The organism is Sulfitobacter sp. R18_1, assembly GCF_017743915.1.
GTDB classification, from domain to species: domain Bacteria; phylum Pseudomonadota; class Alphaproteobacteria; order Rhodobacterales; family Rhodobacteraceae; genus Sulfitobacter; species Sulfitobacter faviae.
The window spans coordinates 1-112,870 of the sequence record NZ_JAGHRG010000008.1; the positions used below are offsets into that span (position 1 = coordinate 1).

Sequence of the window (112,870 nt, forward strand, 5' to 3'; positions counted from 1 at the left end):
GATCCATCGAATGAACCAAACCGCCCACATATCTCTTCAGATATCAAATTTTCAAACAGCGTTGAGACAAAAGAAACTGAGATGCGCCCTAACTTCTTGGCGCGCCCCGCCTCTAATACCTCGAATTCCTATCCGCCTTTCGATCCGAACCACCGCGTCTCCGCTGCCGTCCGCCCCGTCTGGCGCCCCAGCGGTGCGTCTCAGCGCCGCCGGTAGAGGGGGTTCTAAGGTTACTGAGACAAGGCCGCAAGCCGTTTTTTGAAGTTTTGTGCAGTTTTTGTGAAAGCCTTATAAAAGCCTTTCAAAACAGTGATTTATGGAATGCGAAACACTGCAGAGGTTAACCTAAACCCCCGTGATCTGCCGCCGTTATGTTAACGCCATCAGTTATCCACATCCCACAGCCCGGAATCGCGTGTTTCAGACGCGTGAATCACGACCCCTGTTGCCCCTTCCGAGTCGCCCATCCCCGTGGGCCTTCTGCCAAAGACGCCCAAACGGCAGCCGATAGATCAAGAGCCCCGCGACAAGGCCGGCATAGACCAACGGCTCTAGCTGAAACCCTTTCGCCAGCCATAGGAAATGTAGGGCTGCCAAGAGCGCTGCCACATAGGTCAGCCGGTGGAGCTTGCGCCAGCGCGCCCCCAGCTTCCGCAGCGACCAATTGTTAGATGTCGCCGCCAGCGGCACAAGGCAGAGGAACCCGGCCATACCGATGGTGATATAGGGCCGTTTGAGAATATCCGCCCAGATACGCGACAGCCCCTGCACGTCGAGCAGCGCCCAGACCGTCAGATGCGCGAGCGCATAGACGAAGGTCATCACACCGAGCGCCCGGCGAAAGCGCAGCAGGCTCACCCCAAATACCCGGCGCAACGGGGTGATCGCCAGACCGGCGATCAGCAGGCGCAGCGCCCAGAGGCCATAGAGGTGTTCGAGCCCCTTTACCGGATCGCGCCCCAGCCCGCCGGTGAGTCCTTGGTAAAAGAACCACGGGATGGGCAGGGCCAGCAGGAGGTAAACTGCCCAGACCGGGATGCGGCGGGCGGCCCTGTTCAGGGCATCGGACAGGCGCGTCATGCTGCGGCCACGCCAGAGAGTGGCGCTTGGGCGAAAGGACGGGGCATATATATCGCGGCAGGCATCAGAAGTTCGCCGTCAGGTCCATGCCCTCGTAAAGCGACGCCACCTCTTCTTCGTAGCCGTTGAACATCAGCGTCGGCTGGCGCCGTGCGAAGAGCCCGCCGCCGATGAGGCGCTCATCGGCCTGCGACCAACGCGGATGGCTGACCTTGGGGTTCACATTGCTGTAGAAACCATATTCTCGCGGCGCGGCCTTGTTCCAACTGGTGGGCGGCTGCGTGTCGGTGAGCGTGATGCGCACCACGGATTTGATGGATTTATACCCGTATTTCCACGGCACGACCAACCGCAGCGGTGCGCCGTTCTGGTTTGGGATGTCTTTGCCATAGATGCCGGTGGCCATGATCGTCAGCGGGTGCATCGCCTCATCCAGCCGCAGCCCTTCGACATAGGGCCAGTCGAGCACGGGGAAACGCAGGCCCGGCATCTCTTCGGGGCGGTAGGCGGTCTCGAAAGCCACGTATTTCGCGCCGGATTGCACCCCGGCCATATTGAGCAGATCGGCCAGTTCGAATCCGTTCCACGGCACCACCATCGACCACGCCTCGACACAGCGCAGCCGGTAGATGCGCTCTTCGATGGTCATCGCCTTCATGATATCCTCGAAAGCGTAATCGCCGGGCTTGTCGACCATGCCCGCGATGGTCACGGTCCAAGGGGCGGTCGTCAGCGCGCCCGCGTATTTCGCAGGATCGTCCTTACCGGTGCCGAACTCGTAGTAATTGTTGTATTGGGTGATGTCTTCGTAGTCATTCGGGGTCAGCCCCTCTTGCGCCGCGGCGCCCTGCCCCAGCCCGGCAAGACCCAGCCCCGCCATCGCGCCGCCCATGATCTGCCGCCGGTTGAGGTATTGCGCCTCATCGGTCACGTCACGGTCCGTCAGTCGATTGATCCAGCGATTGGCCATTTCAGCGCTCCCTACTATACTCATGCAAAGTTAGCGCCCGCCGGAAGCCATACCAAATCCTTTCGCCCGGATTTCAGCCAGCACACCGGAATGTCAGGCGCCGTTATTCAAAGGAGTGCCGCCATGATCCGTTTTCTTTTCGCCGCCGGTCTGATCTGGGCCAGCGCCGCCCAAGCGGATGAGATGGTCACCTATACCACCGACCAAAGCTTTGGCGATGTGACCTTCGGGGTGGAGAACGCGATCCTGAACCAAGGGCTCATCCCCGAGAATGTCAGCCATGTCGGTGAGATGCTCGACCGCACCCGCGCCGATGTCGGCTCTGACGTGGTGCTGTTCGAGGCGGCTGAGGTGTTCAGCTTTTGCTCGGCCGCGCTGTCGCGCAAGGTGATGGAGGCGGATGTGATGAACATCGGCTTTTGCCCCTACGACATATTCGTCATGCAACTGCCCGAGAGTGAGGAAGTGACCATCGGCTACCGCGCCTTTCCCGATGGCGCGATGCAGGAGGTGCAGAGCCTGCTCGACCAGATCGTGAAAGAGGCGATTGGGGAAGAGTGAAAAGGGCATCGCCCTTCCTGGGGGCGTCAGGTTCTTAAATTTGAGCGCAGGCTCCGCATGGCCCGCAGGCGGCCCGACATGAGGTAATCTCACAAAATCGCCCTCCGGGGGAAGAGAGGGCAATGCCCGGTGCTGGCGAAAGGTTTCAGTCTCCGGCCGCAAGAAGGGCCGGAAAACCCGGCCCTTCTCTTCATCGCTTGACGGTTAGTGCACCGTTGCGTCATCCGGCTTAGGCCGGTTTGACGCGGCCACCTGATCGCCGATGATCAAGCCATCGGCCCCGGCACGAACGGTGACAGTATCCCCATCCTTCACATCCCCGGCCAAGAGCATCTCGGCCAGCGGGTCCTGCACGGTACGCTGGATCACCCGCTTCAAAGGACGCGCCCCGAAGACCGGGTCATAGCCCTCATCCGCCAGCCATTTTCGCGCAGCGTCGTCGAGATCGAGTGTGATCTTCCGCCCGGCAAGCCGCTTGAGCAGCCGCGCCATCTGAATATCGACGATCCCGTCCATATCCGCCCGGCCCAGACGGTCAAAGATGATCGTCTCGTCCAGACGGTTCAGGAACTCCGGCCGGAAATGCGCCCGAACCGCATCCATCACGTCACGCTTGGCCGCCGCCATATCGCCGCCCTCGGGCAGTTGGCTCAGCGCCTGCGCCCCGAGGTTGGAGGTCAGCACGATCAGCGTCTGCTTGAAGTCGACCGTGCGGCCCTGACCATCGGTCAGCACACCATCGTCGAGCACCTGCAAGAGCACGTTGAAGACATCGGGATGCGCCTTTTCGACCTCATCGAAGAGCACGACCTGATAGGGCCGACGCCGCACCGCTTCGGTCAGCACACCACCTTCGTCATAGCCGACATAGCCCGGAGGGGCACCGATCAGACGGGCCACGGCATGTTTCTCCATGAACTCCGACATGTCGATGCGCACCATCGCATTGTCATCGTCAAAGAGGAACTCGGCCACGGCCTTGGTCAGCTCGGTCTTGCCCACACCAGTCGGCCCGAGGAAGAGGAAGCTGCCCAAGGGGCGGTTCTCATCGTTCAGCCCAGCACGCGCACGGCGCACGGCATTGGCAACCGCCTTCACGGCAGCATTCTGACCGATCACCCGGTCGTGCAACTGCTCTTCCATTCGCAGCAGCTTGTCGCGTTCACCTTCGAGCATTTTACCCGCAGGAATGCCGGTCCAGCGCTCAACGACGGAGGCAATCTGGTCAGGGCGCACGGCCTCTTCGACCATCATGTCATCCTCACGGCCTTCGGCGGCTTCAAGGTCACGCTCCAACTGCGGGATCACGCCATAAGATAGCTCGCCCGCGCGCGCGAGGTTGCCTTCGCGTTTCGCGATGTCGAGTTCGGCCCGCGCTTGGTCGAGCTTCTCCTTGATGTCACGCGCCCCGGCGAGCTTGTCACGCTCGGCCTGCCACTGCGCTGTCATCTCGGCACTGCGATCTTGCAGATCGCTGAGGTCTTTTTGCAAAGCCTCCAGCCGATCCTTGGACGCGGCATCGTCTTCCTTCTTCAGCGCTTCGGCCTCGATCTGAAGTTGCAGGATCTGACGGTCCAGCGCATCCAGTTCTTCAGGCTTGCTGTCGACCTCCATCCGCAGACGGCTTGCCGCCTCGTCCATCAGGTCGATCGCCTTGTCGGGCAGGAAGCGGTCGGTGATATAGCGATGGCTCAGCGTCGCCGCCGCAACCAGCGCGGTGTCGCTGATGCGCACGCCGTGATGCAGCTCATACTTCTCTTTAATACCGCGCAGGATCGAGACGGTGTCTTCCACCGTCGGCTCCTGCACGATCACCGGCTGGAACCGCCGCGCAAGTGCCGCGTCTTTCTCAACATATTTGCGGTACTCTTCGAGGGTGGTGGCTCCGACACAGTGCAATTCCCCCCGCGCCAGCGCAGGCTTCAGCAGGTTCGACGCATCCATCGCGCCATCGGCCTTACCGGCACCGACCAGCGTGTGCATCTCGTCGATGAAGAGGATCACCTCGCCCGCGGCTTCGGTCACCTCGGTCAGCACGGCTTTCAAACGCTCTTCGAACTCACCACGGTATTTCGCGCCAGCGATCAGCGCCCCCATGTCGAGCGCGAGCAGACGCTTGTTGCGCAGGGATTCAGGCACGTCACCATGCACGATGCGCAGCGCCAAGCCTTCGGCGATGGCGGTCTTACCGACGCCGGGCTCACCGATCAGCACCGGATTGTTCTTGGTGCGGCGGCTCAACACCTGCATGGCGCGGCGGATCTCTTCATCCCGGCCAATGATCGGGTCGATCTTGCCCTCTTCGGCCCGCGCGGTCAGGTCGAGGCTGTATTTCTCCAGCGCCTCATAGTTGTCTTCGGCGGTGGCGCTGTCGGCCTTGCGGCCCTTGCGGACATCATTGATGGCGGCATTAAGCCCTTGGGCGGTCACCTGCCCCGCTTCCAGCGCCGTCTTCGCGCCGGATTTCACCATGCACAGCGCGGTCAGAATGCGCTCGACAGTGACGAAACTATCGCCTGCTTTCTTGGCAATCGCTTCGGCCTCGGCCAGCACCTTGGCAGTGGTGCCGTCCAGATAGACCTGCCCCGCATCGCCGGTGACTTTTGGGATCTTGCCAAGCGCCAAATCAAGCGCCTGCACCACGCGCGCACCGTCGCCGCCCGACGCGGCGATCAGATTCCGCGCGAGCCCTTGGTCGTCATCCAACAATGCTTTGAGGACATGTTCCGGGGCCAGCCGCTGGTGGCTTTCCCGTGTTGCAATGGTTTGCGCCGCTTGAATGAAGCCGCGCGATCTTTCCGTGAACTTGCTCAAGTCCATGGGTCTCTCCTTTTCTACAAGCGCTCTAAAATGCCGCGCCCGATATGTGGCACGCGGCGGTCTGAGCCTCGGTATCAATTTGGGAAGCGGTGTTGCCGGTTCAAGACCATCCAGATGCAAAATACCGCCGAGAGCGGCGCCGCCAATAGGAAAGAATCAGCCAATAAGGCAAAAATACGGCAACTTTGAGACATAAAATACATCTATATGTTACTGATATAAATACATTGTTAACCTTTATCCACAGAAGCTGTAACCATAATGAAACCATTTTGCCGCCTCTCGCGTTTACCCAACAGAGGAGAGCAGGACAAAGCAGCCTGCCAAGGTTCAGAAGAACGCAAGAGGTGAAACGATGCAGACGCGCCCGATCCAGTTGACAGATGTCACCTATAATGCGGCCACTCAGTGTTTCGAAGCGCTGGTGACCGTCCAAGACGGGGAGCAGCTGCGCCGTTACGCCTGCGCCATCGATGCCCCGATCACCATGTCATACCACGATGCCGCTGACGGGCTGTCCCGTCAGGCGCTTCGCCGCCACGTACAAAAGCGTGGCCTGAGTTCCGAAGTTCTGCGCCACGTCCCCGCACAGCGGGCCGGACGCCGCAGCTTCGACCCGCTGCGTTGGCTGGAAGAGGTCATGCACCTCCCCGGTCGCGACGCGGCTTGACCCCCTTCCGCGCGGCGCCTGCCTGCCGCGCGGCTGCCCGCGGACCTGCCGCCACCTCATCTGTCCCGATGTGGCGTTCCGCAAACCAGAGACCAGTGCCTGCCTGCTAAGTCTCTGATCACTTGGCCCGGACCCGCTCAGCGGCGTTCGGGCCTCTTTTTTGCGCCCTCCCCGCATGAATGATGGACTTGCCCCGCGCCGCGGCGTAGGTCAAAGCCGTTTGAAATTTGGCAGGAGCCCTCGCATGTCTGATGACCGTCTGATTGTCGCCCTTGATGTTCCCCATGCGGTCGCGGGGCTGGAACTGGCCGAAAAGCTCGGCGATGCCGTGGGCTTTTACAAAATCGGTCTGGGCATGCTGACCGGCGGCGGCTTGGCCTTGGCCAATGAGCTGAAGCAAGAGCATGGCAAGCGCATCTTCCTTGATATGAAACTCTTCGACATCGGCGCCACCGTTGAGGCGGCGGTGCGGGGCCTTGCGCAGTTCGATCTGGATTTCCTGACCGTCCACGGCGACCCGCATGTGGTGGCTGCGGCCAAACAGGGGGCCGCGGGCACCGATATGAAAATCCTCGCCGTCACCATCCTCACCTCGCTGGACCGCGCCGATCTTGACGCCGCGCTGATCCAGCCGGGCGATCTGGGCGATCTGGTGCTGACCCGCGCAGGCCGGGCGCTGGACGCAGGTGCGGATGGGGTCATCGCCTCCCCCCAAGAAGCCGCCGCGATCCGCGCCCTGCCCGAAGCGGGCGGCAAACTGATCGTCACCCCCGGCGTGCGCCCTCAAGGGGCTGCATTGGGCGACCAGAAACGCGTCGCCACACCGGGGCGGGCCATCACGGACGGGGCCGATCACATCGTGGTGGGCCGCCCGATCTGGCAGGCTGAAGACCCCGCCGCCGCCGCCCGCGCCGTGCTTCAGGAAATTTCCGAAGGTTAACAACGGGCTCTCCCCCGCCTGTAGCAAATCGACCACAGCGCGCCGACATGCGCCGCGGGGGCTTCCATCAACGTTAGGCGAAAACCGCCCCATATGTTATGTTGAACTCAGGTGATACTCCCCGACGAACTGGTTCTTCCTGATGTTCGTCACCTCCCCCCGCTCACGCAGGCGGGGGGCCTTTATTTGCCCTACATCCTCCCATTCGCGTGCTCTGCAAGATAGACCCGCAAGCGGTCCTGAAAGGCGGGCACCGCGCGGGGATGGTTGAGAAACTCCGCCTCGGTCATCAAGCGCCAGCGCTGCCCCTCGTCGCCAAAGACGATCTGGGCCTCCGCCTCCGCAGGCAAGCGCGCGACGAAGAACCATTTGATCCGCCCGCTCTCGTCAAAGATGCCCTCCCAGATCACGGCATCTTCAGGCACCACGATCCCCAGTTCTTCGCGGCATTCGCGCAGCGCGCAGGCCAGCGGGGTCTCATCCCCCTCACGGCCCCCGCCGGGCAAATCCCAGTGATCGGCAAAGAGCAGCCCCGGCAGATCGTCGCGCAGGATCACGGCCAGCTTCTCCCCAAGGTAGAGCGCGAGCTTGGCGCCATCAAAGACCATGTTCAATCCCTCGCGATCTGGTTAGAATCGTCGCCCGAACCCTGCCCTCCCGGTGTACCCATGGCTACCCTCTGTCGCGATTGTCTGACTGAAATCCCGCCGGCGCGGCGCTGCCCGCGCTGCGGCAGCCCGCGCGTGCTGTCCCACCCGGAACTCTTTGACCTCTCCATCGCCCATATGGATTGCGACGCCTTCTATGCCTCGGTCGAAAAACGCGACAATCCCGAACTCGCGGGCAAACCCGTCATCATCGGCGGGGGGCGGCGCGGGGTCGTCTCGACTGCCTGCTATGTCGCGCGCATTCGCGGCGTGCGCTCCGCCATGCCGATGTTTCAGGCGCTCAAGCTTTGCCCCGAGGCGGTGATCATCAAGCCACGCATGGAGGTCTATGTCGAAGCCTCCCGCGCGATCCGCGCCATGATGGAAGAGATGACCCCGGCCATCGAGCCCCTGTCGCTGGACGAAGCCTTTCTCGACATGACCGGCACGGCGCGGCTGCACGGCCAGCCCCCGGCGATGATGCTGGCGCGGCTGGTGCGGCGGATGAAGGTGGAACTGGGGCTGACAGGTTCCATCGGGCTGAGCCATAACAAGTTTCTGGCCAAAGTCGCCTCGGACCTCGACAAGCCGCATGGGTTCTCTGTCATCGGCGCGGGGGAAACGGCGGACTTTCTGCGCGACAAACCCGTGGGCATGATCTGGGGCGTCGGTGCCGCCACCCAGACTGCACTGGAGAAGGCCGGCATCCGCAGCTTTTCCGATCTCTTGCGGTGGGAACAGACCGATCTCATCGCGCGCTTTGGCAGCATGGGGGACCGGCTGTGGCATCTGGCACGAGGCCAAGACACCCGCCGCGTCTCGCGCCACCGCCCGGTGAAGTCGATCAGTAATGAAACGACATTCTCTGACGATACGGGCGACGCGGAGATTCTGGACGGCCATATCTGGCGCTTGGCGGAAAAGGTGGCGGACCGCGCCAAGGCGAAAGAGATGGCGGGCCGGGTGGTGACGCTCAAGCTCAAACGCGCCGATCATACAGTGCTGTCGCGCCGCCTCTCGCTGCATGACCCGACCCAATTGGCCGACCGGATTTACCGCACCGCCCGCGCCCTCTTCGACCAAATCGATCACCAAAGCGCCTATCGGCTGATCGGCGTGGGCCTCTCCGAGTTGTCGGGCGCCGAGGGGGCGGATATGGCGGGCGATCTGCTCGACCCCGGCGCGGCACAACGCAGCCGCGCGGAACGCGCCGCCGATAGCATCCGCAGCCGTTTCGGCGAAAAAGCCATCGTCAAAGGGCGCGCGCTGCGCTGAGCCTACTCCGCGGCGAGCGGAAGCCGCTCCTGCCCGATCTGCGCCACCTCGGCCACCACACGTTGCAGCGCCGCCTGTACCGCCTCGAAAGCGCCATTGGGGCGAATCAACCGCTCGTTCATGTAAAGCGCGCGGTCGATTTCCACCTGCACCGCATGCTGTCCCCGGGACGGGCGGCCATAGGCTTGGGTGATATAGGCCCCCGCGAAGGGCGAATTGCGCGTCACGACGAAGCCCGCGTCGACGAAAGCCGCTTCGATCCGGTCGACCACCTCGCCCCCCGCCGCCGCGCCGAAACGGTCCCCCAGCACGACATCGGGCCGCCGCATCCCGCCGCGGGCCACGCCGTCCATCGCCTCATGCGGCATGGAATGGCAATCGACCAGCACCGCTTGGCCATGGCGGCGATGCGCCCCGCTGAGCAATTCCTGCAATTTCGCGTGATAGGGCCGCCAGTAGCTGTCGATTCGCAACTGCGCTTCTTCTTGGGTCAGTTTGCCGCGATAAATCGCCCGGCCATTGGCCACCACGCGGGGAATCACCCCCAGCCCCGAAGCCACGCGCGGGTTGTGCCCCTGCCGCGGAATGCCTTCGATGACCGACGGATCCAACTCCTCCGGCGCGCGATTGAGGTCGATATAGGCCCGCGGGGCCCCGGCTTTGATAAAAGAAGCGCCATGCAGCGGTGCGCAGTCGAACAAGAGATCAACAAAGGCATCTTCGGACGAACGGATTGCATGTTCGTCCAAAACCGACCGCCGCAAGAAAGACGCCGCATAATCCCGCCCCGAATGGGGTGACGCAAAGACCACGCAAGAGCGGTTTCGGTCCGGATGCAGTACTTCGTAAGCGGTCATCGGCATAATAAATTCCTCTAAGTCGAACATAGCGTGTTTATTCCGCGCCAAAAGCCCTTGATCCCGCCGCCGACTCCTTTTATAGGACCCCAACGGCGCGAAATTTCGCGCCCCATTTAGTTTTGGGGCCGATACGGAAACGCTGAAAAGTGGGTGATTAGCTCAGCGGTAGAGCACTTCGTTGACATCGAAGGGGTCACTGGTTCGATCCCAGTATCGCCCACCATTTATTCATCGACCCGCCCTTGGCGGGTTGCCCGCAACCCAGGCGCTGGCCCGCGCCACGACATGAGGAGACGACCATGAAGGTTCGCAATTCGCTCCGCTCGCTCAAGAATCGGCATCGCGATTGCCGTGTTGTGCGTCGCAAAGGCCGCGTTTACGTCATCAACAAGACGCAGCGCCGGTTCAAAGCCCGTCAGGGCTGAGCTTCGCAGCTATTCGATTTAAAGGCCGCTCCTTCCGGGGCGGCCTTTTTCGTTGCGGATAACTGCTTGCAACCCCGGTGCAAAACCCCACCTTCAAGGCAGGCTTGAATAACAAGGAAGACCATCATGTCGGACACGCCCGAATATACGCCCCCCAAAGTTTGGAAATGGGAATCAGAGAGCGGCGGCAAATTCGCCAGCACCAACCGGCCCATCGCCGGTGCGACCCATGACAAGGAACTGCCTGTCGGTGAGCATCCCTTTCAGCTTTACTCCCTCGCCACGCCCAACGGGGTCAAAGTCACTGTGATGTTCGAAGAGCTGCTGGCGGCGGGCCACAAGGCGGCGGAATATGACGCGTGGTTGATCGATATTTCCGAGGGCGACCAGTTCGGCTCGGGCTTTGTCGAGGTGAACCCCAATTCGAAAATCCCCGCGCTGATGGACCGTTCTGGCGACGCGCCGCAGCGGGTCTTCGAATCGGGGGCGATCCTGCTCTATCTCGCCGAGAAGTTCGGCGCCTTCCTGCCCCAAGACCCCGCCCGCCGGACCGAGGCACTCTCGTGGCTCTTCTGGCAGATGGGCAGCGCACCCTATCTCGGCGGCGGTTTTGGCCATTTCTACGCCTATGCGCCTGAGAAGTTCGAATACCCCATCAACCGTTTCGCGATGGAGACCAAGCGCCAGCTTGACGTGATGGACAAGCATCTGGCCGAACACGAGTATTTCGCCGATGAATACTCCATCGCCGATATGGCGATCTGGAGCTGGTATGGCCAACTGGTCCTCGGACGGCTCTACTCCGCGGCGGAATTCCTCGATGTGACCTCTTACAAGAACGTGATGCGTTGGGCCGAGGCGATTGACGCGCGCCCTGCCGTGACGCGAGGCCGGATGGTCAACCGCGCCTTCGGCGATGACCTGTCGATGCAATTGCACGAGCGTCACGACGCTAGCGATTTCGACACCAAGACCCAAGACAAGATCGGCAGCAAAGACTGACCACGCAGCCCCCCGGCCCGGCTTGGCCGGGGGCTTTCCAACCAATTCTGGCGGAATTGGTTGCAGGAAAGGGTAAAATCTGTTTCTTACTATTTCAGTCAAGTTATCCCAATGGAACAGGACCCTGATATGACCTTCTGCAAAACATCGACTGCCGCCGCCGCGCTGATGGCGCTGGCCCTTCCTGCGCTGGCCGATGGCGAGTTGAACCTCTACTCTTCGCGTCACTACGACACCGATGAGCGGCTCTACTCCGACTTTACCGAAGCGACCGGCATCACCATCAACCGCATCGAAGGCAAGGCCGACGAACTGCTGGCGCGTATGGAAGCCGAAGGCGCGAATTCCCCCGCCGACGTCCTGCTGACCGTGGACACAAGCCGCCTCAAGCGTGCCAAGGACTTGGGCCTGCTGCAAGCTGTTGAGAGCGAGACGCTGGAAGAGCGCATCCCCTCGAACCTGCAAGACGACGACAACCAGTGGTTCGGCCTGTCGCAGCGCGCGCGGATCATCTTCTTCAACAAAGAGACGATGGACAACCCGCCCGAGACCTACATGGACCTCGCCGATCCGGCGTACAAAGGTCAGGTCTGCATCCGGTCCTCGACCAACACCTACAACCAGACCCTGCTGGCCTCCATCGTGACCCATGAGGGCGAAGAAGCCGCGACCGAATGGGCGCAGGGCGTGGTCGACAACATGGCGCGCGCCCCGCAGGGCGGCGACACCGACCAGCTGCGCGGCATCGTTTCCGGTGAGTGCGACATCGCGGTCTCCAACAGCTACTATTTCGCCCGTGCGATCCGCACCGATGTCGATGGCGTCAGCGCCGATATCGGCAAGATCGGCGTGATCTGGCCGGATCAGGAAGGCAACGGCGCGCATATGAACCTCTCGGGCGGCGGTGTGGCCAAGAACGCGCCGAACCGTGAGAACGCGGTGAAATTCCTTGAGTATCTCGCCTCCGATCAGGCGCAGGTCTATTTCTCGGCGGGCAACGATGAATTCCCCACCGTGGAAGGCGTGGAACTGGCCGACAGCGTCAAGCAGTTGGGTGAGTTCAAAGCCGACGAGGTGAACCTGTCGGACGTGGCCGAGAACATCGGCACCGCGCAGAAGATCTTCAACTCGGTCGGCTGGGAATAATCAGCACGACATCGCGCAGGAGGCGGGCTTTCGGGCCCGCCTTTTTTATGTGCTGTGCTGCCGGCATCTAGCGCCCCGCCCGTGGGGACCACGGGCATCGCCCTCCCTCCCCCCGGAGGGCGATTTTGCAACGCTGGCACATGACGCAGCGCCTGCGTCTTTGGCAATGACATTGCAGAAAGCAGGCCGATCATCGCCCCCCAGGGAGGGCGCTGCCCTCATCGTTCCCGGCCCGGAATCAAGCCGCAGGCGCCGGGCCATCGCCTGCCCGCCCCATCACGCCAAAGGCGTGCCGATCAATAACGGCGCACCTCTGGTGCGACGGGGAGGCGATTTGGTGAGGCTGGGTGGAAGTCATCTAAGTCACGCCAAGGCGGCACCATAAAGCGGCACGAAGCCACGTCCGCATCGCCACCCCACGGGCAGGCGCTGGCCCTCGAAATCTACCGCTGCCGCCCCACCTGTCGGCAAATCAGGATCACCGGCAGCAACCCCATCGCCACGATCACCAAGCTCGGCACCGCCGCCCCGTTCAACCGCTCATCACTGGCCAAGCGATACGCCTGCACCGCCAGCGTGTCATAGTTGAACGGCCGCATGATCAGCGTCGCGGGCAGTTCCTTCATCACGTCGACGAAGACGATCAACAGCGCGGTCAGCAGGCTGGGCGCGAGGATCGGCAGATGCACCCGGCGCAGCGTGCCCAGAGGCGTCTGCCCCAGCGAGCGCGCGGCGGCATCCATATTGGCATGTACCATGGACTGCCCGCCCTCGTAGGCGCCAAGCGCCGCGGCGAGGAAACGCACCAGATAGGCCAGCACCAGAAGCCAGATCGACCCGGTGATCAGAAGCCCGGTGGAAATGTCGAAGGTCTCGCGCATCCAGGCGTCGAGCGCGTTGTCGAAGGCCGCGAAAGGCACCAGCAGACCCACCGCGATCACCCCGCCCGGCACCGCGTAGCCGAGCCGCGCCACATAGGCCGCACCCTGCGAGACCCGTCCCGGGCGCAGCCGCCGGTAGAACCCCACGCTGATCGCCGCCAGCACCGTCAGCACCGCCGCGACCCCCGCAAGCGTCACCGAATTGCGCATGAAACCGAGGTAGCGCGGGCTGAACAGGCTTTGCTCACTGTCGAGCCCCATGGTCACGAGGATCACCACCGGCAACACCGCCCCAAACAGCACCGGCACCCCGCAAAGCACGATCGCCGCCGCGGCCTGCCAGCCCTTTAACTCGGCCGGCGGCGCGGACTGGGTCCGGCGCGCGGGGTCGTGATACTTGGCCTTGCCGCGCTGCGCGCGCTCCAACATCGCCAGCAGCAGGGCGAAACTCAGCAGGCAGAGCGCCAGTTGCGCCGCCGCCGCGCGGTCGAACATCGAAAACCAGCTGGTGTAGATGCCGGTGGCGAAGGTCTGCACGCCGAAATAGGCGACGGTGCCGAAATCGGCGATGGTCTCCATCACCGCCAACAGCACGCCACCGGCGATGGCGGGGCGGGCCAGCGGCAGGCTGACCTTGAAAAACGCGGCCCATGCGCTGGAGCCGAGCGCGCGGGCGGCCAGAAAGGTCGTGCCGCTCTGCTGCAGAAAGGCGGCGCGCGCCAGCAGATAAACATAGGGATAGAGCACCAGCACCAGCATCGCCGCCGCCCCGCCGAGGGAACGGATCTCAGGGAACCAATAATCGCGCGGCCCCCAGCCGGTGACGTCGCGCAGCACCGTCTGCACGATGCCGGGATGATCCAGCACATGGGTATAGGCATAGGCCAGCACATAAGCCGGGAAGGCCAGCGGCAGTACCAGCGCAATCTCCAGAAGTTTCGCCCCCGGAAAACGCGTCATCGTGACCAGCCACGCGGCCCCCACGCCGATGGCGAATGTGCCCAGAGAGACCAGCAGCACCAAGAGCAGCGTGGTCACCGTGTAGCGCCCCAGCACCGTGTCGATCAGGTGCTGCACCGTCTCCGTCCCGCCGCTGAGGGCGGCGATCAGCACCGCCAGCATCGGCAGCGCGCAGAAGAGGGCCACGGTCAGGGCAACGCCCGATAGCGCGCGCAGCCCGTCACGGGCGCGGCGCAGGTGAGGCGTCTCGGTGGAGGCGGGGTTCAGCGTCATGCGCCCTATTTCGACGATTTCACTCGGAAATGCCAGAGGGCGCGACGCCGCGCCTCAGTCGTAGCTGCGGGTATCCTCGATCACCAGCCCGTCGCGCGGCAGGCTGCCGGGGGCGACCAGTTCGACACGGCCCTTGAGCTTGAGCAGGTCGGCCACGGATTGGGCATAGCGGTCCTTGTCGTCCCCCGCAGTCTCGATCTGCACCGTCATCACGTCGGCCTCGCCTTCGCGGCTGGCGATGACCCGGGCCTTTTCGATCTCCGCGTGCTGGGCGACCAACGCCGCGACCTGCTCGGGCCGCACGAACATACCCTTGATCTTGGTGGTCTGGTCGGCGCGGCCCATCCAGCCCTTGATGCGCATATTGGTGCGCCCACAGGGGCTTTCGCCCTCCAGCACGGCGCTGAGATCGCCAGTGGCGAAGCGGATGAGCGGGTAATCGGGGTTCAGCGTGGTGACCACAACCTCGCCCACCTCGCCCGGGGCGACCGGGATGCCGGTGCCGGGGGTGACGATCTCGACGATGACCTGCTCGTCGACGATCAGCCCCTCCATCGCCGGGCTTTCATAGGCAATATTGCCCAAGTCAGCGGTGGCGTAGGATTGCAGGCAGGTGATGCCGCGCTCCTGGTAGAAAGCGCGCAGGCTGGGAAATAGCGCCCCGCCACCGACCGCCGCCTTGGTGATGTTCAGCTTCACCCCCATGGCATCGGCCTTCTCGAGAATCACCTTCAGGTAATCCGGTGTCCCGGCATAGGCGGTGGAGCCCACGTCGCGCGCGGCGGTGACCTGAAGCTCGGTCTGGCCGGTCCCGGCGGGCAGCACGGTGGCGCCCACGGCGCGCGCGCCGGACTCGAAGATCATGCCCGCGGGGGTCAGATGGTAGCCAAAGCAATTATGCACCACGTCACCCGCGCCGATCCCGGCAGCATGCAGGAACCGCCCCATGCGCCACCAGTCGGGGTCGTTGCTCGACGGCTCATAAATCGGGCCGGGGGATTGGAAGACATGGGAGAAGTCATGCACCGGCTTGGTGGTGAAACCACCAAAGGGCGGCTGGCCCGCCTGCGCCTTGCCCAGTTCGGATTTGCGCAGCACCGGCAGATCGGCAAGCGCTTCGGCAGAGGTGATCTGCGCGGCATCCACATCCTTCAGCGTGTCGCCATAGCCCGGCAAGCCCTGCGCGCGGGCGATCTGCTGCGGCAAGGCCCGCGCCAGATCGGCCGCTCGTTGGTCGGCGCTGCGGGTTTCCAGATCGTCGAAATGGGGCTTGGTGAGCATCCCTGTCACTTTCCTGCTATGGCATCACTGGAGAGGGCATAGGCCCGCTCAGGTCTCGTCTTGGTCTTTCCTTCGGGTCCGGGCGGGCCGGTTAACTCAGCCAGCGTTTGCGGCGGCGGTAGCTGCGCACGTCGCGAAAGCTCTTGCGGCCTTCGTCGGACATGCCGAGGTAGAATTCCTTCACGTCCTGGTTCTCGCGCAGATCTTTGGCGGGACCGTCCATCACCACGCGCCCGGATTCGAGGATGTAGCCGTAGTGCGCGAAACGCAGGGCGACGTTGGTGTTCTGCTCGGCCAGCAGGAAGGTCACGCCCTCTTGTTCGTTCACCGATTTCACGATCTCGAAGATCTGCTCCACCAGCTGCGGGGCCAGACCCATCGACGGCTCGTCCAAAAGGATCGTCTCGGGGCGCGACATGAGCGCGCGGCCGATGGCGCACATCTGCTGCTCGCCGCCCGAGGTATAGCCGGCCTGCGAACGGCGGCGCTCCTTCAGACGGGGGAAATAATTATAGACCATCTCAAGGTCCTGCTGGATCGCGGCATTGCCGTCGCTGCGCGTATAGGCGCCGGTGAGCAGGTTTTCCTCGATGGTGAGGTGCTCAAAACAGTGCCGGCCTTCCATGACCTGCACGACCCCCTGTTTCACGATCTCGGCGGGGTCCTGATGCTGGATCGCGCCGCCGCGGTATTTGATCGAGCCCTTGGTAACCTCGCCACGCTCCGAGGCCAGCAGGCCCGAGATCGCCTTGAGCGTCGTTGTCTTGCCCGCGCCATTGCCGCCCAGAAGCGCGGTGATGCCGCCCTTGGGCACGTTCAGGCTGACGCCCTTCAGCACGAGGATGACGTGGTTGTAGATCACCTCGATATTGTTGACCTCGAGCAGGTTGTCGACTGCGACGTCATTGGTGTTGGCGGCATCCAGCATGGGCATGACCTTTCTTGGGGTTCGAAGATGTCCCCGGCCACCCGCAAGGTGGCCGGGAGCAGGGTTCTTAGCAGTTGCCCTCGATGGCGTTTTCCTCGGCATAGGCCGAGCTGTCGGCATCGATCAGCGGCTGGATCACGTCTTGGTCGGACTGCATGAAGTCCGACACGAGGTTCCATTCCTTGGCCTCGGCATCCCACTGGGTTACGGCCACGAAGCCTTCGCCGCCGTGGTTCTCGCAAGAGACGCTGAACTCAGGCCCGAAGTCCGGCAGGCCAAGCGCCGCCATCTTCTCTTCGGTGATCTCAAGCTGCTCCATCCCGTCGCGCATCTGGCCGCTGGTGATGTCGGTCACGCCGTGGATCTCCTGCGCGGTGCGCGCGGCCTCGGCCACAAGCATCGCGGCGTAGATGCCACGGTTGTACAGAACAGAGCCGACCTGATCGCCTGCGCCCGCGGCTTTGCCCGCGTCGACGACGTATTCCTGAAGGTCGTCATAGAGCGGATAATCGGAACCGACGTTGTGGAAGGTCAGCGCCTTGTAGCCATCGGCCTTGGCGCCCGCGGCCAGCACGTCGTTCTCGGAGCCGGACCACCAGATGCCGATGAACTTGTCCATCGGGAAGCGGATGTTGGCGGCTTCCTGAACGGCAACTTGGTTCATCACGCCCCAGCCGTACATGATCACGTAATCGGGCTTGTCACGGCGGATTTGCAGCCACTGGGACTTCTGCTCCTGACCGGGGTGGTCAACGGGCACTTCCTTCAGCTCGAAACCATGTTTCTTGCTCAGTTCCTGCAGGGTGCGGATCGGCTCCTTGCCATAGGCGGAGTTGTGGTAGACCAGCGCGATCTTCTTGCCCTCAAGGCTGCCGCCCTCCTGCTCCATGATGTGCTTCACCGCGACCGAAGCGCCGTCCCAGTAGTTGGCCGGGAAGTTGAAGACGTGGCTGAAGACATCACCGTTCTTGGCCGAGGTGCGGCCCAAACCGGAGGTCAGCATCGAGATGTCATCGGCGGTGACCTTGGGGATCAACTGGTAGGTGATGCCAGTCGAGAGCGGCTGGTACACCAACGCGCCTTCACCCTTGGTGGATTCGTAGCATTCCACGCCCTTCTCGGTGTTATAGGCGGTCTCGCATTCCGGGACGCGGATAGGCTCGCCACCGATGCCGCCGTCACGCTCATTGAGCAGGGTGAAGTAGTCGGCATAGCCGTCGGCGAAGGGGATGCCGCCCGCGGCATAGGGCCCGGTGCGATAGCTCAGCGACGGAAAGACAAGGTCCGCCATCACGGGGCTTGCGGCCATCAGGCCAGCTACGGCCAGTGTTCCCAGTTTGTATTTCATCGGTGTTTCCTCCCTTGGATTGTCCGACTTGGGTGTTTGGGCCGGGTTTCCTCCCTCCGGCCTCGCTTTTCATGGCTCCCGCTTAGTGCGGGAAGGGCCACAATCTCAGTTTTTCCTTGGCCACGCGCCACAGCTGCGCCAGCCCGTGCGGCTCTGCGATCAGGAAGACCACGATCAGCCCGCCCACGATCACCAGCTGCAGATGCGCCACGATATCTGTGGGCCAGCCCAGCCAGTCGACGCCGACGATCTTCAGGAGCACCGGCAAGAGCACGAGGAACGCCGCCCCGGCGAAGCTGCCGAAAATGCTGCCCAAGCCGCCGATGATGATCATGAAGAGCACGAGGAACGATTTGTTGATGCCAAAGGCTTCGCCCACTTCGACCGCGCCGAGGTAGATCGAGAAGAAGAGCGCGCCGGAGATGCCGATGAAGAAGGAGCTGACCGCAAAGGCCGTGAGCTTGGCGCGCAGCGGGTTCACCCCGATGATCTCGGCGGCGATGTCCATGTCGCGGATGGCCATCCACTTGCGGCCCACCGAGCCGCGCGTCAGGTTGCGCGCCACCAGTGCCGAGCCCACGGTGAAGATCAGGCAGAACATATAGGTCGCCCAGGCCTCGGTATTGGGGCCGGTGATCAGGATGCCAAAGGTGTCCCGCTCGGGCGCGCTGATCTGGCCAGAGGCGGAGTAGTTGTAGAACCACGGCACCCGGTTGAACAGCCACACGAGGAAGAACTGCGCCGCCAGCGTGGCCACGGCAAGGTAGAACCCCTTGATCCGCAAGGACGGCAGGCCGAAGAGCGCGCCCACAGCGGCGGTGATGCCGCCCGCCAGCAGGATGTGGATGAACATGCTGACCTCGGGCATGGCCGTCATCAGCTTGTAGCAGGCATAAGCCCCCACCGCCATGAAGCCCCCGGTGCCGAGGCTCACCTGCCCGCAATAGCCCACGAGGATGTTCAGCCCGATCGCCGCGATGGCGTAGATCAGGAAGGGCAGGAAGAGCGAGTTCACCCAGTAATCGTTGACCACGAAGGGCACGACGAAGACCGCGATGAACAGCACCAGATAGTATCGGTACCGGTCGAACCGGATCGGGAAGGTCTGCTGGTCCTGGGCGTAGGATGTGTTGAAATCGCCCGCTTCACGATAGAACATTAGACTGCTTTCCCTTCTGCGGTAGTCATTTGCACTGCGCGTGCCTGCAATGCCGTGCCATAGGGTGCGCGCGTGCCGCGCACCAAGCCGTTATCAATCCGGGGCTTCGCCCTTTGAACAGGCGAAACTGTCCCCCGGACAGTTTCCGGGTAGCCTGTATCAAACCCGTTCAATGATCTTCTCCCCGAACAGGCCCTGCGGGCGGAAGACAAGGAAGACCAGCGCCAGCATGTAAGCGAACCAGTTCTCGGTCGCGCCGCCAAGGAAGGGGGCGCCGATGAGGAACTCGAAGAGCTTCTCGCCCACGCCGATGATCAGCCCGCCGACGATGGCGCCGGGGATCGAGGTGAAGCCGCCCAGCATCAGTACCGGCAGCGCCTTCAGCGCGATCAGCGAGAGCGAGAACTGAACGCCCGATTTCGCGCCCCACATGATGCCCGCCACCAGCGCCACGAAACCCGCCAGCGACCAGACCAAGATCCAGATGAAGTTGAGCGAGACCCCCACCGACAGCGCGGCCTGATGGTCATCCGCCACGGCCCGCATCGCGCGGCCCTGTTTGGTGTATTGCGCGAACATCACCAGCCCGATCACGAGCACCGCCGCCACGATGGAGGCCACGATATCGAGGTTGTCGATGAAAAAGCCGTAGCCGGTGGCGTTGAAGGTGAATTCGTCGATCCAAACGTTAATGCCCTGCGGCAGGCCGACGTCGAGCGTCTTGATCTCGGACCCCCACATCAGGTCGCCCACCCCTTCGAGGAAATAGGCCAGACCGATGGTCGCCATGAAAAGGATGATCGGCTCTTGCCCCACGAGGTAGCGAAAGACGAAACGCTGCACGCAATAGGCCAGCACGATCATCACCACCATGGTCAGCACGATGGCAAGGAACGCCGGAATGTGCCAGCCGAAGTGATGCACTTCGGTGCCAAGGATCGCGTTGATCAGATGGCCGAAAGGCACCTGCCCTTCCATGATCCCCACCAGCGTCAGCGCGGCGAAAAGCGCCATGACGCCTTGGGCGTAGTTGAAGATGCCCGAAGCCTTGTAGATCAACACGAAGCCAAGCGCCACGAGCGCGTAAAGCACCCCGGCCATCAGCCCGTTGAGAAAGACCTCGATCGTAAACGCCAGTTGCTCAGGCATCAGTGGCCCTCCCCAAAGTCAGAACGGCAGTGTCGTTGCGGGTGATCAAACGGGCCTCAGTCATGGGCCACCCCCAGATAGGCGTCGATCACCTCTTGGTTGTTGCGCACCTCGTCGGGCGAGCCGTCGCCGATCTTGCGGCCGTAATCCATCACGACTACGCGGTCGGACAGGTCCATGACCACGCCCATGTCGTGTTCGATCAGCGCGATGGTGGTGCCGAACTCGTCGTTCACGTCGAGGATGAAGCGGCTCATGTCCTCTTTCTCTTCGACGTTCATGCCCGCCATCGGCTCGTCCAGCAGCAGGATCGTGGGCTCAGCGGCCAGCGCGCGGGCCAGTTCGACCCGTTTCTTCAGACCGTAGGGCAGACGCGCCACCGGGGTCTTGCGGATTGCCTGAATTTCCAGAAAGTCGATGACCTTCTCGGCGATCTCGCGGTTCTCAATCTCTTCACGCTCGGCTGCGCCTTTCCAGAAGGACTGCGCCAGCATCCCGGTCTTCATCTGCGTCAGACGCCCCGTCATCACGTTGTCGAGCACCGACATGCCCTCGAAAAGCGCGATGTTCTGGAAGGTCCGGGCGATGCCCTGCTGGGCCACCTGATAGGGTTTCATCGGGGGCCGCTTGGCGCCCTTGTACCAGACCTCACCCTCCTGCGGGACGTAGAAGCCGCTGATTACATTGAGCATTGAGGACTTGCCCGCCCCGTTCGGCCCAATAATCGCGCGGATTTCACCCTCGCGGATGTCGAATGAGATGTCCTTGATCGCTTCCACACCGCCGAAACGCAGGGTGATGTTTTTCATCTCCATCACCGTGGGGCCGATGGTGCGGCCGTCGTCGGTGACATAGCTGTCAGCCTGATCTTTCACGCTGTCCCTTTCCATAGTTCCCGCCTGTTCGGCGCTGGCCGCGCTCATTCCGCTGCCATCCGGCGGCTGACCGGCTGCACCGCGGCGTCGCGAATTTCGAGCGTCGCCTTGATCGAGCCCTTGCGCCCGTCCTCGTAGGTCACTTCTGTCTCGGTGCTGACCTTGTCGGACCCGTCATAGAGGGCGGCGATGATGTCGGCGTATTTCTCTTCGATGATCTTGCGGCGGACCTTGCGGGTACGCGTCAGCTCGCCATCGTCGGCATCGAGTTCCTTATGCAGCACGACAAAGCGGTGCACCTGACAGCCCGAAAGCATCTCATCCTCGGCGACCGAACGGTTCACCTCCTCCACATGGGACTGGATCGTGTCCATCACCTGCGGATGCCGTGCCAGTTCCTGATAGGAGGCGTAGCCGATGTTGTTGCGCTCGGCCCAGTTGCCCACCGCCGTCAGGTCGATGTTGATGAAGGCGGTGCATTCGGTGCGCTGGTTGCCGAAGACCACGGCCTCAAGGATGTTGGGGAAGAACTTGAGCTTGTTTTCCACGTATTTCGGCGCGAAAAGGCTGCCGTCGGCCATCTGGCCCACGTCCTTGGCGCGGTCGATGATGCGCAGATGGCCCGAGCTTTCCTCGATGAAACCCGCGTCGCCGGTGGCGACCCAGCCTTCCGGGTCCTTGGTGTCGGCGGTGCTTTCGGGGTTCTTGTAGTATTCCACGAAGACACCCGGCGAGCGGTAGAAGACCTCGCCATTGTCGGCGATCTTCAACTCCACCCCGGGGCAGGTCACGCCCACGGTATCGCTGCGCACTTCGCCATCGGGCTGCGCGGTAATGAACACCGTCGCCTCGGTCTGGCCATAGAGCTGCTTCAGATTGATGCCGAGCGAGCGGTAGAAGTCAAAGATCTCCGGCCCGATCGCCTCACCGGCGGTATAGCCCACGCGCACGCGGCTAAAGCCGAGGGTATTCTTCAGCGGGCCATAGATCATCAACTCGCCCAGTGCGTATTTCGCACGGTCCATGAAGGAGACCTTCTTGCCGTCTAGAATGGCGGGGCCGACCTTGCGGGCATGGGCCATGAAGGTGTCAAAGAGCCATTTCTTGAACCGGCTCGCGTCCTCCATGCGGATCATGACGGAGGTCAGCTGCGTCTCGAAAACACGCGGCGGGGCGAAGTAATAGGTCGGCCCGATCTCGCGCAGGTCGACATGCATCGTGTCGGCGCTTTCGGGACAGTTGGTGCAGAAACCGGTCCAGAGCGCTTGGCCGACGGAGAAGATGAAGTCCCCCACCCATGCCATCGGCAGATAGGCAAGAATCTCGTCATTGCGCTTGAGGTCGTCGAACTCCGACGACGATTTCGCCGTCTCGATCACGTTGCGGTTGGAAAGCACCACGCCCTTAGGCTTGCCGGTGGTGCCCGAGGTATAGAGCATCACGCCGGTGGAATCGTAATCCAGCTTGGCCTGACGCGCCTCCAACTCGGCGATATGCTTTTCGCGGTTGGCGCGGCCCATCTCCTGCACGGCGGTATATTGGTCGAGCTTGGAATGGTCGTATTTGCGCAGGCCGCGCGGGTCGAGGTAGATCATCCGCTCGAAGTCGGGCAGTTGGTCCTGCACCTCGATGATCTTGTCGACCTGTTCCTGATCGCCCACCACGGCAAGGCGCGCGCCGCAGTGGCCCATGACATAGGCCATCTCTTCGGCATTGGCGTCCTGATAGAGCGGCACCGGCACGGCCCCGGCCATTTGGGCTGCCATCATCGCCCAGTAGAGATAGGGACGGTTGCGCCCAATGATGGCGACGAAATCGCCCTCGTTCAGCCCCAGCTCGAGAAACCCGAGGGCCAGCGCCTCGACCTCGTCGCGGGTCTGCGACCAGGTCCAGCTTTGCCAGATCCCATATTCCTTCTCCCGGTAAGCGGGGGCGTTTGCGAATTCACTTGCGTTGCGGTGCAACAGCGCCGGCACGGACTGAGGTCCGTCGGCACGCGTCAGCGGCTTGGCCAAATTGTCTTCCTCCCATGCCCGCCCTCCCCGGCGGGTTCGATCGCTTGTGCGATTCTATGATCCCACAAGTGACGTTCTCTTTTTTGTGGAGGTCAACTTTTTCCTGATCTTTTCCGAATTCTAACGAATTGTTACAGCGCCCCCGCGGCCCATTTTCCGCTAGTCGATCCCATTGGCGCGCTGCACCTCGCGCACATAGGTCACGATTGATTTCACCTCTGCCGGGGTAATCCCTTCGACCGGGGGCATATTACCGAAAGACCAGTGATGCTGGCGCACGCCATTGGTGGCGGCGACCATGAAGGATGCGTCGCCGTGGTGGCTGGGCTCATAGATCTTATGGATCAGCGGCGGACCAACCCCCTCGCGCCCGGCGGCGTTGCCCCCGTGGCAGGCGGCGCATTTCGCCTCAAATGCCCGCGCGCCGATCTGCGCGGGTCCGCTCAGGCTCTCTGGCACGGTGACCTTTACCATGGCCGCGCCGCTGGCAGCGGGGGCCGGGGCCTCTTCGGCCTGCCACCAGATATACCCGCCTGCCACGACCAGCGCAGCCGCTGCGCCTGCTCCGATTTTCTTGTTCATGCTCTGCCTTTCCAGTTTCCATTCGGCGCGCTTCTCGGTGCCTCCAGCGCAAGAAGGTCAAGCGCGATTTACGCGCGGCTCTTTGCCTTTCGCCCGCGCGGTGCTAGCCCTATGCGAAAGGATGCCGATGCAGATCACCGACGACCAAACCAAAGCGCTGACCAATGCCGGTCTGAACCTGATCGCTCAGGCGCTGACCATCTATGACAGCGACCTTCGGCTCGCGGTCTGCAACGCCCCGTTTCAATCCATGTTCGACCTGCCCGACCGGCTGGTGACCCCCGGCGCGCCCTTCGAGGATACGATCCGCCATCTGGCTGGCACCGGCGAATATGGCGAGGTGGGGGATGTCGACGCTTTCGTCGCCGAACGGGTGGAACAGGCCCGCGCCTTCGTGCCGCATTACATGGAGCGGACCCGCTCGAACGGGCGCACCATCAGCGTCGAAGGCTCGCCCCTGCCGCAGGGCGGCTGGGTCACCGTCTATACCGATATCACCAACACCAAGCGGCAAGAGGCACTGTTGCGCGCACGTTCAGACGCGCTGAGCGATCAACTGCTGTCCCATGCCGAACAACTGGCCGCCACGAACCGCCAGTTGGAGGCGACGATTACCGCGCTGGAAGAGGCCAAGCGACAGGTCACCGAAAGCGAGGCCCGCACCCGGCTGACGACCGAGATGATGCCCGCCCATATCGCCCATGTCGACGCGAGCGGACATTACATCTACTCCAACCGCCGGCTCTCCAGCGTGATGCCGGGGCGGCCCAGCAACATCTACGGGCTGCATATCAGTGACGCGCTTGGGGCGGCGGCCTATGCGCGGATCAAGCCCGCGCTGACCCAAGCCTATGCGGGCAGCCCGGCGGTGATCGAATTCACCCATGACGAATCCGCCCGCCGCATTCGCGGTGCCTTTACCCCCGATGGGCGCGGCGGGGTCTATATCCTGTCGATGGACATCACCGAAGAGACCCAGACCCGCGTCGCCCTGCAACAGACGCTGAAACGCGAGTTGGCCTCGCGGATGATCTCTGGGCTGGCGCATGACTTCTCAAACCTTTTGACGATCATCCTCGGGATGCAATCGAAACTGGCCCGGCTGCCCGACATGCCGCCGCAAGCGGGCGAATTGGTTGAAGGCACCTTGGCCGCCGCGCGGCGGGGCGGCACGCTGCTCAGCTCCATCGCCGATGTGACCGAACCCCGCGCCCTGCGCCCCGTGGCCACCGACCCCGCCGCTTTGCTGAGTGAGCTTTCGACCCTCGCCGCCCCCACCCTGCCGCCGAAATGCGCGCTGGTGGTGCGCAATGACGTGCCCGAGGGCGCGGTGCTGCTCGACAAAGGCCGGGTGCAGGATGCGCTGTTGAACCTCATCCTCAATGCCCGCGACGCCTGCGGCGCGCGGGGCACCATCACGCTGACCCAACGGCTGGTGCATAACACATGGATCGAATGGGTGATCCACGACACCGGACCGGGCTTTGCGCCCTCGGCGCTGGAGCGTGGGGTCGAGCCGTTCTTTACCACCAAGGGCAGCGAGGGGTCAGGGCTGGGCCTGTCGATGGTCTATGACATGACCAAATCTTCAGGCGGGGATCTGCGGCTGAGCAATGCGCCCGAGGGCGGCGCGCAGATCAGCCTGCGCCTGCCCTACCGCGCCGCCGTGCCCGCCACCACCGGGCTGGTGCTGCTGGTCGAGGACACCACCGATATCCGCGCCGTGGTGCGCGACATGCTCATGGATCAGGGCCATTCGGTGATCGAGGCGACCAGTGCGGATGAGGCCACCGCCCTCATCGCCGATCTGCCCGACATCGCGCTGGTGCTGTCGGACATCCAGCTTTCGGGCGAGGGCACCGGGACCGACCTTGCCCGCCGCGTCGGCAGCAGCCTGCCCCTCTTGCTGATGACCTCCCTGCCCCCCGATCACCCGCTTTTCGTCGAGGCCCAGACCCTCGCGCCGGTGCTGCGCAAACCCTTTGAAAAAGACGATCTGCAAGCTTTGATCGCCCCATTGAAAGCCACCGCCCCATGAGCCGTGATACCGCCCCGCGCCCGCTGGTCACCATTCTGGATGACGAACCCGAGATCCGGCAGATGCTGTCGGACACGCTGGAGGAAGCGGGCTTCGACACGCTCAGCTTTGGCCGCGCGCGGGCCTTTGAGGCCGCATTGGCCAGCCATACGCCCGATGTCTGCCTTGTCGATCTGTCGCTGCCTGACACCGACGGGCTGACGCTGGTACATCGTCTGGCACTGGAGCAAGGTGCCATCGTGATCATCATCTCGGGCCGCGCGCAGGTGCAGGACCGGGTTACCGGGCTCGAGCTCGGCGCCGACGACTATATCATCAAACCCTTCGACCCGGCTGAGGTCGTGGCCCGCATCCGCGCCCGCCTGCGCAGCGCCAAGCCTACGCCACAGGCCGGCACCACGGCGCGGTTCAACGGCTGGACCGCGCATTTCGACCGCTATGTGCTACAGGATGCCACGGGCGCCGAGGTCACCTTCTCCCACGCCGAGGGCGAGGTGCTGCGGCTTTTCCTCGACGCCCCGAAACGGCTGATCAGCCGCGCGCAGATGCAAGAAAGCCTCGGCGGCGTCGCCTCTGAAAGTTTCGACCGGGCGATGGACGTGCGCATCTCGCGGCTGCGCACGAAGCTTGGCGAAGACCCGAAGAACCCGCAGTTGATCAAGACGATCTACGGCGCGGGTTATATCTTCCTCGGCGACGTGGACTGGGACTGAGCGCGTTTAGAGCGCCACCACCGCCCGCCCCAACACCTCGACTGCCGCGACCAAATCGGCCTCATCCGTGTCCTCTTCGAAGGCATGGCTGATCCCGCCTATCGACGGCGCGAACAGCATCGCCACGGGCATCAGCCGTGCCACATTGGTCGCGTCATGCAAGGCACCCGAGGGCATCTTGCGCCATTTGCCGGGGGCCACGGCTTCAGCCGCCTCCGCCAGCGCATCGCGCAGCCGCCCGTCCATGGCAACGGGCTCTAGCCCCAGCATCGGGCCAAAGGACAGATCCATCCCGCGGCCCTTGGCAACCTCTTCGGCGATTTCGCGAATGATCCTCTCCATCCGCCCCAAACGGTCGCTATCGCCGTCGCGCCATTGCATGGAGAACACGGCCTTGCCCGGCACGATGGACGAGGCATTGGGGTGCAGGCTGACATGGCCGATGGTCCAAACGGTGCTCGGCGTCACCACATTGCGCAGCCGGTCGTTCAGCAGACTGTTAAACTCCGACACCGCTTGAAACGCATCGCGCCGCACCGCCATCGGCGTGGTGCCCGCGTGGTTCTGCTGCCCCTCGAAGGTCACCTTCATGTCGCGGATGCCGACGATGTCGCTGACCACGCCGATCTGCTCACCGCTGTCATCCAGCGTCGGCCCCTGTTCGATGTGCAACTCGATATAGCCGGCGAATTGCGCGGGGTCGACGGGGCCGGTGACCATACCCGCCATCGCGCGGCGCGCCTCGGCCAAGCTGACCCCGGCGTCGTCGGTAAAGCCATCGGCCTCGGCCTGATCCAAAGCGCCGGACCAGACCGTCGAACCGGTGGTCACGCCAAAGCGCCCCTCTTCGTCCTGAAAGGACACGACCGACACCGCAGGCCCTCCGGCTTCACCCGCCGCCCGGGCGACTTCAAGCGCGGCGATCACGCCCAAGGCCCCATCAAGCCAGCCGCCTTCGGGCTGGCTGTCGGAATGCGACCCCAGCAGGATCGACGGCCCCTCGGCCAAGCCAAAGAGGTTGCCCATCGCGTCGACCTCGACCTTCAGCCCCGCGTCGCGCATCCGCCCGGCAAGCCACTCCCGCGCCTCCACATCGGCGGCGGAATAGGCCGGACGCACCACGCCCTTGCCCACACCCGCAGCGCCGATGGCGCGCAGATCATGCAGGTCTTTCAAGAAACGGGCGGCATCAATCTTCATTCTTCCAAACTTTCCTTACTTGGCGGCGACGGCCCCTTTCGCCGCCTCCACCCTGACGGCAGAGAACTTAAACTCCGGGATCTTGCCATAGGGGTCAACCGCTGGATTTGTCAGGATATTCGCCGCCGCTTCGACATAGGCGAAGGGCAGGAAGACCATGTCGGGAGATACCGCCCGATCCACGCGGGCCATAATCTCGATACTGCCGCGCTTGGTCGAAAGCCGCACATGCTCCCCCGGGGTCACACCAAGGCGGCGCAGGGTCGAGGGGTGGAGCGAGCAATTCGCCTCGGGCTCCAGCCCATCAAGCACCTTGGAGCGCCGGGTCATCGAGCCGGTGTGCCAATGTTCCAACTGCCGCCCGGTGGTCAGGATCATCGGATAGGCGTCATCCGGCGCGTCATCCGGGGCCACGATCGCGGCGGGGGTGAATTTGGCGCGGCCTTCGGGCCGGGGGAACCCGTCGCTAAAGACAATGGCCTGCCCGGGATCGGTTTCGCTGAGCGACGGGTAGGTCACCGCATTCTCCTGCGCCAGCCGGTCCCATGTGATATTGTCGAGCGAGGCCATGTTGCGCTTCATCTCGGCAAAGACCTCTGCCGGGCTTTCGTAGGACCAGCCCAGCCCCAGCCGCTTGGCCAGTTCCACCTCGATCCACCAATCCTCGCGCGCGTCTCCGGGCGGCGTCACCGCCGGGCGGCCCATCTGGACCTGCCGGTTGGTATTGGTCACCGTGCCGGACTTCTCGGCGAAGGCCGAGGCGGGGAGGATCACGTCGGCGTAATTCGCCGTCTCGGTCAGGAAAATGTCCTGCACCACGAGGTGGTCGAGCTTCGCGAGCGCCGCCCGCGCGTGATCGACATCCGGGTCCGACATCGCCGGGTTCTCGCCCAGCACATACATCGCCTTGATCTCGCCCTCGTGCACCGCGTCCATGATCTCGGTCACCGTCAGCCCCTTCTCGGCGCTGAAATCATCCGAGCCCCAAACCTCGGTGAAGGCCGAGCGCACGCCGTCGTCGTCCACGGGTTGGTAATCGGGCAGGAACATCGGGATGAGGCCCGCGTCCGAGGCCCCTTGCACATTGTTCTGCCCGCGCAGGGGGTGCAGCCCGGTGCCGGGGCGGCCGACATGGCCTGTCATCAGCGCGAGGCTGATCAGGCAGCGCGAATTGTCGGTGCCGTGGATATGCTGGCTGACCCCCATGCCCCAGAAAATCATCCCCGCTTTGGCCCCCGCGAAGGTCCGCGCCACGTCGCGCAGCACCTCGGCCTCGATGCCGCAGACGGCGGCCATGGCTTCGGGCGGGAAATCCTTCAGATGCGCCTTCTCGGCCTCCCAGTTCTCGGTATAGGCTTTGATGTATTGTTCGTCGTAAAGACCTTCCTCCACGATCACATGCATGATCGCGTTCAGCATCGCCACGTCGGTACCGGGGCGGAATTGCAGCATATGCGACGCAAACCGGCGCAGGCCCTGCCCGCGCGGGTCCATGACAATGAGCTTGCCGCCGCGCTTGGTGAACTGCTTGAAATAGGTCGCGGCGACGGGGTGGTTCTCCACCGGGTTGGCACCGATCACGATAGCCACATCGGCGTTCTCAATCTCGTTGAAGGTCGCGGTGACCGCGCCGCTCCCGACATTCTCCATCAGCGCCGCGACCGAGGAGGCATGGCACAGCCGCGTGCAGTGGTCGACGTTGTTGTGACCAAACCCCTGCCGGATCATCTTCTGGAACAGATAGGCTTCCTCATTGGTGCATTTGGCACTGCCGAAGCCCGCCACCTCGCGCCCGCGCCCTTCCAGACCCTTGGCGGCAAAGTCCAGCGCCTCGTCCCAGGTCGCCTCGCGGAACACCTCGTCCCAGTTGCCCGGATCGACGTTCAGCCCCTTGGCGGGCGCGTCGTCGCGGCGGATCAGCGGCGTGGTCAGGCGGTGCTCGTGGTGGATGTAGTCAAAGCCAAAGCGCCCCTTGACGCAGAGCCGTCCCTCGTTCGCTGGGCCGTTGATCCCCTCGACATATTTGACCTTGTTGTCCTTCACCTTCAGCGAGATCTGGCAGCCGACGCCGCAGAAGGGGCAGACGCTGGCGACTTCCTTGTCAAAGTCGGCAGAGTCACCGACCTGCGCCTCGTCGACCACGCTGGCGGGCATCAGCGCGCCGGTGGGGCAGGCCTGCACGCATTCGCCGCAGGCCACGCAGGTCGAGGCGCCCATGGGATCGTCGATATCGAAGACCGGATAGGCGTCATGGCCGCGTCCCGCCATGCCGATCACGTCATTGACCTGCACCTCGCGGCAGGCACGGACGCAGAGGTTGCACTGGATGCAGGCGTCGAGATTGACCCGCATCGCGACATGGCTGTCGTCCAAAAGCGGCACGCGGTCGCGCTCCAGCTTGGGAAAACGGCTTTCCTCTACGCCATTCAGCGCCGCCATCTCGCGCATGTGGCTCGACTTGTCATGCGCCACGTCCTGCGCAGGCTGGTCGGCCAGCAGCAACTCCATCACCATCTTGCGCGCTTTCTCGGCCCGGGCGTTGTTGGTGGTGACGACCATCCCCTCGGCAGGCTCGCGGATGCACGACGCCGCCAGCACGCGCTCGCCCTCGATCTCAACCATGCAGGCGCGGCAATTGCCATCGGGGCGGTAGCCGGGGGCGGGTTTGTGGCACAGATGCGGGATCTTCAGACCGCGCCCATTGGCCACTTCCCAGATGGTCATCCCGGCCTCGGCCTCGACGGTCTGCCCATCAAGCGTGAATGTGATCCTCTCGGCCATGGCTGCCCTCTCCCCTTGGCTATTGCCCAAACTATAGGCGAAATCCGGCGCTTGTCAGGGGCCAATCCCGACACCCCGTCACGGATAAACGCCGCGCCAGTGCATTGCGGCGCATTGCATTGTATGGCCCGACAAGCTGCCCTATCACTTGGGCGAACAGTGAAAGCCATTTGATGTCCCACATTACCCTGATCCGCCACGGCCAAGCCAATTCCACCGCCAAGGACGAGCTGAGCTATGATCAACTCAGCCCGCTTGGCCATGAGCAAGCCGCGTGGCTGGGCGACCATCTGCGCCAGAGCGAGACCTACCACACAAGGCTCTATACCGGCACGTTGACCCGCCATATCGAGACTGCCGAGGGGATGAACACCGGGCTGGAGCCGATCCGCGATGCGCGGTTGAACGAGTTGGAGTATTTCACCCTCGCCAATCTGATGGAGCAGCAGCACAAGGTGCCCTTCCCCCGCGAGGGCGAGTTCGTGCACCACCTGCCGCAGGTCTTTGACTATTGGAAAGCGGGCAAACTTGCCGATACGCCAGAAACCTATGAGAGTTTCGAGACGCGGGTGCAATCCGTCCTCGCCGAGATCGCCGAGGGCGAAGGCCCGGCGCTGGTGGTGACCTCGGGCGGGCTGATCTCTCTGGCGATGGCGCAGGCGATGGGCGTGGGGATTCCGGCGATGGCGCGGCTGGCGCTGGCGATCATGCATACCTCGATGCACCGGCTCTTTCCCATCGGCGGGCATTGGTCGCCGGTGCTGTTCAACGCCGTGCCGCATCTTGACCGGCCCGACCGCCGCCTTGCACAAACGCATATGTAACCCCTCGCCCGCGAAAGGCTGACCCATGCTGAAACTTCACTACGCCCCCGGCACGATCTCGGTCGCCGTTGCCATCGCCCTCGAAGAAGCGGGGCTGGCCTATGAGCCGGTGAAGGTCGATTTCGCCAGCGCCGAACAGACCGCAGCACCCTATCTGGCGCTGAACCCCAAGGGCCGGGTGCCGACCCTCGTGACCGAAGCGGGCAGCGCCCTGACCGAGACCGGCGCGCTTTTGGACTATGTCGCCGCCCGCGCGCCCGAGGCGGGGCTGGTCCCTGCCGACCCTGAACGCGCGGCGCATATGCGCGGGGTGATGTACTACCTCGCCTCGACCATGCATGTGGCCCACGCGCATAAAATGCGCGGCCACCGCTGGGCCGATCAGCAATCCAGCTTTGACGATATGAAAGCCAAGGTGCCACAGACCATGGCCGATAGCGCCGCCTATATCGAGAACCACGCCTTTAGGGGTGACTTCGTCGCGGGCGATGCCCTGTCGCTGGCCGATCCCTATCTCTTTGTCGTCTCGGGGTGGCTGGCCGGTGACGGGGTCGACCGCGCGGCCTACCCACGGCTTGATGCCTTCGCCGCCCGTATGGAAGACCGTGCCAGCGTCAAGGCCATGCGCGCGAAAGGAATGTTGGCATGACCCATCTATGGCTCCGCGCCGAGCAGCGCGACAATGAGACCCGCACCGGGCTGACGCCCGATGGGGCCGCCGCGCTGATCGCGTCCGGCATGAAGGTGAGCGTCGAAGACAGCGACAGCCGCGTGATCCCCACCGCCGCCTATGCGCAGGCGGGCTGTGAGATCGTTGCGGCCCATAGCTGGCCCGACGCCCCGCGCGATGCGGTGATCTTTGGCCTAAAGGAACTGCCCGAAGACGGCACGCCCCTGCCTCATGTCCACATCATGTTCGGCCATGCCTACAAGGGCCAATCCTCGGGCCGCAAACTGTTGCAGCGGTTCAAGGCGGGCGGCGGCACGCTGCTGGATTTGGAGTACCTGACCGATGACACTGGCCGCCGCGTTGCCGCCTTTGGCTATTGGGCGGGGTTCGCGGGGGCTGCCGTTTCTGTCAAATGCCGCATCGCGCAGCTGCGCGGGGAGACTTGCGGGCCCGTTGCGCCCTACGCTGACGCCGAAGCGCTGAAAGCCGCATTGACCGAAGAGCTTGCCCAAGTCGACGCAAGCGGCGACCGCGCGCTGGTCATCGGGGCCTTGGGCCGGGTGGGACGCGGGGCCAGCGATCTTTGCGCGGCACTTGGCATCCCCGTCACCGGTTGGGACATGGCAGAGACAGCCCACGGCGGACCCTTCCCCGAAATCCTCGACCACGCCTATTTCTTCAACTGCATCCTCGCAGGGCCAGACACCCCCGCCTTCGTCCGCCCCGATGCCCCGCAGGCCGAGCGCGCCCTGCGGGTGATCGGCGACATCGCCTGCGACCCCGACAGCGCTTTCAACCCGGTGCAGGTCTATGACCGCGCGACCACTTGGGCGGAGCCAGCGCTGCGCGTACATGACGCGCCGCCGCTGGATGTCATGGCCATCGACAACCTGCCGTCCATGCTGCCGCGCGAAAGCTCAGAAGATTTCGCGGGCCAGTTGCTGCCGACCCTGCAGGCGCTGCCAAAGACGGATCATGCCGTCTGGCAACGTGCGCGAGATCTGTTCGATCAGCATGTCGCCGAGGTCTGACCTTCAGGAAAAGAACCGGTAGTACAGCCAATCCGGCAGGAAGCGCCCCAAACGGAACAGCAGTGAGAAGCCGTAAGGGAAGTCCAGTTTGAAACTGTCCCTGTTCATATGCTCGAAGACACGGCGCGCGGCGTCATCGGGCTCCATCAAAAAGGGCATTTTGAAATCGTTCTTGTCGGTCAACTGGGTCTTGATAAAGCCCGGGTTGATCGCCTGCACCTGCACGCCCGTCTTGCGCAGATCGGCATGCATGCATTCCGCCAGCGACAGCGTCGCCGCCTTGGAGGCCGTATAGCCGATGGAGCCGGGCAGCCCGCGATAGGCGGTCAGGCTGGAAGTGATGACGATATGCCCGTGATCGCGGGCGACCATCTGCGGCACCACCTGCCCCAAGACGCGCATCAAGCCGGTGAAGTTCACATCGGCCATGGTCACCCCATGTTTCGCGTCCCACTCCTGCGCGCCAAAGGGCCAATAGGCCCCCGCCAGATAGACCAACCCGTCGATCGGCCCCACATCCTTCGCCGCCTGCGCCACGTCTTCGTCATCGGTCACATCCAAGACCCGCACCCGCGCCCGCCCCGGCAGCGCCTGCGCGAGTTCGGTCAGCTTGTCTTCGGACCGGGCCGAGAGGATCACCTCGGCCCCGGTGCGGCTTAGCTGATGCGCCAGCGCCGCGCCAAGTCCGTCGCTCGCGCCCACCAGCCAATAGGTCTTGCCTTGCCAGTCTTTCATCTTTCCTCCGCCGGTCGCAGGGTGGCGACCAATTCTGCTACTTTGATCCCGAACTTCCGAAACTGGCTGCGATTGACGATGGTGCCATCGGGGGTGAGATACATCCAATCGACGGTTTTCAGCACATGGCTGCCCAGTTCCTCGGGCAGTTGGATACGATAGCGCAACTGCAATGTCGGACCAGCCTGAACGCCCTGCCCCACCCCGATCACATCCGGCGCGGTGCTGGTGAAACGGCCATTCTCGCCCAGTGTCACGGTCCATTCGCGCTGCTGACGCGAGCCATCGTTATAGCGAAAACTCTCGGCCACGGTGGCGACATCGCCCTCCCAAGACACGTCGAACTTGGCCGTGAAACTGCTGGTGACCCGGCCAAGGGGGCCGAAAATCACGCCCTCGCAGATCATCTCATCGCGCAGATGCAAACGCAGGTCGAAGACGGGGAAGGAATCCACATAGTCGCTGGGCGATTGCCCGTGAAACTCCCCCAACCGGCGGCGCAGGAAGGTGAGCAATAGACCAAGGCCCAGCCCGACAGCGATAAAGATCAGCGGCTCTGTCACGATGTCTCCACGTCTTTTGCACCGGCGAGAAGAGCGATCGCCAGCAATTTCAGGGCGCAAGGTACACCGGCATAGAACCAGATCAACAGGGAGATAGATGTGTCGGAACTGGTCCCCGTTGCGGTCTGCAACCCTGCACCTTCTAGGGCGGGAAGTAGGGCCGCCGCCGCGAAAGCCAAGGTCAGTTTGGACACGAAAGACCAAAGGCCGAAGCCTTCGGCCGCCGAGGGGGAAATCTGCGCCATGCGGCTGGCGAACATGGCAGGCAATAGGGTCAGGTCAGCCCCCAAAACCGCGCCGGAGGCCAGACAGACCAAGGCGAACAGCACCACATCCCCCGGACCCAGAAAGAGCGCCCCGCCGAAAGCGGCGATGCCCAAGGCCATCGCCGCCAAGAGCACCCGGCGCGGGCCGTGGCGTTCGGCCAGCATCCCCCAAAGCGGTGCTGCCGCCGCCGCCGCGATGAAAAACAGCAGCAAGAGCGGCCCCTCCCATCCCGGTGCCTCAAGCGCCAGTTCGACGTAAAAGAGAAACAGGGTCGAGGTCACGGCCACCGGGGCGGCATTGACCAAAGCGATCAGCAACAGCCGCCGCGCCTGCCCGTCGCGCAACACGGTGCCGAAACCGCTCGCGCCTGGCAGCCCCGTCGCCCGCCACTCCTTGCGCATCGCGACCACGGCCCAAAGCGCCAGAACCACGAACCCCACCGCAAATCCGGCAAAAGGACGATCCAGCGCCAAGCCCAGCAGCAGGGGCGCGACAGAGGCGAGACAGACGCCCAAAAGCGCCCCGGTCTCGCGCCAGCGGGCAAGGGTCAGATGCCCGGCCCCCGGCAGGCTGTCGGCCTTGGCCACCCCTTGGGCATAAAAACAGATAGTCAGAAAGCTGAAGGCCGAGAAGACCAGCGTCAGCATCAGGGCGAACCACAGCACGGGCGCCATTGGCGCGGGCATCGCGAAAAGCCCCAGCATCGCCAGCGCCATCACTGCCCCCGCCACCGTCACCGCCAGCCCGCGTTTGTGGCGCAGCGCTTGGGCCAGCCATCCGAGCGCCGGGTCTTGCACCACGTCCAACAGCCGCAATCCAAAAAGCACAGAGCCAAGCGCCGTCAGCGAAACCCCGTATTCATCGACATAGAACTTCGGCGCGTGAATGTAGATTGGCAGCCCCGCCGCGGCGAGCGATGCGGCGAAAAGCGCATAGGCGGGCAGCCGGGCCGCGCGCGCCCTCATCGCCCGCCCGCGCCATGGGCCGCATCGCGGGAAACCTCGACCTGCGGTGCCTCGGGGCGGTTGCGGAACCCGGCCCCCTTGAGCCAGAGCTTCAGCGCCTGCCAGTGGATCAGCGCCAGCACCCGCCGCGCCCCAAAGGGGCGGCGCAACAGCGACCAGAGGATGCGGCCATTCGTCAGCGGCGCACGCGGCCCTGTCAAGGTGGCGATCAACCCGTTCTCCCCATCCGAGAAATCGATCCAGATGCCGATCCGCTCGGCGTTGATGTCAAAGCGGAAGACATAGCCGCCCGAGATGTCCTGAAAGGGCGAGACATGCATGAGTTTCGCGGCCCGCAAGCGATCCTCGGGCGCGATGGGGCGCAGGTCGGGGTGATGGCAAAGATAGGAATGCCGGTCGCCATAGGTATTCGTAACCTCGGCAATCACGGCGATCAGCGCCTCATCGGCCCGGCGGCAGAGCCAAAAGCTGACCGGGTTAAAGACATGGCCCAGCACCCGCGGCTGTGCCAACAGTTCGATCCGCGCGACCCCGGTGATGTCATGCGCCGCCAAAACCTCGCGCACCCAAGGGGCGCCGCGTCCCTGCCCCGGCACGCCGCCGTGGTCGCTGTCGTGCAGGCTGGTCACATTTGCACCATTGCGGGCGAAAAGCGCAGGCGTCCTTAGCGCCGTAACTTCGGCATCGCAGATCACATAGTCGACCGAATAACGGAAACGGTTCTCCACCGCGCCTTTGCGGCCATGAAAGGTCTGGCCCCGGATATGATCGACGCCCGCCGTCACTCCGCCGCCAAGGGTGCCGCCCGCGCGGCCTGCATCCGTTCGACCACATCCACCGCGCTAGCCAGCCCGTCTTCGTGAAAGCCATGCCGCATCCAAGCGCCGCAGAACCATGTATTCTGGCTGCCGTTAAAGGCGCGCACCTCGTCCTGCGCGCCCAAGGCGGCAAGGTCATAGACCGGATGGCGCAGGGTCACTTGGTCATAGATCAGCTCTTCGCGGATGCTACGTTTGGTGTTGAGCGTGACAAAATGCGGATCGTCCTGCGGGATCGGTTGCAGCGAGTTCATCCAATAGGTCAGGTCGATCCGGTCGGACTTCTGCTCACGATCCTCGGTATAGACCCACGACGCCCAAGTGGAGCGCCGCTTGGGCATGATATTGGCATCGGCATGCAGCACGATGTCATTGGGCTGGTAGCGGATGGCGCCGAGGGCGCGCTGCTCGGCCTCGGTCGGATCGGACAGCATCGCCAGCGTGTCGTCGGAATGGGTGGCAAAGATCACCTCGTCGAAGGTCTCCCACTCCCCGCCATAGGCGCGGACCTCGGCCCCCTGCGCCGTGCGGCGCACCGCCTGCACGGGGCACTCGGTGCGCAACTCGACACCGTTGGCGCGCAGAGCACTCTCCAACCGGTCAACATATTGGCGCGAGCCGCCTTTGACCGTGTACCACTGGTGCTGGCCGGAATAGTTCAGCAGCGCGTGGTTCTCGAAAAAATTGACCATGGCATGGGCGGGGAAATCCATGATCCTTTCGGTCGGCGTAGACCAGATCGCGCCCGACAGGGGCGACAGGTAGAAGTCGCGGAAATATGGCCCGGTGCCAAGCTGGTCGAGAAACTCCGCGATGGTCATCAACGGGTCGCGCGACACGGCCAGCGCGTTCTTGTTGAAATGCAGAATGTCCCTCAGCATCCGCAGGAAAGGCGGGCTGAACATATTGCGTTTCTGAGCGAACACCGCGTTGAAATTGGTCAGCGCATATTCCAGCCGCCCACCGTCAATCGACGCGCCAAAGCTCATGTTCGAGGGCACGACCGGCACGTCCAGCTCAGCAAAGAGCGCCGCGAGATGCGGGTAGTTGGCATAGTTGAACACGATGAACCCGGTATCGACCGGCTGATCGCCATTCTTTCCGGCAATCACCGTCCGCGCATGGCCGCCGATCTTGGCCCCCGCCTCATAGAGGGTGACGCGATCCGCAGATGCCAGCATATGCGCCGCCCCCATGCCGGAAATCCCGCCGCCAATCACGGCGACACGCCGCCCAAGCGGCTGTTGAGGGAGGGTACTGTCGTTCAGAGCTTCGAAAGGCATAGGCGTCCTGCTTTGGTCCGGAACTTTGGATATGGGGCACCCACGGGTAAAGGGGAGTTAAAGTTGCAGCGCCCGATAGATTTTCTTGGAAAAATGCACGCAGCACAGCGACCGCGTGCAAAGCCCTTGGAGGGCACTAGGACAGCAGGCTGTCGAGCGCCGCTTGCCCGCGGCTGAGCTGGCCCAAATAGCTGTCGGTATCGATATTGGCCCCGCAGACGATCACGCCGACGCGCCGCCCGGCCAATTGCCCACGCAGAGGGCCGAGCGCCCCCGCCATCGCGGCCCCGGCGGCAGGTTCCACCGCCAGTTTCGCCGCCTGTTGCAACACCGCCATCCCGGCGCAGATCGCATCGTCGCTGACCGTCACCACGTCATCGACATAGACCGCGCAGAGCGCATGGCCGAAAGGCAGCGCCATCGGCGGCCCAAGGCTGTCGGCGATTGTGGTGACCTCAGGGATCGTCACCGGCGCGCCGGAGGCGAGGCTTTGCGACATGCTGTCGGCGCCCTCGGGCTCCACGCCATAGACCCGACAAGCGGGGTTGATCGCCTTCACCGCGGCGGCGACACCGCTGATCAACCCGCCACCGCCGACAGAGACGACGACCGCGTCCAGATCCGCCACCTGCGTCATCAGTTCCAGCCCCACCCCGGCGGTGCCGAGGGAGGTGTGCAGCCCCTCGAAAGGATGGATAAAGAACCGCCCCTCTTCGCGCACCAGTCGCTCGGCCTCGGCAAAGGTCTCTTGCCCGGCGGGTTTCAGGATGACCTCAGCCCCGGTGGCACGGGCGAGAGCGACGCGAAAAGGGTTGGCATTGTCCTGCATCACCACCTTGGCGCTGATGCCAAGCTTGGCCGCGGCCCAGCCTGCGGCGATGGCGTGGTTGCCCGCGCTGGCCGCGGTGATCCCGTGCCCGCGGGTGTCATCGTCAAACTGTCGCGCCACCGACAGCGCGCCGCGGGCCTTGAAGGTGCCGGTATGCTGAAAACACTCCAGCTTGAGCGCAACCTGTGCGCCGCCCAGCACATCATCGACCATGGGAGAAGAGAGGGTCACCACCGGTGTTTGCACGATATCGCTCCGCAACGCGGCGGCCCGCGCCTGCATCGCTTCCAGCGTCATCCCGGTAATGTCCACGTCGTTCATTCAGCCGTTCCCTTCGGGTGTCCTTAGGGGAACAATAGCCTCGGTTTTGTCTTCTGCCAGTTCTTCGAAGTCGAAATTATGCAAGCGGCCCGCGCGTTTGGCGGCTTTTTCGCTGCTGACTTTGATCTCTTCGACATCGCGCCGCGCTTGGCTGAAATGCCGATCAAGGTTGCCGACACGCACCGCCAGACGCTCGACATCCTTGTTCAGATTGCCCAACTCCTTGCGGATCGCGCCTGCCTGTTCGCGCATCCGCGCGTCCTTCAGGATGGCGCGCATGGTGTTGAGCGTGGCCATGCAGGTGGTCGGGCTGACGATCCAGACGCGTTTCTCAAAGCCTTCGCGCACGAGTTCGGAAAAATTCGCGTGCAACTCGGCATAGACCGCCTCGGAGGGCAGGAACATCAAGGCGCCTTCCGCCGTCTCCCCCTCCAGAATGTATTTGTCGGCGATGGCGTTGAGGTGCACCCGCACGGCGGTCTTCATCTGTTGGGCGGCAGCGCGGGTCTCGGCTTCGGTCTTGGCGCGGCGCAGGGCCTCATAGGCCTCCAGCGGGAATTTACTGTCGATCACGATCGGGCCGGGCGGGTTGGGCAGATGGATCAGGCAATCGGGCCGCTTGCCGTTGCTGAGCGTGGCTTGCAGCGAATAGCTGTCGCTTGGCAGGGCTTTCGACACGATATCCCGCAACTGGATTTCACCGAAAGACCCGCGCGTCTGCTTGTTGCTCAGGATGTCTTGCAGCGACAGCACGTCGCCCGACAGTTTGGTGATATTGTCCTGCGCCTTGTCGATGGAGGCGAGCCGTTCCTGCAACTGCGCAAGGCTGGAGGTGGTGCGTTTGGACGAGCCGTGCAGCGTCTCGGTCATGCGCTGCTGCATCTCGGCCAGCGACCGCGCCGAGCGGGCAGCGTTATCGGCCAGACGGTCCTGCATCTGCTGCTGCACATAGGCCAGCCGCGCTTCCATCGTCTGCATCATCTGCGCTTGGGTATTGCTTTGCGTGTCCGACACCATTTGCAGCCCCCCGCGCAACTGCTCCTGCCCCTGCCCCAATTGCTGCACATGGCCGCCAAGCACCCGCATTTGCTGCGCCAAGGGGGCGGCCACGCGGGCCGAACGGCCCGCGGCGCGGACCGCCATGATCAGCAGGATGACGATGAGCAACAGCAGCCCCGCGCCCGCAAGGGCCAAGAGCGTTACAGGGTCTGAGAGGGTCAGGGTCGTGCCGCCAAGCTCCATCAAGTGCGCCCGAACAGCCGTTCGATGTCGGCGAGTTTGAGTTCGACATAGGTGGGCCGCCCGTGGTTGCACTGGCCCGAATGCGGCGTCGCCTCCATCTCGCGCAAAAGCGCGTTCATCTCTTCGGCGCGCATCCAGCGGCCCGAGCGGATCGAGCCATGACAAGCCACCCGGCTCAGGATCGCTTCGATCTTGGCCTGAACAATGTTGCTGCTCTCGCCCTCGGCCAATTCATCGAGCACGTCGAGGATCAGCGCACGGGCGTTCACGGTGCCGAGGATCGCAGGCGTCTCGCGCACCGCGATGGCGCTGCCGCCGAAGGCTTCGATGCCAAGGCCGAGTTTCGCCAGTTCCTCCGCCAGTTCCAGCAGGCGCGCGCAGTCATTGGCGGACAGTTCGACGATTTCGGGGATCAGCAGCGCTTGGGCCGCGACGCCGTTCTCGTTCATCTGCCGCTTGAGTTTCTCATAGACCAGCCGCTCATGCGCGGCGTGCTGATCGACGATGACCATGCCATTGGCGGTCTGGGCGATGATGTAATTCTCGTGCACCTGCCCTCGCGCGGTGCCAAGCGGGTAGTCAGGGGCGGGCGCGGCCTCTTCCGCTTCGGGGGCGGCGGCGTGGTTCGGCGCGGGGGTCTCGGGCAGCGGCGTGCCCTCCACCCGGCCCCAAACGCCTGCGGTCTCGGCAAAACCGGGGGCCTGCGCCTGATAGGCAGCTTGCCGCGCGGCCGGGCTGGGCCGGTCCATGCCCGCGCGGTCCATCTGGTAGACCCGCGCGCCCTGCGGCTCAGGCTGCATCGCGCCCAAGGTCGCCTGCGCCACGGTGGTCGAGGCGCGATGGCCCGCTTCGGCCAGCGCGTGGCGGAGGGCCGAGACGATCAGCCCGCGCGCCAACCCCGGATCGCGAAAGCGCACTTCGGATTTCGCGGGATGCACGTTCACATCGACCAACGTCGGCGGGCATTCCACGAAAAGCGCCGCTGCCGGGTGACGGTCGCGGCTGAGGAAATCGAAATAGGCGCCCCGAAGCGCGCCCGTCAGCAGCTTATCCCGCACCGGACGGCCATTCACGAAGAGATATTGCGCCACGGCAGAGCCGCGCGAGTAGGTCGGCAGGGCAGCGAAACCGGTCAGATGCAGCCCCTCGCGCATCGCATCAATAGGCAGGGCATTCTCGGCAAACTCCCGGCCCAGCACCTGCGCCAGACGGCCATGCAGCGCATCGAAAAGATCGCCCTGCTCGGCCTCGGCGCGGAACACATCGCGGCCCTTACCGTCACCCGAGACATCGCGCAGCACGAAACGCACGAAGGGCTCGGCCATGGCCAGCCGTTTGATGACATCGCCGATCGCCTGCGCCTCGGCCCGGTCGGTGCGCAGGAACTTGAGCCGCGCAGGCGTGGCAAAGAACAGATCGCGCAGGGTGACGATGGTGCCGCTGTTAAGTGCGGCGGGGCGCACCTCACCCATGCGGCCCCCGTCGACGGTAATCTCGGCCCCGTCAAACCCAGACGCACGGCTGGTGATGGTCAGTCGCCCGACGGCTCCGAGCGACGGCAGCGCCTCGCCGCGAAAACCGAAAGTGTGAATATCCAGCAGGTCGGAGCCGTCGATTTTAGAGGTCGCATGACGCGACAGGGCCAGCGGCAAATCTTCGGGCGCGATGCCGCAGCCATCATCCGTCACGCGGATCATCGTCTTGCCGCCATCGGCATATTCCACGGTGATCCGTCGCGCGCCCGCGTCGATGGCGTTCTCGACCAATTCCTTGACCGCCGAGGCGGGCCGTTCGACCACCTCGCCTGCGGCGATGCGGTTGATCGCGGAATCGTCCAATTGACGGATGACGGGGCGAACTTCGCTTATATTGGGGGTCGGGCTGGGCATACCGCAAGACCTAGCATAGCGGCTTTTGATTCTGCCAGATGTGAATGCGTCTATCAGGGCCGGGTATCAGAGGTTCTGGACAAAGTCAGCGGACCGCCGCCAAAGGTGGGGCGATCCGCTGCTGGGTCGGCTACTCGGCGCACTGGTGCTTTTGTTATTCCGGTCTTATCAGCGCGGCGGGCGACCCGGGTACAAGTCGTCTCCGGCGGAGCTTGTCACCTGTATAGACGCAGGACGAATCACAGGTCAAAGCAAAAGCGAATCAGTCGCCGATAAAACGAATCGTTGCGATTCGGTTAAGCAGTGGGCGCGGCGGCACCTCTATGCCGATGCGGCCCCATCACTGCCGCGGCGCCAAGGATCAGCCCTGAGACGGTCGCGATCATCCCCGCCGCCGAGACCGAATCCCGCAGCCCGATCCAAAGCGGCCCGTAACCTGCCAAGACATAGCCCAAAATCGCGGCCACGGTGGCAAAACCCACTGACCATGCGATCTGATGCTCCAGCCGATTGGTCATCATCCGCGCGGCGGCGGGCGGGCAGATGAACATGGCGATCACGATGATGCTGCCCACCGCGTCAAAGGCGGCCACGGCGGCAATGGCGGCGACGATCACCAGCCCGAGGCCCAATGGGCCGGTCTTCATCCCGATGGTGCGGGCAAAGCCTTCGTCGAAGGTGCTGACCTTGAGCGGACGCCAGAACACCGCCGTGAAAAGCGCAACGAAAAGAAACGTGACCGCCATGCGCGGCAGCTCTACCGGGATGGTCGCCAGCGCCTCGGGGTCGAGCAGCGCCCCCCAGCCGGTCGCATCCAGCCAGATCAGGCTTTCGAGATTGCCATAAAGCGCATGTTCCACATCGAGATGCACATTGCTGGTGTCGGATTGTTCCAGCAGCAGCACGCCCCCCGCGAACATCGCGGTAAAGACCACGCCCATGGCCGCGCCGGATTCGATCTTGCCCAAACGCCGCACGCCTTCGATGGCCAGCACGGCGACCAGCGCCGCCCCCGCCGCACCCAGCAGCATCGGCCAGGTGCTGACCACACCGGTCAGCAGGAACGCCACGACGATCCCCGGCAGCACCACATGGCTAATCGCATCGCCGATCAACGCTTGGCGGCGCAGGACAAGGAAGTTCCCCGGCAAGGCGCAGGCCACCGCCACGAAGATGCCCGTCAGCATCGGCACCAAGGACAGGGGGACAAATTCGGAACCGTTCATGCCATCACCCCGCCGCGCATGTCGATGCGGCTGTCGATTTCGCGGATTTGGTCGGCGGTCAGCACCGTCTCGATGGGGGTCAGACCGTCATATTGCTGTGCCGCCGCCTCGTAAGCCGGATCGCGGCGGATCAATTGCCAGCGGGTTTCATCGCGCAGCGCCTTGGCCGCACGGCCCCGGCCCGCCTTGGTGGCGACCCCATCGGGCAGGGCGTAGCCTTCGGCCCGCAGCAGGCGCAGGGTGAGTTGTTCATAGATCGGCTGCCCATGGGCCAAGGCCAAGAGCCCTTGCCGCAGATGGACCCGACGCTGATAGCGCCGATGCCGCAGTAGCGCCGACAGCGCCCCGCGCCCCGGTGCCAACAGCAGCGACAGCGCAAAGAGCGCAAAGCCCACCAGAACGATGATCGGCCCCGTCGGCAGGTTCGGCTGGGCCGCCGACAGCGCCGCGCCGATATAGGCCGCAATGCCGCCGAGCGCGCCCGAGATCAGCACCACATGGTCGGTTCGTTCACTCCAGAAACGCGCGGTGACGGGCGGGATGATCAGCAGCGCCACGATCAGGATCAGCCCCACGATCTTGAGCCCAACCACCGTCACGGCCAGCACCAGCCCCATCATCGCCAGATCCGTGCGCGGCACGTTCTGCCCGATGGCGGTGCCATATTCGGGATCGAAAGAGGCCAGCGTCAGCGGGCGGCGCAAGAGCAACACCAGCGCCAGCGTCAGCGCCGCCGCCACGGCGATGATCAACGCATCGCTGCGCAGCATCCCGGCGGTGGAACCCAAAAGGAAATCCTCCAGCCCCGCCTGACGCCCTGCGCTCATGGTTTGGATCACTGTGAGCAGCACGATGCCAAGGCCAAAGAAAACCGAAAGGACCGAACCGATGGCCGCATCCTCGGCCAGTCGCGTGCGGTTGCTGAGCCATGAGACCAAGAGCAGCCCCACGCCCGCCGACAGCGCGGCCCCCAGCAGCAGGCCGATCAGGTTGCGCCCATCGCCGCCCAAAGCGACCATCACCATGAAGGCCAGCGCCACACCCGGCAGTGTCGCATGCGAAATTGCATCGCTCACCAACGCCCGTTTGCGCAGAAACAAGAAGGTGCCGCCGACGCCTGCCGCCATGCCCAAAAGCGTGGCCCCCAGCGTCACCAGCGTGGCGTTGTAGCCCAATTGCAGTGTCAGCGCGTCCCAGATCATGACAGTTGCAAAGCATCCATCTGCGCGCCCGCCAAACGCCCGCCATAGGCGTCTTGCAGGTGGTTGGACTTGAAAACCTCAGCGACACTGCCTTCGGCCACACGGTGGGTGTTGATCAGGAAGACATTGTCGAAATACTCAGGCACCGTGGACAGATCATGATGCACGGCAACGACCGTCTTGCCCGCATCCCGCAGGGATTTCAGCACCGCGATGATCGCCTTTTCCGTCGCCGCATCGACCCCGGCAAAGGGTTCGTCGAGCAGGTAAAGGTCTGCATCCTGCGCCAAGGCCCGCGCAAGGAACACCCGCTGCTGCTGGCCGCCCGAGAGTTGGCCGATCTGGCGGATGGCGAAATCCTCCATCCCGACGCGGGCCAGACAATCGGAGGCGCGGGCGCGGTGCACGGGGCGGATGCGACCCAGAAGGCCCAGTTGCGGGTAAAGCCCCATCAGCACCACGTCGATCACGCGGGTTGGGAAGTCCCAATCTACACTCGCACGCTGCGGCACATAGGCGATGCGGTGGCGCTGCTCGGCCACGGGTTTACCATAGACGGTGGCCGTGCCCGCCAGCGGGGTAAGGATGCCCAAAGCGGCCTTGAGCAGCGTCGATTTCCCCGCCCCGTTCGGCCCGATGATCGCGGTCATCTTGCCCGGCTGCACCGTCATATCAACAGAAAACACCGCAGGTTTCTGCCCATAGGAGACGGTCATGCCGCGCACGGCAAGCGGGCTGTCGGCGCGGGCGGTCGGCGCGGTCTCACGCGTGCTGGCGAGTTCGAGTGTCATGGATCAGCTTCCCTGTGCCAGCTTGCCGGTCATCCCGCTCGCATCCACCGGCGCGCCGAGCGCGCGGGCGATGGTGGTGACGTTGTGATCGATCATACCGATATAAGTGCCCTCATAGCTGCCCGGTTCCCCCATGGCGTCACTATAGAGCGACCCGCCGATCACGACCTCATGACCACGCGCTGCCGCGCCTTCAACCAGTGCGCGCATGTTACGGTCGGACACCGAGGTTTCGACGAAAACCGCGCTGATCTCGCGTTCGACAAGCTCATCGACCAGCGAAGAGATGCGATTGAGCCCCGCCTCGCTGTTGGTCGAGATGCCTTGAATGCCGATCACTTCGAACCCAAAGGCGCGCCCGAAGTAGCTAAAGGCATCATGCGCCGTGACCAAGACACGCTGGCCTTCGGGCACCTGCGCCACGGTCTCGGCGGCATAGGCGGCGAGTTGATCCAGTTCCGCGCGGTAGGTCTTGGCATTCACGGCAAAGGTCTCGGCCCCTGCCGGATGTGCTTCGCTCAGCGCGCGGGTCACCTCATCCACCACGGCGGTCCATGTGTTGGGGTCCATCCAGACATGCGGGTCATAGCGGCCCTCGTAATCCGGGTGGCTCAGCAGCCCCTCCTTGGGCAGGGCTTCGGCAACGGCGATTACGGCGCGTTTGCGGCCCAGATCCTCAAAGAACCGCTCCATCTGCGCCTCAAGGTAAAGGCCGTGCCAGAGCACGAGATCGGCCCGGGTCAGCGCCACGATGTCGCTGCGCGTCTGGCGGTAGCTGTGCGGATCAACGCCCGACCCCATGAGCGAGCGGACCTCGACCAGATCGCCACCAATGCGCCGGGCGGCGTCAGCGATCATGCCGGTGGTCGCAACGACGTTGAGCTTTGGCGTGGCAAATGCAGCGGGCGCGGCCCCGAGCAGGGCAAATGCGCTCAGGCCGCCGATCAAAGCGCTGCGGCGGGACGGGCGAAACGGATCAGATGCATGTGTCATGGGGGTATTAGTGAGAACGATTCTCAATTAAGTCAACAGTTGAGAATGGTTCTCATTAACAATTTCCATATTTCGCCTGTTTTTCAGGCGTTCGACCGGTGACGCGGGGTTAGCGTCGCTTGCTTTGGCCCCTGCCCCATGCCATTTTGCGCGCCTGACCAAACCGGAGAGACCCCGATGGCCACCCAGACGACCCCGCAGCACCGTGAGACAGAGACCGACGCGCCGGGCCATCTGCCCCAGGTCACCGAACCCCGCGTCGAACCGATGCCGCTTGATATGGATTGGCTGCGCTCGGTGCAGGCGAATACCTCGGCGATCGAACGCCGCGCCGCAGCCCTGCCCGCGCGGCGTTCGCTGAAAAAGGACCACCAAGCCGCGTGGCTGCTGCGCGCGGTGACCTGTATCGACCTGACGACCCTTTCGGGCGACGACACCGCGCGCCGGGTCGAGCGGCTTTGCGCCAAGGCGCGCCAACCGATTGCGCCCGATCTACTCGAGGCGCTTGGCATGGCGCCGATCACCACCGGCGCGGTCTGCGTCTATCACGAGATGATCCCCGCCGCGCGGCGCGCGCTGGAGGGCACGAACATTCCCATCGCCGCCGTCTCAACCGGGTTCCCGGCAGGGCTGTCGCCCTTGGAACTCCGCATTCGCGAGATCGAGATGAGCGTCGAGGCCGGGGCGAGTGAGATCGACATCGTGATCTCGCGCCGTCACGTGCTCTCGGGCGACTGGCAGGCGCTTTACGATGAAATGCGCGCCTTCCGCGAGGCCTGCGGCGAGGCCCATGTGAAGGCGATCCTCGCCACCGGCGAATTGGGATCGCTGCGCAATGTGGCGCGCGCGTCGCTGGTTTGCATGATGGCCGGGGCCGATTTCATCAAGACCTCGACCGGCAAGGAAAGTGTTAACGCCACCCTGCCCGTGAGCCTCGTCATGATCCGCGCGATCCGCGAGTATTACGCGCGCACCGGCGTGCGCGTGGGCTACAAGCCCGCGGGCGGCATCTCGAAGGCCAAGGATGCGATCACCTATCTGGCGCTGATGAAGGAAGAGTTGGGCGACCGTTGGTTGCAGCCTGACCTGTTCCGCTTTGGGGCGTCCTCGCTCTTGGGCGATATCGAGCGGCAGTTGGAGCATCATGTGACCGGCAATTATTCGGCGGCTTACCGCCACGCGACCGCCTGAGCCTGTTGCAGGCTGCGGGAAGGTATTTGGAAAAGGATGAAGGCATGAGCGTGTCCGAGATTTTTGAGAGCATGGAATACGGGCCGGCCCCGGAATCGGCGGCAGATGCGCTGGCTTGGATCGTCGATCAGGGTGGGCGGTTTGGCCATTTCATTGAGGGCGCCTTCACCGCGCCGGGGGCGGGGTTTGACAGCACGAACCCGGCGACGGGTGAGGTGTTGGCCAGTCTAACGCAGGCGTCGCAGGGCGATGTGGATGCCGCCGTGAAGGCGGCGCGCAAGGCGCAGCCCAAGTGGGAGAAGCTTGGCGGCCATGGCCGGGCGCGGCATATCTATGCGCTGGCGCGGCTGTTGCAGAAACACGCGCGTTTGTTTGCGGTCTTGGAGGTCTTGGACAACGGCAAGCCCATTCGTGAGGCGCGTGATATCGACGTGCCCTTGGCGCAGCGGCATTTCTATTATCACGCGGGCATGGCGCAGTTGATGGAGAGCGAACTGCCCGATGCGCAGGCGCTTGGGGTTTGCGGGCAGATCATCCCCTGGAACTTCCCCCTGCTGATGCTGGCGTGGAAGATCGCGCCCGCACTGGCGATGGGAAATACCGTGGTGTTGAAACCTGCGGAATATACTTCGCTGACCGCGCTTTTGTTTGCCGATATCTGCCGCCAGGCCGGGCTGCCCAAGGGTGTGGTCAACATCGTGACGGGCGATGGCGCCGTGGGCGAGATGATCGTCGGCCATGACGATATCGACAAGATCGCCTTTACCGGCTCCACCGCCGTAGGCCGCCGCATTCGCGAGGTGACGGCGGGGTCCGGCAAGGCGCTGACCTTGGAGTTGGGTGGCAAATCGCCTTACATCGTTTTCGACGATGCCGATCTGGACAGCGCCGTCGAAGGGCTGGTCGATGCGATCTGGTTCAATCAGGGGCAGGTCTGCTGTGCCGGGTCGCGCTTGCTGGTGCATGAGCCGGTCGCGGATCGGTTCTATGCCAAGCTGCGTGCGCGGATGGAGAAGCTGCGCGTTGGCGACCCCTTGGACAAAAGCATCGATGTGGGCGCGCTGGTCGACCCGGTTCAATACAAGCGCGTGAGCGAGATGGTTGAGGCCAATACCGCCGGTGAGCGTTTCGTGGCACCGGGGGCGATGCCGGAGAACGGCTGTTTCTATCCGCCCACCCTGATTACCGGGCTGAACCCGGCGGATCGGCTGATGCAGGAAGAGATTTTCGGGCCTGTGCTGGTCTCGACCACCTTCCGCACGCCCGGCGAGGCGGTGCAGCTGGCCAATAACACGCGCTACGGTCTGGCAGCGACGGTCTGGACCGAGAATGTGAACCTCGCCCTCGACATCGCACCGAAGCTGGAGACCGGGATCGTTTGGGTCAATGGCACCAATATGATGGATGCCGCAGCCGGGTTCGGCGGCAAGCGTGAAAGCGGCTTTGGCCGCGAGGGCGGTTGGGAAGGTCTGGCGGGCTATACCAAGCCCAAGACGGCGCGGAAGCCTTTGAAGGAGATCGAAGCCTTCGCCGGTGAGGGTGCGCCGGAGGATGGGATCGACCGGACCGCAAAGCTCTATATCGGTGGCAAACAGGCGCGGCCCGATGGCGGCTATTCCGCGCCGGTTTGGGGCAAGTCGGGCGGGCTGTTGGGGCATGTGAGCCTCGCCAACCGCAAGGACCTGCGCAATGCGGTCGAGGCGGCGCATGCGGCGAAGGGCTGGTCGAAAACCACCGGCCATCTGCGGGCGCAAATCCTGTACTACATTGCCGAGAACCTTTCCGCACGCGGGGATGAATTCGCAGCACGTCTGGATGCGATGCAGGGGGCGAAGACGGGCCGTAGGGAGGTCGATGCGGCCATTGACCGGCTTTTCACCTATGCCGCTTGGGCCGATAAATACGACGGTCAGGTGCACGGCGTGCCGATCCGCGGCGTGGCGCTGGCGATGAAGGAACCCGTGGGTGTGATCGGCGCGCTTTGCCCTGCCGAGGCGCCTTTGCTGGGGCTGATTTCCTGCATGGCCCCCGCCATCGCTATGGGCAACCGGGTGATCCTTTCGGCCTCCGAACCCTTCCCGCTGGCGGCGACGGACTTCGTTCAGGTGCTTGAGACATCGGACGTGCCCGCGGGCGTGGTGAATATCCTGACCGGCCCGCAGGCGGATTTGGCCGAGGCGATGGCGCGTCATATGGATGTGGATGCGGTCTGGTCCTTCGGCGCCGCGGCGCTTTCCGGCATTGTCGAGAAAGGGGCCGCGAGCAACATCAAACGCAGCTGGGTCAACCATGGCATGGCGCGGGATTGGTTCGGGGCCGAGGGCGCGGGGCGCGACTTCCTGCAGGCCGCGACCGAGGTCAAGAATATCTGGGTGCCCTACGGCGAATAACGCCCACCGCCCGGCCTATGCAGAAGCGCCGCCCCCTGACGGGAGCGGCGCTTTTATCATTCTTGCGCTGTGTCTGCGGCCTCTAGCCCTTCGGGCTGGCCGACGACAACGAAATGCAGGTTTTCGGGCTCCAACAGCTCGGCAGCGACGCGTTTGACGTCTGCGAGCGTGACCGCTTCGACCCTGTCGTTGCGGGTGGCGATATAGTCGGTTGGCAGGCCCAGCATCTGCATGCCGACGAGGATGTTGGCAATGGGCGTGTTCCCATCGAAGCGCAGCGGATAGGCGCCGGTGATATAGGTTTTGGCGGCCTCCAATTCCTCTTGCGTGATGCCTTCGGCGGCGGCCTTGGCCCATTCGGCGCGGATCACCTCGATCGCTTCGGCGATGCGGTCATTGGACGAGCTGACGGAGCCGAGATAGGTCTCGGCCAGATCACGCGGGGCGAGGTAGGAATAGACGCCGTAGGTCAGGCCACGTTTCTCGCGTACCTCGGTCATCAGCCGGGATTCGAAACCGCCGCCGCCAAGGACGTGGTTCAGCACCGTCGCGGTGAACCAATCGGGATCGTCCTGCGCGAGGCCGGGCTGACCAAAGAGCGCGACGGACTGCGGCGTCGCGAAATCGACCACGGTGGTGCCACTGGGGATATCGACCTCGGCCCGGGGCGGCATCGGCGCGCCTTCGGCGGGCAGCCCCCCCAACAGCTTGTCGAGCATCTGGCCCAATTCCTCGGGTGTGATGTCGCCCACCGCGCCAACGATGATGCGGTCCCGCGCCAGCACCGCGCGATGCGCGGCGAGCAGATCGTCACGGGTCAGGCCCGCGACGCTTTCCAGCGTACCATTGAGCGAACTGCCATAGGGGTGATCCCCAAAGGCGATCCGGTCAAAGGTCTGTTGGGCGATTTTGTTGGGGTCTTTCTGGTTCGACTGGATGTTCGAAATCACTTGGCCGCGCACCCGCTCAATGGCGTCTTCGTCGAAACGCGGCTCCTGAAGGGCCGCGCGCAGAAGGTCGATCGAGGGCGCGCGGTTCTCGGTCAGGAAACGTGCGGAGACGGAAAGCGCATCGTCAGAGACATCAAAGCTGAGGTTCGTGGCCAGCGCTTCGGTCGCGCGGCTAAAGCCGCGGGCGTCCATCTCGCCCGCCCCTTCTTCCAAGAGGCCGGTCATCAAGTTGATCGCGCCGCGTTTGCCGGGGGCATCGAGAGACGCGCCGCCACGGAAACGGATTTCCAACGCCACGAAGGGGATCGAATGTTCCTCAACCAACCAAGCGGTGATGCCGCCGGGGCTGGTCACCTCTTGAATATCGACCTCGGCACGGGCGGGGAGTGCGGCAATTACCGTCAGGATCAGGGCGTAGATCAGTCTCATTGCGCGTCCTCCTTCATCAGCCAGCCGGTGACCGATGCGCGTTTGTCGAACAGGTCGCGGGCGGCCTGCATGATGTCTTCGGCGGTGACGGCCTGAAGCACATCGGGCCATGCCTGCACGTCTTCGACCGTGAGGCCGATGGCGAGGGCCGAACCATAGCGGTGCGCCACGCGGTCCGCGTCGTCGCGGGCGTAGATTTGGTCGGCGCGCAACTGCGCCTTGAGACGTTCGAGGTGTTCCGGGTCGACACCGGCCTCCATAAACTGCGCGAGCGCCTCGTCCAGCGCCTCTTCGGCCTGTTGCAGGCTGACGCCGGGCACGGGCAGCACGACAAGGTCAAAGGTCGTGTCGTCCAGCGTGTCGGCCTTGTAGAAAGCGCCGGTGTAATTGGCGATCTGCGCGTCGAATTGCAGTTTCTCGGCAAGGTAGGACGTGGTGCCGCCGCCCAGCAATTCGCTGAGCAGCAAGAGCGCCGCCGCTTCCTCCTGTTCGCCGCTGTCACGTTCTTGGGCAAGATAGGAGCGGCGGACATAGGGCTGGGCCACGCGGGCGTCTTTGTAGGTCAACCGGCGCTCCGCGATCTGGGGCGGCTCTTCGGTGCGCAGACGTTCCGGCAAGGCGGGGTTGGCGGGGATTTGGCCATAGGTGGCCTCCGCCAGTTCGCGCACTTCTTCCGGCGTCACATCCCCCGAAACTACGAGGATCGCGTTATTGGGCGAGTAGTAGAGTTCATAGAACGACAGCGCATCTTCGAGGTCCAACTCCTCCATCTCATGTTTCCAGCCGATGATAGGCACGCCGTAGCGGTGATTGAGATATTGCGCGGCGTTGAGTTGTTCGCTGAACAGCGCGGCGGGGTTATTCTCGGTCCGCTGGTTGCGTTCTTCGAGGATCACATCGCGTTCGGTTTCGATGTTTTCGGGGGTCAAACGGATGTTCTTCATCCGGTCGGCCTCCATCTCCATCATCAGGCCAAGGCGGTCTGCCGCGACGCGCTGGTAATAGGCGGTGTAATCGTAGCTGGTGAATGCGTTGTCGCGCCCGCCGTTGGCCGCCACCGTGGCGGAAAATTCGCCCGCTTCCAGCTTATCGGTGGCCTTGAACAGCAAGTGCTCAAGGAAATGCGCCACGCCGGAGGCACCTTTGGGCTCATCCGCTGAACCTGCACGGTACCAAACCATTTGCTGCACGACCGGGGCGCGGTGGTCTTCGACGACCACGACCTCCATGCCGTTATCAAGGGTGAAATGGGTGACCGCTTCGTTCTCGGTCTGCCCCGCCTGCGCGGCGGGGGCTGTGAAAAGCGTCGCCACCAGGGCCGCCATCATCGGCAGTCGGATCATTGCTTACCTCGAAATATATCGCCTCTCGCATTACCTACGCGGTCTGGCGCTACTTTCAAGAAGCCTAGCGAAAACGTGTGTCCTGCGGCGGGTAGGACGGCGTGCGCCCGCCTGCCCTGCGCCAGCGCTCCGCCTCGCTATGGGCGTCGAGGATCATGCGCTTGTAAGCTTGGCCGTAGCGGTCAACGGGCACGATGCGGAACTGAGTAAACCGGCCCTTGCGCTTGCGGAATTTCGCGTCGGCCTCGGCCAAGCTCGCGCGGATGCCGGGCTGCACGCCCATCCGGCCCGCATGTTGGACCAGCGCCGCATCCCCCGCCGGAATGCCAGCAGAGGCATCCAAACGCCCGCCGAATGCCGCCACCCCTTCGGCCACCGCCGAGCGGTCGGTCAGGTTCGCCTGCCCCGGCGCCGGCGTGGGCAGGGTGTTCAAGTTGTCGGGACGCTCCAGCGGCTTGACCGGTTGGATCAGAAATTCATCCGGCCCTTCAGAAGTCGGCTGCAAATCGCGAAGGCCCTGATTGCTGCAGGCGGCGAGGGCCAGCGGGATCAAGCTGATGAGGGCAATGCGGCGCATGGTGTCTCCTTTCGGGGTCTGCTTGTTCAATATCGCAGGCAAGCGGGCAATGTCACTGACCTTTTTTGCCCCGGCGCTTGGGCGCGCTTTTCGGCTCTCCGGTAAAGAGGATCAGCCCCAAGGCCCCGGCAAAGATAAAGACATCCGCCAAGTTGTAGACGAAGGGGTTATTGATGCCGCAGCAGGAGTTGTTCAGGAAATCGAGCACATAGCCGTAGATCAGCCGGTCCGCCACATTCGCCAGCGCCCCGCCGACCAGCAGGCCACCGCTGAGCTGCGCCCAACGCCCATGCGGGCTGCGCCAGAGCCATAGGGTGACGCCCGCGCAGATCACCAGCGCCACCACGATCAGCACCCATTGGCTCATGTCGCCGCCGAGGCCAAAGTTGATACCCCGGTTCTCCCCGTAGCGGAAATTCAGCACCGGCGGCAGCACGTCGATGGAGCGGACACGCGCCAGTTCCATCATGTGAATGACCACATATTTGCTGATCTGGTCGATCAGAAAGGCCACGAAGGCCGCGATGCCGAATGTCCGCATGGGGCTCCCCTTCGTTTAGTGCCGGAAGTGGCGCATGCCGGTGAAGACCATGGCAAGCCCCGCCTCATCCGCCGCCGCGATCACCTCGTCGTCACGCATGGAGCCGCCGGGCTGGATCAGCGCCGTGGCACCGGCCTCGGCGGCGGTGATGAGACCATCCGCGAAGGGGAAGAAGGCATCAGAGGCCACGACCGAGCCCTGCGTCAGCGGTGCGTCGATGTCCATCACCTCGGCCATGTCTTGGGCCTTGCGCGCGGCGATGCGGGTGCTGTCCACGCGGCTCATCTGGCCCGCGCCCACGCCCACGGTGGCGCCGTCCTTGACGTAGATGATGGCGTTGGACTTGACGTGTTTCGCCACGGTCCAAGCAAAGAGCATGTCGTCGAGTTCCTGATCCGAGGGCTTGCGCTTGGTCACGACTTTCAGATCATCGCGCGTGATGCGGCCCACGTCCTTGTCCTGCACAAGGAAGCCGCCCGAGACCTGACGCACCGCCAGTTCGGCGGCGGTCGGATCGGCGAGGCCTTCGGTGGTCAGCAGGCGCAGGTTCTTCTTGGCGGCGAAGATGCGCTTGGCATCCTCGTCCGCGCCGGGGGCGATGACGACCTCGGTGAAGATCGCGGCGATGGCCTCGGCCGTCGGCCCGTCCAGCGGCTGGTTCAACGCGATGATGCCGCCGAAGGCCGAGGTGCGGTCACAATCGAAGGCGCGGGTGTAGGCCTCCAACAACGTCTCGCCACGGGCCACGCCACAGGGGTTGGCGTGTTTGATGATGGCGCAGGCGGGGCCGTCCTTGGGGTCGAACTCGCTGACCAGCGCAAAGGCCGCGTCGGTGTCGTTGATGTTGTTGTAGGACAGTTCCTTGCCCTGATGCTGCACCGCGTTGGCCAGACCGGGGGCGTTCGAGCCATCGGTGTAGAAGGCCGCCTGCTGGTGCGGGTTCTCGCCATAGCGCAGGGTCTGGGCCAAGGTCCCGCCAAAGGTCCGGCGGCGCGGCGTGGCCTCGACCTGCGCGGCCATCCATGTGCTGACGGCGGTGTCATAGGCCGCGGTGCGGGCATAGGCGGTCTGCGCGAGACGCTGGCGCAGGGCATAAGTGGTCTGGCCGTCGTTGGCCTCCAGCTCCGCGATGACCTCGGCGTAGTCCTCGACATCCACCACCACGTTGACGAAACCGTGGTTCTTGGCCGCCGAGCGGATCATTGCCGGGCCGCCGATATCGATGTTCTCGATCACCTCGGCGTATGCCGCGCCCTTGGCGACGGTTTCCTCAAAGGGGTAAAGGTTCACCACCACCAGATCGATCGCGCCGATGTTATGTTCGTTCATTGCGCCGACGTGTTCGTAATTGTCGCGCAGGGCCAGCAGACCGCCATGCACGACCGGGTGCAGCGTTTTCACGCGACCGTCCATCATTTCGGGAAAGCCGGTCACATCGGCCACATCCAACACCTCAAGCCCCGCGTCGCGCAGCGCTTTCGCGGTGCCGCCGGTGCTGAGCAATTCGACGCCCCGCGCCGCCAAAGCCTTGCCAAGGTCCAAAAGACCGGTCTTGTCGGATACGGAAAGCAGGGCGCGTTTGATGGGATAGAGGTCGGGCATGGGGCTGGTTCCTTGGTCAGTCTTCATCAGCATAGGGATCGTCGATCGACAAATCTCGCACGCCAATCGCAGTTTCCTGCGCTTTTGACAACGACCAGCGCACCCGCGTGGCATAGTTCATGGCATAGCCCGAGAGCACGATCTGCTGCGCGGCGCGTGGTTTCAACCGGGTTGTCTCAAGGTAAACCCCCGGTTCCAAAGACAGATTATGCGTGCCATCATGGCGAAACACCCAAATCTCCCCGCTTTTCAGCGCCATTGAGATCGCAGCCCCGCCAAGGTCCAGCGTGGCATCCACATCCGGATGCAGGTGAAACCGGATGTCGAAGGCGACCCCCTTTGACTGGGCGGCGTTCAGCACTTTGTCAAAGCGCCGCTTCTCCGCCCCCTCTATCGCCAGCAACATATCCTCCCCCGAGAGGCCGCGCCCGTCTGCGGTCAACTCCAGCCGCCGCGCATGGGTCAGCCCGTGGCTGCGCAGATAGGCGTCATGCGCGCCTTCGAAAAGCAGCCCATCCGCCGCCTCTCCGATCTCGACGGGCACATGGCGCGGGCCCGCGATCAGCGCCTCCGCCCCGCTATGGGGGTCAGGCTCCGCCAGTCGCGCGCTGGAATGGCCGACGAGGGACAGGGCCGAATGCGACGGCGTGGCCCGCCCCGCCCGCCGCCACTCCAACCCGAAGGACGCGCCGGAGCCGCAGTTCACCACCAAGGGCCGCCGCCCCGAGGTCAACTCGAACGCCAATGTCGAGGCATGGGCGTTGGTCGAGGCCGCACCGCTTGGAGGGACTGCCGCATCGACGATCACGCTGGTGCGGCCTGCGAACAGTCTTGCAAAGCCCATGGCCAGCCCATCGGGCTGCCGCGTCCTGACCTTGGCCGCCGCCAGCGCGTGGTCCAGCCAGCCCTCCATGCCGCGCCCGCCGCCGTGAAACCGCGCCAACGCCCCATCCGCATGGCGTAGGCTGCGCAGGGTCGGCGCGATGCGCTCGATCGCGGTCAGATGCTCTTTGGGCGCGCTGCGGCCCGCATCGCTCAGCGCGGCGGCGGCCCATGTCAGCAGGGTGAAGACGGCCAGCAGTTCCTCGGGATTGCGCGTGGGCAGCCCGCCTTCGGCATCGATCTGGCTGGCGCATTCCCGGGCGAGCGCCTTGACTGCCGGATCGGCCAGTTCGGCCAGCCCCTCCAACGACAGGCTGGCATAGATCAGCCCGGCCAGCGCCTCAAAACGCGGCAGGCCGGGAGCCGCCCCGCGCCATCGTTTCGACAGGAATCGGGTCTGCCGTTCGAGGGATCGGTAGAAGGCGTCGCTCTGCTCGGCCTCGGCCCCGCGGAGCAGGAAAAGCGCGTGGTTAATCCAACGGATCAGCCGCCGCCCGGTCAGCGCCGGGGTCCAGCCCGGCCCCTGCCCGCGCCCGAAACGGTCGATCCAGCCCCAAAGCCACGCCTGCGCTGCTCCCCGCGCCCGCGCATCGCCCACGGCAGCAAGGTCATCGAGCCACGCAAAACCGTGCAGCTCCGCGGCAAAGGCGGGGTCAGGCGGCGAGAGGTCCCACATGGCGGTTTGCGGTGCGGTCAGCAGGCTGCCGGCAAAGAGGTAATTGCCCGCCATCAACTGCCGCCCCCGCGCGAAAGAGCCGATGGTGCGCGGCTCGGGCGAGGAGGTGAACGCGACGACCCGCCCCCGGCCCCGGGTCGCACGCCACGCGTGCCAGCGGTTCAGAAACCGCGCCCTGCGGGCCATGACGCTGGAAAGATTAATCATATCAAGCTGCCCCTGACGCTCTGCTGGCGTTTGGCGGCAGCATAACCGCGGCCCCACAATGAGTCACCGGATTTTCCCCGCGCGCCGGGGGATCGGCGGGGAACCGACGCTTGCCATCGCGCGGCGGCGCGGCCTAAACAGGAACACCCCAAGCGGAGCCGCCGATGATCGCCAGCCTGATGATGTACCTGCGCCCCGAGACGGCCGAGGCGACAGGGCGCTTCTGGGCGTTAATCCGTGACGGGCTGCGCGCGCAGGGCATCCCGGCACCGGAAAGGCTGAGCAATGATGCCGAGGAATTCGCCGTCTGGACAGCGCCCGACCTCACCCTCTCCCAGACCTGCGGGATGCCTTACCGCCTGTGGCTGCATGACCGTGTCACGCTGATCGGCACGCCGGATTTTGGCGTCGCAGGCTGCCCGCCGGGGTATTACAACAGCGTTTTCGTGGTCCGCGCCAATGATCCCCGTGAAACAATTTCCGATTTCCAGGCGGCGCGCTTCACCTACAACCAGACGTTCTCGCAATCAGGCTATGCCGCCCCTTACGCGCATTGCCGGGCGCGGGGCTTTTGGTTTGCAGAGCGTAGCCAAGGCCACAGTCACCGCGCCTCGGCCAAGGCTGTGGCCGAGGCGCGCGCGGATATCACGGCGCTGGATGCAGTCTCTTGGCGGCTGATCGAAAGCCATGACGCTTTCGCGGGTGACCTGCGGGTGCTAGAACGCACGGCCCCGACCCCCGGCCTGCCCTATATTGCGGCAGCGGATGCCGATGCGGTGGCAACAGCCGCGGCGGTGCGCGCGACCATTGGCGGACTTACGCCCGAAGATGCCGCCACGCTGGGGCTGCGCGGGCTGATCGACATTCCGAAAGCAGCCTATCTCGCCGTGCCCTTCCCGCCCGACGGGGCATGAGGATTAGCCCTTGCGCAGGCAGGCAATGTAGAACCCGTCCATCCCACCTTGATCGGCCCAGAAATCGGGGCGCAGGCGCAGCCCGCCCTCTTCGGTGTGCCAATCGGCCTCGACCCCCGGCAGTTCCAGCGCGGCGGTGTCGACGGTCATGTCGCCATGCCGCTCCAAGGCTTCGTCGACCTGCACCTCGCCCTCGTCCGGCAGCAGGCTACAGGTGCAGAACACCAACCGCCCGCCGGGCTTGAGCAGGCTCCAAGCATGGTCAATCAACTCGGATTGCAACTCGATCAGATCACCGAATTCCGATCCGTCCTTGGCATAGGGCAGGTCCGGGTGGCGGCGGATGGTGCCGGTGGCGGAGCATGGCGCGTCCAGCAGAATGGCGTCGAATGTACCCTGCACGGCGCGCGCGTCTTTGGTCAGCGTCTTGGCCTTCAGCCCAACGCGGGCGAGGTTTTCCTTCACCCGCTGCATCCGGGGGTGCGACTGGTCGACAGCGGTGACGACCGCCCCCGCGGCGGCCAGTTGCATCGTCTTGCCGCCCGGCGCGGCGCAGAGGTCCAGCACCGTCTCGCCTTCCTTGGGCGCCAGCACCCGCACCGGGATCGCGGCGGCGGCATCTTGCACCCACCATTCGCCCTCAGCAAAGCCCGGCATGGTTGAGACCTGCCCGGCATCCGTCACCCGAACCGAGCCTGTCGGCAGCAGTGTGCCCCCCACTGCTTCTGCCAAAGCGGCGGCGTCGCCCTTGGCGGTCAGATCAAGCGGTGCGCCCGCGAAATGCGCCTGTTCCATCGCGGCCATGGCATCGGTGCCCCAAGCTTCGGCCAGCGGTCCGCGCAGCCATTTCGGCAGACGCGGCGCGCGCAGGGCATCCCACGCCTCGGGCCCTTGAGCGGCGATCTTGCGCAGCACGGCGTTGGTCAGCCCCTTGAGATGGCTCAGCGTGCGGTGTTGCGAGACGAGGTTCACCATCGCATTCACCACCCCATGCGCAGCCCCGCCCTGACAAAGCTCAACCGTGCCGACCCGCAGCACATTGCGCACGGTCAGCGGCGGTGCCTTTTGCAGGTGCTTTTGCAGCAACCGGTCCGCCCGCTCCAACCCGCGCAGCGTGTCCTGCGCCAAACGCTGCGCCCGCGCCCGATCATCGGGGGGCAGCTTGTCCAGCGCACCCGCGGCAAGAAGCTCGGACATCAGCCGCGGCTCATCGCCCAAAATCTGATCCAGCAGATATACCGCGCTTCTGCGGGCCTGAACGCCTGTGTCTGCCATGGTCATATCCTATCTGGTCCTATCTGGGTCTGGCTTGAGGGGTTGCCGGGTTGTCTGGGCCAGCGGGCGACGTATATCAAGGGAGAACTTGGCTCAAGAGGACCATGATGCCCGATCAACGCCCCATTCCCGACAGCAAACCCGTCCCTGATCCCACGCCCAGCCCCGCGCCGGACCTGCCCCCGCAGCCCAAACCGGGGCCGAAACCTATCCCCGACACGCCGCAAGACCCGACGCCAGCCCCCGGCCCCGATCTGCCCGCCGCCGCCCAGCGCGCCTTGGCCGAGGCTGCCGCCCGGCGTGAGGCGGCAGCCGCGCTCGACATGCCCACCGAACTTGGCGGGCGCGATGGGCCAGAGCCTGTGCGCTATGGCGATTGGGAAAAGAAGGGCATCGCCGTCGATTTCTAAGCGCCTCAGCGTAGGGTCAGCACCGCCGACTCCCCCGCGCCCCTGTCCGAGGTAAAGCGGAGTTTCGGGCCATCGCGGGCGACCAATTGGCAGTTATAGCCCAGATCCTTGCCGCCCCAGACCAGCGTGCGGCAGAAATAGCCGTCTTGCCACGACCACTTGCCGGTGACCTCCCAGACCGCGCCCTTGCCGGAAATGGCCCCGCCTGATGTGACCCGCAGATCGACCAGCGGGCGGGTCAGCCTTTTGCCATTCACCGCCGCGACGAAGTCTGACTTGTTCTGAATACGGGCATATTCCGCCGCAGCGGGCAGACCAACAGCCGCGAGCATCGCTGTCACGGCCAGTGCAAAGGTAATCTTCATCGAAACCTCCCTTGGGGTGAGTTGCCTGAGGCACTCACGTAGCCAAGGAAGGTAAAGTTTCAGATAATCTGTTTGCGCCTCAGCCCTTCAGGCCAAGCACGTCCAACATGTCATATTCCCCCGGCGCTTTGCCCTGCCCCCAAAGCGCGGCCTTGAGCGCTCCGCGGGCGAAAAGCGCACGGTCCGAGGCGACATGGCGCAGGATGATCCGCTCTCCGGCGGCGGCGAACATCACGTCATGTTCGCCCACGATATCGCCGCCCCGGATCGCGGTGAAACCGATATCGCCCTTCTGCCGTGCACCGGTGATCCCATCGCGGCCCCGGTCCGAAACATCCGCCAGTTTGACACCGCGCCCCTCGGCGGCGGCTTCGCCCAGCATCAATGCGGTGCCCGAGGGGGCATCGACTTTCTGATTGTGGTGCGATTCGATGATCTCAATGTCGTAATCCACGTCCAGCGCGGCGGCGACCTGCCGGGTGAGCTGCGTCAGCAGGTTCACGCCGAGGCTCATGTTCCCCGCACGGACGATGACGGCCCCCTGTTCGGCGGCGGGGGCAAGCTGGGCGATTTCATCTTCGGTCATGCCGGTGGTGCCGATGACATGGACGATCCCGGCCTTGGCGGCCTCACCGGCGAAAGCGATGGTGGCCTGCGGCGCGGTGAAGTCGATGACGGCCTGCACCTTGCCAAAAGCCTCTGCCGCATTGTTCGTCACGGTCACGCCCGAGGCCGTGCCGCCCATCGCCTCGCCCAGATCGCGGCCAATCCAGTCGTGGCCCGGACGCTCCAGCGCCGCGACCAGATGCATTTTGTCGCTGGCGTTGATCTCACGGATCAACATTTGGCCCATGCGGCCAGAGGCGCCGGTGACGGCAATGCCGGGGGTCTGTGTCATACTCGGTCTCCTGCGGTTCTGGCCGTGACTGGCAGGGCCGGTTTAGCCCGTCGCGGAGCGCTTGGCAAAGTGCAACCGAAGCCTTAGATGGGGGGGCATGGCAAAGAACAAGTTTCATGAGGGCCCCGGCCCGTCGCAACGACAACTCCGCGTGGGCGAAACCGTCCGCCGCGCCTTGTCAGATGTCCTCGCACGCGGGGATGTGCATGACACCGATCTCAATCGGATGTCGATCACCGTGGGCGAGGTGCGCATCTCTCCCGATCTCAAGATCGCCACGGCCTATGTGCTGCCCTTGGGCGGGGAAGGTCAGGATGAGGTTCTCAAACTGCTGGCGCGCAACAAAAGCGAATTGCGCCGTCAGGTCGCCAAGAAACTGACGCTCAAGTTCTCGCCCGATCTGCGCTTTCAGTTGGACCAGACCTTTGACCGGATGGACGACACCCGCCGCATGTTGAACCAAGAGGTGGTGCGCCGCGATGCCGATGCCCCCGATGAAGACGGCGTCGGTGACAGTGCCGATGGCGCGCCGGATCAGTGATCCGCGCGGGCCTGATCGCATTCGCGCTTCTGGCGCTGAAAGGCACGCCTGCGGACGCTGCCGAATGCCGCAACATTACCTTTGACGGCAGTTCCTACACGATCTGCGAAGTCGATCTGGAGCGGGATGACCTGCGGCTCTTTCTCAACAACGAGGCCGGCGCGCCCTATGGGTTCTTCGGCTCGCTTGACGAGGCGTTGAAAGCGCAGGGGCTGCGGCTTGGTTTTGCCATGAACGCGGGCATGTACCACGAAGACCGCTCTCCGGTTGGGCATTACATCGAAGAGGGGGTCGAGACGCGCGGCGTGATCGACAGTGCTGGCCCCGGCAATTTCGGCCTGCTGCCCAATGGGGTCTTTTGCCTGCGCGAGGGCCGCGCCGATGTGATCGAGACCAAGCGCTATCTCAAGGCCAAGCCGAACTGCCGTTTCGCCACGCAATCGGGGCCGATGTTGGTGATCGACGGGGCGCTGCACCCGCGATTCCTGCCCGACAGCACTTCGCGCTATATCCGAAACGGGGTTGGCACCACGGCAGATGGCAAACGCGCTATTTTCGCGATTTCCAACGATGTGGTCACCTTTCACGAATTCGCCCGGCTCTACCGGGATGAGTTGGACCTGCCTAACGCGCTGTATTTCGACGGCAATATCTCGCGCCTGCGCGCACCCAGCCTGCGCCGCAGCGGGGCGGGCTTCACCACCTTGGGGCCGATCGTGGGCATCGTGACGCCCGCAAAGTAAGCTTTTCCCCGCTTGGGGGCTGGGCAGGGCGGCGCGGCTCCGATAGAGGGCAGCACCACAAAAGCGAAGGGGCAAGACATGGCACGCAAACGCAAGGGTCGCGATATTTCCGGTTGGCTGGTGGTGGACAAGCCCGCTGGCCCCACCTCGACCGCCGTGGTCAACAAGGTCCGTTGGGCGCTGGAGGCCAAGAAGGCGGGCCACGCAGGCACGCTCGACCCCGAAGCGACCGGCGTTCTGGCCATCGCCTTGGGCGAAGCGACCAAGACCGTGCCCTATATCACCGACGCGCTCAAAGCCTATGAGTTCACTGTGCGGCTCGGCATCGCCACCAATACCGACGACGCCGAAGGCGAAGCCATCGGCACCTCTGACCTGCGCCCCGATGACGCCGCGATCAAGGATGCGCTGAACGGCTTCATCGGTGACATTCAGCAGGTGCCGCCGCAGTTCTCCGCCGTGAAGATCGACGGCCAACGCGCCTATAAACGCGCCCGCGACGGCGAAGAGATGGAGATCGCCGCCCGCCCCCTATGGGTGGAAAGCCTGCTGCTGGTCGACCGCCCCGATGCCGATCACGTCACGCTTGAAATGGTCTGCGGCAAGGGCGGCTACGTCCGCTCCATCGCGCGCGATCTGGGGCAGAAGCTTGGCTGTCTCGGCCACGTCCGCGAATTGCGCCGCACATGGTCCGGCCCGTTCGAAGCGGCCAACGCCCTGACGCTGGCGCAGGTCGATGAACTGGCACGAACACCTGAACTCGACACCTATCTGTTGCCGCTGGCCGAAGGGCTGGCCGACCTGCCCGAGGTCAAAGCCACCCCCGAAGGCGCCACCCGCCTGCGCAACGGTAACCCCGGCATGGTCATCGCCCATGACGTGGAATATGGCGAGGAGTGCTGGGCCTCGCTCGACGGGCAGCCTGTCGCCGTGGGTCGCTTCAAGGCGGGGGAGCTGCACCCGAGCCGGGTGTTCAACCTGTCGTCGGACGCGAATGAGGGCTGAATGGCCCTGATCACCCGCAGCCACACCAAAGGCGACGCTCCTTCGACCGCGGTCTACTCGCCCTGCGAGCAATACCGCTACAGCCTCACGCGGGTTTGGGAGACAGGCGCGCCGCGGGTGATGTTCGTGATGCTCAACCCCTCCACCGCGACCGAGGTGCAGAACGACCCGACGGTCGAGCGCTGCGAGCGTCGGGCGCGGGTGCTAGGCTTTGGCGGCTTCCGGGTGACCAATATCTTCGCCTTCCGCGCCACCGACCCGCGCGACATGCGCGCTGCGGCTGATCCCATCGGTCCTGACAACGATGCCACGCTGGTCGAGGGGGCCGATTGGGCCGACCGCATCATCGCCGCTTGGGGCGTGCATGGCGCCCATCTCGACCGCGGTCTGGCCGTCGCGGCTCGGCTGGCTGATGGGGCGAAACCGCTCTACCACCTCGGCCTCTCCAAAGCCGGGCATCCGCGCCATCCGCTTTACCTGCCCTACACCCAAGAGCCGGTTCTGTGGCAGCCCGAGCCCCCGGCGCGGGCAGGCATTCGTTAACCATTTACCCGCTATTCCTTTGATTTTACAGCCACGACATGCCCTTTTGAAGCTGGGACGATGTGTGGGGCATCAAGCAATCAACGGGTGGAACTGCGGATGTTGTGGCTGGCTGGGGTAATGGGTCTGATGGCGGTCGGCGCCGTCACTTTCGTGGAAATCGAAACACCGCCGGAGGACGCGTTGCCGGAGGGGGACATCCCGGGCGGTAGCGGCACCACCACGGTCGGAGATATCCTGTTAGGCAGCGATGACGGTGAGACGGTGCAGGGCGGCCCCGGCGACGACCAGCTTGGCGGCTACGGCGGGGAGGACCTGCTTCGTGGCGGCGGCGGGAATGATGACCTGCACGGCCACGGCGGCAATGACACGCTCCAAGGTGGCGCGGGCGGCGACATCCTGCATGGCAATGACGGGGATGACGACCTTTTTGGCGGCGCGGGCAACGACAGCCTCTTTGGCCACAATGACGATGACTTTCTCTATGGCGGGGCGGGCGATGATGCGCTGCAAGGCGCGGCGGGGGACGACCTGCTGGAGGGGGAAGCCGGAAACGATGCCCTGCAAGGCGGCCTTGGCGACGATGCGCTGCGCGGCGGCGCGGGCGTGGATACGCTCTTTGGCGGCTGGGGCGACGACACGCTCACCGGGGCCGATGACCAACAAAGCCCCGATTTCCTGAACGGCGGCGGCGGCGACGACCTGATCATCGCGGGCGCCGGGGATGTGGTGACCTCGGGCGACGGCACCGATCAGATCGCCTTGGGAGACTGGATCGGCCAAGGCGGGGCCGCGCAGATCACGGACTACCACGCGGCGGACGATTCGCTGCTCTTTGTCTGGGACGACAGCAGCGCAGGCGGGGCGGAGCCGCCGCTCTCCATCCTGCCGGACCCGGAGGATGCGGGCCAAACCCTCGTCCTGTTGGACGATATCATCGTCGCGCGGGTGGCGGGGGACAGCGTCACGCTGGACGATATCGCGCTGATCCCGCTCTCTGCGGCCTTCGACCTCGGCCTCGCGGCCTAAGGCGGGCCGGAGCCCATCCGCAAATCACCCTTTGCCAAAGGCGGAAATTCCTCCTATACGCCCCCATCGCCTACTGATTCCGTCAGTGGGTGATATCTCCATGGGCCTGCGCTGGACGACATCCCGGCCTGCGCCATCCATTTTAACTCTTTTCGAAAGGAGACCCCGATGTCGATCACTGCTGAAGAAAAAGCAAAAGTCATGAAAGAATTCGGCACCAAAGAAGGCGACACCGGTTCGCCCGAAGTTCAGGTTGCCATTCTGACCTCGCGCATCACCACGCTGACCGAGCACTTCAAGACCCACAAGAAAGACAACCACGGCCGCCGTGGTCTTTTGAAAATGGTCGCGACGCGCCGCAAGCTGCTGGATTACGTTAAGGCCAAAGACGAGTCCCGCTATCAGGACCTGATCAAACGCCTCGGCCTGCGCCGCTAATCGCGCGCAAGCCGCCGGAAGTTCCGGTGACAGAACGACCAAAACCTCCCGGCCCCCGCCGGGAGGTTTTTTGTTGCGCGCAGGCCGGGGCGCGCTGCGGCGGAAAGAACCCGCCGCTTATGGCCCCGAGGCGACAGAACACTTCCCATTTGCCATGAAAACATGTATGCCCGCGCAATCTGAAATCCGGCGCCCGGACTCCAGCGCCTGAAAAAGAAGATACCGGAGTCAGGGGCAATACGGCCCCTATGCAGTGGCCAATGGGCCAAAAAGGAAACGTAGATGTTTAATGTAACGAAAAAATCGATCCAGTGGGGCGAAGAGACGCTGACACTGGAAACCGGTAAGGTTGCCCGTCAGGCGGACGGGTCGGTGATTGCCACGCTGGGCGAAACCAGCGTCATGGCCAACGTGACGTATGCACGTCAGCAAAAGCCCGGGCAGGATTTCTTCCCCCTGACCGTGCACTACCAAGAGAAATACTATGCCGCCGGTAAAGTACCGGGTGGCTTCTTCAAGCGTGAGGCCCGCCCCACCGAGAAGGAAACACTGACCGCGCGTCTGATCGACCGTCCGATCCGCCCGCTCTTCGTCCCCGGCTTCAAAAACGAAGTTCTGGTGATGTGCACTGTGCTGAGCCACGATCTGGTCAACGACCCCGACATGGTCGCCATGATCGCCGCTTCCGCCGCACTGACACTCTCGGGCGCGCCCTTCATGGGTCCGATCGCGGGCTGCCGTGTGGGCTATGAGGGTGGCGACTATGTGCTGAACCCGACTATCGACGACATGCAAGACCTGCGCACCAACCCCGACCAGCGCCTCGACCTCGTGGTCGCCGGCACCAAGGACGCGGTGATGATGGTCGAATCCGAAGCCTATGAGCTGTCGGAAGAGGAAATGCTGGGCGCCGTGAAATTCGCCCATGAGCAGATCCAGCCGGTCATCGACCTGATCATCGATCTGGCCGAGGAAGCCGCGAAAGAGCCTTTCGACTTCCAGCCCGAAGACTATTCCGATCTGTCGGCTGCCGTGAAAGCCGCTGGCGAAGACGAAATGCGCGCCGCTTTCGCTATCGTGGACAAGCAAGAGCGCACCGCCGCCGTTGCTGCTGCCCGTGAGACGATCAAGAGCAAGCTCACCGAAGAGCAGCTTGAGGACAAGAACCTCAGCTCCGCGATGAAGGGCCTTGAGGCCAGCATCCTGCGCGGCGACGTGGTGAAAACCGGCAAGCGTATCGACGGCCGTCGCACCGACGAGATCCGCGACATCGTGGCCGAAACCGGCATCCTGCCGCGGACCCACGGTTCGGCGCTCTTCACCCGTGGTGAGACGCAGGGCCTCGTGGTGACCACGCTCGGCACCGGCGACGATGAGCAGTTCATCGACGCGCTGCACGGTAACTTCAAATCGAACTTCCTGCTGCACTATAACTTCCCGCCCTACTCGGTCGGCGAAGTGGGTCGCGTGGGCCCTCCCGGACGCCGCGAAGTCGGCCACGGCAAGCTCGCATGGCGCGCCCTGCAAGCGGTTCTGCCCGCGGCAACCGACTTCCCCTACACCATCCGTCTGGTCTCCGAGATCACCGAATCCAACGGCTCTTCGTCGATGGCATCGGTCTGCGGTGGCTCCTTGTCCATGATGGACGCGGGCGTGCCGCTGAAATCGGCCGTGGCCGGTGTGGCCATGGGACTGATCCTCGAAGATGACGGCTCCTATGCGATCCTGTCGGACATCCTGGGTGACGAAGACCACCTCGGCGACATGGACTTCAAGGTCGCGGGCACCGAAGCCGGCATCACCTCGCTGCAGATGGACATCAAGGTCGCAGGCATCACGCCCGAGATCATGGAGAAAGCCCTGGCCCAAGCCAAAGAAGGCCGCATCCACATCCTCGGCGAGATGAACAAGGCGATCTCCGGCGCCGCGGACTTCTCCGTCCACGCCCCGCGCATCGAGACCATGCAAATCCCGACCGACAAGATCCGCGAAGTGATCGGCTCGGGCGGTAAGGTCATCCGCGAGATCGTCGAGGTTTCCGGCGCCAAGGTCGACATCAACGACGAAGGCACCATCAAGATCGCCAGCCCCAACGGCGAAGCGATCAAGAAAGCCTATGACATGATCTATTCGATCGTGGCCGAGCCTGAAGAGGGTGCCATCTACACCGGCACCGTCGTGAAGATCGTCGATTTCGGCGCCTTCGTGAACTTCTTCGGCAAGCGCGACGGTCTGGTCCACGTCTCCCAAATCGAAAACCGCCGCCTGAACCACCCTTCGGACGTTCTGAAGGAAGGTCAGGAAGTGAAAGTCAAGCTTCTGGGCTTCGACGATCGCGGCAAGGTGCGCCTGTCGATGAAAGTCGTCGATCAGGAGACCGGCGAAGAGATTACTGCCGAGAAGAAAGAAGCGGCAGAGGGTTAAATCCTGCTCAATCCCAATGAACAGAGGCCTCCGCACGCTGTGCGGGGGCCTTTTTTATGGTAGGAGGCGCTCGCCGTCGAGCCTTTTAGCAGTGCCGGCACCCCAAAGAATCTAGACCAACGCGGAAAATAGCCTCGGAAGGAATAGAAGCATCCTCAACGACTTGCGCACCCGCCCAATGAAGCTATCTAGCGCGCATGACTGACACAAATCTATTACCTATTGATGCCGTTATCGCCTGGGTTGACGGCAACGATCCGAACCATATCGAAAAACGCCTTCACTATGCGGCCGAAGACGGTGTTCGGCATCAGACTTCGCAAGCGGCAACGCGCTTTGATAGCCAGGGCGAAATCTACGTCTGCGTCGCCTCGATCCTCAAGTTTTTGCCCTTCATTCGGACCATCTGGATCGTGACCGACGGCCAGAGGCCTCCGCTAATCGATAAATTCGCCAATGCAGGGCATTGTGCTGGGGACAAAATCCGCATCGTTGACCACCTTGATATTCTCGGAGATCACAGCGGCGCTCTTCCAACCTTCAATAGCCTCACAATCGAAGCCGCGCTCTGGCGCATCCCGGGTTTGGCGGACAGGCACATCTATTTCAACGATGATATGTTCGTGAAATCGAGCCTCCCTCCATCCTATTTCTTCGACAAGGATGGTCAACCGAAAGTCCGCGGAAGATTACGCAACATGCGTTCCACCGGTGGTATCGATTGGTTAAAGCACGACCTTCTACGCAAGCTGCGTCCGAACCACTGGGGCCGCGCCTCTTTCCGCACGGCTCAGGAAAAAGGCGCTCTCGCAGCGGGACATGAGCGGACGTTCATTCACCAGGAGCATTGGCCCCACCCGATGCGGGCCGAACCGCTGGCACGCTACTACAAAGAGAACCCCGAGGAGTTTGCCAAACAGATTCGTCCGCGTTTTCGTATCCGCGAACAGCACTGGCCGGTTTCTCTACACAATCATCTTACAACAGAAACACCCCATGAGCCGCCGCGCGTGGCCTATGCCAAACCCGGCCGCCATGTCGATCAAATGCTTAGCCAACTGCTGGCCGAAGGTTACGACTTTGGCTGCATGCAGAGCCTAGATGAAATCGACCCCGACAAGACCGCTCGGCTATTCAGCGGTCTTGTCGACATCTATCAGCCCTATCTCGATATGAGAATGCTGGGCGCGGGGGCATAAACCTCCCCGCGCCCCTTAGGCCTTCAATTTGGCTTTGCGCAAATAGGGCAACACCGTCTCGAAAGCCCCGAACTTCGCCTTGGCGTCCTCATCCGACACCGTCGCGGGGATGATCACATCCTCACCCACCTGCCAATCCGCAGGCGTGGCCACTGCGTTCTTCGCCGCCGTCTGCAACCCGTCCAAAGCCCGCAGAACCTCTGCAAAGTTCCGGCCCACGTTCATCGGATAGGTCATGCTCAGCTTCAACTGCTTATCCGGCCCGATGATGAAAACCGACCGCACCGTGGCGCTGTCATTGGGCGTGCGGCCATCAGGCAGATAGGCCTCCGCAGGCAGCATATCAAAGGCTTTCGACACCTCCAGCCCCGCATCCGCGATGATCGGGAAACCGGCCTCGGCGCCTGCAACCTTCTCGATATCGCCCTTCCACTTCTTATGCTCTTCAACACCGTCGACACTGACGCCGATCACCTTGGTGCCGCGCTTTTCCCATTCCTCGGAAAGCCGCGCCACGGCGCCGAACTCGGTGGTGCAAACGGGGGTGAAATCCTTGGGGTGGGAGAACAGGATCGCCCAATTGTCCCCGACGAACTCATGCAGGGAAAAACTGCCCTGATCGGTTTCGACTGTAAGATCGGGAATAGTGTCGTTGATACGCAAGCCCATGATATCCTCCGGGTCAATCTGTGAACAGATAGGTCAGAGGTAATCGCAAACCCCGCCGGTTTCACCCCCCGATCGCCACAAAGCCCAACTTCACCGCAGCGCCACGGCCCCTTCCCCTTCATCCTTTCTCAAATACCAATCCCGCCCCCACCTCACGGCGCAAGGCCGGGCAGGGAGCGCAGCTCAGAAAGGCGCCTTGGCCCGCACCTTCGTCGATGCGCCACCCTGCGGATGATTGAACCGCAATTCCTCGCTATGCAGCATCAAGCGCGGAAAATCCCGCGCGGGCCCCGTGGCATAGAAAGGGTCGCCCAAAATCGGATGCCCGAGCGCCAGCATATGCACGCGCAGCTGATGGCTGCGCCCGGTCTTGGGGAAAAGCCGAAGGCGGGCAGTTTCCCCATCATTCTTGACCATCTTCCAATCGGTCTGCGCGGGTTTGCCAGTCTCATGGCAGACCATCTGCCGGGGGCGGTTGGGCCAATCGACGATCAGCGGCAGATCGACACTGCCGGATTTCTCCGCCGGCACCCCCCAGACCCGCGCGACATAGGTCTTGCGGGTCATGCGCTTTTCGAACTGCAACCCGAGGTGACGCTGCGCATGGGGCGTCAGGGCAAAGATCATCACGCCCGAAGTGTCACGATCCAACCGGTGCACCAGCAGCGCTTGGGGAAAGACCGCCTGCACCCGCGTGATCAGGCAATCGGCCAGATGTTCGCCCTTCCCCGGCACGCTGAGCAGCCCCGAAGGTTTGTCGACCAGCAGAACTTCGGCATCTTCATGCAGAATGACCAACGGGTCCTGCGGCGGGTTGTATTCGCTATCCATGGCTCCCCCTCGCAGATGCAGCCCCGCGGATCAAGCGGGGGCGATGCCGTCAGGCGACGGCGGCGAAACTATCCTTGAGGATCGCGCTCAGCGCATCGGCATCGGCTTGGGTGAAGGCATTTGGCTGGTCGCTGTCGATGTCGAAAACCCCCAGCAACTCCCCCGCGCCGTTCCAAACCGGCAGCACCAATTCCGAACGTGTAGAAGAGGCGCAGGCGATATGGCCCGGAAAGGCGTCGACATCCTCGACCAATTGCACCTCGCCCGTGCGCGCCGCGGCCCCGCAGACCCCGCGCGAAAAGGGGATCACCAGACAGCCGTGCCCGCCCTGATAGGGGCCGATCTTCAACAGTTCGGGCGCGGTCACCCGGTAAAAGCCGGTCCAGTCAAAGCGGTCATCCGCGTGATGCACCTCGCAGGCGATGGTGGCCATCAGGGCCACGGCATCGTCTTCGCCCTCGGTCAGGGCGGCGATGGTCTTGGCAAGGGTTTGGTAGTCGACGGTCATGGCGATACTCTTATTGCAGACGGAAAAAGGGAGGCAGGCCGCCCCCCTCCGATAGGTTAAATGGCCCGAGAGCTCAGGGGCGTTCGATCGCGATGGCCGTGCCCTCGCCGCCGCCAATGCAGATCGCCGCGACACCGCGCTTCAGCCCACGTTTTTCCAGCGCGTTCAGCAGGGTCACCATGATCCGCGCGCCCGAGGCGCCGATGGGATGGCCAAGCGCACAGGCGCCGCCGTTGACGTTCACGATGTCATGGGAGAGGTCCATCTCATGCATGAAAGCCAGCGGCACCACGGCAAAGGCTTCGTTGACCTCCCACAGATCGACATCCTCTTTCTTCCAGCCGATCCGCTCCAGCAGTTTCTGTGCCGCGGGGACGGGTGCCGTGGTGAACAGCCCCGGCGCTTGGGCGTGGCTGGCGTGGCCGACGATGCGGGCGCGGATGATCTGGCCGCGGGTCTTAGCAGTCTCCTCATCCGCCAGCACCAGCGCCGCCGCCCCGTCTGAGATCGACGAGGAATTCGCCGCCGTCACCGTGCCGCCCTCGCGGAAGGCCGGTTTTAGCTGGGGGATCTTCTCGGGCCGGGCGCTGGCGGGCTGTTCGTCGGCGCTGACCGTGGTGCTGCCGCGGCGCGAGGTGACCTCGACCGGGGCGATCTCATCCGCGAAGGCGCCGCTTTCCTGCGCCTCGATGGCGCGCGATAGAGAGGCCAGCGCATAGTCGTCCTGCGTCTCGCGGGTGAACTGGAAGCGTTCGGCGCAATCCTCGGCAAAGGTGCCCATCAGGCGGCCCTTGTCATAGGCGTCTTCCAACCCGTCGAGGAACATGTGGTCGATCACCTGACCGTGGCCGAGCCGCGCGCCGCCGCGCATCTTGGGCAAGACGTAGGGCGCGTTGGTCATGCTCTCCATGCCGCCCGCGACCATCACATCGGTCTGGCCAAGCGCGATCTGGTCAAAGGCCATCATCGCCGCCTTCATGCCCGAGCCGCACATCTTGTTCAGCGTCGTGGCCGGCACCTCTTCGCCCAGACCGGCTTTGAAACCGGCCTGACGCGCGGGGGCTTGGCCCTGGCCTGCGGGCAGAACGCAGCCCATCAGCACCTCTTGCACCTCGGCAGGATCCGTCTTGCCCAAGGCCGCCTTGATCGCGCTGCCGCCCAATTCCGCGGCGGTCAGCCCCTCAAAGGCCCCCTGAAAACCGCCCATCGGGGTTCTGGCTGCACCGGTTATCACGACATTGCGCATCACGTTCTCCTAGAGTTGCACCGCATACCAGTTGGTAAGGTTTTACGGTTAATCACGTCTCGAACTTCAAAGTCTTGGGGCATGTCTATGGAAGTTTCCGCCAAAACAGAAGACCGCTTTTGCGTGGTCAGCGTGCTGCATGACCGGATCGACGCCGCCGCGGCGCTGGAGTTCAAGGATGCGCTGCGTCGCGCTGCGGCCCATGCGCCGCCGGTGGTGATCCTTGATCTGCACCGGGTCAATTTCATTGATTCCAGCGGGCTCGGCGCGATCGTGGCGGCGATGAAACATCTGGCGCCGCAGCGCGCGCTCGTGCTGGCCGGGCTGACTCCGGCGGTGGAAAAGGTCTTTACCCTCACTCGAATGGATAGGGTCTTTGGCATCTTTCACACGCTTGACGCCGCCCTTACCGCGCATCGAGAATAGCGCGATGCGGCTCTCCGCCGCGCGGTCCGCGCTCTGCCCGTTCGAGATCACCGTTCACAGCGGCCCGCAGGCCGCGCGGGAGGCGCTCACGCTTTTGCTGGATGCGCTTAGCTGCCTTTCGCTCGGGGCCGAGGAGGTCTGCGTGGTGCGTTTGGTGGTCGCCGAAATGCTCAACAATATCGTCGAACACGCCTACCCCGACCCGCACCACCCCGGCCCCATCCATATCGCCTGCCATCACGCGCCCGACGGCCTGCACCTTGCCGTGTCGGACGAAGGGCTGCCGATGCCCGACCTGCAAGTGCCCTTGGGCCTGCCGCAAGAGATCGACCGCCCCGTTTGCGACCTGCCCGAAGGCGGCTTTGGCTGGTTCCTAATCCGCGATCTGGCGAAAGACCTGACCTATCGCCGCTTGGCCCAAGAGAACCGGATCGCCCTGCGGCTCCCGGTTGGGTTACCGCCGCGTTAACATCTGCGGCAGCGCGTCCCGCATATTTCCCAAAACGGCCCCGCTGGGATCACAATTGCGCCTTGGTTGCCGGTCATAAACGGTGCTGTAGCTGCATATGGCTTCCCTCGGTGCCGTGTTTAATAGCCCCCACCCAGTACGCGGTGCCGAGGAACTTTCCCCCGCATTGGCAGAACCGAGATCTCCGTCTAGGGTCACGCTGACGTAATTCAGCGAGGGGCAGCACATGCGCGATTTTCACCTTCCCGGCCGGTCACCGGTCTTGGCCACCAACGGCATCTGCGCCACATCGCATCCGCTGGCCGCGCGGGCGGCGGTCGATATCCTTGCGCGGGGCGGCAACGCGATGGACGCGGCCATCGCCGGGGCGGTGTTGCTCGGCATTTGCGAGCCACAGATGACCGGGATCGGCGGCGATTGCTTCGTGCTCTACTCTCCAGCGGGGAGCGAAGAAGTCCATGCGCTCAACGGGTCCGGCTGCGCGCCAGCGGCGTTGGATGCCGCCAAACTGCGGGACCGAGGTGAGCAGTCGGTGCCGCTCCGCTCGGCGGATGCCGTGACCATCCCCACGGCCATCGACGCTTTCTGCCAGCTTTCCGAAAGCACCGGCAAACTGGGGTTGGACGCCCTGCTCGCCCCCGCGATCCACTACGCCGAGGCGGGGGTGCCCGTCGCCCCGCGCGTGGCCTTTGACTGGGCCACCGATGGCGGCACCCTTCAGGGGCGCGCGCGGGATCACTTCCTCATCAACGGAAAAACGCCCCGCACCGGCGACATCTTCCGCGCGCCGGGACAGGCCGAAGTGCTGCGCCGCGTGGCCGCGCAGGGCCGCGATGCCTTCTACACCGGAGAGATCGCCGAGGACATGATCGCCACCTTGCACGCCGCAGGCGGCAGCCACAGCGCCGAGGATTTCGCCAAGGCCCGCTCCGAGGTCACGACGCCCGTGTCAGGCCAGTACAAAGACCTCGAAGTGGTCGAACATCCGCCCAACGGCCAAGGGGCGACCGCCCTCTTGCTGATGAATATCCTCGATCACTTCGACATCGCCGGGATGGACCCGCTGGGGGCCGAGCGGCTGCATATCGAAGCTGAGGCCACCAAACTGGCCTATGACGCGCGCAACCGCTTTTTGGCCGACCCGGATCACACCACCCGGCTTGAGCACATGCTGGCGCCTGAGACCGCCCGCGCCCTTGCGGCCCTGATCGACCCCAAACGCGCCATGACCGCCGCCGCCCCGATCAGCGAGGCGGTGCATAAAGACACGATCTATATCACCGTGGTCGATGGCGACGGCATGTCGGTCTCGCTCATCTATTCGATCTTCCACGGCTTCGGCTCTGGCATCGCCTCGGACAAGTTCGGCATCCTGCTGCAAAACCGTGGCGCGGGTTTCACGTTGGAGGAAGGCCACCCGAATGAGCTGAAAGGCGGCAAACGCCCGATGCATACGATCATCCCCGGCATGATCCGCGAGAATGGCCGGGTGACCATGCCATTTGGTGTGATGGGCGGGGCGTATCAGCCCTGCGGCCATGCGCGCTTTGCCTCGAACCTCACCGATTTTGGCATGGATGTGCAAAGCGCCATCGACGCGCCGCGCGCCTTTGCCGATGGGCAGGTGATGAAGGTGGAGCGCGGCTTTGGCGACGATGTGCGCCAAAGCTTGAGCGATCTGGGCCATAGGATCGAGGTGCCCGAAACGGCGATCGGCGGAGCGCAGGCGATCCGCATCCGCGAAGATGGCGTTCTGGAAGGCGCGAGCGACCCGCGCAAGGACGGCTGCGCCTTGGGCTATTGATGAAACGCCTGCGCGGGCGGGCAACGGCCCGCCGGGCTTAGTTCATCTGGAAATGCAGCGGATAGGCACCGTCGGTGAAAGGGCCGAACAGATCGGGGATATCGGGGTGGTCCACAGGCTCCCCCGAATAATCGGCGACGAGGTTCTGCTCGGACACATAGGCCACATAGTAGCTCTGATCGTTCTCGGCCAAGAGATGATAGAACGGTTGATCTTTCACCGGCCGGTTCTCTTCGGGAATCGCCTCATACCATTCTTCGGTGTTGGCGAATTCCGGGTCGACGTCAAAAATCACGCCCCGAAAGGGATGCTTCTTGTGACGGACAATCTGCCCGAGGTGATATTTTGCGCGTGTTCGTATCATAACATGCTGCCCCTACCCCTCGACGGTAGCCCTTTCAAGGGGCTTTTGTCCAATCACAGCGGCTCTGTGCGGGGAAACAGACTGTGAACGCTGCGCCGACAGTGGGTTTGCAGCGGCCCACCGCCCGGGGGCGCAACTGCTTTACCGGGCTCCCGCGAAATACCGCCTGCCCGCCGATGCGCTGTCAGCGCAATACCGCGCAGACTGCCGCGCATTTTCCCAATTTAGTGATGTGATGGTGAGGGTGAATCGGTTAAACTCCTCCGAAAAAACGTCCCCTAACAAAAACGAGAGGCGAGAGGCAGATGAGCAAGCATCTTTGCGCAATGATGATCGTACTGCTGGTGGCATCCTGCGGCGGCGGGCCTCAAACGGCCCCGCGTGATCTGGATAACGCCTGCACGATCCTGAAAGAGCACCCCGAGTACCTGCGCGCATTCCGCGCGACCGAGCGGAAATGGGGGGTCCCCATTCACGTTCAAATGGCCACCATCCACCAAGAGAGCAAATTCGTGGCGGATGCCCGGACGCCGTTCAAATATGTGCTGGGCGTGATCCCAATGGGCCGCCAATCCAGCGCCTTTGGCTATTCGCAGGCTCTGGACGCGACATGGGACGAGTATCTGGAATCCGAGGGCCGCTGGCGTGCCAAACGCGACCGGATTCGCGACGCGAGCGATTTCATGGGCTGGTACATGAACCTGACGCGGGAGCGGAACGGCGTCTCGCTGCATGACGCCCGCAATCAATACCTCGCCTATCACGAGGGGCACACGGGCTTTTCCCGGCAAAGCTACAACAGCAAGGCGTGGCTGGTCGGCGTCGCGGGCAAGGTCGAATCCCGCGCCAAGCTTTATGAAAACCAGATCGCAGGCTGCCGCTTGAGCCGCTGGTAATCGCCAGCCGCTCCAATGCAAAACGCCCCGGCCTGATCAGCCGGGGCGTTTTTTGTTTCAGCAGGGCCGCTTAGCGTTTGCCGCCAGCCCGTGCGCCGCCGGTGTCGAACAGGCTGTTAGAGATATTGCCCCCCACCTGCATGTCACCCAGCACGACGGTGGTGGCGCTGCCATTGCCATCGTTGATGATCCACTGACGCAGCTGCACGGGGTTGCCGGTGAACTTCATCTGGATATTGCCATACTGCGGGTTGGCGGGGTCTTGGGCCGTGACCGTGGTGGCGGTGCCGTCGTAGCTGTGGCCTGTCACCATCTTGGCACGGCCCAGATTGACGTTATCGGCCAAGATGATCGACAGCGGGGTCCGCGCCAGCGGATAGGTTTCCGCCGGTTGGTTCGACTTCTTGTCGTAGATCACGACCGTATTCGCCCCGGCGACGACCAGCCCGGAATCCGGCGCGTTATATTCGAAACGTACCTTGCCGGGGCGTTTGATATAGATCGTGCCCGTGCTGATCGACCCGTCGTCGTTGATCTGGGTAAAGTCGCCCTTGGCCGTGCGAAGCTGGTTCAGATAGCCCGAGATCTCGTTCAGCGACAGCTGCTGCGCCGCCGCCGCGAGGGGAGCCGATACGGCCAGTCCAACCGCCAGAATCGCAGAAGTAAGTTTACGCATGTTGTTCGTCCTGTGTTGCCTCACGTTCAGACATAGGGCGGGTGGCCGTGATATTCGATATCAGGGGGCGGTTTTTCGCTATCGCTGGCCTCGCCCCATAGAAAAACACCGCCGGGAGGGTGGCCCGGCGGTGTTTTTCTATGATCACCCCCGGCAGGGGAGGGGGCGGGTAGCTCTATGCTTGCTCCGGGACCAGAATCTCACGCTTGCCGACGTGGTTCGCCGGAGAGACCAGCCCCTCTTCCTCCATCTGCTCGACCAGACGCGCGGCTTTGTTATAGCCGATCGCCAGTTTGCGCTGGATGTAGGAGGTGGAGCATTTGCGGTCTTTGATCACCACCTGCACGGCGGTGTCATAAAGCGCGTCTTCGCTATCGGTATTGCCGCCGAGGCCCAGCACCGCGTCGATGTTGCTTTCCTTATCCTCCGACGGCCCTTCGACCACGCCCGAGACATAATCCGGCTCGCCGAATTGCTTGAGATGGTTGACGATCTCTTCGACCTCTTCATCACTCACGAAGGGGCCGTGGCAGCGGGTGATCTTGGCCCCGCCCGCCATATAGAGCATGTCGCCCATGCCCAGAAGCTGCTCGGCCCCCATCTCTCCCAAGATCGTGCGGCTGTCGATCTTCGAGGTCACTTGGAAGGAAATCCGCGTGGGGAAGTTCGCCTTGATCGTACCGGTGATCACGTCAACGGAGGGGCGCTGCGTCGCCATGATCAGGTGGATTCCGCTCGCCCGCGCCATCTGCGCCAGACGCTGGATGCAGGCTTCGATCTCCTTGCCCGCGACCATCATCAGGTCGGCCATCTCGTCGACGATGACGACGATATAGGGCAGCGCCTCGGGGGTGTTCTCCTCGGTCTCGAAGATCGGCTCGCCGGTGTCCTCGTCAAAGCCGGTCTGCACGGTGCGCGAGAACATCTCGCCCTTGGCCAGCGCCTCGCGGACGCGGCCGTTGTAGCCTTCGATGTTGCGCACGCCCATCTTGGACATCTTGCGATAGCGCTCTTCCATCTCGCCCACGACCCATTTCAGCGCCACGACGGCCTTCTTGGGGTCGGTGACAACCGGGCTCAGCAGATGCGGAATGCCGTCATAGACCGACAGTTCCAGCATCTTGGGGTCGATCATGATCATCCGGCATTCTTCCGGCGTCAGCTTGTAGAGCAGCGACAGGATCATCGTGTTGATCGCCACGGATTTGCCCGAGCCGGTGGTGCCCGCGATCAGCAGGTGCGGCATCTTGGCGAGGTTGGCCACGACCGGGTCGCCGCCGATGTCTTTGCCAAGCGCCAGCGGCAGGCGATGGTTGCCGTCGCCGAAGTCGCGGGAGGAGAGGATTTCGCGCAGGATCACCTTCTCGCGGTTTTCGTTGGGCAGTTCGATGCCGATGACCGAGCGGCCCGGCACCGTCGAGACACGGGCCGAGAGCGCCGCCATCGAGCGGGCGATGTCATCCGCCAGACCGATCACGCGGCTGGCCTTGAGGCCCGGAGCGGGTTCCAACTCATACATGGTGACGACCGGACCGGGACGCACGGCGACGATCTCACCCTTCACGCCGTAATCGTCGAGCACGGTTTCCAGCATCCGCGCGTTTTCCTCCAAGGCCTCGTCGCTCAGGTGCAGGCGCTGCACGCTTTCGGGGCTTTCGAGAAGGCTCAGCGGCGGCAGTTCGAAACCGGGATGCGTGTCATCGAAGGTCAGGGTGGGCTGCGCTTCGACCTGCGCCCGTTTCGAGGGCTGGACGGGTTTGCGGGCGGGCTGCTGCACCACTTTGCGCGGCTCCGCCACGGGGATTTTCATCGCCTCAGGCGCGGGCGCCTGCTGCAACGGCAGGGTCTCAGACGCCACAGTGTCTTCGTAGGGCGCGGCTATCGGCGCCTGCGCTGCCGGTTCCTGAACCATCGGCTCGGGCGTCGGGGCGGGCGCGGGCTGGGCCTGCGGCCTGCGCAGCAGCGGCTCGGGGCGCAGGGTGGCGGCTTCGGCGGTCAGGGGCGGCTCGGCGCGCAGCGCGGCGGGCTGGGCGGCGGGCTGGCTGGTGTTCAGCACGAGCGGGTCCGGCCCACGGCCCCGGCCCTTGGTCAAGGGCGCGGTCGTCGGCGTGTGGATCGCATTGGCATGGCGCACGCGGTTCTTGATCACATCGGCGATCTTGCTTTTGATGCGCTCTTCGCCCGGTGTCTCATCCACGATGGCGTCGCTGTAGGTCTCGATCAGTTCCGGCTCGGGCATGTCGTCTTCGGGTTCGGGCCGTTTGATCAGCCCGGGCATCCGACCGAACAGGCTGCGCGGTTCGGCTTCCGGCTCAGCCACCGGAGCGTGCTCTGCGGCATAGCTCTGCTCGGCTTCCTGCGCGGCCCAGGCTTCGGCGTCTTCGGCCTCCTGACGGCGGCGCTCACGACGTTCGGCCTGACGGGCCGAGAGGTTCTGCGCGGCCACGACGGCCCCATTGGCCCCGCGGCCCAGAAGGGTCATCAGCCCGGCATAGGCCATGATCAGACCGACCAGCAGGAACCGCGCAATGCGGAACAGCTCGGCCTTGGTAAAGCCCAAGACGAAGGCGCCCAACGCAAGGATAGCGACCCCCATCAAAAGCGACATCAGCTTGACCGTCAGGGTCGAGCCGATGGGCAAGATCGTCAGCAGCGCGCCCATGACGGTATCGCCAAAAAGCCCGCCCAGACCGAAGCTATGGGTCAGCAGCCATTCCTGACCGGGGGCCAGTGTCGCGGCGTAGATCGCGCCAAGTGCGACGGCGATGGGCGCAAAGATCAGCCGCCCGAGCGCGCGGTCATCGCCCTGATGCAGCGCGAAACGCCCGCCCCAGAACAGCAGGACGATGGCGATGCCCCAAGCGCCCCAACCGACGATCATGAACAGCGGCGCAGCGATGGAGGCACCGATCCGGCCCATCCAGTTCTGCACCGGCGCATCGGTCGAGACCATCCAGTTGGGATCGTCGGGCGTGTAGCTGCCGATCATCATGGCGGCCATGATGCCCAGCATGATCAGCGCCAGCCCCAGCAGTTCACGACCGCGCTTTTCGATTGCCTCGGCCATGTTGCTGTCTAGCAATGGATCGCGTCCCCGTGTCTGATATGCCATGTCGTCCCTCGCTTATGCCGAATACAGACAGTCGCGGATCGCTTCCAATCCGCGCGTCGTTTCGTCTTTTGGGGCCACCAAGGCGACCCGAATGTAATTCTGCCCGGGGTTCCCCCCGGCGACGTTCTGCGCCAGATAGCTGCCGGGCAGCACCCGCACGCCGGTCTCGCGCCAGAGTTTCAGCGCCGCGGCCTCGTCATCCTCGACCGGAAGCCAGAGGAAGAACCCCGCCTCGGGGCTCACATAGCCCGGCACATTGCCGAAGATGCGGTCGGCGATGGCGTATTTCTCTTGGTAGAGCGCGCGGTTCTCTTCCACATGCGCCTCATCCGCCCAAACGGCGGCGGCGGCCTGCTGCAAGGGCAGCGGCAGCGGCGCGCCCGCGTAGTTGCGCAGCTGTTTGATCTGGCGCATCGTCTCGGCCCCGCTGGCGGCAAAGCCCGAGCGCAGCCCCGGCAGGTTTGAGCGTTTCGACAGCGAGTGAAAGATCACCACGCGGTTGCGGTCGGTGCCCAATTCTTTGACCACCTCCAGCGCCCCGGTGGGCGGCGTGTCGCGGTAGATCTCGGAATAGCATTCATCGGCGAAGATCAGGAAATCATACTTCTCGGTCAGCGCGATCAGATCAGCCCAGTAATCGCGCGAGGCGACAACGCCCTGCGGATTGGCCGGGGAGCAAAGATAGGCCGCCGTGGTGCGGCGCAGCACCTCTTCGGGCAGGCTCGCGAAATCTGGCAGATGCCCGGTCTCGGCAGTGGCGGGCACCATGATCGGGTCCGCCTCACCGGAAATCGCGCCGATCATATAGACTTGGTAGAAGGGGTTCGGCATCAGGATGGCCGATTTCTCCCCATTCTTGGTGGGCGGGCAAAGCGCGATGACGGCGTTATAGAGCCCCTCGCGCGTGCCGTTCAGAGCCATCACCTCGTTGTCGGGGTCCATCTCAACCCCGTAGCGGCGGGCGATCCATGCGGCGATGGCCGCGCGCAATTCGGGTGAACCGTCGTTCGGCGGGTATTTGTTGAACCCTGCGGCGTGTTTCGTGATCTCATCGGTCACCCAAGCCGGAAACGCATGTTTCGGCTCGCCGATGGTCATATGGATCGGCGTGCCGCCGCCCTCATGCCCGTCAAGCAATGCGCGCAGGCGCGGCCACACGTGGGCCGGAAGGTTCGAAAACCGCTCGGTATACATCATCAAAACTGCCTCGGATCGGGATCATTCGCGCCCCGTTTGCCCCAAGGTACCCAAGGGCGCCTCTCCCGTCCAGAAAAACCGGGGAGTTTTGCCGCCCTTGTGGCTTTTCGGTCGTGCGGTCTTAGGCCTCGCGCAGGGCCGCTTCAGCCGCTGCACCAAGGCGCAAAAGCTGTTCTTCGGCCCCCGGCGCGCACATCAGAGAAATGCCGCAAGAGGGCGTATCGGTCGGCAAAGTAAGCGCGCAAAGCCCCATGAGATTCGCGACTCGCGTGTTGCGCAGGGATAGAAGATTCTGCGCAAGGTAGTAGTCGTGATCGCTGTTCAGCCGCTCGATGTTCGGCGGCAGCATGGGTGCTGTCGGCACGAGCACCGCGTCATAGCCCGCCACGGCCCGGTCATAGCCTGCCCGCGCCAGATCAAGCTTGGCCCAAGCAGCGACATAATCGGGGCCGGAGAAACCCTTACCCAGGCGGAAACGCTCAAGAATTTCGCTGAACATGGCATCGGGGTCGGCTTCGATCACATCGCGCCATAGCCCATAGGCTTCGGTGGTGTAGAGACAGGAACTCAGCGGCATCGCCTCTTCCACCTCGGGCACGGCGATTTCATCGACCGTGGCACCGGCCTCGCGCAACCGCGCTACCGCCGCTTCAAAAGCAGCCTTTGGCTCATCGGAAAGCTCATCCATGACAACATTGGTCAGCACCGCGAAACGGCAGCCCTCCAACTCGCTCTCTTGCAGATCGGCAGGCTTACCGCCCTCCAAGGCGGCGAGCAGCAGCGCCGCGTCTTCGACCGAACGGCAAAGCGGGCCAACCGTGTCGAACTTCGCCGCCAGCGGCACAGTCCCGGCAAGGGACACACGGCCCGCGGTGGTCTTGAGCCCCACCAGATCGTTCCACGCCGCCGGAATGCGCACCGACCCGCCGGTATCCGACCCGATCGCCGCCGCCGCTAAGCCAAAGGCGACCGAGGCCGCCGCGCCTGAGGACGACCCGCCCGAGACGCTGTCCGGCTCGTTCACGCAGGGCGGTGTGGCGGTGCTGGGGTTGTGGCCAAGGCCCGAGAAGGCCAATTCGCTCATATGGGTCTTGCCCAAGCAGACCAGCCCCAAGGCCGTGGCGCTGGCGAGCACTTCGGCGTCGCGCTCCGGCACCCGGCCTTCGAGCAGCTTGGAGCCCGCCTCGGTGGCCGTTCCGGCGGTATCGAAGAGGTCTTTCCAAGAGATCGGCACCCCGTCGAGCGGTGACAGGCGCTGGCCGTCGCGGGCACGTTCAGCCGCGGCGGCGGCTTCGGCGCGGGCGCGGTCAGGGGTGACGCGGGCATAGATACGGTCGCGCATCGGATGCGCGTCGATGGCATCAAGATAGGCATCGCAAAGCGCCACAGGGTCGATATCGCCCGCCGCGATCCCGCGCCCCAGATCCGCCGCCGTCATTTCCAACCATTCTTGCATGTCATGCCCCTTACCGCTGTTCTTGGCGAACCTAGCGACCGTTCGGCGCATGGACAATCCCCGCGCGCAGGTCATATCTAGGGCCATGGATTTTGACCACGATATCGCGATCATCGGCGGGGGGCTGAATGGCCCCGCCCTTGCCTTGGCTCTCAGCCGCGCGGGACTGCGCGTGGCGGTGATTGACGCCCAGCCCGCACAAACGTTTGAGAACGCCGCCTTCGACGGGCGCGCCTATGCGCTGGCGCTGACCTCGGTCAGGTTGATGGAAGGCATCGGCATCTGGCCCGACATCGCGGATGACGCCCAGCCAATGCTGGAGATCAAGGTCACCGATGGGCGTGCTGGCACCGGCCCCTCGCCCATGTTCATGCATTTCGATCATGCCGAGATCGAAGAAGGCCCGATGGGCCAGATGGTCGAAGACCGTCATCTGCGCCGCGCGCTGCTGCAAGCGGCTGCCGCCGATCCGGCGATCACGATGATGAACGACACCCGCGTCACGGGGCAATCGGTGGCGCCGACCGGCATCACTCTGACGCTTGAGGGCGGCAAGACCCTGCGCGCAAGACTGGCGGTGGGGGCCGATGGCCGCGGCAGCGGCACGGCAGAGCGCGCGGGCATCAAGCGTATCGCATGGTCCTATGGCCAGACGGCGCTGGTCTGCGTGGTGGATCATGAAAAGCCGCACCACGGCATCGCGCATCAATTCTTCATGCCCCCCGGCCCGCTGGCGATCCTGCCGCTGACCGGCAACCGCTCCCTCATCGTTTGGAGCGAAGCGAGCGCCAATGCCACCGCGATCAATGCCCTGCCGGATGCGCAATACCTTGAGATGCTGCGCCCCCGCTTTGGCAGTTTTCTGGGGGAGCTTTCGCTGACCGGCCCGCGCTACAGCTATCCGCTGGGCCTGTCGCTGGCCCATTCCATGACCGCCCCGCGCGTGGCGCTTTTGGGCGACGCGGCCCATGGGGTGCATCCTATCGCCGGTCAGGGGTTGAACGCAGGGCTGCGCGATGTGGCAGCCTTGGCCGAGGTGATTGCCGATGCGGTTCGCCGGGGCGAAGACCCCGGAAACGACGCGGTACTAGCGCGCTATCAGGAATGGCGACGGTTCGACAATGCCAGCCTTGCACTGGCGACCGATAGCTTCAACCGGCTGTTTTCGAATGATAACGCACTTTTGCGCTTGGCCCGCGACATGGGTATGGCCGCCATCAACGCCCTTCCCGGCCTGCGCCGGACCTTCATCCGCGAAGCGGCGGGGCTGACGGGTGACCTGCCTCGATTGATGCGGGGCAAGCCCCTTTGATCGGGTCGCGGGCCGTTACAGGGTCCGCGCCTCATCCGGCAGCATAACGGGAATGCCGTTACGGATCGGATAGGCCAAGCTGGCAGCTTTCGACACCAGCTCTTGCTTTTCCGCGTCATAGGTCAGCGTTGTCTGGGTGCGCGGGCAGATCAATGCCTCCAGCATCCGGCGGTCGAATTGAACGGTCACGTCCGTCATTGCATCAAGCCCTCTTCCTGACCGCCGCGCATCGCGAATTCGATCAATGTCACCAATGTCTCCCGCCGGGTCTCCAGCGAAGGCGCCTCCAGCAGCGCCTGTTTGTCCTCGGCCTCGAACTCCAGCATCATCGACAGGGAGTTGATCAGCAACTCATCTTCGGCGTCTTTCAGCGTGTCCCAATCGGCGGAAAGGCCGCGGCTATCGAAATAGCGCCCCAGAAGGTCAAGAAATCGCGCCCGGTCAAAGCTGTCGTCGACCTCGTCCTCGCCCAGATCGCGGTCAAAGCCCGACCAATTCACATCGCAGCGGCGATAGGGGGAAAAGCCCTCGATCTCCTCCACCACGCGAAAGCGCGAGACGCCGCCAAGGGTCACCATATAGCGGCCATCCTCGGTCTCGGAAAACTGGGTGATGCGGCCCGCGCAGCCGATCTGGTGCAGCCCATGGCCGTCGCGACCGGGCAGTTCGTTGGGCTGGACCATGCCGATTAACCGCGTGTCGGTCTTGAGCGCGTCTTCGATCATCTGAAGATAGCGCGGCTCGAAGATATGCAGCGGCAACCGCGAGCGGGGCAGCAGCAGCGCCCCTGCCAACGGAAAGATCGCAATAGTCTTGGGCAGTTCTGCTGGCTTGATCATGACAAGGGACTTAGCGCGACCGACGCCTCAGGCAAATATCATTGATGACAGTTTGCGACGGCCATTCAGGACCACCGGATCATTTGGCTTAAGTGCCTCGAAAATAATGAAAAGTTGCGCCTTGGCAGCGCCTTCGTTCCACTCCCGATCGCGGCGGAAGAGCTCTAGCAGGTGGTCGACGGCAGCTTCGGCATTGTCATGGGCATAGAGCGCTTGGGCCAGATCGAACCGCGCCTGATGGTCGTCGGGGTTGGCCTCGACCTTCTCGGTCAACTCGGCCACGGGGCCGGCATCGGCGGCCTGATGTGCTAGCTGCAGCTGGGCGTGTGCGGCTTCAAGCTCGGGGGCCTTGGAGATCTCAATCGGCGCACCGTTGAGCAGGGCTTCGGCCTGATCCAATGCGCCCATGGCGATATGGGACCGGACCATGCCGCCATAGGCGGGCGCGTTCATCGGGTCTTCTTCCAAAATTGCGGCAAAGGTCTGCGCCGCATCTGTGGCGGCACCCTCGGCCAGCATCTCTTCGGCTGCGGCGACGGCATCGGCCAGCGTATCACCGGGGGCTTCGCCGCCCCCCGCCTTTACCACGCGATCGACGAATGCCTTGATCTCGGACTGCGGCAGCGCGCCTTGGAAACCGTCGACCGGCTGGCCTTTGAAAAAGGCATAGACCGTGGGGATCGACTGGATCTGCAATTGGCCCGCGATGTTCTGGGCCTCATCGACATTGACCTTCACCATCTTCACCGCGCCCTTGGCCGCGCGCACGGCGTCCTCCAACATCGGGCCCAGCGTCTTGCAGGGACCGCACCACGGCGCCCAGAAATCAACGATGACCGGCACCGTTTGCGAGGCATCGACCACATCAGCCATGAAGGTCGCCTCGGTCGTGTCCTTGATCAGGTCGGCATCCGCAGGGGCGGCGGTGGAAAGGTTCAGGTCGGTCATGCTGTTATCCTCGCTAATCGCGTTTGGCCTTATATGGACGTGCGGAGACGCGATTCAAAGGTCAAAACTGGCAAAAACCGGCGCGTGGTCGCTGGGTTTCTCCCAACCGCGCGCATCGCGGACGATATGGCTGGAGTGCCCGGCCTGCGCGATATCCGATGTGGCCCAGATATGATCGAGTCTGCGACCCTTGTCGGCGGCATCCCAATCGGCAGCGCGGTAGGACCACCAGCTATAGAGATTGCCCGCGGGCACATCTTGGCGGGTGATATCGACCCAATTGCCCGCATCCTGCACCGCGCCAAGCGCTTCGACCTCGACAGGCGTGTGGCTGACGATCTTCAACAGCTTTTTATGGTCCCAGACATCATCCTCACGCGGGGCGATGTTCAGGTCGCCCACAAGGATCGACTTCTCGGGTTTGTCGCTATGAAACCAGTCGCGCATTTCCGAGAGGTAATCGAGCTTCTGGCCAAATTTCTCATTGATCTCGCGGTTGGGTTTGTCGCCGCCTGCGGGGACGTAGAAATTGTGAATCGTGGTGCCGTTTTCCAGCTTGGCCGCGACATGGCGGGCGTGGCCCAACATGGCGAAATCCTGATCGCCCGCATCCACCAAGGGCAGCTTCGACAGGATCGCCACGCCGTTGTAGCCCTTCTGCCCACGCGCAACCATATGCGTGTATCCCGCCGCCTTGAACGCCTCGACCGGGATCTTGTCGACCGGGCTTTTGCATTCTTGAAGGCAGAGCACATCCGGCCCGTGTTCGGCCAGCAGCTTCAACACCAAAGGCTCGCGCAGACGGACAGAGTTGATGTTCCAAGTGGCGAGAGAAAAGGACATGGGGGCAGGCTCCGGTCTGGGGGTAGGCCGGCACAATAACGCGGGTGGCGCGGGGGTGCCATGGCGAAATCCGGAAAGCTCAAGCAGACAAAAAAAGGCCGGGCACTATGGCCCGGCCAGTCCAACAGGGAGGTATGTACCTTTACCCGGGTACAAAAGTCGGGCTTCAAACCGAGTGGCGGGTCATGAAAACCCCGCCTCTCAGGTATTCCAACCACGGGGGTCGGAATTGGTTCCCGGTTTTTATGCCATCAGGCGATAGCCACCAGATTCCGTCACCAGCAAACGGGCGTTCGAGGGGTCAGGCTCGATCTTCTGCCGCAGGCGGTAGATATGGGTTTCAAGCGTATGCGTCGTGACGCCTGCGTTATAGCCCCAGACCTCATGCAGCAGCACATCGCGCGGCACCACACCGTCATTGGAGCGGTAGAGGAACTTGAGGATATTGGTCTCTTTCTCGGTCAGACGCACCTTGCGGTCGTCCTCCGTCGTCAGCACCTTCATCGCGGGCTTGAACGTATAGGGCCCGAGCTGGAACACCGCATCTTCGGACTGTTCATGCTGGCGCAGCTGCGCGCGGATGCGGGCCAGAAGGACGGGGAATTTGAACGGTTTGGTGACATAGTCATTCGCCCCGGCATCAAGGCCGAGGATCGTGTCGGCATCGGTGTCATGTCCCGTCAGCATCAGGATCGGGCTTTTCACCCCCTGTTTGCGCATCAGGCGACACAGCTCGCGGCCATCGGTATCGGGCAGGCCCACGTCGAGGATGATGAGATCGTAAAGCGCCTCTTTCGCCTTGGTCATCGCCTCGGTGCCATTGGCCGCTTCGAAAACGTCGAAATCCTCGGTCATGATCAACTGCTCGCTCAGCGCTTCGCGCAGGTCATCGTCGTCATCGACAAGCAGGATTTTCTTAAGCTGGGCCATCTGTCTCTCCGTCTGTTGTCTTATACATGCGCCTTGGGCGGGGCCCGGACAAGGGATGTGACCACTGTCTCACAGCCTCGTGTCAACAAAGCGTGAAATGTTTCAATTCCTTGCGATATAACCTAGATAGACGGGGAAGCCTTTGCGGAGTTGCAACAAACCATGAGTTTCGCCCCGGACATCACCGAACAACTGGCGCGTGCGCGGGCCGATCTGCGCATGGGCGTGCCCGTGATTCTGGCGGATGCGGCGCAGGCCGCCCTCGTGCTGGCAGCAGAGACGCTGACCGCACAGCGCCTTGCGGATGTGCTGGCCTTGGGCGGTGCGCCGGTGCTGGCGATCACCGCGCGGCGGGCCGAAACGCTCAAGGCGCGGGCCTATGATGGCAATCTCGCCCGGGTGCTGCTGCCTGAGGGGGCGACACCTGCTTGGGTGCAAAGCATCGCCGATCCGGCGGATGACCTGCGCGCCCCGATGAAAGGGCCACTTCAGACCGCGCGGGGCGGCGATACGGCGGCGCATCGCGCCGCGATTGATTTGGTGAAAGCCGCCCGGATGCTGCCCGCCGCAGTGGTGCTTGATCTGCCGCAGGGGGCCGATTTCGCGCGGACGCATGGGCTGACCTTGATCGACCTTACCGCCGCCGCCCCGATCCTTGCGGAGCGCAGCGCGCTGCATCCGGTGGTGAACGCGCGCCTGCCGATGGAGGTCTCCGAGGCCGGGCGTCTGCATATCTTCCGCCCCGAGGATGGCGGCGAAGAGCATTATGCCATCGAAATCGGCCGCCCTGCCCGCGACACGCCGGTGCTTTGCCGCCTGCATTCGGCCTGTTTCACCGGCGATCTGATGGGCAGCCTGAAATGCGACTGTGGCCCACAACTGCGCGCCGCGCTGGCGCAGATGGGCGGCGAAGGGCATGGCGTGCTTTTGTACCTCAACCAAGAGGGCCGTGGCATCGGTCTTGCCAATAAGATGCGCGCCTATTCCTTGCAGGATCAGGGCTTCGACACGGTCGAGGCCAATCACCGGCTGGGGTTCGAGGATGACGAGCGCGACTTCCGCCTCGGGGCCGATATCCTGCGCTCTATGGGCTTCTCAGCCGTGCGCCTGCTGACCAACAACCCGCGCAAGGTGGGCATGATGGAGCAAAGCGGCATCGCCGTGACCGAGCGCGTCCCGCTGGCCGTGGGCGAGAACCGCCACAACAGCGCCTATCTGGCCACCAAAGCCGCGAAATCGGGGCATCTGCTATGACCCCGAACGACATGGTGCTCACGCCGACGGGGCTGCGGTTTCAGGGGCGGCGCTATGCCTGTAGCATCGGCAAGGGCGGGCTGACCGATGACAAACGCGAGGGCGATGGCGCCACGCCGCGCGGGGTGCATCGTCTGGTGGGAATGCTCTACCGGCCCGACCGCATCCCGGCGCCAAGCGCTTGGGCCCAGCCGATCGGTCCGGGCGATCTGTGGTCAGATGCCAGCGGCCAGCCCGACTACAACCATCGTGTCCGCGCGCCCTACCCCCATAGCCATGAGACCCTGCGCCGCGCCGATCCGCTTTATGATCTGGTGATCCTGACCGATTGGAACTGGCCCGATGCCACGGCAGGGCGCGGCTCTGCGATCTTCATTCACCAATGGCGGCGGCCCGGCTATCCGACCGAAGGGTGCATCGCCTTTGCACGGAGCGATCTGCATGAAATCGCCTCCCGTGTGGGTCCGGCGACGCGGCTGATTATCCGCTAACCCTTTCGCCGAAGATGGCGGAGCCGACGCGGACATGGGTGGCGCCCAGTGCGATGGCCTGCTCGAAGTCGCCGCTCATGCCCATCGACAACCAGCTCAGACCGTTGCGCGCGGCGATCTTGGCCAGCAGCGCGAAATGCAGCGACGGCGCCTCGTCCACCGGCGGGATGCACATCAGCCCCTTGATCGGCAGGTCCAGCGCGCGACACTCGGCGACAAACGCATCCGCGTCGCGGGGCATCACCCCGGCTTTCTGCTCCTCCTCGCCCGTATTCACCTGAATAAAGAGGTCGGGGCAGCGGCCCATTTCCTGCGCCAACCGCGCGATGGTCTTGGCCAGTTTGGGGCGGTCGACCGTGTGGATCGCTTCGGCCAGCTCCACCGCCTGACGGACTTTGTTGCTTTGCAAGGGGCCGATGATGTGCAGGTCGATGCCGTCAAAATCCTCGCGAAAACCGGGCCATTTGCCCGCCGCCTCTTGCACGCGGTTCTCTCCGAAAGAGCGGTGCCCCTCTTCCAAGACCGCACGCACACGCGCATCGGGCTGAACCTTGCTGACAGCGATCAGCTTGACCGACCCCACCGGGCGGCCTGCATCGGCTTCGGCTTTCGAGATGCGGTTTTGGATGTCGCTCAGACTCATTTTCGGCCCTCCATGTCAGGCGCGCAGAAAACAACAGCGGTGGGCAAAAGAAAAGGGGGCAGACCGAAAGGCCTGCCCCAATATTCACAGTATGTCGTTCAACTTAGAAGTTGAAGCGAACACCCATGTCGGCAACGGTGTCGCCGTCGAACTGCTTAACCACACCGCCGCGCAGCGAGGTGCCGCCGCCCAGGTCGTGGTTGAAGTCGATGCCGTAGCCGGTGTCTGCGCCGTCTTGGTCGCCAACATAGACTTCAACGTCTGTCGCTGCGCCAACGTCAAAGCGGCCAGCCAGGATAACGCGGTCGCCGTTTGTGCCGTTGTCAGCATAGGCCAGAGTTACGTCGGCGATGCCGAAGGAACCACCAGCTGTCGCTGTGAACTCGGTGTCGCCCGCGTTGTCGGAGTCTTGGCCACCAACTGCGAAGGTCCAGCCGCTCCATGTGTAAGCAACGTAGCCTGCAACACGGTCGCTTACGTCAGAAGCCGAAACGTGCACTGCCAGGTCACCAGCGGAGTACAGAACTTCAACACCGTTCAGAGCGCCGTCACCAGTGGAGGTGTATGCGTCGCCGTTGCCGTCGAATGCGGTGTAGTCATAACCCAGACCGGTCAGACCCATATCGACGGGGTACTGACCCGGCATGGATTCCAGAGCACCGAAGATGTTGCCAACGCCGACTTCGAAGCCGCCGGAGCGTGCGAAGTAACGAACGCCGTTGAAGTCTGCGCCTGCACCGTTGGTGGTGCCGTTGCCGTCAGCTTGGATACGTGCACGTGCACCGAAGACAACGCCTGCATCGGATTCAGCAGTCGCGTCGATCTGGAGACGCATACGCGATGTCAGGTCTGTGGAGCTGTCCAGCAGAGGGTTGGAGTCGTTGTCGTTGTACATGATGCCGAAACGGCCGTAGCCGCCGAATGTCACGTCTGCTGCTGCTACACCGGCGGTCGCAACCAGGGCTGTTGTAGCGAAGAGAACTTTTTTCATGAGTTTTCCCTCGGTTTGAATTCATATGCCCAGACCGGGGAATCCGGTAAGGGTATGCAGGCTGTTTGCCCCCAATCCCCTGCACTTGGCAAGGTTCACGGCCTCCCCACCCGCAATGTCGCCGGGGCTGGTGCAGCTATGCCACAGTTCCTTCACCCTAGGGCCGCGCCTTCACCCTAGGGCCGCGCCTTTGCCTATGGCGGCGCCCGATGCCGCGCAGCGCGCTCCTATGACATAGACCTTGCCGATAAGGGCCTGCTTGGATAGACCGGAGCGCAAACAGGCAAAGGAAAGCTGCAATGGCCCTTCGTACCGCTTGCAAGATGGCAATCTCCGTTCTGGCGCTCAGCGCGCTGACCGCCTGTGGCGGGAGCTTTGGCAGCCCGGCCACAGATCGGCCGGATCAATACACCAATCCGAACAACCCGAATAACATTGAGACCAATCCCGACAATACGATCTGGTCGATCTTCAACCGCAAGAACACCGACACCAGCGTTTCGGTGAACAAATACCTCTGGTCGGCCTCGCTCGAAGTGCTGAACTTCCTGCCTGTGCAATCGGTCGATCCTTTCACCGGGGTGATCGTCACAGGCTATGGCACCCCGCCGGGCGGCGGCCGCGCCTATCGCGCGACCGTTCTGATCGACGATCCGGCGCTTGATGCACGCTCGCTCAATGTGGCGCTGCAATCTTCGGGCGGCCAGCCCGTGGCACGGGCCACCACCCGCGCGGTCGAGGATGCGATCCTCAGCCGGGCGCGGGAGATGCGCGTGTCCGACAGCAAATTCTGAGCCCGCTTAACTCAACACGTTTCCAACGCCGGGCCTTGTGAAAGCAGCAGCCCGGCGTTTTTCATGTCATAAGGTCCCCGTCATGCCCCGCTATACCCCCGCCGAGATCGAAGCCCGCTGGCAGCAAGCCTGGGAAAAGGATGGCGTCTTTCAGGCCGTTCGCAACGCCGACAAGCCGAAATACTATGTGCTTGAGATGTTCCCCTACCCGTCGGGCCGCATCCACATGGGCCATGTGCGCAACTACACGATGGGCGACGTGATCGCGCGCTACAAGATCGCAACAGGGCATAACGTGCTGCACCCGATGGGCTGGGACGCCTTTGGCATGCCCGCCGAGAACGCCGCCATGGCCATCGGCGGCCACCCGGCGGATTGGACCTATGACAACATCGCCGAGATGAAAAAGCAGATGAAGCCTCTCGGCCTGTCGATTGACTGGAGCCGCGAGATCGCCACCTGCCACCCCGGCTACTACGGCCGGCAGCAGGCGCTGTTTCTGGACTTCCTCGAGAAGGGTCTGGTCTACCGCAAGAACGCCGTGGTGAACTGGGACCCGGTCGACATGACCGTGCTCGCCAACGAGCAGGTCGAGAACGGCTGCGGCTGGCGCTCGGGCGCGCCGGTGGAGCGGCGCGAGCTGACGCAGTGGTTCTTCAAGATCTCCGACCACTCCGAAGAACTGCTCTCGGCACTCGACAGCCTCGACAACTGGCCCGCCAAGGTAAAGCTGATGCAGGCCAACTGGATCGGCAAATCGCGCGGGCTGCAATTTGCCTTCTCGACAATCGAAGCGCCCGAGGGCTTTGACCGGATCGAGGTCTATACCACCCGCCCCGACACGCTGCTGGGCGCTTCCTTCGTCGGCATCTCGCCCGACCATCCGCTCGCCAAGACTCTGGAGCGGGACGACGAAGCCGTGGCCGCTTTCTGCGCCGAATGCCGCAAGGGCGGCACCACCGAGGAGGCCATTGAGACCGCCGAGAAGCTCGGCATGGACACTGGCATCCGCGTCCGCCACCCCTTCGACACGGCCCATGAACTGCCCGTCTATATCGCAAACTTCATCTTGATGGACTATGGCACCGGCGCGATCTTCGGTTGCCCGGGCCATGACCCGCGCGACTTCGAGTTCGCCACGAAATACGACCTGCCGATCACCTCGACCTTCCTGCCGTCTGAGGATGCCTCGCCCGAGCTGGACGCCGCTTTCGTCCCGCCGAAGACCGAAAAAGTGTTCTACAACCGGGGTTTCGCGGGCGACCAGTGGCAGACCGGCGAAGAGGGCGTCGACGCCGCCATCGCCTTTTGCGAAGACAATGGCATCGGCCATGGCGTCACAAAATACCGCCTGCGCGACTGGGGCCTGTCGCGCCAGCGCTACTGGGGCTGCCCGATTCCGGTGGTGCATTGCGACGACTGCGGCGTGGTGCCGGAAAAGAAAGAGAACCTGCCGATCGAGCTTCCTTACGACGTCAGCTTCGACACGCCGGGCAACCCGCTGGACCGGCACCCGACATGGCGCAACTGCGCCTGTCCTGCCTGTGGCAAGGACGCCCTGCGCGAGACCGACACGATGGACACTTTCGTGGATAGCTCGTGGTACTACGCCCGCTTCACCGCGCCCCGTGCCGACACGCCCACGGACCTCGAAGAAGCCGCCTATTGGATGAACGTCGATCAATATATCGGCGGCATCGAGCACGCGATTCTGCACCTGCTTTATGCCCGCTTCTTTGCGCGCGCCATGCAGATCACCGGCCACCTGCCCGAAGGGGCGGCCGAGCCTTTCGACGCGCTCTTTACCCAAGGCATGGTGACGCATGAGATCTACCAGACCCGCGACGCCAATGGCCGCCCGGTCTACCACCTGCCCGAGGAGGTGACCGAGGGCAAACTCAGCGACGGCACCGAGGTTGAGATCATCCCTTCCGCCAAGATGTCGAAGTCCAAGAAGAACGTCGTCGACCCGCTGCACATCATCTCGAACTACGGCGCCGATACCGCGCGTTGGTTCGTGCTGAGCGATTCGCCCCCCGAGCGGGACGTGGAATGGACCGCCTCCGGCGCGGAAGCCGCCTATAAACACCTCTCGCGCGTGTGGAACATCTGTGACCGCGTGGCCAAGATGGACCGCGAGGCGGCGGGCTCGGGCGACGACGAGTTGCTGCGCGCCCTGCATAAGACGATTCATGACGTGACCATGGGCATCGAATCCTTTGGCTTTAACGCCGCGATTGCCAAGCTCTATGCCTTCACCGCGACCTTGCAGAAGTCCAAGGCCGGCTATGCCGCGCAGCGCGAAGCGATCATGACTCTGGCGCAGCTGATGTCGCCGATGACCCCGCACCTGTCGGAAGACATTTGGGCGCATCAGGGCGGCGAAGGGCTGATCGCCAAGGCCCCATGGCCCAAAGCGGATGAGAAGATGCTGGTCGACGACACCGTGACCCTGCCGATCCAGATCAACGGCAAACGCCGGGCGGAAATCCAAGTGCCCGCCGATATGCCGAAGGAAGAGGTTGAAAAAACCGCGCTGGCGCATGAAGCTGTCATTCGAACGCTGGACGGGGCCACGCCGAAGAAGGTCATCGTCGTGCCCGGACGGATTGTGAATGTCGTTGCCTAAGCCCGCCCATATGCGCCGCCGCTTCCTGCTGGCCCTGCCCCTGCTGGCGCTCGCCGCCTGCGGGTTCGAGCCGGTCTATGGCCCCCGCGGCGCGGGCACGGCCCTGCAAAACCGCGTGCTGGTGGACGCGCCGGAAGACCGCTTTGGCTATTTTCTGGTGCGCGAGGTGGAAAGCCGCCTTGGCCGCGCGGCCACCCCCCGCTGGGGGCTGGCGCTGACCACCACCACGGTCGAAGACGGGCTGGCCATCGATAGCGAAGGCAACACACGGCGCTACAACCTTGTCGGCACCACCGCCTATGCGCTGCGTGACCTCGACAGCGGGCAGATCGTGACCTCGGGCAAGGTCGAAAGCTTCACCGGCTATTCCGCCACCGGCACCACCGTGGCCACCCGCGCGGCGGAACTGGACGCGCAGGAACGTCTGATGACCATCCTCGCGGACCTCGTGATTAGCCGCCTTTATGCGGCTGACCTGCCCCAATGAAACTGACCCCGCGCGAGGCGAAACCCTATTTCGCGCGGCCCGATCCCGCGCGCACGGGGCTGTTGATCTATGGCAGCGACGCGATGCGCGTGGCACTGAAACGGCAGGAATTCCTGAAAAACCTGCTCGGCCCCAATGCCGAAGAGGAAATGCGCCTCAGCCGGATGCCTGCAGGCGAATTGCGCCGCGATCCGGCGATGCTGCTGGATGCGATCAAGGCGGTCGGTTTCTTCCCCGGCCCGCGTGCCGCGCTGGTGGAAGAGGCGAATGACAATATCGCGAAAATCCTGCTCGACGCGCTGAAGGAATGGCAGCCGGGCGATGCGCAGATCGTGGTCACCGGCGGCGATCTCAAGAAAACCTCGAAGGTGCTGAAGGCCTTTGAGAGCCACCCCAACGCCTTTGCCACCGCGATCTACGACAACCCGCCCGACCGGGCCGAGATCGAGCAGATGCTGAAGGACGCGAAGCTCACGCCTGAGGCCGACGCCATGGCGGCCCTGACCGATCTGGCCCGCACCCTCGACCCCGGCGATTTCCGCCAAACGCTAGAAAAGATCACGCTCTACAAACTGGGCGACAGCGCCCCCATCGGGCTGGAAGACATCGCCGCTTGCGCCCCCACCTCGACCGAGGCCGAGGTCGACGACATCCTGCATGTCGTGGCCGAGACCCGCGCCGCCGAAATCGGCCCGGTGATGAGCAAGCTGCAAGGCCAAGGCGTGAACCCGGTGACCCTGACCATCATGGCCACCCGGCATTTCCGCACCCTCTACCGCATCGCCGCCAACCCCGGCGCGCCGATCTACGGCGTGCGCGACCGCGACCGTGCGATGCGACAGGCGCGCAACTGGGGCGCGGTAAAGCTGGAAACCGCGCTGGCGGTGCTGACCGAGACCGACCTTAAGCTGCGCTCCGCAGGCCAGCACGCCCCGGCGTTGGCGCTGGTCGAACGGGCCTTTATCCGTCTGGCAATGCTGGGCGCACAACGTTGATTTTGGGAGAGGAAATTTAATGTATACAGTCATCGGCGGCACCAAGACCCGCGCGTTTCGCGTTATGTGGATGCTCGAAGAATTGGGCCAGCCCTACGATTTGAACCCCGCAGCACCCCGCTCGGACGAGGCGCGCAAATTCAACCCTTCGGGCAAGATCCCGGCGCTTGTGGACGGCGATGAGGTGCTGACCGATTCCGTTGCCATCATGACCTATCTCGCCGACAAACACGGCGCGCTCACCGCCCCCGCCGGAACGCCCGCGCGGGCGCGGCAGGACGCGATGACCTTTTGGCTGATCGACGAATTCGACGCGGTGCTCTGGGCCGCGGCAAAGCACAGTTTCGTCTTTCCCGAAGAGGCCCGCGTGCCCGCCATCAAGGACAGCCTGAAGGCCGAGTTCGAGCGTGCCGCCAGCACCCTGTCCGACCGGCTTGAAGGGCCTTTCCTGATGGGCGATCAGATCACCCTGCCCGACCTTTTGGCGGTGCATTGCATCAACTGGTCGATCGGCGCAAAATTCCCGCGTGTGGATGACAAACTGAACCTCTGGGCGAAATCCCTGCGTGAACGCCCGGCTTTCGTCGCCGCGATGACCAAGGAAGACGGTTAACCCCGCGCCCATTCCACAGCATGGCGGCCTGCCCAATGGCCGGTCGCCAGACAGCCGTTGATCAGATAGCCGCCCGTGGGCGCTTCCCAATCCAGCATTTCCCCTGCGGCAAAGACGCCCGGCAGCGCACGCAGCATCAGCCCCGCGTCCAGCGCGTCGAGCGCTATCCCCCCCGCCGTCGAAATCGCCTCATCCATCGGGCGCAGCCCGGCGTGGGCGATGGGCAGGCCTTTCAGCAAGGCGGCCAGCGCCTCGGCCTCCTGCGGCAGCGGGCGGGCCATCTCTTGCAGCAGCGCGATCTGGGCGGGGCTCAGCTTCAGCCGTTTGCGCAGATGGTTGGCCTGACTGTCCTTGCCGCGCGGCTTTGCCAAACGCGCTGCCACCTCATGGGGCCGCAAGTCCGGCAGCAGATCAAACGTCAGCCCCTGCCCCTCGCGCAGCCCGCGCGAGACGCTGTAGATGCCGCCCCCCTCCAGACCGCGGGCCGAGATCACCGCCTCCCCGCGCGAGCGGTAGGGGCCCGCGCGCCACGCCACCCCTTTCAGCGCCGCGCCGAAATGGCGGGTCATATGCGGCGACCAATCGACCAGCAGGCCGACATTGGCCGGGGCGAAATCGCGCAGGGCCACGCCGCGCTCGGCCAGCAGGGGCGCCCATGCCCCCGTCGCGCCAAGCCGCCGCCAACTTGCACCGCCAAGGGCCAGTACCGTCACATCGGCCTCGACCACTTCCCGCCCGCCGGGCGTATCGAAAACAAAGGCATCCCCGTCCCAGCCCTGCCATTGCCAGCGGGTGTTGATCGTCACCCCGCATTCCGCCAGCCGCGCAAGCCAAGCCCGCAGCAGCGGAGAGGCTTTCATCGCACGGGGGAAAACCCGCCCCGTCGAGCCGGTAAAGACCTCTTGCCCCAGCCCTTCGGCCCAGTCCTGCACCGCTTGGGCATCGAAGGCTTCCAGCATCGGGCGCAAGGCGGTCTGCGCCTCTTCATAGGCGGCGAGAAAGGGCGCGAAAGGTTCGGACTTGGTCAGGTTCAGCCCAGATTTGCCCGCCATCAAGAACTTGCGCCCGACCGAGGGCTTCGCCTCGCAAAGCGTGACCGACAGCCCCGCCTGCGCCATGACTTCGGCCGCCATCAGCCCTGCGGGGCCGCCCCCGATGACCAAGGCGCGGGTCACGCGGCGCGCCCTTCGGTCTGGTTGTCTGACGGGGAAGCCATTGGCCTGTCCTTGCCTTGGGGAGGATTTGACACATCCTCTTGCCTGCCGTGGCCCTGCAATGCAAGCGAAAGGGAGGACCGTGACCGAAGGCGAGGACTTGCCAGATTGCCCGCTCTGCCAACGCCCCATCCCTCGGGATGTGCCGCAGAGCCTGCATCACCTGATCCCCAAGCTGCGCGGCGGCAAGGGGGGGCCGACGGTGCTGATGCACCACATTTGCCACCGCGAGGTGCACGCCGCCCTGACCGAGACCGAACTGGCGCGGCACTACAACACGCCCGAAGCACTGCGCAGCCATCCGAGGCTAGCCAAATTCGCCGCATGGGTGGCGAAACGCCCGCCCGGTTTTCGTTCCAAAGTGCCGGGTGGCACGCGCAAACGTTAGGCGGGGCCGCACATCCGTTTGATTTCCTGCGCGATGTCCGGGCTGGCTGCCACTGTGTCGGCGGCCAGCGCCTGCGCGTGATCTTGCACCTCCTCCGCCGCGACGATGCGGTCGATCAGGCCAAAACGCAGCGCCTCCTCCGCCGTGATCTTCTGCCCGCCCATCAGCAAAAGCTTGGTCCGCGCAGGGCCAATCAGCGCCGCCATCCGCGCCGGGTCCGAGGGCTGCGGAAGAAACCCGAGCTTCATCACCGGATAGAAGAATTTCGCCCCCGGCACCGCGATGCGCAGATCGCAGGCCAGCGCCATGCCCATCGCGCCGCCCGCCAACGTGCCGTTGAGCGCGGCAATGCTCAGCCCCGGCAAGGCCGCCACTGCGCCTGAAAGACGCTCCCAAACATCCGATTTCGCCAGCCCCGCGCGGGCTTCGTCAAGATCGGCCCCCGCGCTGAACACCTTGCCGCGCCCGGTCAGGATCACCGCGCGGGCGGCCTGTGCACCCTCCATGATATCGGCCAGTTCGACCAGCATGGCATGGGTCAGGGAATTGGCCTTGTCGGGGCGGTTGATCGTGACGGTCCAGATGTCGCCTGCGCGGTCAAGCTCGATCATATCAGGCCCACCGCCTTGCGGATGCCCTCATCCCGCAGGGAAATCTCATCGCCCAAGAAACGATCCGCCTCGGGGCCGCACATCCACAGCAGCGTGCGCGCGGGCCAATCGGCGGGGATATGCACGTCCCAGTCAAGCTGGCTGACCGGGTTCACGCCGCTGTCTTTGATGTCGCGCTGCATGTCGGTGGCCACGGTGCCCGGCGACAGACCGATGGCGCGGATGCCGTTGCCGCCCTCTTCGTGGTGCAAACACTGGGTCAGCATATTCGCCGCCGCCTTGGAGGCGCAGTAGTGGCTCCATGCCTCCACCGGGTTGTGCGCGGCCCCCGAAGAGATCGTCAGCACCGTGCCGTTGCCGTTTTCCTTCATCAGTGGCAGAGCCGCGCGCATGCCGTGAAAGACGCCCGTCACGTTAATGTTGATCGCCTTGGCCCAATCCGCCGGATCGGCCTCCGCCATGGGCGAGATCGGATCGATCACGCCTGCATTGTTGATCAGCACATCCAGCCCGCCAAACGCCCGGCGCGTGGTCTCAACCGCCGAGGTCATCTCGTTATAGCGGGTCACATCGCAGGGGATGGCGATGGCGCGATTGCCCAACTCTCCGGCCAATTCGGCGATGGCATCCTGACTGCGCGCCAACAGGGCGACATTGGCGCCTGCCTCGGCGAAAACCCGCGCGGCGGCGGCGCCGATGCCCCGGCTGGCACCGGTAATCATGATCGTCTTGCCTGTCATGTCCATGGGGTGATCCTTCCGCTAATTTTGTACATTGCTTGGAGGCTGTGGTAATCTGCCGATCAACCCGGGTCCAGCCTCGCGTCGCTTGACCCTGCGCGGGGATTGGCAGACCCTATGCACAACTCATTGCCGAAAAGGAATTTCCTATGTCTCGCATCCCCACAGCGTCGCTGCTTCTCGCCCTGCCGGTTACGCTGGCCTCGACGCCCCTCTGGGCCGACCTAACCCCTGCCGAAGTCTGGGGCGATTGGCGCCAGTATATGCAGAGCATGGGCTATCAGGTTGAGGCGAGCGAAGCCTTTGACGGCGCGGACCTAACCGTCGGCGATGTGACCCTGAAGATGGACATGGCCGAAGAGGGTGGCGATTTTTCCCTGTCGCTCGGCACGCTGCGTTTCGAGCCGGAAGGTGACGGCGCGGTCAATATCCGCATGCCCAATGTCATGCCGATGACGATCAACGTCGCGCCCGAAACACCCGAGGATGAACCGGTGTCGATGGTGTTGAACTACGCCCAGACCGCCCCGGTGATGCGCGCCAGCGGCAGCGCGGAGGCCCTGCAGTATGACTATGCCGCCGACAGCATTTCGCTCACGCTGGCCGGGCTCAAGGTGGGCGAGCAAAGCTATACCGAGGAGGAAGCCACGTTCACCCTGATCGGCACCGGCGTCAGCAGCCGGACCGAGATGACCGGGACCGAGACGCGCCGCTATGACCAATCGGGCCGCATCGACAGCCTGCAATATGACGTGGTGATGAAAACCCCTGAAGACCCGGCCCGCGTTGCCGTGACGGGCGGGGTCGATCAGGTGGTCTTTGACGGCAGCGGCTCCTTGCCGATGATCGACGCAGGCGCCGACGTGGCCGCGATGATGCGCGAAGGTCTTGCCTTCGACGGCAGCTTTACCGCAGGCGCGGGCCGCACCGACATGCAGGTTTCCGACCCCGAGAATGGGGAGTTTCAACTGATCTCAAGCTCGACCGGGGCAAAACTCGGCGTGGCCATGGGGCCGGAGGGGCTTTCCTATGACGGCGGCCAGCAGGACATCGAGGTCAGCGTCACCGCCGCCGACATGCCCTTCCCGATCCAGTTCAGCATGGCAGAGAGCGCCTTTAACCTCAAAATGCCGGTGTTGAAGTCCGAAGAGCCGCAGGATTTCGCCTTTGGCGTCACGCTCGACCGTTTTGAGATGTCGGACATGATCTGGGGCATCTTCGATCCCACCGGCCAATTGCCCCGCGACCCGGCGACCTTGGTCGTGGACCTGTCGGGCAAGGCCAAACTGCTGTTCGAACTGATGGACCCCGAAGTCACCGCCACCATGGGCGATGAGGCACCGGGCGAGATTCACGCGCTGAACGTGAACGAAGTGTCGCTGGACGTGGCCGGGGCCGAGTTCGACGCCTCGGGCGCGATCACCTTTGACAATGACGATATGCAAACCGTGCCCGACATGCCGAAACCCGTGGGCGCGCTGGACCTGTCGCTGGTCGGCGGCGTGGCCCTGCTCGACAAATTGGTGGCGATGGGCCTCGTGCCGCAGGAGCAGGCGATGGGCGCGCGGATGATGATGGGCCTCTTCACCGTACCGGGCGAGGGCGAAGATTCCCTGACCTCCAGAATTGAGTTCACCGAAGAGGGCGGCATCCTCGCCAACGGTCAGCAGATCAAATAACCGGCGGCGCGGCCCTGCGCCGCGCCTGCCCTATCTGGGAAAATAGAGCCCAGCCCTTGCCCCCCGCGGGGCGGGGGATTACCCCTTTTCCAACCCCAAAAGGAGCCAGACCATGCCAGACGCCCTTGATGCATTGACCAAGTCCCTCCTTCATGCGGCCACCAAGGCCGGGGCGGATGCGGCCGATGCCATGGCGATCACGGCAAGCTCCGTCTCAATCGAAGTGCGCGGCGGGGCGCTGGAACAGGCCGAACGCTCCGAAGGGACGGACATCGGGCTGCGGGTCTTCGTCGGCCAGCGCTCGGCCAATGTCTCGGCCTCCGACACGTCATCGCGCACGATCGAAGAGATGGCCGAACGCGCCGTCGCCATGGCCCGAGAAGCGCCCGAAGACCCCTATTCCGGGCTGGCCGACCCCGATCAACTCTCACCCCGCCGCGATGCCGAAGGGCTGGAGCTTTGCGACCCCACGCCCGAACCCTCCCCCGAAGCCCTGCAAGAGGACGCCGCCCGCGCCGAAGCCGCCGCGCTGGCCGTCAGAGGGGTCAGCCAAGTGCAATCGGCGGGCGCGGGCTATGGCGCCCAAGAGATTTACCTCGCCGCGACAAACGGGTTCGAGGGCGGCTATGCCCGCAGCGAACGCGGGCTGTCCTGTGTCGCCATCGCGGGCAGCGGCACCGGGATGGAGCGGGACTACGACGGCGACAGCCGCATCTTTCAGGCCGATCTGCGCGACGCGCAGGAGATCGGCACCCGCGCGGGCGAACGCGCGCTGGCGCGGCTCGACGCCCGCAAGCCCCCCACCGGCAGCTACCCGGTGCTGTTTGACGAACGTATCGCCGCCTCGCTAATCGGGCACCTGCTGGGGGCGATCAACGGTCAGGCGATTGCGCGCGGCGCGTCCTTCCTGCGCGATGCCAAGGGCGAACAGGTGCTGCCCGAAGCCCTGTCCCTGATCGAAGACCCGACCCGCATCCGCGCCACCGGCTCGCGCCCCTTTGACGCCGAAGGGCTGCCGACCCAGCGGCGGGCCATCGTCGAAAAGGGCATCTTACAAGATTGGACGCTCGACCTCGCCACCGCCCGCAAGCTGGAACTCAGCCCCACCGGAAACGCCGCGCGCGGCCCCGGCTCGGGCCCGCAGCCGTCGAATTGGAACATTGCGCTGACCCAAGGCGAGGCCAGCCGCGACGATCTGATTGCCGAGATGGGCACGGGGCTATTGGTGACCTCCATGATCGGCAGCACGATCAACCCCAACACGGGCGACTATTCGCGCGGCGCCTCTGGCCTCTGGGTCGAGAATGGCGAGATCACCCATGCGATCAACGAATGCACCATCGCGGGCAACCTGCGCGACATGCTGCGGGCGATGATCCCCGCCAATGACGCGCGCAGGCATCTTAGCCGCGTCGTGCCTTCGCTGCTTGTGCCGGGAATGACCCTTGCCGGTGCCTGAGGACGATCTCACCCTCCTGATCGACGCCGCCCGCAAGGCGGGTGCCGTGGCGCGCGGCTTTGTCGGGGCCACGGCGAAACGTTGGGACAAGCCCGATAACGCAGGCCCGGTGACCGAAGCCGATCTGGCGGTGAACGATCTGCTGCTGTCGGAGTTGCGCAGGGCGCGGCCCGACTATGGCTGGCTGTCTGAGGAGACGGAGGACAATACCGACCGGCTGGGGCATGAGCGGGTGTTCATCATCGACCCGATCGACGGCACCCGCAGCTTTGTCGAAGGGTCCGACACATGGGCGCATTCGCTGGCGGTGGCCGAGGGTGGCGCGGTGACGGCGGCGGTGGTCTATCTGCCGATGCGCGACATGCTCTATGCCGCGCACCGGGGCGGCGGGGCCACGTTGAACGGCGCGCCGATCCGCACCTCCGAGGTGGGCAGGCTGGCCGAGGCGACCGTGCTTGCCGCGCGGCCCGCGCTGGTGGCCGAACGCTGGCACGGCGGCGCGGCACCGGTGTTCAAACGCAGCTACCGCCCCTCGCTGGCCTACCGTATGGCGCTGGTGGCCGATGCTTCTTTCGACGCGATGATCACCCTGCGCCGCACATGGGAATGGGACATCGCCGCAGGCACGTTGATCGTGGCCGAGGCGGGCGGCAGTTGCACCACCGCCACGGACGCACCGCTCAGGTTCAACAACCGCGACCCGCGTGTCGATGGCATCGTGGCGGGTGGCCCATCGGTGCAGCGTGCGCTGATCGACGCCCTTGCGTGACCGGCCTCATCTGCTAGGCACTATGCGCAGCACCGCAGCTTTGACAGATCAAAGGACAGCTCCATGACCCAACGCCTGCACCTTGTTTTCGGTGGCGAACTTGTCGATCCCACCAAGAACGCGTTCAAGAATGTCGACGACATCCACATCGTCGGGATCTTCCCCAACTATGCCAGCGCCTATGACGCATGGAAATCCGAAGCGCATCGTACCGTCGATAACGCGCATATGCGCTATTACATCGCCCATCTGCACCGCCTGCGCGACGAAGAGACATCGGCCTCGCCCACCGAAGAGCTGGAATAAACCACCATGGCGGCGCGGTCGCTGGGGCTTGCAGCCTATCGCGCCCTCGTGCGCCGGGGCGGGGCCGAAGAAGCGCCGCCCTACGCCCCCCGCCCCGAGGGGGAACTGGTCTGGATGCATGCCGCCGAAGCGGGCAACGTGTTGGCCGTGCTCGACCTCGCAAAACGGTTCATGGCGATGCGCGACCGGGCCGCGGTGCTGGTCACCCTCTCGGAAAGCGCGGCGGCTCAAGAGCTGCCCACGCCCGAGACGCGCGATCTGTTTATCCTCCCCGCCCCGAGCGAGCATCCCGACAATGTGGCGCGGTTCCTTGACCACTGGCGGCCCGATTTCTGCCTTTGGACATGGGGCGGGCTGAGGCCCAACCTCGTGTTGGAGACCTCAGGGCGCGGCTGCCCCATGATGATGATCGACGCCGACAGCGCCGGTTTCGATGGCCGCCGGGACCGTTGGCTGCCCGATGTGACGCGGCAGTTGCTGGCGGCTTTCGATCAGGTGCTGGCCCGTTCCCCCGCCGTGCTGCGCCGTCTCGTGCAGCTGGGCCTGCCGCGCAACAAGGGGCAGGTGACCTCGCCGCTGCTGGCGGGTGGTCAGGCGCTGCGCTGCGCGGAATCGGATTTGGCGGATATGTCGGCCTGTCTGGTCGGGCGTCCGGTTTGGTATGCGACGCAGGTTTTGGCCGAAGAGATACCCGTCGTGCTGACCGCCCATCGCCAAGCGCTGCGCCTGTCGCATCGGTTGCTGCTCATCCTGCACACCCATGATTACCCGACCGCCGATATCGCCTATGAGCGCGCCCGCGCGCGGGGGTTCACCACGATGCGGTGGGGCGATGACCCTTACCCCGATGAGACGACACAGGTCATGGTGGCGGACGATCCGGGCGATCGGGGGCTGTTCTTTCGGGTGGCGCCGGTGTCTTTCCTCGGGTCTTCGCTGGTCTCGGGCCACGGCGGCTGCGACCCTTTCGAGGCCGCGGCACTTGGCTCGGCGGTGCTTTACGGCCCCAAGGTGCGCAACTTCCTGCCCTCTTACGGGCGGCTCGCCACGGCAGGCGCGGCGCGGATCGTCAATGACGCGGGCGCGCTTGGCAATGCGGTGTCGCGCTTGATTGCGCCGGATCAGGCCGCCACCATGGCCCATGCGGGCTGGGACGTGATCAGCGAAGGGGCCGAACTGGCCGATAGGGTGATTGAGATGGTGCAAGACCGGCTCGACGAAGAAATGGGAGCATCCGATGCGCGCGCCTGATTTCTGGCATCTGCCCCGCCCCGACTGGCGCGCGCGGCTGTTGCAACCGCTGGGCGCGCTTTATGCCACGGCCACCGCGCGGCGGCTGGCGGGCGGCACGCCGCTGCGGCTGGGGGTGCCGGTGATCTGCGTCGGCAATATCAACGCAGGCGGCACTGGCAAGACGCCCACGGTGATGGCCGTGCTGCAATATCTGCTGGAGCGCGGCCATCGCCCGCATGTCGTCTCACGCGGCTATGGCGGCACGCTAAAGGGGCCAGTGCGGGTCGACCCCCTGCAGCACAGCGCCGAAAAGGTCGGGGACGAGCCACTGCTGCTCGCCGCCTTTGCGGATGTCTGGGTCGCCCGGGATCGCGCAGCGGGCGCACAGGCCGCCGAAGCGGCGGGGGCCACGCTGGTGGTGCTGGATGACGGTTTCCAGAACCCCGCGCTGGTGCAGGATCTGAGCATCGTCGTGGTGGATGCGGTCAAAGGGTTCGGCAACGGCCTCTGCCTGCCTGCCGGGCCGTTGCGTGAGCCTGTCGCGGCGGGGCTGGCGCGGGCTGACCTGTTGCTCTCTATCGGGGATGAGGCGGCGCAGGCGCGCTTTGCGAAACGGCTGCCAAAGACAGACCTGCCCCATGCACGCGCCGAACTCGCGCCGCTGCAAACCGGGATGGATTGGTCGGATTCCCAAGTCCTCGCCTTTGCAGGCATCGGCCATCCTGAGAAGTTCTTCGCCACGCTGCGCGGGCTGGGGGCGACGATCCTTCATGCCGAGGCGCTGGAGGATCACCAGCCGCTCACCTCGCGGCTGATGTTGCGGCTGGAGGCCGAGGCCGCGATGCGCGGCGCCCAGCTTGTTACAACCGAGAAAGACGCGGTGCGCCTGCCGATGGAGTTCCGCGCCAAGGTGCTGACCCTGCCGGTGCGCCTGTCCCTGCCCGAAGGCAACGCGCTGCATGCAGCGCTGGACAGGCTGCCACCGCCTTAGGCCTTGTTGTCTTCGCCCAGTTTCGGCGCAGGCCGGTGCAGCGAAAGCTCGGCCCCCGAAAAGGTGAAGGGTGACCGCAGCCCGGGCACACCGTCGAGTTCGATCTGCATGCCCCGCGCTACGACCTGCGGATCGGCCATGACATCGGCCATGTCGTTGATCGGCCCGGCAGGCACGCCATGCGCCTCACAGGCGGCCAGCAGATCATCACGGTTGCGCAGACGGGTTGCCCCGGTCAGGCGGCGGATCATCTCGGGCCGGTTGGCGACACGGTCGGCGTTCTTGAGGTATTCCGGCGCAGTGGCCATATCCCCAAGCCCCAGCAACTGACACAGCCGCTGGTACTGCCCGTCATTGCCCGTGGCGATGATGAGATGCCCGTCGGAACATTCAAACACCTCATAGGGCGTTAGATTGGGATGCGCGTTGCCCATCCGCGTCGGCGCCTTGCCGGTGGTCAGATAATTCATCGCCTGATTGCCGGTGATCGCCACGGCGCAATCGAGCAGGGCCATGTCGATATGCTGGCCGACGCCGGTTTGGTGACGCTGGTGCACGGCGGCCAGAATCGCGGTGCTGGCATAGACCCCGGTAAAGATATCGGTGATCGCCATGCCGGATTTCTGCGGCTGGCCGTCCGGCTCCCCGGTGATCGACATCAGTCCGGACATGCCTTGGATGATGAAATCATAGCCCGCGCGATGGGCGTAAGGCCCGGTATGGCCGAAACCCGTGATCGAGCAATAGATCAACTTCGGGAACTGGGCAGACAGGCTGGCATAATCCAACCCGTATTTCGCCAATCCCCCGGTCTTGAAATTCTCGATCAGGATATCCGCATCGGCCAAAAACTCTTTGACCTGCGCCTGACCTTCCTCAGTGCGAAAATCCGCGGTGACCGAGGCTTTGCCCCGGTTGGTCGAGTGGAAATAGGAAGCGGTGACATCCTCGTCCCGGGTGACGAAGGGCGGACCCCATTGGCGGGTGTCATCCCCCGCCGGGCTTTCCACTTTAATCACCTCGCATCCGAGGTCCGACAGTGTCTGACCGGCCCAAGGGCCAGCCAGAACACGCGCCAATTCGACGACTTTCAGTCCTGCAAGCGGTGCGGTCATTAGCCAGCCAGCGCTTCGTCGAGGATTTCCTTCATGTCGGCATAGGACATGTTCGAATGCTTCTTGCCGTCGATGACAAAGCTCGGCGTGCTTGAGATGTCATCCTCTTTGGCGTTTGCGGTGTACCATGCCACCAGCGCCTCGGCCTTTTCGCCGTCTTTCAGGCATTCATCCAGCGTCTCGTTATCAAGCCCGGCCAGACGGCCAATCTTGCGCAGCTCATCGACGATGGCGGCAGGCTCGCCCGCGCGGGTCCATTCGCTTTGCGATTTGTAGATCAGGTCAGCGATGCCAAAGAACTTCTCTTGACCGCCGCAGCGCGCCACCATGGAGGCCCAGAGACCGTAGCGGTCGAAATAGACTTCGCGGTAGATGAACTTGACCTTGCCGCTGTCGATGTAATCGGCCTTCAGCTTTTTGAAGGTGTCGTTGTGGAAGGTCGCGCAATGCGGGCAGGTGAAAGAGGCGTATTCGACAACCTTCACCGGTGCGTTCTCATCACCCAAGACCATCTCTGTGATGCCGGAGGTGTCGACTTCGCCCTCGGTCGTTTGCGCGTTCGCGGCGCCGACGAAGGGGGTCAGCGCAGTGCTGCCCAGGGGGGCCGAGCCAAAGCTGCTGGCAGCGAACCAGCTACCGACGCCGAGGGTGGCAAGACCGCCAAGGATTACGTTTCTGCGATTCATAGGATGTTCCTTCCGTTTGACCAGCTATCAGATCGTCAGCTTTGGTTCTTGTTCAATATGTTCTCGCCCAGACGTGCAAGGGCCTCGCGCAGCCCCTCATCGGCCACCGGCTGGGCTGCCTCGGCCGCTTTTTGTTGCAACGCGGGGTTGGGGCGGGGCTTCTCGCCTTTGGGCTTGTGATCGAAGGCGACGCGCCCTTCGGCAAAACCGGTCGCCGCCGTCTGGGTGATCCGCACCCGCGCGATGGCGTTGTAGCCATAGACCGCGTTGACCCGCGCGCGCAGTTGCTCTTTCTGCATTTCCAGCATGGGCGCATTGGCCCCGGTGGTCAGCAGGGTCAGGGTGGCGCCGATGCCTTCCTTGCGGCCATAGCTGACCTCGACAGGGCGCGAGATGGCGGCGGTCGCTTCGCCCGCGATCTCGGCCCAATGGGTCAGCAGACGCGATTGCGCAAAGCCACGGGTCTCGCTCGCCTTGCGGATCTGTTGCGAGAGCAGGCTGTTGGTGCGTTTGAACCCTTTTGTAGTCGTACGACGTGGCGGCATGGCTTTGTTTCCCGAATGTGCTGACATACATAACCATTTGCCCCAGCGTCACCAGCCCCTGCCCCGTCGAAAGGCCTAAACATTGCGTGAGAAAACCCGCGTCAGCGAGCTGCCGCCGATCCTGCTAGAGTGGTACGACACCCACGCCCGCGCCCTGCCATGGCGGGTGCCGCCACAGGACCGGATCGCCGGGGTCATGCCCGACCCCTACCGCATCTGGCTGAGCGAGGTCATGTTGCAGCAAACCACCGTGGCCACGGTAAAGGATTACTTCGCACGGTTCACCGCCCGCTGGCCGGATGTCGCCGCCCTCGCCGCTGCCGAGGATGCCGATGTGATGGCCGAATGGGCCGGGCTTGGCTATTACGCCCGCGCCCGCAACCTGCTGAAATGCGCGCGGGTGGTGGTGGATGAGCATGGCGGTAATTTCCCCGCGGATCACGACGCGCTGCTGAAACTGCCGGGGATCGGGCCCTATACGGCGGCGGCGATTGCCTCCATCGCCTTCGATCTGCCCCATGCGGTGCTCGACGGCAATGTGGAGCGGGTGATGGCGCGCGTTTATGACATCCACACGCCCCTGCCCGCCGCCAAGCCTGAGCTGATGGCCCGCGCCGCCTCCCTGACCCCGGCGGCTCGCCCCGGCGACTATGCCCAAGCGGTGATGGATCTCGGCGCCACGATCTGCACCCCGAAATCCCCCGCCTGCGGCATCTGCCCTTGGCGCGAACCCTGCGCCGCGCGAGCGGAAGGCACGGCGGCGCTCTTGCCCAAGAAGACGCCGAAGAAACCGAAACCCATCCGGCACGGCACGGTCTATCTGGCAGAGCGCGAGGATGGTGCATGGCTGCTAGAGACGCGGCCCGAAAAGGGGCTGCTTGGCGGTATGCTCGGCTGGCCCGGCTCCGACTGGGTCGACACGTCCGAGCCGCGCCCCGAAGGCACACCGCCCTTGGCCGCCGATTGGCACGCCCTGCCGGGTGAGGTGCGCCACACCTTCACCCATTTCCATCTGATGCTGACGGTACAGCACGCCCGGGTCGGCCATGACAGCCGCCCCAAAAACGGTGAATTCATCGGCCAGAACCAGTTCCGCCCCAGCGATCTGCCCACCGTCATGCGCAAAGCCTTTGACCTCGCGCGCTAGCGCCGCGTCAGGCTTTGAGCCTCGGGCAAACTGCGGTATATCTGGCGCGCAACTATGAGGTGCCCCATGGCCAACCGCATCATCGCCGCCCAAGACCTCGCCCGTCTGTCGCGCGCCCTGCCTTTCTGGATGTCCCTGCTGCTGATTCCGCTGGCGTGGCTCTGTGCGGCGCAGGGCGGCTGGACCATCGCGCTGCTGCCGCTGGTGACATGGTATCTGTTTTCGATGCTCGACGCGGTGCTGGGGCTGAACCTCGACAACGCTGATCTGGAAGCGACCGACGACGATCTTTATTGGTATCGCCTCGTCACGCTGATCTGGGCACCGCTGCAATTCCTGACCGTCTTTGGCCTGATCTACTACGCCACACGCGCCGAGCATCTGGGCTCCGCAGAGCGTATTTTCCTGTTCTTTGGCGTGGGCGTTATCTCCGGCACCATCGGGATCAACTACAGCCATGAGCTGATGCACCAACGCAACAAGACCGAGCGGCGGCTGGCGGATATCCTGCTGGCCATGGTGCTTTATTCGCATTTTCGCTCAGAGCATCTGCTGGTGCATCACCGCCATGTCGGCACCCCGCGCGACACGGTGACGGCGCGCTACAACGAAGGGTTTCACCGCTTCTACCCCCGCGTGCTGCGCGAGTCGCTCACCTCGGCCTTTCAAGCGGAAAAGAACATGCTGGCGCGCAAGGGGCTGCCCTGGACCGATCCGGGCAATCCCTTTTTCAAATACTGGGCGCTGCAAGCCACCTTTTTGCTGCTGGCGCTGATCTTGGGCGGTTGGAGCGGGCTGGGCCTGTTCCTTGTCCAAGCCGGGGTGGCAATCTGGCAATTGGAACTGGTCAATTACATCGAACACTACGGGCTGACGCGCAAACATCTGGGCGGCGGAAAATATGAACATGTCCAACCGCGCCATTCCTGGAACGCGGCGCATAAGGCCAGCAACTGGCTGCTGATCAACCTGCAACGCCATTCCGATCACCATTACAAACCCGATCGGCGCTTTCCGGTCTTGCAGACCTACGGCACGGGCGATGCGCCGCAGCTTCCTTACGGCTATCCGGTGATGACCATGGCCGCCATGGTGCCGCCGCTGTGGCGGCGCGTCATGAACCCGCGGGTGCGCAAATGGCGCGAGATGTATTACCCCGAGATCACCGATTGGAAAGCCTACAACAAGGCCAGCAATCTCCTGCCCCGGCTCTGAACACGGCAACGCAAAGTTAAACTTTGCCTGCCAGAAAAGCTGCGATTGTTACCAGTGGAGTGGTATTGATGCAGCACCAACAAACGCCCGCGCGGGCGGCCTATGATGGCACCTGTCTGATCGTCGAAGACAGTGAGTTTGACCGAGAAAGGCTGCACCGCGTTCTGGCCCGCGCCTATGGCGGGATGCAGGTCGAATTCGCCCCCAGCATCGAAGCGGCACGCCGGGCGCTCAGCGCCGGGGACAAGGCGCTGATCCTGCTCGACAACAACCTGCCCGATGGGCTGGGCGCGAATTTCGCGCTGGAATTGGCCTGTGATCATCGCCACGCCCAAACCCCCGTCATCATGCTCAGCGATTGGCCCTCTCCGGTCATGTGGGAGAAAGCCGCCTCTGCCGGGGTGCTCTATGTGGTGAATAAATGCGATTTCGATGCCAGCTACCTCGCCGCTGCGCTGCGCGCGCTTCAGGGCCGCAACCGGCAGATGCATTAGGCCCGCCTCACGCGAAAAGCAGAACCAAAAAAACCCCGCCATCGGGCGGGGTCAAGGTAGGCACCCGTGTGCACGCCCCTCACGCAGAGGGGCCACGGGTGCCGGCGGTGTTCGATTATCCGGGGTGGATCAGTTCGCCATCTCGGCTCTGATCTGCTGACGCAGAATGTCGATGGGGACATTCTTGCCGTCTTTCTTGTAGCACCAATAGGTCCAACCGTTGCAGCTGGGGGCTTTCTCATAGGCCGCGCCCACCTGATGGATCGACCCTTTGACATCGCTGCCGATCAGGGTGCCATCGGCACGGACCTTGGCCTTGTGGCGGCCATTCATCGAATAGAGGTTCTCGCCCGGGCGCAGCATGCCACGCTCGACCAACTGACCGAAAGGCACGCGCGGTTCGGCACGTTTGGAGGTGGTGGTTTGCAGCGCTTCGTTGTCGAATTTGCGCACCATCGAGATCCGCTTTTCAGCCACCTTGCGATAGGCTTCCTCACGTTCGATCCCAATGAAATCGCGGCCCAGCATCTTGGCTACGGCGCCGGTGGTGCCGGTGCCGAAGAACGGGTCGAGGATCACGTCGCCGGGGTTGGTCGAGCCGACGAGGATGCGGTGCAGCAGGCTTTCGGGTTTTTGCGTCGGATGCGCTTTCTCGCCCGCCTCATCCTTCAGACGCTCATGGCCGGTGCAGATCGGCAGCACCCAATCGCTGCGCATCTGAATGCCTTCGTTCAGCGCCTTCAGCGCCTCATAGTTGAAGGTGTATTTGCTGTTCTCGCTCTTGCCGGCCCAGATCATCGTCTCATGGGCATTGGTGAAACGCTTGCCGCGGAAGTTCGGCATCGGGTTGGACTTGCGCCAGACCACGTCGTTGAGGATCCAGAAGCCTTGATCCTGAAGCGCCGCGCCGACGCGAAAGATGTTGTGGTAGCTGCCGATCACCCAGATTGCGCCATCGGGCTTGAGCAGACGCCGCGCGGCTTTGAGCCATGCGCGGGTGAATTCATCATAGGCTTTGAAGCTGGCGAATTGGTCCCATTCGTCATCAACTGCATCGACCTTGGAGTTGTCGGGGCGATGCAAATCACCTCGCAACTGCAAGTTGTAGGGCGGATCCGCGAAGATCAGATCCACCGATTCTGCTGGGAGGGCGTTCATTGCCTCAATGCAATCGCCCGCAACAATAGTGTTCAAGGGAAGCGCCGCGGCGCCCTTTGTCATCGTTTTCATATCTCTGCCTCATTACCCGGCGCTTAAGCGCTCATTGGTTGTGGATAAAATGGGCCATCAGAGAATCGTGGTCAATTTCTTTTTTGAATCAATCGGTTAACAAATTGGCTTGATACAAGATATTGTGTACCGGCTTGAACAAACGTCTATGGTGTGGGGTCACACCAAGATCCTGCAGCGCGGCCATGTGGCTTTTCGATCCGTAGCCCATATTGGTTTCCCAGCCATAGCCGGGATGCTGTTGCGCCAAATCCACCATAAGGTTATCGCGCACGGTTTTGGCTACGATGGAAGCCGCCGAAATGGACAGGCAGCGCGCGTCCCCCTTCACCACAGGTTGCGCAGGCAGCGCCAGATCGCGCGGGAGCATATTGCCGTCAATCAATGCGTAGTCCGCCGCACAGGCCAATCCGGCCAGCGCGCGGGTCATCGCCAGATGGCTGGCACGCAAGATGTTGTGTTCCTCGATCTCTTCGACCGTGGCATGGGCCACGCAAACCACGGCGACCGACATGATCTCTTCATAAAGCTTTTCGCGGACGCGGGCGGTCAGTTTCTTGGAATCGTTCAGCCCCTGAGGGATCTGCCCTTCGGCAAAGACCACGGCAGCGGCAGTGACCGGCCCGGCCAGCGGGCCACGGCCCACTTCGTCCACACCGGCGATGGTGCGAAAGCCGCGGGTCATCGCCCCGCGTTCGAGTTCATAGTCAGGTATCATGGGGCTGGTGAAACCGCATGCGCCCCAAAGGTGCAACAAAAAAGAGAAAGGGGAGGCGCCCGAACACCCCCCCTTTCAAAACCCGAGCGACAGGGACGTGCCGCTCG

107 protein-coding genes and 1 tRNA gene are annotated in these 112,870 nt (G+C 63.9%); 47 read left to right on the forward strand and 61 right to left on the reverse strand.

Annotated features, from left to right (window positions below):
* Positions 1–420: 420 nt before the first annotated feature.
* The gene (msrQ, locus tag J7392_RS15595) at positions 421–1,080 is read right to left on the reverse strand and encodes a protein-methionine-sulfoxide reductase heme-binding subunit MsrQ (protein WP_209218402.1); all 660 of its coding nucleotides are present in this window, start codon (positions 1,078–1,080) and stop codon (positions 421–423) included.
* 64 nt (positions 1,081–1,144) lie between these two features.
* Positions 1,145–2,050 (reverse strand): protein-methionine-sulfoxide reductase catalytic subunit MsrP, encoded by a 906-nt coding sequence (gene msrP / locus J7392_RS15600; RefSeq protein ID WP_209218403.1) that lies wholly within the window; start codon positions 2,048–2,050, stop codon positions 1,145–1,147.
* Between the two features lie 123 nt (positions 2,051–2,173).
* Here msrP and J7392_RS15605 point away from each other — a divergent pair, with 123 nt between their 5' ends.
* On the forward strand, positions 2,174–2,611 hold the full coding sequence (locus J7392_RS15605) for a DUF302 domain-containing protein (RefSeq protein ID WP_209218404.1): 438 nt from the start codon (positions 2,174–2,176) through the stop codon (positions 2,609–2,611).
* 204 nt (positions 2,612–2,815) lie between these two features.
* Here J7392_RS15605 and clpB read toward each other — a convergent pair whose 3' ends face one another.
* On the reverse strand, positions 2,816–5,431 hold the full coding sequence (gene clpB, locus J7392_RS15610; RefSeq protein WP_209218405.1) for an ATP-dependent chaperone ClpB: 2,616 nt from the start codon (positions 5,429–5,431) through the stop codon (positions 2,816–2,818).
* Between the two features lie 355 nt (positions 5,432–5,786).
* Here clpB and J7392_RS15615 point away from each other — a divergent pair, with 355 nt between their 5' ends.
* Together J7392_RS15615 and pyrF are read left to right on the forward strand one after the other, a co-directional pair.
* Positions 5,787–6,101, forward strand: coding sequence for an orotidine 5-phosphate decarboxylase (locus J7392_RS15615; RefSeq protein WP_209218406.1), 315 nt, complete (start codon positions 5,787–5,789; stop codon positions 6,099–6,101).
* Positions 6,102–6,345: 244 nt separating this feature from the next.
* The gene (pyrF, locus tag J7392_RS15620) at positions 6,346–7,041 is read left to right on the forward strand and encodes an orotidine-5'-phosphate decarboxylase (protein ID WP_209218407.1); all 696 of its coding nucleotides are present in this window, start codon (positions 6,346–6,348) and stop codon (positions 7,039–7,041) included.
* Between the two features lie 191 nt (positions 7,042–7,232).
* Here the strand turns inward: pyrF and J7392_RS15625 are convergent, their stop codons facing one another.
* On the reverse strand, positions 7,233–7,649 hold the full coding sequence (locus J7392_RS15625) for an NUDIX hydrolase (RefSeq protein ID WP_209218408.1): 417 nt from the start codon (positions 7,647–7,649) through the stop codon (positions 7,233–7,235).
* 60 nt (positions 7,650–7,709) lie between these two features.
* Between J7392_RS15625 and J7392_RS15630 the strand changes: the two genes are divergently transcribed.
* The gene (locus tag J7392_RS15630) at positions 7,710–8,963 is read left to right on the forward strand and encodes a DNA polymerase IV (RefSeq protein ID WP_209218409.1); all 1,254 of its coding nucleotides are present in this window, start codon (positions 7,710–7,712) and stop codon (positions 8,961–8,963) included.
* A gap of 2 nt (positions 8,964–8,965) precedes the next feature.
* Here J7392_RS15630 and J7392_RS15635 read toward each other — a convergent pair whose 3' ends face one another.
* Positions 8,966–9,826 carry an N-formylglutamate amidohydrolase gene (locus J7392_RS15635; protein WP_209218410.1) on the reverse strand — a complete coding sequence of 287 codons (861 nt, stop codon included), beginning with the start codon at positions 9,824–9,826 and terminating at the stop codon, positions 8,966–8,968.
* A 145-nt stretch (positions 9,827–9,971) separates the two neighbouring features.
* On the opposite strand from J7392_RS15635, the gene J7392_RS15640 reads away from it, so the two are divergent.
* The 4 genes from J7392_RS15640 (at position 9,972) to J7392_RS15655 (ending at position 12,396) form a co-directional block, all read left to right on the forward strand.
* A tRNA-Val gene (locus J7392_RS15640) sits at positions 9,972–10,046 on the forward strand.
* A gap of 76 nt (positions 10,047–10,122) precedes the next feature.
* Positions 10,123–10,248 carry a type B 50S ribosomal protein L36 gene (gene ykgO / locus J7392_RS15645; protein WP_005850168.1) on the forward strand — a complete coding sequence of 42 codons (126 nt, stop codon included), beginning with the start codon at positions 10,123–10,125 and terminating at the stop codon, positions 10,246–10,248.
* Positions 10,249–10,374: 126 nt separating this feature from the next.
* The gene (gene yghU / locus J7392_RS15650; RefSeq protein ID WP_067264177.1) at positions 10,375–11,250 is read left to right on the forward strand and encodes a glutathione-dependent disulfide-bond oxidoreductase; all 876 of its coding nucleotides are present in this window, start codon (positions 10,375–10,377) and stop codon (positions 11,248–11,250) included.
* A 129-nt stretch (positions 11,251–11,379) separates the two neighbouring features.
* Positions 11,380–12,396, forward strand: a complete 1,017-nt coding sequence (locus tag J7392_RS15655) for a Fe(3+) ABC transporter substrate-binding protein (protein ID WP_209218411.1) — start codon at positions 11,380–11,382, stop codon at positions 12,394–12,396.
* 443 nt (positions 12,397–12,839) lie between these two features.
* On the opposite strand, the gene J7392_RS15660 is transcribed toward J7392_RS15655, so the two are convergent.
* The 9 genes from J7392_RS15660 to J7392_RS15700 form a co-directional block, all read right to left on the reverse strand.
* Positions 12,840–14,510, reverse strand: coding sequence for an iron ABC transporter permease (locus J7392_RS15660; RefSeq protein ID WP_209218412.1), 1,671 nt, complete (start codon positions 14,508–14,510; stop codon positions 12,840–12,842).
* 54 nt (positions 14,511–14,564) lie between these two features.
* Positions 14,565–15,791: a phenylacetate--CoA ligase family protein gene (locus J7392_RS15665; RefSeq protein WP_209218413.1), complete on the reverse strand. Its 1,227-nt coding sequence runs from the start codon at positions 15,789–15,791 to the stop codon at positions 14,565–14,567.
* A 91-nt stretch (positions 15,792–15,882) separates the two neighbouring features.
* A complete protein-coding gene (locus J7392_RS15670; RefSeq protein WP_067267747.1) occupies positions 15,883–16,719 on the reverse strand; it encodes an ABC transporter ATP-binding protein in 837 nt (278 codons plus the stop codon).
* 67 nt (positions 16,720–16,786) lie between these two features.
* A complete protein-coding gene (locus J7392_RS15675) occupies positions 16,787–18,067 on the reverse strand; it encodes an ABC transporter substrate-binding protein (protein WP_209218414.1) in 1,281 nt (426 codons plus the stop codon).
* Between the two features lie 82 nt (positions 18,068–18,149).
* A complete protein-coding gene (locus J7392_RS15680) occupies positions 18,150–19,226 on the reverse strand; it encodes a branched-chain amino acid ABC transporter permease (protein WP_067267750.1) in 1,077 nt (358 codons plus the stop codon).
* A gap of 159 nt (positions 19,227–19,385) precedes the next feature.
* Entirely contained in the window at positions 19,386–20,375 is a 990-nt protein-coding gene (locus J7392_RS15685) for a branched-chain amino acid ABC transporter permease (RefSeq protein ID WP_209218415.1), read from the reverse strand.
* A 56-nt stretch (positions 20,376–20,431) separates the two neighbouring features.
* On the reverse strand, positions 20,432–21,250 hold the full coding sequence (locus J7392_RS15690) for an ABC transporter ATP-binding protein (RefSeq protein ID WP_209218595.1): 819 nt from the start codon (positions 21,248–21,250) through the stop codon (positions 20,432–20,434).
* A gap of 44 nt (positions 21,251–21,294) precedes the next feature.
* On the reverse strand, positions 21,295–23,265 hold the full coding sequence (locus J7392_RS15695) for an AMP-binding protein (RefSeq protein WP_209218416.1): 1,971 nt from the start codon (positions 23,263–23,265) through the stop codon (positions 21,295–21,297).
* 159 nt (positions 23,266–23,424) lie between these two features.
* Positions 23,425–23,847 (reverse strand): cytochrome c, encoded by a 423-nt coding sequence (locus J7392_RS15700; RefSeq protein WP_209218417.1) that lies wholly within the window; start codon positions 23,845–23,847, stop codon positions 23,425–23,427.
* 127 nt (positions 23,848–23,974) lie between these two features.
* Here J7392_RS15700 and J7392_RS15705 point away from each other — a divergent pair, with 127 nt between their 5' ends.
* Together J7392_RS15705 and J7392_RS15710 are read left to right on the forward strand one after the other, a co-directional pair.
* Positions 23,975–25,885, forward strand: a complete 1,911-nt coding sequence (locus J7392_RS15705; protein WP_209218418.1) for a PAS-domain containing protein — start codon at positions 23,975–23,977, stop codon at positions 25,883–25,885.
* On the forward strand, positions 25,882–26,598 hold the full coding sequence (locus tag J7392_RS15710; RefSeq protein WP_209218419.1) for a response regulator transcription factor: 717 nt from the start codon (positions 25,882–25,884) through the stop codon (positions 26,596–26,598). The genes J7392_RS15705 and J7392_RS15710 overlap by 4 nt, the downstream gene beginning before the upstream one ends.
* A 6-nt stretch (positions 26,599–26,604) precedes the next feature.
* On the opposite strand, the gene J7392_RS15715 is transcribed toward J7392_RS15710, so the two are convergent.
* Positions 26,605–27,798 carry a Zn-dependent hydrolase gene (locus tag J7392_RS15715; RefSeq protein WP_209218420.1) on the reverse strand — a complete coding sequence of 398 codons (1,194 nt, stop codon included), beginning with the start codon at positions 27,796–27,798 and terminating at the stop codon, positions 26,605–26,607.
* A gap of 15 nt (positions 27,799–27,813) precedes the next feature.
* Positions 27,814–30,579, reverse strand: coding sequence for a formate dehydrogenase subunit alpha (gene fdhF / locus J7392_RS15720; RefSeq protein WP_209218421.1), 2,766 nt, complete (start codon positions 30,577–30,579; stop codon positions 27,814–27,816).
* A 173-nt stretch (positions 30,580–30,752) separates the two neighbouring features.
* On the opposite strand from fdhF, the gene J7392_RS15725 reads away from it, so the two are divergent.
* Genes J7392_RS15725 through J7392_RS15735 form a run of 3 tightly spaced genes read left to right on the forward strand, consistent with a single transcriptional unit; the run spans position 30,753 to position 33,104 of the window.
* Positions 30,753–31,403, forward strand: a complete 651-nt coding sequence (locus J7392_RS15725; protein WP_209218422.1) for a histidine phosphatase family protein — start codon at positions 30,753–30,755, stop codon at positions 31,401–31,403.
* Between the two features lie 25 nt (positions 31,404–31,428).
* Entirely contained in the window at positions 31,429–32,052 is a 624-nt protein-coding gene (locus tag J7392_RS15730) for a glutathione S-transferase family protein (RefSeq protein WP_209218423.1), read from the forward strand.
* Positions 32,049–33,104: a saccharopine dehydrogenase gene (locus tag J7392_RS15735; RefSeq protein ID WP_209218424.1), complete on the forward strand. Its 1,056-nt coding sequence runs from the start codon at positions 32,049–32,051 to the stop codon at positions 33,102–33,104. The genes J7392_RS15730 and J7392_RS15735 overlap by 4 nt, the downstream gene beginning before the upstream one ends.
* 3 nt (positions 33,105–33,107) lie before the next feature.
* On the opposite strand, the gene J7392_RS15740 is transcribed toward J7392_RS15735, so the two are convergent.
* The 12 genes from J7392_RS15740 to J7392_RS15795 form a co-directional block, all read right to left on the reverse strand.
* On the reverse strand, positions 33,108–33,839 hold the full coding sequence (locus J7392_RS15740; RefSeq protein WP_209218425.1) for an SDR family NAD(P)-dependent oxidoreductase: 732 nt from the start codon (positions 33,837–33,839) through the stop codon (positions 33,108–33,110).
* Complete coding sequence (locus J7392_RS15745) at positions 33,836–34,402, reverse strand: DUF3833 family protein (RefSeq protein ID WP_209218426.1); 567 nt, start codon at positions 34,400–34,402, stop codon at positions 33,836–33,838. Before J7392_RS15745 ends, J7392_RS15740 begins: the two co-directional genes overlap by 4 nt.
* Positions 34,399–35,634: an MFS transporter gene (locus J7392_RS15750; protein WP_209218427.1), complete on the reverse strand. Its 1,236-nt coding sequence runs from the start codon at positions 35,632–35,634 to the stop codon at positions 34,399–34,401. The genes J7392_RS15745 and J7392_RS15750 overlap by 4 nt, the downstream gene beginning before the upstream one ends.
* Positions 35,631–36,419: a DUF1365 domain-containing protein gene (locus J7392_RS15755; protein WP_209218428.1), complete on the reverse strand. Its 789-nt coding sequence runs from the start codon at positions 36,417–36,419 to the stop codon at positions 35,631–35,633. The genes J7392_RS15750 and J7392_RS15755 overlap by 4 nt, the downstream gene beginning before the upstream one ends.
* On the reverse strand, positions 36,416–37,735 hold the full coding sequence (locus J7392_RS15760; RefSeq protein ID WP_209218429.1) for an FAD-dependent oxidoreductase: 1,320 nt from the start codon (positions 37,733–37,735) through the stop codon (positions 36,416–36,418). The genes J7392_RS15755 and J7392_RS15760 overlap by 4 nt, the downstream gene beginning before the upstream one ends.
* A gap of 136 nt (positions 37,736–37,871) precedes the next feature.
* The gene (locus J7392_RS15765) at positions 37,872–38,885 is read right to left on the reverse strand and encodes a pyridoxal-phosphate dependent enzyme (RefSeq protein WP_209218430.1); all 1,014 of its coding nucleotides are present in this window, start codon (positions 38,883–38,885) and stop codon (positions 37,872–37,874) included.
* On the reverse strand, positions 38,886–40,130 hold the full coding sequence (rmuC, locus tag J7392_RS15770; protein WP_209218431.1) for a DNA recombination protein RmuC: 1,245 nt from the start codon (positions 40,128–40,130) through the stop codon (positions 38,886–38,888).
* The gene (gene mutL / locus J7392_RS15775; protein WP_209218432.1) at positions 40,127–42,016 is read right to left on the reverse strand and encodes a DNA mismatch repair endonuclease MutL; all 1,890 of its coding nucleotides are present in this window, start codon (positions 42,014–42,016) and stop codon (positions 40,127–40,129) included. The genes rmuC and mutL overlap by 4 nt, the downstream gene beginning before the upstream one ends.
* 296 nt (positions 42,017–42,312) lie before the next feature.
* Positions 42,313–43,242, reverse strand: coding sequence for a metal ABC transporter permease (locus tag J7392_RS15780; RefSeq protein WP_209218433.1), 930 nt, complete (start codon positions 43,240–43,242; stop codon positions 42,313–42,315).
* The gene (locus J7392_RS15785; protein WP_067266713.1) at positions 43,239–44,444 is read right to left on the reverse strand and encodes a metal ABC transporter permease; all 1,206 of its coding nucleotides are present in this window, start codon (positions 44,442–44,444) and stop codon (positions 43,239–43,241) included. Before J7392_RS15785 ends, J7392_RS15780 begins: the two co-directional genes overlap by 4 nt.
* The gene (locus J7392_RS15790) at positions 44,441–45,235 is read right to left on the reverse strand and encodes a metal ABC transporter ATP-binding protein (protein ID WP_209218434.1); all 795 of its coding nucleotides are present in this window, start codon (positions 45,233–45,235) and stop codon (positions 44,441–44,443) included. Before J7392_RS15790 ends, J7392_RS15785 begins: the two co-directional genes overlap by 4 nt.
* 3 nt (positions 45,236–45,238) lie before the next feature.
* On the reverse strand, positions 45,239–46,228 hold the full coding sequence (locus J7392_RS15795; RefSeq protein ID WP_209218435.1) for a zinc ABC transporter substrate-binding protein: 990 nt from the start codon (positions 46,226–46,228) through the stop codon (positions 45,239–45,241).
* Positions 46,229–46,405: 177 nt separating this feature from the next.
* Here J7392_RS15795 and deoC point away from each other — a divergent pair, with 177 nt between their 5' ends.
* A complete protein-coding gene (gene deoC / locus J7392_RS15800) occupies positions 46,406–47,419 on the forward strand; it encodes a deoxyribose-phosphate aldolase (protein WP_209218436.1) in 1,014 nt (337 codons plus the stop codon).
* Between the two features lie 44 nt (positions 47,420–47,463).
* Positions 47,464–49,809 carry an aldehyde dehydrogenase family protein gene (locus tag J7392_RS15805; protein ID WP_209218437.1) on the forward strand — a complete coding sequence of 782 codons (2,346 nt, stop codon included), beginning with the start codon at positions 47,464–47,466 and terminating at the stop codon, positions 49,807–49,809.
* Positions 49,810–49,865: 56 nt separating this feature from the next.
* Here the strand turns inward: J7392_RS15805 and J7392_RS15810 are convergent, their stop codons facing one another.
* From J7392_RS15810 to J7392_RS15835, 6 genes are all read right to left on the reverse strand, one after another.
* Positions 49,866–51,188, reverse strand: a complete 1,323-nt coding sequence (locus J7392_RS15810) for a pitrilysin family protein (protein ID WP_209218438.1) — start codon at positions 51,186–51,188, stop codon at positions 49,866–49,868.
* Positions 51,185–52,531: a pitrilysin family protein gene (locus tag J7392_RS15815; protein WP_209218439.1), complete on the reverse strand. Its 1,347-nt coding sequence runs from the start codon at positions 52,529–52,531 to the stop codon at positions 51,185–51,187. The genes J7392_RS15810 and J7392_RS15815 overlap by 4 nt, the downstream gene beginning before the upstream one ends.
* A gap of 64 nt (positions 52,532–52,595) precedes the next feature.
* Entirely contained in the window at positions 52,596–53,108 is a 513-nt protein-coding gene (locus tag J7392_RS15820) for a DUF3035 domain-containing protein (protein ID WP_209218440.1), read from the reverse strand.
* 52 nt (positions 53,109–53,160) lie between these two features.
* Complete coding sequence (lspA, locus tag J7392_RS15825; protein ID WP_067266723.1) at positions 53,161–53,649, reverse strand: signal peptidase II; 489 nt, start codon at positions 53,647–53,649, stop codon at positions 53,161–53,163.
* Positions 53,650–53,664: 15 nt separating this feature from the next.
* A complete protein-coding gene (gene purH / locus J7392_RS15830; RefSeq protein ID WP_209218441.1) occupies positions 53,665–55,251 on the reverse strand; it encodes a bifunctional phosphoribosylaminoimidazolecarboxamide formyltransferase/IMP cyclohydrolase in 1,587 nt (528 codons plus the stop codon).
* Between the two features lie 16 nt (positions 55,252–55,267).
* A complete protein-coding gene (locus J7392_RS15835) occupies positions 55,268–57,016 on the reverse strand; it encodes a heparinase II/III family protein (RefSeq protein ID WP_209218442.1) in 1,749 nt (582 codons plus the stop codon).
* Positions 57,017–57,180: 164 nt separating this feature from the next.
* Here J7392_RS15835 and J7392_RS15840 point away from each other — a divergent pair, with 164 nt between their 5' ends.
* Positions 57,181–57,930 (forward strand): PhnD/SsuA/transferrin family substrate-binding protein, encoded by a 750-nt coding sequence (locus J7392_RS15840; protein WP_209218443.1) that lies wholly within the window; start codon positions 57,181–57,183, stop codon positions 57,928–57,930.
* A gap of 3 nt (positions 57,931–57,933) precedes the next feature.
* On the opposite strand, the gene J7392_RS15845 is transcribed toward J7392_RS15840, so the two are convergent.
* Complete coding sequence (locus tag J7392_RS15845) at positions 57,934–59,205, reverse strand: RsmB/NOP family class I SAM-dependent RNA methyltransferase (RefSeq protein ID WP_209218444.1); 1,272 nt, start codon at positions 59,203–59,205, stop codon at positions 57,934–57,936.
* 209 nt (positions 59,206–59,414) lie between these two features.
* On the opposite strand from J7392_RS15845, the gene J7392_RS24245 reads away from it, so the two are divergent.
* Positions 59,415–59,615: a DUF1674 domain-containing protein gene (locus J7392_RS24245; protein ID WP_271689916.1), complete on the forward strand. Its 201-nt coding sequence runs from the start codon at positions 59,415–59,417 to the stop codon at positions 59,613–59,615.
* A 5-nt stretch (positions 59,616–59,620) separates the two neighbouring features.
* Here J7392_RS24245 and J7392_RS15855 read toward each other — a convergent pair whose 3' ends face one another.
* Positions 59,621–59,980, reverse strand: a complete 360-nt coding sequence (locus J7392_RS15855; protein ID WP_209218446.1) for a dihydrodipicolinate reductase — start codon at positions 59,978–59,980, stop codon at positions 59,621–59,623.
* Positions 59,981–60,059: 79 nt separating this feature from the next.
* Complete coding sequence (dapB, locus tag J7392_RS15860; protein WP_209218447.1) at positions 60,060–60,878, reverse strand: 4-hydroxy-tetrahydrodipicolinate reductase; 819 nt, start codon at positions 60,876–60,878, stop codon at positions 60,060–60,062.
* A gap of 97 nt (positions 60,879–60,975) precedes the next feature.
* Between dapB and rbfA the strand changes: the two genes are divergently transcribed.
* From rbfA to J7392_RS15900, 8 genes are all read left to right on the forward strand, one after another.
* A complete protein-coding gene (gene rbfA, locus J7392_RS15865) occupies positions 60,976–61,419 on the forward strand; it encodes a 30S ribosome-binding factor RbfA (protein WP_209218448.1) in 444 nt (147 codons plus the stop codon).
* Between the two features lie 35 nt (positions 61,420–61,454).
* The gene (locus tag J7392_RS15870; protein WP_247744613.1) at positions 61,455–62,162 is read left to right on the forward strand and encodes a phosphodiester glycosidase family protein; all 708 of its coding nucleotides are present in this window, start codon (positions 61,455–61,457) and stop codon (positions 62,160–62,162) included.
* Positions 62,163–62,240: 78 nt separating this feature from the next.
* Positions 62,241–63,167 (forward strand): tRNA pseudouridine(55) synthase TruB, encoded by a 927-nt coding sequence (truB, locus tag J7392_RS15875; protein ID WP_209218450.1) that lies wholly within the window; start codon positions 62,241–62,243, stop codon positions 63,165–63,167.
* Between the two features lie 6 nt (positions 63,168–63,173).
* Positions 63,174–63,710 carry a DUF1643 domain-containing protein gene (locus tag J7392_RS15880; RefSeq protein ID WP_209218596.1) on the forward strand — a complete coding sequence of 179 codons (537 nt, stop codon included), beginning with the start codon at positions 63,174–63,176 and terminating at the stop codon, positions 63,708–63,710.
* Between the two features lie 99 nt (positions 63,711–63,809).
* Positions 63,810–64,739, forward strand: coding sequence for a calcium-binding protein (locus J7392_RS15885; RefSeq protein ID WP_209218451.1), 930 nt, complete (start codon positions 63,810–63,812; stop codon positions 64,737–64,739).
* 168 nt (positions 64,740–64,907) lie between these two features.
* Positions 64,908–65,177: a 30S ribosomal protein S15 gene (rpsO, locus tag J7392_RS15890; RefSeq protein ID WP_067266742.1), complete on the forward strand. Its 270-nt coding sequence runs from the start codon at positions 64,908–64,910 to the stop codon at positions 65,175–65,177.
* 282 nt (positions 65,178–65,459) lie between these two features.
* Entirely contained in the window at positions 65,460–67,601 is a 2,142-nt protein-coding gene (gene pnp / locus J7392_RS15895) for a polyribonucleotide nucleotidyltransferase (RefSeq protein WP_067266744.1), read from the forward strand.
* A gap of 197 nt (positions 67,602–67,798) precedes the next feature.
* Entirely contained in the window at positions 67,799–68,800 is a 1,002-nt protein-coding gene (locus J7392_RS15900) for a stealth family protein (protein ID WP_209218452.1), read from the forward strand.
* Positions 68,801–68,815: 15 nt separating this feature from the next.
* Here J7392_RS15900 and J7392_RS15905 read toward each other — a convergent pair whose 3' ends face one another.
* From J7392_RS15905 to J7392_RS15920, 4 genes are all read right to left on the reverse strand, one after another.
* On the reverse strand, positions 68,816–69,469 hold the full coding sequence (locus J7392_RS15905; protein WP_209218453.1) for a peroxiredoxin: 654 nt from the start codon (positions 69,467–69,469) through the stop codon (positions 68,816–68,818).
* Between the two features lie 183 nt (positions 69,470–69,652).
* Entirely contained in the window at positions 69,653–70,300 is a 648-nt protein-coding gene (locus tag J7392_RS15910; RefSeq protein WP_067266751.1) for a pseudouridine synthase, read from the reverse strand.
* 49 nt (positions 70,301–70,349) lie between these two features.
* On the reverse strand, positions 70,350–70,808 hold the full coding sequence (locus J7392_RS15915; protein WP_209218454.1) for a GAF domain-containing protein: 459 nt from the start codon (positions 70,806–70,808) through the stop codon (positions 70,350–70,352).
* 73 nt (positions 70,809–70,881) lie between these two features.
* Positions 70,882–72,054 (reverse strand): acetyl-CoA C-acyltransferase, encoded by a 1,173-nt coding sequence (locus J7392_RS15920; protein WP_209218455.1) that lies wholly within the window; start codon positions 72,052–72,054, stop codon positions 70,882–70,884.
* 87 nt (positions 72,055–72,141) lie between these two features.
* Between J7392_RS15920 and J7392_RS15925 the strand changes: the two genes are divergently transcribed.
* The 3 genes from J7392_RS15925 to J7392_RS15935 all read left to right on the forward strand — a co-directional run bounded on the left by J7392_RS15925 (position 72,142) and on the right by J7392_RS15935 (position 74,753).
* Positions 72,142–72,480 carry an STAS domain-containing protein gene (locus J7392_RS15925; RefSeq protein WP_067266757.1) on the forward strand — a complete coding sequence of 113 codons (339 nt, stop codon included), beginning with the start codon at positions 72,142–72,144 and terminating at the stop codon, positions 72,478–72,480.
* Between the two features lie 4 nt (positions 72,481–72,484).
* Positions 72,485–72,949 (forward strand): ATP-binding protein, encoded by a 465-nt coding sequence (locus tag J7392_RS15930; protein ID WP_209218456.1) that lies wholly within the window; start codon positions 72,485–72,487, stop codon positions 72,947–72,949.
* 226 nt (positions 72,950–73,175) lie between these two features.
* The gene (locus J7392_RS15935) at positions 73,176–74,753 is read left to right on the forward strand and encodes a gamma-glutamyltransferase family protein (protein WP_209218457.1); all 1,578 of its coding nucleotides are present in this window, start codon (positions 73,176–73,178) and stop codon (positions 74,751–74,753) included.
* A 37-nt stretch (positions 74,754–74,790) separates the two neighbouring features.
* Here the strand turns inward: J7392_RS15935 and hspQ are convergent, their stop codons facing one another.
* Positions 74,791–75,117 (reverse strand): heat shock protein HspQ, encoded by a 327-nt coding sequence (gene hspQ, locus J7392_RS15940; protein ID WP_067261750.1) that lies wholly within the window; start codon positions 75,115–75,117, stop codon positions 74,791–74,793.
* Positions 75,118–75,422: 305 nt separating this feature from the next.
* Here hspQ and J7392_RS15945 point away from each other — a divergent pair, with 305 nt between their 5' ends.
* Positions 75,423–76,013 carry a lytic transglycosylase gene (locus J7392_RS15945; protein ID WP_209218458.1) on the forward strand — a complete coding sequence of 197 codons (591 nt, stop codon included), beginning with the start codon at positions 75,423–75,425 and terminating at the stop codon, positions 76,011–76,013.
* Between the two features lie 70 nt (positions 76,014–76,083).
* Here J7392_RS15945 and J7392_RS15950 read toward each other — a convergent pair whose 3' ends face one another.
* The 4 genes from J7392_RS15950 to J7392_RS15965 form a co-directional block, all read right to left on the reverse strand.
* On the reverse strand, positions 76,084–76,689 hold the full coding sequence (locus tag J7392_RS15950; protein WP_209218459.1) for an outer membrane lipoprotein carrier protein LolA: 606 nt from the start codon (positions 76,687–76,689) through the stop codon (positions 76,084–76,086).
* Positions 76,690–76,864: 175 nt separating this feature from the next.
* Positions 76,865–79,801, reverse strand: coding sequence for a DNA translocase FtsK 4TM domain-containing protein (locus J7392_RS15955; protein ID WP_209218460.1), 2,937 nt, complete (start codon positions 79,799–79,801; stop codon positions 76,865–76,867).
* Between the two features lie 12 nt (positions 79,802–79,813).
* Positions 79,814–80,998 (reverse strand): aminotransferase class I/II-fold pyridoxal phosphate-dependent enzyme, encoded by a 1,185-nt coding sequence (locus tag J7392_RS15960; RefSeq protein ID WP_209218461.1) that lies wholly within the window; start codon positions 80,996–80,998, stop codon positions 79,814–79,816.
* A 121-nt stretch (positions 80,999–81,119) separates the two neighbouring features.
* Positions 81,120–82,454 (reverse strand): amidase family protein, encoded by a 1,335-nt coding sequence (locus tag J7392_RS15965; RefSeq protein ID WP_209218597.1) that lies wholly within the window; start codon positions 82,452–82,454, stop codon positions 81,120–81,122.
* Positions 82,455–82,539: 85 nt separating this feature from the next.
* Here J7392_RS15965 and J7392_RS15970 point away from each other — a divergent pair, with 85 nt between their 5' ends.
* Positions 82,540–83,766, forward strand: a complete 1,227-nt coding sequence (locus J7392_RS15970; RefSeq protein WP_247744608.1) for an FAD-dependent oxidoreductase — start codon at positions 82,540–82,542, stop codon at positions 83,764–83,766.
* Between the two features lie 15 nt (positions 83,767–83,781).
* On the opposite strand, the gene J7392_RS15975 is transcribed toward J7392_RS15970, so the two are convergent.
* The 5 genes from J7392_RS15975 to J7392_RS15995 form a co-directional block, all read right to left on the reverse strand.
* Complete coding sequence (locus J7392_RS15975) at positions 83,782–83,964, reverse strand: Trm112 family protein (protein ID WP_209218463.1); 183 nt, start codon at positions 83,962–83,964, stop codon at positions 83,782–83,784.
* On the reverse strand, positions 83,961–84,605 hold the full coding sequence (locus J7392_RS15980) for an LON peptidase substrate-binding domain-containing protein (RefSeq protein WP_067261736.1): 645 nt from the start codon (positions 84,603–84,605) through the stop codon (positions 83,961–83,963). The genes J7392_RS15975 and J7392_RS15980 overlap by 4 nt, the downstream gene beginning before the upstream one ends.
* A gap of 27 nt (positions 84,606–84,632) precedes the next feature.
* Positions 84,633–85,553 carry a thioredoxin gene (gene trxA, locus J7392_RS15985; protein ID WP_209218464.1) on the reverse strand — a complete coding sequence of 307 codons (921 nt, stop codon included), beginning with the start codon at positions 85,551–85,553 and terminating at the stop codon, positions 84,633–84,635.
* 54 nt (positions 85,554–85,607) lie between these two features.
* Positions 85,608–86,396: an exodeoxyribonuclease III gene (locus tag J7392_RS15990; protein WP_067624394.1), complete on the reverse strand. Its 789-nt coding sequence runs from the start codon at positions 86,394–86,396 to the stop codon at positions 85,608–85,610.
* A gap of 243 nt (positions 86,397–86,639) precedes the next feature.
* The gene (locus J7392_RS15995) at positions 86,640–87,326 is read right to left on the reverse strand and encodes a response regulator transcription factor (RefSeq protein WP_067261731.1); all 687 of its coding nucleotides are present in this window, start codon (positions 87,324–87,326) and stop codon (positions 86,640–86,642) included.
* Positions 87,327–87,488: 162 nt separating this feature from the next.
* Between J7392_RS15995 and ribA the strand changes: the two genes are divergently transcribed.
* The gene (gene ribA, locus J7392_RS16000) at positions 87,489–88,580 is read left to right on the forward strand and encodes a GTP cyclohydrolase II (protein WP_209218465.1); all 1,092 of its coding nucleotides are present in this window, start codon (positions 87,489–87,491) and stop codon (positions 88,578–88,580) included.
* Positions 88,577–89,071: a L,D-transpeptidase family protein gene (locus J7392_RS16005; protein ID WP_209218466.1), complete on the forward strand. Its 495-nt coding sequence runs from the start codon at positions 88,577–88,579 to the stop codon at positions 89,069–89,071. The genes ribA and J7392_RS16005 overlap by 4 nt, the downstream gene beginning before the upstream one ends.
* Here the strand turns inward: J7392_RS16005 and J7392_RS16010 are convergent.
* Both J7392_RS16010 and J7392_RS16015 read right to left on the reverse strand, forming a co-directional pair.
* On the reverse strand, positions 89,061–89,714 hold the full coding sequence (locus tag J7392_RS16010; RefSeq protein ID WP_209218467.1) for a YggS family pyridoxal phosphate-dependent enzyme: 654 nt from the start codon (positions 89,712–89,714) through the stop codon (positions 89,061–89,063). The genes J7392_RS16005 and J7392_RS16010 overlap by 11 nt on opposite strands.
* Positions 89,715–89,817: 103 nt before the next feature.
* The gene (locus J7392_RS16015) at positions 89,818–90,705 is read right to left on the reverse strand and encodes a porin (RefSeq protein WP_209218468.1); all 888 of its coding nucleotides are present in this window, start codon (positions 90,703–90,705) and stop codon (positions 89,818–89,820) included.
* Between the two features lie 299 nt (positions 90,706–91,004).
* On the opposite strand from J7392_RS16015, the gene J7392_RS16020 reads away from it, so the two are divergent.
* From J7392_RS16020 to J7392_RS16040, 5 genes are all read left to right on the forward strand, one after another.
* Complete coding sequence (locus tag J7392_RS16020) at positions 91,005–91,499, forward strand: DUF3576 domain-containing protein (protein WP_067261722.1); 495 nt, start codon at positions 91,005–91,007, stop codon at positions 91,497–91,499.
* Positions 91,500–91,581: 82 nt separating this feature from the next.
* Positions 91,582–94,128, forward strand: coding sequence for a leucine--tRNA ligase (leuS, locus tag J7392_RS16025; RefSeq protein WP_209218469.1), 2,547 nt, complete (start codon positions 91,582–91,584; stop codon positions 94,126–94,128).
* Complete coding sequence (lptE, locus tag J7392_RS16030; protein ID WP_209218470.1) at positions 94,115–94,615, forward strand: LPS assembly lipoprotein LptE; 501 nt, start codon at positions 94,115–94,117, stop codon at positions 94,613–94,615. The genes leuS and lptE overlap by 14 nt, the downstream gene beginning before the upstream one ends.
* The gene (gene holA, locus J7392_RS16035) at positions 94,612–95,610 is read left to right on the forward strand and encodes a DNA polymerase III subunit delta (RefSeq protein WP_209218471.1); all 999 of its coding nucleotides are present in this window, start codon (positions 94,612–94,614) and stop codon (positions 95,608–95,610) included. The genes lptE and holA overlap by 4 nt, the downstream gene beginning before the upstream one ends.
* 19 nt (positions 95,611–95,629) lie before the next feature.
* Positions 95,630–96,223 (forward strand): glutathione S-transferase, encoded by a 594-nt coding sequence (locus J7392_RS16040; RefSeq protein ID WP_209218472.1) that lies wholly within the window; start codon positions 95,630–95,632, stop codon positions 96,221–96,223.
* On the opposite strand, the gene J7392_RS16045 is transcribed toward J7392_RS16040, so the two are convergent.
* The gene (locus tag J7392_RS16045; protein ID WP_209218473.1) at positions 96,220–97,398 is read right to left on the reverse strand and encodes a TIGR03862 family flavoprotein; all 1,179 of its coding nucleotides are present in this window, start codon (positions 97,396–97,398) and stop codon (positions 96,220–96,222) included. The two genes, J7392_RS16040 and J7392_RS16045, sit on opposite strands and share 4 nt — an antisense overlap.
* Before the next feature lie 100 nt (positions 97,399–97,498).
* On the opposite strand from J7392_RS16045, the gene J7392_RS16050 reads away from it, so the two are divergent.
* On the forward strand, positions 97,499–97,825 hold the full coding sequence (locus J7392_RS16050; RefSeq protein WP_209218474.1) for an HNH endonuclease: 327 nt from the start codon (positions 97,499–97,501) through the stop codon (positions 97,823–97,825).
* Here J7392_RS16050 and J7392_RS16055 read toward each other — a convergent pair.
* Entirely contained in the window at positions 97,822–98,436 is a 615-nt protein-coding gene (locus J7392_RS16055; protein WP_209218475.1) for an enoyl-CoA hydratase/isomerase family protein, read from the reverse strand. The two genes, J7392_RS16050 and J7392_RS16055, sit on opposite strands and share 4 nt — an antisense overlap.
* On the reverse strand, positions 98,433–99,182 hold the full coding sequence (locus J7392_RS16060; RefSeq protein ID WP_209218476.1) for an SDR family oxidoreductase: 750 nt from the start codon (positions 99,180–99,182) through the stop codon (positions 98,433–98,435). The genes J7392_RS16055 and J7392_RS16060 overlap by 4 nt, the downstream gene beginning before the upstream one ends.
* A 143-nt stretch (positions 99,183–99,325) precedes the next feature.
* Here J7392_RS16060 and J7392_RS16065 point away from each other — a divergent pair, with 143 nt between their 5' ends.
* The 6 genes from J7392_RS16065 to lpxK all read left to right on the forward strand — a co-directional run bounded on the left by J7392_RS16065 (position 99,326) and on the right by lpxK (position 105,613).
* On the forward strand, positions 99,326–100,855 hold the full coding sequence (locus tag J7392_RS16065; RefSeq protein ID WP_209218477.1) for a DUF2125 domain-containing protein: 1,530 nt from the start codon (positions 99,326–99,328) through the stop codon (positions 100,853–100,855).
* A 112-nt stretch (positions 100,856–100,967) separates the two neighbouring features.
* The gene (locus tag J7392_RS16070; RefSeq protein WP_209218478.1) at positions 100,968–102,314 is read left to right on the forward strand and encodes a TldD/PmbA family protein; all 1,347 of its coding nucleotides are present in this window, start codon (positions 100,968–100,970) and stop codon (positions 102,312–102,314) included.
* On the forward strand, positions 102,307–103,083 hold the full coding sequence (locus J7392_RS16075; RefSeq protein WP_209218598.1) for a 3'(2'),5'-bisphosphate nucleotidase CysQ: 777 nt from the start codon (positions 102,307–102,309) through the stop codon (positions 103,081–103,083). Before J7392_RS16070 ends, J7392_RS16075 begins: the two co-directional genes overlap by 8 nt.
* 63 nt (positions 103,084–103,146) lie before the next feature.
* On the forward strand, positions 103,147–103,389 hold the full coding sequence (locus J7392_RS16080) for a DUF4170 domain-containing protein (protein ID WP_067262181.1): 243 nt from the start codon (positions 103,147–103,149) through the stop codon (positions 103,387–103,389).
* A 6-nt stretch (positions 103,390–103,395) separates the two neighbouring features.
* Positions 103,396–104,640 carry a glycosyltransferase N-terminal domain-containing protein gene (locus tag J7392_RS16085; protein WP_209218479.1) on the forward strand — a complete coding sequence of 415 codons (1,245 nt, stop codon included), beginning with the start codon at positions 103,396–103,398 and terminating at the stop codon, positions 104,638–104,640.
* Positions 104,627–105,613 carry a tetraacyldisaccharide 4'-kinase gene (gene lpxK / locus J7392_RS16090; protein WP_209218480.1) on the forward strand — a complete coding sequence of 329 codons (987 nt, stop codon included), beginning with the start codon at positions 104,627–104,629 and terminating at the stop codon, positions 105,611–105,613. Before J7392_RS16085 ends, lpxK begins: the two co-directional genes overlap by 14 nt.
* Here lpxK and J7392_RS16095 read toward each other — a convergent pair.
* From J7392_RS16095 to J7392_RS16105, 3 genes are read right to left on the reverse strand one after another with little or no spacing between them, the layout of a single operon-like run.
* The gene (locus tag J7392_RS16095; RefSeq protein WP_209218481.1) at positions 105,610–106,728 is read right to left on the reverse strand and encodes a CaiB/BaiF CoA-transferase family protein; all 1,119 of its coding nucleotides are present in this window, start codon (positions 106,726–106,728) and stop codon (positions 105,610–105,612) included. The genes lpxK and J7392_RS16095 overlap by 4 nt on opposite strands.
* Positions 106,728–107,414 (reverse strand): DsbA family protein, encoded by a 687-nt coding sequence (locus J7392_RS16100; protein WP_209218482.1) that lies wholly within the window; start codon positions 107,412–107,414, stop codon positions 106,728–106,730. Before J7392_RS16100 ends, J7392_RS16095 begins: the two co-directional genes overlap by 1 nt.
* Before the next feature lie 35 nt (positions 107,415–107,449).
* Positions 107,450–107,959, reverse strand: a complete 510-nt coding sequence (locus J7392_RS16105) for a DciA family protein (RefSeq protein ID WP_209218483.1) — start codon at positions 107,957–107,959, stop codon at positions 107,450–107,452.
* An 82-nt stretch (positions 107,960–108,041) separates the two neighbouring features.
* Here J7392_RS16105 and mutY point away from each other — a divergent pair, with 82 nt between their 5' ends.
* From mutY to J7392_RS16120, 3 genes are all read left to right on the forward strand, one after another.
* Positions 108,042–109,106 (forward strand): A/G-specific adenine glycosylase, encoded by a 1,065-nt coding sequence (gene mutY, locus J7392_RS16110; protein ID WP_209218484.1) that lies wholly within the window; start codon positions 108,042–108,044, stop codon positions 109,104–109,106.
* A gap of 66 nt (positions 109,107–109,172) precedes the next feature.
* The gene (locus tag J7392_RS16115) at positions 109,173–110,321 is read left to right on the forward strand and encodes an alkane 1-monooxygenase (protein WP_209218485.1); all 1,149 of its coding nucleotides are present in this window, start codon (positions 109,173–109,175) and stop codon (positions 110,319–110,321) included.
* Positions 110,322–110,389: 68 nt separating this feature from the next.
* A complete protein-coding gene (locus J7392_RS16120) occupies positions 110,390–110,815 on the forward strand; it encodes a response regulator (protein ID WP_209218486.1) in 426 nt (141 codons plus the stop codon).
* Positions 110,816–110,944: 129 nt separating this feature from the next.
* Here the strand turns inward: J7392_RS16120 and J7392_RS16125 are convergent, their stop codons facing one another.
* On the reverse strand, positions 110,945–112,045 hold the full coding sequence (locus tag J7392_RS16125) for a site-specific DNA-methyltransferase (protein WP_136720258.1): 1,101 nt from the start codon (positions 112,043–112,045) through the stop codon (positions 110,945–110,947).
* Positions 112,046–112,133: 88 nt separating this feature from the next.
* Positions 112,134–112,763 carry a ribonuclease HII gene (locus tag J7392_RS16130; RefSeq protein WP_209218487.1) on the reverse strand — a complete coding sequence of 210 codons (630 nt, stop codon included), beginning with the start codon at positions 112,761–112,763 and terminating at the stop codon, positions 112,134–112,136.
* Positions 112,764–112,870: the final 107 nt, after the last annotated feature.

Excerpts from the sequence above, each read along its gene's own strand:
- msrQ (WP_209218402.1), bottom strand. The coding sequence starts at position 1,080 with ATGACGCGCCTGTCCGATGCCCTGAACAGGGCCGCCCGCCGCATCCCG.
- msrP (WP_209218403.1), bottom strand. The coding sequence starts at position 2,050 with ATGGCCAATCGCTGGATCAATCGACTGACGGACCGTGACGTGACCGAT.
- J7392_RS15605 (WP_209218404.1), top strand. The coding sequence starts at position 2,174 with ATGATCCGTTTTCTTTTCGCCGCCGGTCTGATCTGGGCCAGCGCCGCC.
- clpB (WP_209218405.1), bottom strand. The coding sequence starts at position 5,431 with ATGGACTTGAGCAAGTTCACGGAAAGATCGCGCGGCTTCATTCAAGCG.
- J7392_RS15615 (WP_209218406.1), top strand. The coding sequence starts at position 5,787 with ATGCAGACGCGCCCGATCCAGTTGACAGATGTCACCTATAATGCGGCC.
- pyrF (WP_209218407.1), top strand. The coding sequence starts at position 6,346 with ATGTCTGATGACCGTCTGATTGTCGCCCTTGATGTTCCCCATGCGGTC.
- J7392_RS15625 (WP_209218408.1), bottom strand. The coding sequence starts at position 7,649 with ATGGTCTTTGATGGCGCCAAGCTCGCGCTCTACCTTGGGGAGAAGCTG.
- J7392_RS15630 (WP_209218409.1), top strand. The coding sequence starts at position 7,710 with ATGGCTACCCTCTGTCGCGATTGTCTGACTGAAATCCCGCCGGCGCGG.
- J7392_RS15635 (WP_209218410.1), bottom strand. The coding sequence starts at position 9,826 with ATGCCGATGACCGCTTACGAAGTACTGCATCCGGACCGAAACCGCTCT.
- ykgO (WP_005850168.1), top strand. The coding sequence starts at position 10,123 with ATGAAGGTTCGCAATTCGCTCCGCTCGCTCAAGAATCGGCATCGCGAT.
- yghU (WP_067264177.1), top strand. The coding sequence starts at position 10,375 with ATGTCGGACACGCCCGAATATACGCCCCCCAAAGTTTGGAAATGGGAA.
- J7392_RS15655 (WP_209218411.1), top strand. The coding sequence starts at position 11,380 with ATGACCTTCTGCAAAACATCGACTGCCGCCGCCGCGCTGATGGCGCTG.
- J7392_RS15660 (WP_209218412.1), bottom strand. The coding sequence starts at position 14,510 with ATGACGCTGAACCCCGCCTCCACCGAGACGCCTCACCTGCGCCGCGCC.
- J7392_RS15665 (WP_209218413.1), bottom strand. The coding sequence starts at position 15,791 with ATGCTCACCAAGCCCCATTTCGACGATCTGGAAACCCGCAGCGCCGAC.
- J7392_RS15670 (WP_067267747.1), bottom strand. The coding sequence starts at position 16,719 with ATGCTGGATGCCGCCAACACCAATGACGTCGCAGTCGACAACCTGCTC.
- J7392_RS15675 (WP_209218414.1), bottom strand. The coding sequence starts at position 18,067 with ATGAAATACAAACTGGGAACACTGGCCGTAGCTGGCCTGATGGCCGCA.
- J7392_RS15680 (WP_067267750.1), bottom strand. The coding sequence starts at position 19,226 with ATGTTCTATCGTGAAGCGGGCGATTTCAACACATCCTACGCCCAGGAC.
- J7392_RS15685 (WP_209218415.1), bottom strand. The coding sequence starts at position 20,375 with ATGCCTGAGCAACTGGCGTTTACGATCGAGGTCTTTCTCAACGGGCTG.
- J7392_RS15700 (WP_209218417.1), bottom strand. The coding sequence starts at position 23,847 with ATGAACAAGAAAATCGGAGCAGGCGCAGCGGCTGCGCTGGTCGTGGCA.
- J7392_RS15705 (WP_209218418.1), top strand. The coding sequence starts at position 23,975 with ATGCAGATCACCGACGACCAAACCAAAGCGCTGACCAATGCCGGTCTG.
- J7392_RS15710 (WP_209218419.1), top strand. The coding sequence starts at position 25,882 with ATGAGCCGTGATACCGCCCCGCGCCCGCTGGTCACCATTCTGGATGAC.
- J7392_RS15715 (WP_209218420.1), bottom strand. The coding sequence starts at position 27,798 with ATGAAGATTGATGCCGCCCGTTTCTTGAAAGACCTGCATGATCTGCGC.
- fdhF (WP_209218421.1), bottom strand. The coding sequence starts at position 30,579 with ATGGCCGAGAGGATCACATTCACGCTTGATGGGCAGACCGTCGAGGCC.
- J7392_RS15725 (WP_209218422.1), top strand. The coding sequence starts at position 30,753 with ATGTCCCACATTACCCTGATCCGCCACGGCCAAGCCAATTCCACCGCC.
- J7392_RS15730 (WP_209218423.1), top strand. The coding sequence starts at position 31,429 with ATGCTGAAACTTCACTACGCCCCCGGCACGATCTCGGTCGCCGTTGCC.
- J7392_RS15735 (WP_209218424.1), top strand. The coding sequence starts at position 32,049 with ATGACCCATCTATGGCTCCGCGCCGAGCAGCGCGACAATGAGACCCGC.
- J7392_RS15740 (WP_209218425.1), bottom strand. The coding sequence starts at position 33,839 with ATGAAAGACTGGCAAGGCAAGACCTATTGGCTGGTGGGCGCGAGCGAC.
- J7392_RS15750 (WP_209218427.1), bottom strand. The coding sequence starts at position 35,634 with ATGAGGGCGCGCGCGGCCCGGCTGCCCGCCTATGCGCTTTTCGCCGCA.
- J7392_RS15760 (WP_209218429.1), bottom strand. The coding sequence starts at position 37,735 with ATGCCTTTCGAAGCTCTGAACGACAGTACCCTCCCTCAACAGCCGCTT.
- J7392_RS15765 (WP_209218430.1), bottom strand. The coding sequence starts at position 38,885 with ATGAACGACGTGGACATTACCGGGATGACGCTGGAAGCGATGCAGGCG.
- mutL (WP_209218432.1), bottom strand. The coding sequence starts at position 42,016 with ATGCCCAGCCCGACCCCCAATATAAGCGAAGTTCGCCCCGTCATCCGT.
- J7392_RS15780 (WP_209218433.1), bottom strand. The coding sequence starts at position 43,242 with ATGAACGGTTCCGAATTTGTCCCCCTGTCCTTGGTGCCGATGCTGACG.
- J7392_RS15785 (WP_067266713.1), bottom strand. The coding sequence starts at position 44,444 with ATGATCTGGGACGCGCTGACACTGCAATTGGGCTACAACGCCACGCTG.
- J7392_RS15790 (WP_209218434.1), bottom strand. The coding sequence starts at position 45,235 with ATGACACTCGAACTCGCCAGCACGCGTGAGACCGCGCCGACCGCCCGC.
- J7392_RS15795 (WP_209218435.1), bottom strand. The coding sequence starts at position 46,228 with ATGACACATGCATCTGATCCGTTTCGCCCGTCCCGCCGCAGCGCTTTG.
- deoC (WP_209218436.1), top strand. The coding sequence starts at position 46,406 with ATGGCCACCCAGACGACCCCGCAGCACCGTGAGACAGAGACCGACGCG.
- J7392_RS15805 (WP_209218437.1), top strand. The coding sequence starts at position 47,464 with ATGAGCGTGTCCGAGATTTTTGAGAGCATGGAATACGGGCCGGCCCCG.
- J7392_RS15810 (WP_209218438.1), bottom strand. The coding sequence starts at position 51,188 with ATGAGACTGATCTACGCCCTGATCCTGACGGTAATTGCCGCACTCCCC.
- J7392_RS15815 (WP_209218439.1), bottom strand. The coding sequence starts at position 52,531 with ATGATCCGACTGCCGATGATGGCGGCCCTGGTGGCGACGCTTTTCACA.
- J7392_RS15820 (WP_209218440.1), bottom strand. The coding sequence starts at position 53,108 with ATGCGCCGCATTGCCCTCATCAGCTTGATCCCGCTGGCCCTCGCCGCC.
- lspA (WP_067266723.1), bottom strand. The coding sequence starts at position 53,649 with ATGCGGACATTCGGCATCGCGGCCTTCGTGGCCTTTCTGATCGACCAG.
- purH (WP_209218441.1), bottom strand. The coding sequence starts at position 55,251 with ATGCCCGACCTCTATCCCATCAAACGCGCCCTGCTTTCCGTATCCGAC.
- J7392_RS15835 (WP_209218442.1), bottom strand. The coding sequence starts at position 57,016 with ATGATTAATCTTTCCAGCGTCATGGCCCGCAGGGCGCGGTTTCTGAAC.
- J7392_RS15840 (WP_209218443.1), top strand. The coding sequence starts at position 57,181 with ATGATCGCCAGCCTGATGATGTACCTGCGCCCCGAGACGGCCGAGGCG.
- J7392_RS15845 (WP_209218444.1), bottom strand. The coding sequence starts at position 59,205 with ATGGCAGACACAGGCGTTCAGGCCCGCAGAAGCGCGGTATATCTGCTG.
- J7392_RS15855 (WP_209218446.1), bottom strand. The coding sequence starts at position 59,980 with ATGAAGATTACCTTTGCACTGGCCGTGACAGCGATGCTCGCGGCTGTT.
- dapB (WP_209218447.1), bottom strand. The coding sequence starts at position 60,878 with ATGACACAGACCCCCGGCATTGCCGTCACCGGCGCCTCTGGCCGCATG.
- rbfA (WP_209218448.1), top strand. The coding sequence starts at position 60,976 with ATGGCAAAGAACAAGTTTCATGAGGGCCCCGGCCCGTCGCAACGACAA.
- truB (WP_209218450.1), top strand. The coding sequence starts at position 62,241 with ATGGCACGCAAACGCAAGGGTCGCGATATTTCCGGTTGGCTGGTGGTG.
- J7392_RS15885 (WP_209218451.1), top strand. The coding sequence starts at position 63,810 with ATGTTGTGGCTGGCTGGGGTAATGGGTCTGATGGCGGTCGGCGCCGTC.
- rpsO (WP_067266742.1), top strand. The coding sequence starts at position 64,908 with ATGTCGATCACTGCTGAAGAAAAAGCAAAAGTCATGAAAGAATTCGGC.
- pnp (WP_067266744.1), top strand. The coding sequence starts at position 65,460 with ATGTTTAATGTAACGAAAAAATCGATCCAGTGGGGCGAAGAGACGCTG.
- J7392_RS15900 (WP_209218452.1), top strand. The coding sequence starts at position 67,799 with ATGACTGACACAAATCTATTACCTATTGATGCCGTTATCGCCTGGGTT.
- J7392_RS15905 (WP_209218453.1), bottom strand. The coding sequence starts at position 69,469 with ATGGGCTTGCGTATCAACGACACTATTCCCGATCTTACAGTCGAAACC.
- J7392_RS15910 (WP_067266751.1), bottom strand. The coding sequence starts at position 70,300 with ATGGATAGCGAATACAACCCGCCGCAGGACCCGTTGGTCATTCTGCAT.
- J7392_RS15915 (WP_209218454.1), bottom strand. The coding sequence starts at position 70,808 with ATGACCGTCGACTACCAAACCCTTGCCAAGACCATCGCCGCCCTGACC.
- J7392_RS15920 (WP_209218455.1), bottom strand. The coding sequence starts at position 72,054 with ATGCGCAATGTCGTGATAACCGGTGCAGCCAGAACCCCGATGGGCGGT.
- J7392_RS15925 (WP_067266757.1), top strand. The coding sequence starts at position 72,142 with ATGGAAGTTTCCGCCAAAACAGAAGACCGCTTTTGCGTGGTCAGCGTG.
- J7392_RS15930 (WP_209218456.1), top strand. The coding sequence starts at position 72,485 with ATGCGGCTCTCCGCCGCGCGGTCCGCGCTCTGCCCGTTCGAGATCACC.
- J7392_RS15935 (WP_209218457.1), top strand. The coding sequence starts at position 73,176 with ATGCGCGATTTTCACCTTCCCGGCCGGTCACCGGTCTTGGCCACCAAC.
- hspQ (WP_067261750.1), bottom strand. The coding sequence starts at position 75,117 with ATGATACGAACACGCGCAAAATATCACCTCGGGCAGATTGTCCGTCAC.
- J7392_RS15945 (WP_209218458.1), top strand. The coding sequence starts at position 75,423 with ATGAGCAAGCATCTTTGCGCAATGATGATCGTACTGCTGGTGGCATCC.
- J7392_RS15950 (WP_209218459.1), bottom strand. The coding sequence starts at position 76,689 with ATGCGTAAACTTACTTCTGCGATTCTGGCGGTTGGACTGGCCGTATCG.
- J7392_RS15955 (WP_209218460.1), bottom strand. The coding sequence starts at position 79,801 with ATGGCATATCAGACACGGGGACGCGATCCATTGCTAGACAGCAACATG.
- J7392_RS15960 (WP_209218461.1), bottom strand. The coding sequence starts at position 80,998 with ATGATGTATACCGAGCGGTTTTCGAACCTTCCGGCCCACGTGTGGCCG.
- J7392_RS15965 (WP_209218597.1), bottom strand. The coding sequence starts at position 82,454 with ATGCAAGAATGGTTGGAAATGACGGCGGCGGATCTGGGGCGCGGGATC.
- J7392_RS15970 (WP_247744608.1), top strand. The coding sequence starts at position 82,540 with ATGGATTTTGACCACGATATCGCGATCATCGGCGGGGGGCTGAATGGC.
- J7392_RS15975 (WP_209218463.1), bottom strand. The coding sequence starts at position 83,964 with ATGACGGACGTGACCGTTCAATTCGACCGCCGGATGCTGGAGGCATTG.
- J7392_RS15980 (WP_067261736.1), bottom strand. The coding sequence starts at position 84,605 with ATGATCAAGCCAGCAGAACTGCCCAAGACTATTGCGATCTTTCCGTTG.
- trxA (WP_209218464.1), bottom strand. The coding sequence starts at position 85,553 with ATGACCGACCTGAACCTTTCCACCGCCGCCCCTGCGGATGCCGACCTG.
- J7392_RS15990 (WP_067624394.1), bottom strand. The coding sequence starts at position 86,396 with ATGTCCTTTTCTCTCGCCACTTGGAACATCAACTCTGTCCGTCTGCGC.
- J7392_RS15995 (WP_067261731.1), bottom strand. The coding sequence starts at position 87,326 with ATGGCCCAGCTTAAGAAAATCCTGCTTGTCGATGACGACGATGACCTG.
- ribA (WP_209218465.1), top strand. The coding sequence starts at position 87,489 with ATGAGTTTCGCCCCGGACATCACCGAACAACTGGCGCGTGCGCGGGCC.
- J7392_RS16005 (WP_209218466.1), top strand. The coding sequence starts at position 88,577 with ATGACCCCGAACGACATGGTGCTCACGCCGACGGGGCTGCGGTTTCAG.
- J7392_RS16010 (WP_209218467.1), bottom strand. The coding sequence starts at position 89,714 with ATGAGTCTGAGCGACATCCAAAACCGCATCTCGAAAGCCGAAGCCGAT.
- J7392_RS16015 (WP_209218468.1), bottom strand. The coding sequence starts at position 90,705 with ATGAAAAAAGTTCTCTTCGCTACAACAGCCCTGGTTGCGACCGCCGGT.
- J7392_RS16020 (WP_067261722.1), top strand. The coding sequence starts at position 91,005 with ATGGCCCTTCGTACCGCTTGCAAGATGGCAATCTCCGTTCTGGCGCTC.
- leuS (WP_209218469.1), top strand. The coding sequence starts at position 91,582 with ATGCCCCGCTATACCCCCGCCGAGATCGAAGCCCGCTGGCAGCAAGCC.
- lptE (WP_209218470.1), top strand. The coding sequence starts at position 94,115 with ATGTCGTTGCCTAAGCCCGCCCATATGCGCCGCCGCTTCCTGCTGGCC.
- holA (WP_209218471.1), top strand. The coding sequence starts at position 94,612 with ATGAAACTGACCCCGCGCGAGGCGAAACCCTATTTCGCGCGGCCCGAT.
- J7392_RS16040 (WP_209218472.1), top strand. The coding sequence starts at position 95,630 with ATGTATACAGTCATCGGCGGCACCAAGACCCGCGCGTTTCGCGTTATG.
- J7392_RS16050 (WP_209218474.1), top strand. The coding sequence starts at position 97,499 with ATGCAAGCGAAAGGGAGGACCGTGACCGAAGGCGAGGACTTGCCAGAT.
- J7392_RS16055 (WP_209218475.1), bottom strand. The coding sequence starts at position 98,436 with ATGATCGAGCTTGACCGCGCAGGCGACATCTGGACCGTCACGATCAAC.
- J7392_RS16060 (WP_209218476.1), bottom strand. The coding sequence starts at position 99,182 with ATGGACATGACAGGCAAGACGATCATGATTACCGGTGCCAGCCGGGGC.
- J7392_RS16065 (WP_209218477.1), top strand. The coding sequence starts at position 99,326 with ATGTCTCGCATCCCCACAGCGTCGCTGCTTCTCGCCCTGCCGGTTACG.
- J7392_RS16070 (WP_209218478.1), top strand. The coding sequence starts at position 100,968 with ATGCCAGACGCCCTTGATGCATTGACCAAGTCCCTCCTTCATGCGGCC.
- J7392_RS16080 (WP_067262181.1), top strand. The coding sequence starts at position 103,147 with ATGACCCAACGCCTGCACCTTGTTTTCGGTGGCGAACTTGTCGATCCC.
- J7392_RS16085 (WP_209218479.1), top strand. The coding sequence starts at position 103,396 with ATGGCGGCGCGGTCGCTGGGGCTTGCAGCCTATCGCGCCCTCGTGCGC.
- lpxK (WP_209218480.1), top strand. The coding sequence starts at position 104,627 with ATGCGCGCGCCTGATTTCTGGCATCTGCCCCGCCCCGACTGGCGCGCG.
- J7392_RS16095 (WP_209218481.1), bottom strand. The coding sequence starts at position 106,728 with ATGACCGCACCGCTTGCAGGACTGAAAGTCGTCGAATTGGCGCGTGTT.
- J7392_RS16100 (WP_209218482.1), bottom strand. The coding sequence starts at position 107,414 with ATGAATCGCAGAAACGTAATCCTTGGCGGTCTTGCCACCCTCGGCGTC.
- J7392_RS16105 (WP_209218483.1), bottom strand. The coding sequence starts at position 107,959 with ATGCCGCCACGTCGTACGACTACAAAAGGGTTCAAACGCACCAACAGC.
- J7392_RS16115 (WP_209218485.1), top strand. The coding sequence starts at position 109,173 with ATGGCCAACCGCATCATCGCCGCCCAAGACCTCGCCCGTCTGTCGCGC.
- J7392_RS16120 (WP_209218486.1), top strand. The coding sequence starts at position 110,390 with ATGCAGCACCAACAAACGCCCGCGCGGGCGGCCTATGATGGCACCTGT.
- J7392_RS16125 (WP_136720258.1), bottom strand. The coding sequence starts at position 112,045 with ATGAAAACGATGACAAAGGGCGCCGCGGCGCTTCCCTTGAACACTATT.
- J7392_RS16130 (WP_209218487.1), bottom strand. The coding sequence starts at position 112,763 with ATGATACCTGACTATGAACTCGAACGCGGGGCGATGACCCGCGGCTTT.